This is a genomic window from Nonomuraea sp. NPDC049421 (assembly GCF_040677005.1).
Taxonomy (GTDB): Bacteria; Actinomycetota; Actinomycetes; order Streptosporangiales; family Streptosporangiaceae; genus Nonomuraea; species Nonomuraea salmonea.
In genome coordinates, this window is the sequence record NZ_JBFAQA010000016.1 from 1 (window position 1) to 115343 (window position 115343).

Consider the following 115343-nt stretch of genomic DNA (forward strand, 5'->3'; position numbering starts at 1 on the left):
GAGCCGTTGCGGAAGTCCCAGGCGGCGATCACACTTCGGGTGTAGTAGCCGCGCGCCATGATCAGGGATGGACGGGAGCCGTCCAGGTACGCCGTCCCGGCCAGGAAGCGGTCCACGCGGTTGCCGTAGTTGTCGCCCCAGGAGGAGACGGTGCCGCGCGGCGGGTCGTAGTTCACCGTGGACATCGCGGCGCCGGTCTGGCCGTTGAACATCGTCAGGTATTCGGGGCCGGACAACACATAGCCGCTGGAGTTGCGGTAGTCGGCGTTCGCGTTGCCGATCACCGCGCCGCGGCCGTCCCTGGTGCCGTCGGCGGTCTTCATGGCGACCTCGGCCCGGCCGTCGCCGTCGTAGTCGTAGACCTGGAACTGGGTGTAGTGCGCGCCGGCGCGGATGTTGCGGCCCAGGTCGATGCGCCACAGGCGGGTGCCGTCGAGACGGTACGCGTCCACGTAGACGTTGCCGGTGTAGCCGGACTGGGAGTTGTCCTTGGCGTTGGACGGGTCCCACTTGAGGACGATCTCGTACCGGCCGTCGCCGTCGAGGTCGCCCACCGAGGCGTCGTTCGCGCTGTAGGAGTAGGAGACGCCGTCGGGGGTGGTGCCGCCGGACGGTGGCTGGATGGGCACGTCCAGGTAGGAGCCGCCGGTGAAGCGGAGCGAGGCGGGGGAGGCGGCCTGCTCGCTGCCGCCCACGACGGCCCGCACGGTGTACGAGGCGTCGGCGGCGGCGCCGTTGTCGAGGAAGTCGGTGCCGCCGCTCAGCCCGGAGGCGATCCGGGTGGAGCCGCGGTAGAGGTTGAACGTGACGCCGTCGGGGTCGGTGCCGAGCAGTCGCCAGGAGACGAGGTTGCCCGACCCGGAGCGTACGCTGATCAGCCCCCGGTCCAGGTCCTCCATCTGCTTGGCGGGAGCGGCGTGGGCGGGGGCGGCGACGGCGGTGGAGGTCAGGGCGAGGACAGCGGCCGCGGCGGCCAGGCTCAAGCGCATGCTGGGATCCTTTGCAGCTCGGGGTAAGCGCTTTCCCAATGGGCGAGAAGAAACTTTCATGCGGCGGTACGGCGGCGTGGTAGCGCTAACACACTGGCGCCGACGATCTCAGGGGTTCGCTGACCTGCGGAGACGTTCACAGCTGCTCCTCTTCTGTCAGGGTGACGGGCGGGGCGGAGCCCGCGCGTATTAAAGCCATCAGCCGTCCCCGTCTCAACCCCTGTCCGCAAGTTCGCGACTGCCCCGTCCCCAGCGATCCTTCCCGTCTCAACTTCCGGTCGGCAGCTCCCAGCGGACCTCCCCGTCCTGCCATTGCGACGTCGCGCGCAGGCCGGCCGCGGCGGCGACCGCCTGGGAGGCCGCGTGCTCCGGGTGGATGTGCGCGATCACCGTGTCCACCTCGTCCGCGAGCCGCTCGACCAGCGCCACCGCGGCCTCCCTGGCCAGGCCGCGGCCCTGCCACGCGGTGTCGACCACCCAGGCGACCTCCGCCGTACGCCCCTCGACGGTCGCCTGCACGTACCCGACCAGGCAGTCCTCGGCGCGCAGCCGGAGCACCCAGTTGCGCCACCCGGGCGGTCCTGCGGCCAGCCGCTCGTAGCGGGCGCGCAGCTCCACGGCGCTGAGCGGGGCCCCGCCGGTGAACGCGTGCAGGGCCGGGTCGGCGAGCACCCCGGCCATCTCGGAGGCGTGCTCGGGCCGCAGGGGTACGAGTGTGAGCCGGGAGGTCTCGATGGCGTCCATCCCGTCACCTTAGGGGTGGGATGTGTCCGGGTCGGCAGGTGTTGACCGCCCCGGGGTGACAGCGCAGAGGTCTTGGCCGGTGGCGGGCGGCGGCGGATGGTGGAGTGACGTCGGCCATGGGGAGGTTCCAGTGGAACCACGGCAGCTTCCTGTCCCCGGTGAACGCACCTCGGAGACGCTCAGCCGGTTCAGGGACGAGAGCGGCCCCGTCGTCCGCATCGAGCTGCCGGGCGCGGTCGAGGCACGTACCTCAGCGAGTTCATCGAGCGCAGGCGCGGCTACGGCGACGACTTGATGACGGGGCTGATCCGCGTCCAGGAAGTGGAGGGCGGCCGCCTCTCTCACGAGGAGATGGTGGCCTCGCCGCCGGGCTGGCGGAGCGGTGAAACGCCTGTGGAGCTGGTGTAAGACCTCAACGAGAGTTCTTTTCTCGGGCGGGCGACCGGCGGTGAAGCAGGAAGCCTCACGGGCGACCGTGGGATTCCCCCTCATTCACGAGGGGGAAGATGTCAAGGGAGCAGCTGGTCGAGGAGGCGCTGCGCTGCCGCAACTCCGTGCTCTCCGTGATGTTCCGTTATCCGCGCGAGGACGTGCGGGTGGCCGGGACGGCGATCAGGGCCGGCGAGCCCATCGCGGTCGCGCTCTCGGCCGCCGGCGCGGACCCGGCCAGGTACGGCGGCGACGCGGCCGCCTTCGACGCCTCCAGGGAGCCCGACGCGCACCTGGGCGCCCGCCCGCCTGACCGGCTCAGCCCCCGAGCAGCTCGTCGAAGGCGTGGATGATGCCGAGCGTGTCGAGGACCGACTCGGTGGCGCTGTTCGCGTCGGCCGGGCGGAGGCAGAACAGCGGGCTGGACAGCACGGTGTCGAGCAGGCGCGGCACGCCCAGGACGTCGAGCAGCGTGGCCGGGGTCTGCATGGGCGCGGGCGCCGGGTCGCCCGCGCACACCGGCTTGGTGACGAGCGCTTCGAGGTAGCGGGTGACGGTCTCCGGGGTCTGCGCCTCCTGGGCGCTCGGGGTCCTGGTGGTGCGGGCGCAGGCGATGGCCCGGTCGACGAGGGCTTCGAGCATGGTCTCGACGGGCGACTCGGGCGAGGCGGCAGCGGCGGGGCTCGTCCCCGGTGCGGGGGTGGCGCTGGGCGAGGGGAAGGGCCACGGCAGCGGCGGCAGGTTGGGGATGGGCGGCAGGGTCGGGCCCGCGGCGGACAGCGGCGTGCCCTCGGCGGCGGCCTCGCCGGCGGCCTCGGCCGCGTTCCCCGGCGCGAAGAAGCCCTGCAGCGAGCTGCCGGCGACGATCGACTCCATGAGCGCGCGGATGTCGTCGGCGGTCACCGTCCCTGTGAAGGGCGGTGGCGGCTGCACATTGATCTTGATGCCGTCGACGTCGCTGCATCCCGTGCGGGTGACGGCCGGTTCGTCCTCCGCGTGTGCGGTCGCGGCGGGCGCGAGCAGGGCGGCGGACGTGGCGGTCAGTACGGCGATGGCCTGCCTGTACATGTTGCTCCCCATGAGTGATGATCGACTTACTGTTGCGATCATTACCCTTAGTGGTGGTTCGATTACTCCATAGTTGGATCTAGCCCTCTTTACCGGTGATGGGGGACTCGACCGCGGCCGATATATTGAAGCGCTGTTACATCTGTGAGAGGAGCCCCCTTGCGTCCCGCGATCGAACCGTACGAGCACGGCCTGCTCGACACCGGCGACGGCAACCTCGTCTACTGGGAGACCTGCGGCAACCCGGACGGCAAGCCCGTGCTGGTCGTGCACGGCGGGCCCGGGTCGGGCTGCTCGACCGGCTCACGGAGCAGGTTCGACCCAGAGGTGTTCCGTACGGTGCTGTTCGACCAGCGCAACTGCGGCCGCAGCCGCCCGCACGCCGCCGAGCACGACACCGACCTGACCGCCAACACCACCCACAACCTCATCGCCGACATGGAGCGGCTGCGCGAGCACCTCGGCATCGACAAGTGGCTGCTGTACGGCGGCTCGTGGGGCTCGACGCTGATCCTGGCCTACGCCGAGACGTACCCGGAGCGGGTCTCGGAGATCATCATCACCGGCGTCACCATGACCCGCCGCTCCGAGATCGACTGGCTCTACCGGGGCGTCGGCCGCTTCTTCCCCGAGCAGTGGGAGCGGTTCAGGCAGGGCGTGCCGCCGGAGGACCGCGACGGCGACCTCGTGGCGGCGTACGCGCGGCTGCTGTCAGGACCCGACCCCGAGGTCAGGGAGCGGGCCGCCATCGACTGGGTCACCTGGGAGGACGCGGTGATCTCGATGGAGACCAACGGCAAGCCCGGCGCCTACAGCGACCGCCCGCCCGCCGACGTGCTGGCCCTGACCAGGATCTGCTCCCACTACTTCGCCCACGCCGCCTGGCTGGAGGAGGGCGTGCTGCTGCGGAACGCGCACCGGCTGGCCGGCATCCCCGGCGCGCTGATCCACGGCCGCCTCGACCTGAGCAGCCCGCTCAACACGGCCTGGGAGCTGACCCAGGTCTGGCCGGACGCCGAGCTGACCGTCATCGACGACTCCGGCCACACCGGCAGCGGAACGTTCAGGAAGGCCGTGGACGCCGCCATCGAGCGCTTCACGCCCCGCTGACCGGACGCGCCTGGACGGGCTCCGCCCGGTGGTACGGGCGGGCGGCGGCGGCGACCGCCAGGGCCAGCGTCACCAGGGCCGCGCTCACCCACAGCGGCGAGCGGAACCCGAGCCCTGCTCCGATCGCCAGGCCGCCCAGCCAGGGGCCGAGCACCGCGCCCACGTTGAGCGCCGCCGTGGCGAAGCCGCCGGACAGCGTGGGTGCGGTGGCGGCGGCGTACAGGACCTGGGAGATGAGCGTGGAGCCGACCGCGAACGACAGCGTCCCCTGGACCAGGACGAGCACCACCGCCGCCACCGGCACCCCCGCCACCAGCCCGAAGAGCGCCCAGCCCGCAGCCAGCGCCACCCCGCCGGCGACCAGCAGGACCTTTGGCCGGGTGTCGGCGAGCCGGCCGCTGATCGTCACCCCGGCGAACGAGCCCAGCCCGAACAGCGCGAGCAGGCCCGGCAGCCAGACCTGGGCGATGCCGGTGACGCCGGTGAGGAGCGGCGCGAGGTAGGTGAACGTGCTGAAGGTGGCTCCGTTCACCAGCGCGCCGAGCAGCAGGAGGACGAGGAGCCTGGGGTGACGCAGGGCCCTGGCCTCGCCGCGTACGGTGCCGCCGGGAGCGCCGCCCGGCACCGACCGCAGCACCGCGACGATCGCCGGCACCAGCGCCAGGGCCACCGCCCAGAACGCCGAGCGCCAGCCCCACAGCTCGCCGAGCAGCGCGCCGCCCGGCACGCCCGCCACGCACGCGATCGTGACGCCGCTGAGCAGGATCGACGTGGCCCTGCCCTTGGCGTGGGGCGGGGCCAGCGCGATCGCCGTGGCCAGGGCCACCGCCAGGAACCCGGCGTTGGCCAGCGCCGCCACGACGCGCGTGGCGAGCAGCACCGCGTAGTCGGCGGTGACCGCGCCGACCACGTGGGCGATCAGGAACGCGACCAGGAAGGACAGCAGCGCCGACCGCCTGGACCAGCGCAGGCTCAGCACCGCCATGAGCGGCGCGCCCACCACCATCCCGGCGGCGAAGGCCGAGGTGAGCAGCCCGGCGGCGGGAATGGACACGCCCAGCTCACGGGCGATCCCGGGCACCAGCCCGGCCAGCATGAACTCGGACGTCCCTTGGGCGAAGACCGCCAGCCCGAGCAGATAGACCACGAAAGGCATGAGAAACTCCACGACCCGGACATGGGCCGGCACAGGTGAGCACGTGGGAAACGTCCCACGCGGCTGAAGGAACTGGGGGACCTGTGTCGTCGGTGGTCCGGATGGCGGGCGCGATCAGCCGAGATCAGGCGGAGCAGGACGGGCGCGAGATCAGCGGCCCAGCGTCAGGAGAAGCCGGGGGATCGGGCCATGCCGCAGCCGCCCCTTCACAGGGAGGGGCGGTGCGGGTCAGCCACCGGACGACCGGTGGCTAGCGTCTTGATGCCTCGGGGCCGGTCATGCGCGGCACCGTAGCAACGCCGCGCCCCGATCGTCCACTCGATAAGCGGCCAGGAAGTCGAGCACCATCGGGCTCGCGATGTGCCGGAACTCCTCGAAGTAGGCGTGCCTGGCGCCCTCGACGAGCTGGAGCGAGGCGCCGGGGACGCGCTCGGCCAGCAGGGGCGCGTTGGCGGCCGGGTTGAAGACGTCGTCGGTGCCGTGGACGACGAGGGTGGGCGCGGTGATGCGGGGCAGCGCGTCCCAGGCGTCGTGGCCGGCGCTGGCGGCCAGGTGGCGGCGGCGGGCGTGGGCGGGCATGCCGGGGTCGCCGGTCGTGAAGTAGGGGCCAGGGTGCCCGGCCAGCCAGGCGGGCGTGTACATGAGCTCCAGCAGGGCCCGCTCGGCGGCGGCGCGGTCGGGCTGGGCGAGCGACCTGCGGACGTCGTTGCTCCGCTCGACGCCGTGGGCGCCGCCGGGTGAGCTGCAGCCGAGCACGAGCGCCCCGACCCTGCCGGGGTGGTCGGCGGCCAGCCACTGGGCGACCCGCCCGCCCATCGAGGTGCCGTACACGTGCGCCCGCGGCACCCCGGCGTCGTCGAGCACGGCCAGCACATCGCCGGCGAACCCGCGCGTCGTGTACGGCTCGTCCGGCTTGTCGCTGCCGCCCGTGCCCCGCCAGTCGAGGGTGATCGTCCGATAGGCGGCGAAGTCATCCCGTACGGAGTCCCACCAGCGGTGGTCGTTGGCCTGCCCCTGCAACAGCACGAGCGGCTCCCCATCGCCGCGGACCTGGTAGGACAGCTTCACCCCGTCGGGCGTCGTCGCGTATGGCACGCCTCCGATACTGCCGCAAGAAAAGTCGCGGAGAAAATTCGCGGCATGATGTCCGGTACGCGGCCACGGCTCCGACGTCTCTGCTGAAGGCACCAGAGAGAGGGCGAAACCGATGAAGTTCATGATCCTTTCGTACGCGTCCCAGCGGAACTACGACGAGATGGCCGGCAAGGACACCGGCGGCATCGCCTGGAAGCCCGATGACGTGGCCGCCATGCACGCGTTCATGTCGGAGGTCAACAAGGAGCTGGAGGACTCGGGCGAGCTGGTCGAGACGCGCGGCCTCGCGGCCCCGGTGCACACCCGCAGGGTCGGCCTGCGAGGCGGCGCCCCGTTCGTCACCGACGGCCCCTACGCGGAGACGCAGGAGGTGCTGGCCGGCTACTGGGTGGTGGAGTGCGCGAGCTACGACAGGGCGACCGAGATCGCGCTGCGGCTGGGCCAGTGCCCGTCGCCTGACAGGGCCGACGCGTTCGCCGACATCAGGCCGATCGTCGAGTCGGTCGAGGACCTGGCGTTCTGAACGGCGGGGCGGTGCCCGAGCACCTGCTGCGCGAGCTGGCGCCGCAGGTGCTCGGCGCGCTCGTGCGCCGCTACGGCCATTTCGCGACCGCCGAGGACGCCGTGCAGGAGGCGCTGCTCACGGCGGCCACGCAGTGGCCGGAGCAGGGCGTGCCGGACGACCCGCGTGCCTGGCTGATCACGGTGGCCGCGCGCCGCCTGACCGACCTGCTGCGCGCCGAGCAGGCGCGCCGCCGCCGCGAGGACGTGGTCGCCGCCCGCGCGCTGCCGGACGAGTGGCTCTCACCCGCCGCCGACCGGCAGGAGGCGGCCGGCGACGACACGCTGATCCTGCTGTTCCTGTGCTGCCATCCGGCGCTGACGCCGCCCGCGCAGGTCGCGCTCACACTGCGGGCGGTGGGCGGTCTGGGCACGGCGGAGATCGCCCGGGCGTTCCTGGTGTCGGAGTCCACGATGACCCGCCGCATCACCCGGGCCAAGCAGCGCGTCAAGGACAGCGGGCAGCCGTTCCGGCTGCCGGGCAAGGCCGGGCGCGAGGACCGGCTGGCCGCGGTGCTGCACGTGCTCTACCTGATCTTCAACGAGGGGTACGCCAGCACGTCGGGCCCCGACCTGCACCGCGCCGAGCTGGCGGACGAGGCCATCAGGCTGGCCCGTGTCGTGCACCGGCTGCTGCCGGACGATCCGGAAGCGGCCGGGCTGCTGGCGCTCATGCTGCTCACCGACGCGCGGCGCCCGGCGCGTACGGGGCCGGACGGCGAGCTGGTCCCCATGGCCGAGCAGGACCGGTCGAAGTGGCACGCCGCCTCCATCGCCGAGGGAACCGAACTGGTGACGAAGGCCCTGCCCCTGGCGCCGCCCGGGCCGTACTGCCTCCAGGCCGCCATCGCCGCGCTGCACGACGAGGCGCGCACGCCGGAGGAGACCGACTGGCCGCAGATCACCGCCCTGTACGAGCTGCTGATGCGCATCTCCGACAACCCGGTCGTCGCGCTCAATCACGCCGTCGCCGCCGCCATGGCCCGCGGCCCGAGCGTCGGTCTTGAGCTGCTCGACCGGCTCGGGGACGACGCGCGGGTGGCCGGTGACCACCGGCTGTTCGCGGTGCGGGCGCACCTGCTGGAGATGTCGGGCGACCTCGCGGGGGCGCGGGAGGCGTACGAGGAGGCGGCCTCGCGGGCGATGAGCCTGCCCCAGCAGCGTTACCTGCGCGGCAGGGCATCGAGGATCGACCGGCGCGGCCGGGAATGATGCGGCCCCAGGTGTGGTTACATACATCGTGGCCGGTGTGCCCAGTGTCCCCGGGCCTCACCTATTGCCTTCGCGGACTACCGTTCGGCTGGAGCCGCGTTGTGCCTTTCGCCGAGAGGCGACACGCACACCGGTACGCACACGTCGGGCGCCCGCCCTCTTCGGAGGACGGGCGCTCACGTGTGTTCAGGGGCACTGCCCGTAGCAGGGATCGGTGACGCCGCCAGGGCAGGCCAGCGCCGCGGTGTCGATCCCGGTCAGCCGGGCGCCCGCCTGGTAGGCGCTGTCGAGGAACTCCAGCACTGCTCCCACGGGGTCCTCCATGACCCGCACGTCGTCGTAGCGCAGGACGGCCAGGTGGCTGCCGCGCGCCGGGATCCACTCGGCCTGCGCGGGCCGCAGCGGTTCGCGGGCCAGCCCCTCGGGCTCGGGCGCGGTGTAGGAGTAGAACGCCGGCCAGGGGCGCTCCTTGTCGCCGAACCAGAACCCCGAGCTGATCACCTCCCAGCTGTACGCCTCCCGCGTGACCGGGTCGGTGTCCGGCGAGACCTTGGCGACCCGCCCGGTGAACCTGGTCACCGCGATGTCGAAGGTGTGCCAGAAGTGATGGACGGGGCTGGTCTTGCCGGCGTAGTCGGCGGCGTACCGGTCGAGCAGCTGCACGACCTGCGAGAGGATCCGCCAGTAGCGGTTGATGAGCACCGGGTCGTAGCGGGCGTGCAGGGTGTCCTCGGCGAACGGCGTGTCGTCGCCGAGGTCGAACGGCACCGCCCAGATCTCCGGCCGGATCCCCAGCCCGGCCAGCGTGTCGAAGAGCCGGTCGTAGAAGGAGGCGACGCTCCTGCCGATCAGGCTGAACTCGGCGCTGCGGCCGTCGAACACGTCGATGACCAGGCGGTGGCGTACGAGGTCGAAGTCGACGCAGAACAGCGGCTGCTCGCCGAGCCCGCCCATGGGGCGGGTGGTGAGCCCGCGCCCGGTCGGGTGGAACGGCACCTGCCACCAGTGGTTGCGCCGGTTGCTCGACGCCAGCCTGATCTTCCCCACGATCTGTGCGAACCTGTGGAAGGTCTCCTTTGCCTCGGTCCATTCCGCCAGCGGCATGGCCGGGAACAGCTCCATGACGGTCCCCCTCCGACATAGGGCATTTCCCGACAATCGTAACTACTCGGAGTATTCGCCCAGATGCCAGGGGTCGTCACCCGGAGCTGACGTACTTCCTCGGCCGCAGCGCGTGGGCCCGCAGCGCCGCCAGCGCCGCGAGCTGGCCGGGGCGGTCCATCCGCACCGCCAGCTCGTCGCTGAACGCCAGCCCCAGCGCCGTGAGCTGGGCCACCAGGTCGGTCACCGGGCCCGTGACGTCCTCGACGCTCGTCGCCGGATGCCAGCCCTCGCCGCCCACCACCTCGGCCACCCGCTCGATGAGCTTGGCCGGCGACATCAGCGTGCCGTCGGCGAGCAGCATCAGCGCGGCCTCCCTGGCCGACACCTCGAACTCGTGCTCACCCCGCGCGAGCAGCAGCCGGGTGACCGCCGACCACATGGCCGACCTCGAATGCAGCAGCCGCAGCCCGTAGTCGGTGATCGACAGCTTGGCGCCGTCGCGGCGGATCGCGCCCAGCTCGCGCTCGGCCAGGTCGCGCAGCCGCAGCGCCTCGGGCGACGGCGCCAGCCGCAGCGGCAGCGTCTCGCCGGAGGCGGCGACCGACAGCAGCCGGTGCAGGGCGGGCAGCGGCTGCGGCGAGACCGGCGCGTGCAGCCGCACCTCGAACGGCTGCGCCAGCTCCCGCCGCGCCGGGCCGCGGCCCAGCACCCAGCGGTTGAGCCGCTCGCCGTGCACCCGGTTGAGCCAGCTGTCGCCGCCCAGGTCGGCGCGCGGCTCGGTGAGCCAGCGCCGGGTCAGCGCGGTGCGGTCGACGTCCTCGCCGGCCACGATGGCCAGCTCGAGGGCCGCCGAGCAGGCGATGTGCGCGCCCAGCTCCTCAGGCCCCATGATCATGCTCCACTGCAGCTCGGGAACGTCAGGCGGGAGCACGCCCGTGGCCTCGAGGGCCTGCTGGTAGGCGCTGGTGCCGGCGTCCTCGCCCTCGCGGGCGTAGGTGCGCAGGATCTGGACGGTGGTCGGTGACACGCACAGCTCGGCGTAACGGTCGAGGCCGCCGAGCCGGAGCAGCTGCCCCAGCGAACGTGCCAGCCGCTCGTGGTCGCCATCCTGCGGCCCGACCTTGAGCGGCAACGTGTACCAGAGGAACTCGCAGACGTCGAGCTGGGTCACCGTCTCCAGTGGCTCCCCACCCGTCAACCATTCGACGGCGGTCCTGGCCTCCTCGGCCAGATCCGGCTGAGATCGCTCCAACTCGGCGAGAAGGGCGGTGACATCCGGTGCACTCATGCCTCGAAGTTTGCCGTATCGACCCCGGGCCTGACGATGACCGAAACCGGTGCGTATTGGGTCTTGCACAGCGACTACCTAAGAAATCCCTATCGAGCCGACTGTAACGTGATCATATCCACCGTTTCTCGAAGAGCATGCGGGCCTTCCACTCCGTGTACGAGAGCAACTCTCCGGTCAGTACGGGATGCAGCCACCAGAAGTTGATCAGCGCGAGCAACGCGAACGCGCCGACCACGGCGGCCCCGACGGTACGCCGCAACGGCATGGCGCCGGAGGCCGTCGGCGTGGCGGGCCCGATGAGCAGCCCCGCGCACAACGTGATGGCCAGCACCATGAACGGCACCATCGGCATGGCGTAGAACAGGAACATCGTCCGGTTGTCGGCGATGGCGAAGTAGAACCACGGCAGCCAGCCCATGGCGTAGCTGAGCAGCACCGCCCCCGCCCGCCAGTCGCGCGAGGAGACGTACCACGCGATGAGGGCCACCAGCGCGGCCAGCGCCCCGAACCAGATCACCGGCGTGCCGACGCCGAGCACCGCCTCGGAGCAGTCGGTGGCGCCGCAGCCGCCCTTCTTGCCCTCGTAGTAGAAGGCGACCGGGCGCAGCAGCAGCGGCCACGACCACGGCTCCGACATGTAGTTGTGCGCGGTCTCCAGGCCGCTGTGGAAGGTGAAGACCTGCCACTGGTAGTGGATCCACGAACGCATGGAGTCGACCAGGAAGAACAGCGGGTTGCCCGACGAGGTGGCCTGGTCCCAGTTGCGGCCGTAGCCGGTGGCGGTGGCGAACCAGCCGATCCAGGTCGCCATGTACGCCACGAACGGCACCACGCCGAAGGCCAGCGTCGCCTGCGGCAGGTCCTTGTTGACCGCCCCGACGTACGGCCGGCGCAGCCCCAGCGCGCGGCGGGCCCCGGCGTCCCACAGCAGCGACATGGCCGCGAACGCCACCAGGAACGCCAGCCCCGACCACTTGACCGACATCGCGAAGGCCAGGCACACCCCGGCCGCGATCCGCCACCACCTGATGCCGAGCGACGGGCCGTACACGGAGACGGGCGAGTGCTCGTACCAGGTGACCAGCCGTTCGCGCGCCTGGTCACGGTCGGCCACCAGGCAGGCGAAAGCCGCGAGCACCCAGAACATCAGGAAGATGTCGAGCAGCGCGGTGCGCGAGAGCACGAAGTGCAGGCCGTCGAGCGCCAGCAGCAGGCCGGCGAAGCAGCCGAGCAGCGTGGAGCGGGTCATCCTGCGGGCGACCCTGGCGAGGATCAGGATGGACAGCGTGCCGATGAGGGCGGCGGCGAAGCGCCAGCCGAACGGGTTGAGCCCGAAGATCCACTCGCCGGCGCCGATCATCCACTTGCCGAGCGGCGGGTGCACGACGTAGGAGGCGCATTTGTCGATCTCCTGGCCGCACGCCTGCCAGATGTCGGTGCCGCCGGACATGATCGTCTTGTCGGCGTCCTTGATCGTGACGTGTTCGACGCCGTGGGTGATGAGCGAGAAGGCGTCCTTCATGTAGTACGTCTCGTCGAACACCACGGCCTTGGGCTCGCCGAGCTGCAGGAAGCGCAGGATCCCGCCGAACAGGGTGATCAGCAGCGGCCCGATCCATCCCCAGAGCACGCTGCCCCGCATGGGAGGCACGACACGATCGCGTACGGACCGAGCCTCGGAAGGGCCTTCGTCCTTCGGCTGCTCGTAGGCCTGGTACGGAGAATCGGTCACCGCCATTCGGACATCGTACGGGCCCCAGAGCGGTGGTTACCCAAGAAACACGGTCTAATTGGGATGCCCTGCCACAATGGTCAGGTGACAGGGAACGGCAGGTTGGTGCTGGCAGGAGCCCCCATAGGCCAGGTGGGTGACGTCTCCCCACGGCTGCGCGACGCGCTGGCGGGCGCCGACGTGGTCGCGGCCGAGGACACCAGGCGGCTGCGCAGGCTCGCGGCCGACCTCGGCGTCGAGCTGACCGGCCGGGTGGTGTCCTACTACGACCAGAACGAGGCGGGCCGCGCGCAGGAGCTGCTGGAGACGCTCAAGCAGGGCCGCACGGTCGTGGTGATCACCGATGCCGGCATGCCGGGCGTGTCCGACCCCGGCTACCGCCTCACCAGCCTCGCGGTCGAGGCCGGCGTGCCGGTCACGGCCCTGCCCGGGCCGAGCGCCGTCACCACCGCGCTCGCGATCTCCGGCCTGGCCAGCGACCGGTTCTGCTTCGAGGGCTTCCCGCCGCGCAAGCCGGGCGACCGGGCCCGCCGGCTCAAGGCGCTCGCCACCGAGGAGCGCACGATGGTCTTCTTCGAGGCGCCGCACCGGCTGGCGAACAGCCTCGCGGCGATGGCCGAGGCGTTCGGGCCCGACCGCCGGGCCGCGGTGTGCCGCGAGCTGACCAAGACGTACGAGGAGGTCCGCAGGGGCGGGCTCGGCGAGCTGGCCGCCTGGGCGGAGGGCGGCGTCAAGGGTGAGATCACCGTCGTCGTCGCGGGTCACGCGCCTGGCGACGTCGAGCTCGACCCCGAGGCGCTGGTCGCGGAGGTCGAGCGGCGGGTCGCCGACGGGGAGCGGCGCAACGCCGCGGTCGCCGATGTGGCCAAGGAGGCGGGCATGCCCAAGCGGGAGCTCTACGACCTCGTGCACAGGAAGACCCCCACCCCGTAAGGTGCGCAGGGTGCGTAATTGGGGGTTATCACCGGGCCGGCTGGTGCCGCCGTTCCAGGGTGGCGCGCTCGCCGGCTGGCTGGGGCCGCTCGTGGTGGCCGTCTTCGGCGGCCTGCTCCGCTTCATCGACCTCGGCAGGCCCAAGGCCGTCGTCTTCGACGAGACCTATTACGTCAAGGACGCCTACTCGCTGCTGGCCGAGGGCGTCGAGCGCACCATGCTCGGCGACGCCAAGAACCCCATCGCCGACCGGCGGCTGCTGGCCGGCAACCTCGACATCTTCAAGCAGTGCCCGCAGCCCGACGACTGCGCCTCCTTCGTGGCGCACCCGCCGCTCGGCAAGTGGATGATCGCGGCCGGCGAGTGGATGTTCGGCATGAACCCCTTCGGCTGGCGCTTCGCGGCGGCGGTGGCCGGCACGCTGACCATCCTCATCCTCGCCAGGGTGGCGCGCAGGATGACCCGCTCGACGCTGCTCGGCTGCCTGGCCGGGCTGCTGCTGGCGCTCGACGGCCTGCACCTCGTGCTCTCGCGCACGGCGATCCTGGACATCTTCCTCGCGTTCTGGGTGATGGCCGGGTTCGCCTGCCTGGTGGCCGACCGCGACGACATGCGGGCCCGGCTGGCCGACCGATATGACGCCGCGCTGCTTCGCGGGCCCCGGCTCGGGCTGCGGCCCTGGCGGCTCGCGGGCGGCGTGTGCCTGGGCGCCGCCTGCGCGGTCAAGTGGTCGGGGGTCTTCTTCCTGCTGGCCTTCGCGCTGCTGTCGCTCATGTGGGACGCCGGGGCCAGGCGGGCTCTGGGGGCGCGCGAGGCGTACAGGGGGACGCTGGCGTACGACGGGCCGGGCGCGGCCGGGGCCTTCGCCCTCGTGCCGGCCCTGACGTATGTGGCCTCGTGGAGCGGCTGGTTCGCCACCTCGCGCGGCTGGGGGCGCAACTGGGACCAGGCGACGTCCTCGGGCAACCCGCTGTTCTTCGTCTTCGACTCCGTCCGCTCCTGGCTCGACTACCACGTGCAGGTCCTCGGCTTCCACAGCGGCCTGGAGACGCCGCATCCGTACATGTCGGAGCCCTGGTCGTGGCCGCTGCTGCTGCGCCCCGTCGCCTTCTTCTACGAGGGCGAGAAGTCCGGTTGCGGCGCCGCCGACTGCGCCCAGGCCGTGATCGGCGTCGGCACCCCCGCCCTCTGGTACGGCTCCGCCGTCGCCCTCGTCGGCCTCGTCGCGTGGTACGCCGCCACCCGCGACTGGCGGGCGGGCGCCGTGCTGCTCACCTACGCCGCCGGCTGGCTGCCGTGGTTCTACTACGCCGTCGCCGACAACCGCACGATGTACCTGTTCTACATGGCGCCCGTGCTGCCCTTCATGGTGCTGGCCGTCGTGCTGGTGGCCGGGCTCGTCATCGGCAGGCGCGACGCGCCGCCCGCCCGCAGGGCCGTCGGCGCCGCCGTCGTCGGCGCGTTCGCGCTCATCGTGCTCGTCAACTTCTGGTGGCTGCAGCCCGTGCTGAGCGCCGAGACCATCAGCTACGCGCAGTATTGGGCGCGGATGCTGCTCTCCTCTTGGGTGAGTACTTCGACCAGTTCGCCCACGTGACGCCGCGGCGCAGCGTGATCGCCGCCGCGATGCAGGCCAGCGGGACGGCCGGCAGGACGTAGCGGTAGTCGAACTCGGCCGTCGCCGCGGGCGCGAGCAGCAGGCCCACCGCGCCCAGCCAGGGCAGCACCACGGGGCCGCCGAACTTCCGCCAGCGCACGACCACGCCGTACAGGCCGATCAGCAGGATGCCGCCGAGCATGATGCCGCGCAGGTAGAACACCTTCTGGTAGCCGCTCATGATGTCGGCCCACGGGTGCACGACGCGCGTCTCGGGCGGGCCCTGCTCGTAGGCGAACGCGTCGGTGTCGGTGCGGCCGCCCGCGTAGGAGGACCACTTCGGCAGCCGCTTGGGCTGCCCGTTGCCGTCGATCTCGACGTACGGCTTGAACTGGTACATGTTGTACGTCGACTCGTCGGGGAAGCGCGGCCTCGCCCAGTGGAACGAGCGGAAGAAGTCACGCGCGACCACCTTCAGATAGTCGCCGGGCTGCGACAGGATCGCCCGCGTGGCGAACGCGCTGGCCGCGTCGTTGGTGATCTCGCTCCACTTCTTGTTGGCGCCCCACCGGTGCAGCACCTCGCCGGTGCCGGTGCCGTCGCCGTTGCCCTGACCCCACAGGTACCACTGTGCGTAGTCCTTGCGCTGATTGACCGGGTCGTTGATGCACAGCAGCAGAAGCTGGACCTCTTTGTACTTGTCGATGTCCATCTTGTTGCAGTCGGCGAAGATGGCCGTGCGCATGTAGAGGATCAGGCCGTCGCTGTTGGTCATGGCGAATTTGCCGTACGCGGTGGCGAACCACGCCATGTACGCCATCACCGGCACCGCGCACGCCGTCACCACCGCCACGATCGGCCGCCAGCCCGTGCGCTTGACGATGAGGTAGAGCACCACGAGCGCCAGGATCGGCAGCCCGATCGAGCGCGTCAGCCAGGTCAGCGCCAGCAGGAAGCCGACGACCGCGCCCGCCTTCCACGACAGGCGCCGCTTCCACAGCACCAGCGTGATCACGCCGACCACCAGCAGCGTGAACTGCGTGTCGGACATCACGAGCTGCTCGAGCTGGATCTGGTAGGCGTCGAACAGCACCGGCGCGGCGGCCAGCGTGGCGCCCCACTTCGGCAGCCTGAACTTGATCCGCAGCAGCGCGTAGATCAGGCAGGCCGTGGCCAGGCCCATGAGGTGCTGGGTGAACACCACCAGCGAGAAGCTGTGGAACGGCTGCAGCAGCATCAGCCAGAAGCTGTAGCCGTCCGGCCTGATCGGGTGCGGCCGCGGGTGCAGCGCCACCGAGACGTACTCGTAGGAGTCGTTGAACCACATGGCAGGCCCGTAGCCGAGCATGGTGATCAGCCGCAGCACGGCACCGACGCCGAAGGCCGCGGCGAACACCCGATGCCTGCGCACCATGGACAGCAGACGTGCTGCCCGACCTGCGGCGGAGTGGTCCACAGGGGTAATCTCCGCGACGCTCACCATGTTGTAAAGAATGCCAGTCGTTTCCGGGTCCGTGCCCGACCACCGTCACGTTCAGGGCATCATGGTTCACTGGAAGAGCCTTAACTGAAGGGTAGACACGTGGAACTGACGGTGGTCATGCCCTGCCTCAACGAGGCGGAGACCGTGGAAGTCTGTGTGCGCAAGGCCCTGGCGTGCATGGAGGAGCACGGCATCGAGGGCGAGGTCCTGATCGCCGACAACGGCAGCACGGACGGCTCGCAGCAGCTCGCCCGCGACGCCGGTGCCCGCGTGGTCCATGTCGATGAGAAGGGCTACGGAAACGCCCTCATGGGCGGCATCCGGGCGGCTCGCGGCAAATACGTCATCATGGGCGATGCCGACGATTCCTACGATTTCACCGCGCTGCTGCCGTTCGTCGAGCAGCTGCGCGACGGCGCCGACCTGGTGATGGGCAACCGTTTCAAGGGCGGCATCGCGCCCGGCGCCATGCCGCCGCTGCACCGCTATCTCGGCAACCCGGTGCTGTCGTTCGTCGGGCGGCTGTTCTTCCCCTCGGCGATCGGCGACTTCCACTGCGGGCTGCGCGGCTTCCGCCGCGACTCCATCCTGCGGCTGCAGCTGCAGACCGGGGGCATGGAGTTCGCCTCCGAGATGGTGGTCCGCTCGACGCTGTCGGGTCTCGACGTACGCGAGGTGCCGACCACGCTCTCGCCCGACGGCCGCTCCAGGCCGCCGCACCTGCGCTCCTGGCGCGACGGCTGGCGCCACCTGCGCTTCCTGCTGCTCTACAGCCCCAAGTGGCTGTTCTTCTACCCCGGCGTGCTCATGATGGTGATCGGCCTGGTGGCCGGCACCGCGCTGACGTTCGGCCCGGTCGAGATCGGCGAGCTGGCCTTCGACGTCGACACCCTGGTCGGCTCGTCCGCCCTGGTGGTGATCGGGTTCCAGGCGGCGCTGTTCGCCGTCTTCACCAAGGTCTACGCGGCCGAGGAGGGCTTCCTGCCCGAGTCGCCGCGCATCAGGCGGCTGATCGACATGGTGAGCCTGGAGAAGGGTCTCATCGCGGGCGGCCTGCTCGCGCTGGCCGGCATCGTCGGCCTGGTCATGTCGCTGGTCCACTGGCAGGTGCGCAGCTTCGGCGAGCTGGACCCGCGCGAGTCGCTGCGCCTCGTCGTGCCGTCGGCCACCGCGCTCGTCATGAGCTTCCAGACCATCTTCGCGGCGCTGTTCATCAGCATCCTGGGCATCCGCCGCACCCGCGAGACCTCCGTCGACAACGCCGCCGCCGCGGCCGAGGAGGCCGCCGCCAACCTCTCGCTCGAAGAGACCACCAAGCACTAGACCCGCCCGCGCACACCGGCGGGGCCGCCCAGGCTCCGCCGGCCCGCGCGTGCCCCTTTCGCGAGGGGGAGTCGCGGAACAAACGATCGCCAACGACCCCGTAGGCTTGGAACCATGTCCCAGCACATCTTGACCGCCGTTGCGTGGCCCTATGCCAACGGCCCCCGTCACATCGGGCACGTGTCCGGATTCGGCGTGCCGTCCGACGTCTTCAGCCGCTACCAGCGGATGGCGGGCAACAAGGTGCTGATGGTGTCAGGCACCGACGAGCACGGCACGCCCATCCAGGTGCAGGCCGACAAGGAGGGCGTGACGGCCAAAGACCTGGCCGACCGCTACAACCGCGTCATCGCCGAAGACCTGACCGGGCTCGGGCTGTCCTACGACCTGTTCACCAGGACGACGACGAAGAACCACTACGCCGTGACGCAGGAGATCTTCAAGGGCCTCCACGCCAACGGCTACATCTTCCCGAAGACCACGATGGGCGCGATCTCGCCGTCCACCGGCCGCACCCTGCCCGACCGCTACATCGAGGGCACCTGCCCCATCTGCGGCTACGACGGCGCGCGCGGCGACCAGTGCGACAACTGCGGCAACCAGCTCGACCCGATCCAGCTGATCAACCCCAAGAGCCGCATCAACGGCGAGACGCCGACGTTCGTCGAGACCGAGCACTTCATGCTCGACCTGCCCGCCTTCGCCGAGGTGCTGGGCTCCTACCTGCAGTCCAAGCAGGGCGAGTGGCGGCCCAACGTGCTGAAGTTCGCCCTCAACCTGCTCGGCGACCTGCAGCCGCGGGCCATCAGCCGCGACCTCGACTGGGGCGTGCCGATCCCGCTCGACGGCTGGCGCGACCAGCCCAACAAGCGCCTCTACGTGTGGTTCGACGCGGTCATCGGTTACCTGTCCGCCTCCATCGAGTGGGCCAGGCGCTCGGGCGACCCCGACGCCTGGCGCCAGTGGTGGCAGAACCCCGACGCCCGCGGCTACTACTTCATGGGCAAGGACAACATCGTCTTCCACGCCGAGATCTGGCCGGCCATGCTGTTCGGCTACAGCGGCATCGGCGCCCGTGACGGCTCGCCGGGCTCGCTCGGCGCGCTCAACGTGCCGTCCGAGGTGGTCTCCAGCGAGTTCCTCACCATGGAGGGCCGCAAGTTCTCCTCCTCGCGGCAGGTCGTCATCTACGTCCGCGACTTCCTCGCCCGCTACGACGCCGACGCGCTGCGCTACTACATCGCCGTGGCCGGCCCGGAGAACCAGGACACCGACTTCACCTGGCAGGAGTTCGTCAACCGCAACAACGGCGAGCTGGTCGCCGCGTGGGGCAACCTGGTCAACCGGTCGATCTCCATGGCGGCGAAGAACTACGGGGCCGTGCCAGAGGCGGGCCACCTGACCGACGCCGACCGGGCGCTGCTGGAGCGCTCGCGCAACGCGTTCGGTCCCGTGGGGGCCGAGCTCGGCCGCTCCCGCTTCAAGAACGCCATCACCGAGGCGTTCGACGTCGTCCGCGAGGCCAACAAATACCTGGCCGAGCAGGAGCCGTGGAAGCTCAAGGACGACCCCGAGCGGCAGAAGTCGATCCTGCACGTCGCCCTCCAGGTGGTCGACGACGCCAAGACCATGCTGACGCCGTTCCTGCCCAGCTCCTCCAACAAGGTCCACGCGATGCTGGGCGGCGAGGGCGTGTGGTCCGGCATGCCGGAGATCCGCGAGGTCGACGAGGACGGCGGCACGCCCTACCCCGTCATCACCGGCGAATACGACGGCGCAGCCCGCTGGGAGCACCGGCCGATCAAGCCGGGCACCCCGCTCGCGCCGCCGTCGCCGCTGTTCAAGAAGCTCGACCCGAAGGTCGTCGACGAGGAGCTGGCCAGGCTGGCCGATTGAGAGGCGCCGCGCGGCGGGAGCTACCGTAGATCCCGTGAGCAAGCTTCCCGCCGCGCCTGAGCCGCTTTCCTCGCCCGTCTTCGACAGCCACTGCCACCTCGACATCATGGTGGGCAACCGGCAGGCGTCATCGGGCGACCCGGTGGCGCAGGCCGCGCAGGCGTCCGAGGCCAGCGTGCGCAGCATCCTCGCCGACGCCCGCGCGGTCGGGGTGACGCGGCTCGTCACAATCGGCTACGACCTCGCCTCCTCGCGCTGGAACGCCGACGCGGCGGCCGGGCACGACGACGTCCACGCCGGGGTGGCCATCCACCCCAACGAGGCCCACGCGGCCACCCCTGAGGTGCTCGCCGAGATCGAGGCGCTGGCCGGGCGGCCCGAGGTGCGGGCCGTCGGCGAGACCGGCCTCGACTACTACCGCGACTGGGCGAGCAAGGACGACCAGCACGCCAGCTTCCGCGCGCACATCGAGATCGCCAAACGGACGGGCAAGGCGCTGGTCATCCACGACCGCGAGGCGCACGACGACGTGCTGAAGGTGCTGGCCGCCGAGGGGGCGCCGGACGTCGTGGTGTTCCACAGCTTCTCCGGCGACGCCGAGATGGCCAAAAAGTGCGCCGAGGCTGGATATTTCATGTCTTTTTCCGGGCCGGTGACGTACAAGAACGCCTCCTACCTGCGCGAGGCCGCCGCGGTCGCGCCCGCCGAGCTGATGCTGGTCGAGACCGACGCCCCCTACCTGCCGCCGGTGCCGCACCGCGGCAAGCCCAACGCGCCCTACCTCATCCCGCTCACCCTGCGCTGCCTCGCCGAGGTCAAGAACATCCATCCTGACCGGTTGTGCGAGGCGATCAGCGGCAACGGAGTCACGGTCTTCGGCGAATGGTGACCATCTTTCGGTGAAGCTTTCCTGGCGCCCGCGCCGCCCCCGCTAGCGTTCGGGCCGTTTCCGGTTACTCGGAGGTGGCCCCGTTGCGAGGAAAGAGGCGTGCGCCCCGTCCGCCGCTCCCGTGGCGTTCCCCGTGGACGCCCGTCGTCTGCGCGGCAGGCGCGGTGGCCGTCGGCGCGCTCGTCACCGTGTCGCTGCTCGTCAAAGAGGTGACGGTGATCGTGGACGGCGAGCGCAGGCCCGTCCACGCCATGGCGGTCACCGTCGGCGAGGTGCTCGACGACACCGGCGTGTCGCTGGGCTTCGGCGACCTCGTACGCCCCGCCGCGCACAAAGAGGTCACCGACGGCGCCACCATCGAGGTACGCCGCGCGCGTCCCATCACGCTGACCCTCGACGGCCACACCAGCAGGCACCTCGTCACCGCCACCAACGTCGGCGACGCCCTCGCCGAGCTCGACCTCACCCCCGCCGCCGGGCGGCTGTCCGCGCCGCCCGGGTACGAGGTGCCGCTCGAAGGCATGTCCCTGACCTTCTACACGCGGCGCAAGGTGCACGTGATGACCGGCAACACCCGGCGCACCTCCCGCACCACCGCGAGGACCGTGCGCGGGGTGCTGCGCCGGCAGGGCATCCCGGTGCGGCGCGGCTACCTGGTCGATCCGCCGCTCGACAGCTTCCCCAAGGACGGGACGGTCATCACGGTCACCCCGCCGCGTACCGTGCCGATTCCGCGCGACGTGGCCCGGCTCGACTGGAAGGCGCTGGCGCACTGCGAGGCGCACGGGGATCCGCTGGCGTACAACGCGGACGGGCCCTACTACGGGATGTACCAGTTCAGCCTGCCGGTGTGGGAGTCGGTGGGCGGGATGGGGCTGCCGTCCGAGTGGCCGGAGGAGGAGCAGACGTACCGGGCCCAGGTGCTCTACCAGCAGGTGGGCGGGCGGTGGCAGGGACAGTGGCCGGCCTGCGGCGACCGCCTCTTCCCCACCACCTGACCACCACCTGACCACCGCCTGCTCCCCGTCTGACCCCTGCCTGATCCCCGCCGCCGGCCGACCGGCGGCGGCCTCTGAGAAGGCGCTTCAGCCGGCGAGGGAGACGCCGAAGTCGGCGCCCTTCGCGGGCTGGAGCGGCTGGAAGGTCTCGGCGTTCCTGCCCGCCACCGCGACCCGGCCGTACGGCGGCGCGTCCGGCTGCCCCACGTACAGCCTGTTGCCGCTGAACGCCACCGCCCAGCCGAACAGCCCGTCCGCGTCCGCCAGCCGCCGGTCCTCCTCCGCGTCCTTCCAGGAGACCACCCGCACGCCGCCCCCGTAGGGAGCGCCGATCGCCAGCCGGCCGTCCGCCGAGGCCGCCATCGAGAACCCGAACGCCTCCTTGCCCCCTTGCTCCACCCGCCGCACGGGCTTCCTGTCGGGGCCGAGCAGGTCGACGTAGCCGGGGCCCGGGGAGCTGATCGCGTACCCGGAGCCCTCGGAGTAGGCGACGGCGTAGCCGTACCGGTCGCCCGAGGCGCCGGTCGGGGAGTCGATCTTGACCGTGGTGAGCTTCGAGGCCAGCACGTCGTCGATGAACACCACCGACCCCGAGTCGATCTTCCCGTCCTCGACCTGGCGGCCCAGGCCGTCGTCGTTCTCGTACGGGACGCCGACGACCAGCGCGTTCTCCGGGCCGAACGCCAGCGACCAGCCGAACTGGTCGCCGACCTCGCTGTTGCCCCGCACGTCCACGCTCTCCTGGCTGATGCGGCGCAGCTCGCCCGCACCCTTGCGCACGTAGACGGCGCCGGTGTCGGGCAGGTCCCCTTCGTCCTCGTACGGCGCCCCGATCGCCACCAGGTCACCCCGGGCCGCCACCGACCAGCCGAAGTGCCCGAACCGCTGCGGTCGCGTCGCGGTCAGGCGGAGCGGGGGAGCGGCCTGGCCGCCGTAGATCACGTACGCGGCGCCGGCGTCCTCGACGCCGTCCACGTCCGCGTACGGGGCCCCGACCACCAGGTCGGCACAGGCGTCGCCGTTGACCTGCGCCAGGCGTACGGACCAGCCGAACCCGTCGCCCTCGGCCGGACCCGGCACCGCGACCGGCACGACCTTGCCCGCCGACAGGACGTGCACGGCCCCCTTCTGCTCGTCCCCGAACGGGTCACCGACGGCGACGTCGTCCACCCCGTCGCCGTCGAAGTCCGCCGCGCCCGCGCACGCGGCCGTGCCGGCCACGGCCGGAACTCCCGTCATCGCCGCCAGCAGCCCGATGAGCAGCACCAACGCTCTGATCATCCCAGCGCCACCTCGATCTGCTGCCCGTTCTCGAGCATGGTCGCCGTCATCGTCACCGGCTTGCGGTAGGCCGCCATGTCGAACACGAACGCGCTGTCCAGCCGCCCGCCCGGCAGGATGGCCGGGGGCAGCGTGAGCGCGGCCGCGTCGTGCTCGGCGCCCCGGTCGTCCACCATCGTCACCACGGGCTGGACCAGCTCGCGCCGCTCGCCGCCCGGGTTGATCATCGTCCAGCGGACCACACAGAGCTGTCCGTTGGTGGCAGACATGTCCTGGTACGTCGTCAGCCCGCACTCCGGCGCCACCGCCACGATCGCCACCGGGTCGTCGAAGTTCGGACCGAGCGCGAACCTGCGGCCCACGTCGTTGGGCTTCGCGCTGCCGGCGACCTGGGAAGGGGCGGCCTGGTTCGCGGTGATGGGTGTGTTGCGCCCGGACGTCACGATCAGCACGGCCACCGTCACCACGATCGCCGCCACGGCCGCCACGGCGGCGATGAGCCACCGCGTGCCCGGCGCGCGGGTCCCGTTGAGCGTGTCAGGCTCGTCAACGGGCGTGCCCAGCGGAGCCCGCGTCCCGGGCTGGGTCTCCGTCCCTAATTCCTGCCTCGCCGGGAGCTCTGCGACTCCATCTCCTAGGGACTCGGACGCATCGGACTGGACGGCGCCGCCGCCGAACGCAGCCGGGTGGCCGTCTCCTTGCGCGGGCCCGGTGCCCGGCTGGGAGGGCGCGCCGTCCTCACGTACCGGTGAGTCGTCCTTGCGCGGTCGCCTGCCGAACGCGAAGAGCCCCAGCGCCCGGCCGGCACCCGCAGGGGGCTCGGTCTGGCCGGGCACCTTCCAGCGGGCCAGCTCCTCCTTGGCCGCCTCTTCCTCCCGGCGCGCCCGCTCTTCGATGGACGCCTGGTCTTGTCCTGGCACGTTCGGCGAGGGACCTGCCGCACCGGCGGCGAAGGCCGCAGGCGGAACCCCCAGCTGCCTGCCACCCCCCGAGCCGGCACCCGGCCCGGTAACGGCCCCCGAGCCGGCACCCGGTCCGGTCGCGGCCTCCGAGCCGCTGCCCGGGCCGGTAGCGGCCCCCGAGCCGGCGCTCGGTCCGGTTGCGGGGGCCGAGGCGCTGCCCGGTCCCGTAGCGGCCTCTGGGGCGATGGCCCCACCCTTCACCCCGGTCGCGTCGCTCGGGGGTGGGGTGGTGAAGGTGGCGGTGATGTCGGGTTCGTTGACGACGTTCTGCGGGGGCTTCCATTCGCCGAGCATCTCGGTGGCCACCAGCGTCGGCGGGTCGGCGACCGGAGCAGCAGTCGCGGGGGCGGGGGCGGTGCCGCCCACCAGCGCGATCAGCAGGTCCTGGGCGCTGGGCCGGAGGGCGGCGTCCATGGAGGTGGCCCGGCGTACCAGCTCGTTGAGCGGCGCGGGCAGTGCCCCCAGGTCGGGCGGGTTGTTGAGCACGCGGGTGGCGAGCGTGATGGGGTCGCCGCGCCCGAACGGATGCCGCCCGTTTCCGGCATAAGCCACAAGACAGCCCCACGCGAAGATGTCGGCCGCCGGACTGACGGCCTCCCCGCGTACCTGCTCGGGCGCCCACCACCCCGGACTGCCCAGCAGCTCGCCGGACATCGTGAACCCCGTCTCACGATCGAGCGCCCGCGCGATCCCGAAGTCGATCACGCGCGGCCCGGAGATGGACAGGATCACGTTCGCCGGCTTGAGGTCCCTGTGCACGAGCCCGGCGACGTGGATCGCCGCCAGCGCCGCCGCCACCCCCAGCGCCACGCCGTGCAGCGGCCCGGGATCGAGCGCCCCGTAGTTCGTAATCTGCGCGGACAGGGGAGTGCCCGCGATGTACTCGGTGACCATGTACGGCCGCCCGTCGCCGGTGTTGCCGTTGTCCAGCACCTGGGCCGTACAGAACGACGCCACCCGCCGGGCGTTCTCGACCTCGGCGTGGAAGCGCGCCGCGAATCCCTCCTGGTTGGCGAACTCCGCCTTCACCACCTTGAGCGCGACGAAACGCCCCGTCGGCGCGCGGGCGAGGAACACGGTCCCCATGCCGCCCTCGCCGAGTCGGCCCAGCAACCGGTACGGCCCGATCTCCCGCAAGTCGGTCGGCCGGAGCGGCGCCGCGCCCGTTGGCTCCATGAGGGACGTTCCTTCCTGTTCCACGCCATCCTCTCCTTTGATCTCCCCGTACGCCATCACACGTTCTTCGATGCGGGAGACTGGTTGGATGATGAGGCTGTTGGGCCCTGCAGAAATACGTATTTTGGCGGACAAGCTAGATCTTCGTCCGACAAAAAAGCTCGGGCAGAACTTCGTGATCGACGCCGGAACGGTCCGGCGCATCGTCCGCGTCGCCGATCTCTCCCCTGACGACGTGGTCATAGAGGTCGGGCCCGGCCTCGGCTCGCTCACCCTCGCGCTGCTGCCGTCGGCCGCTCACGTGGTCGCCGTCGAGATCGACCCGGTGCTCGCCGGCCAGCTCCCGCTCACGGTCGCCGACCGCGCCCCCGCCGGCGACCTGACGGTGGTCAACGCCGACGCGATGAAGGTCACACCCGACGACCTGGCCGGCCACCAGCCCACGGCGCTCGTGGCGAACCTGCCGTACAACGTGGCCGTCCCCGTGGTGCTGCACCTGCTGGAGGTGCTGCCGTCCCTGCGCAAGGGGCTGGTCATGGTCCAGTCGGAGGTGGCCGACCGCCTCGCGGCCGGCCCCGGCTCCAAGGTGTACGGCGTGCCGTCGGTCAAGGCCGCCTGGTACGCCGACGTCCGCAGGGCCGGGCCGGTCGGCCGCACCGTCTTCTGGCCCGTCCCCAACGTCGACTCAGGGCTGGTGTCCCTGGTCCGCCGCGACCCGCCGCCCACCACGGCCACCCGCGAAGAGGTCTTCGAGGTCGTGGACGCCGCCTTCGCCCAGCGCCGCAAGACCCTCCGCGCCGCCCTGGCGACCTGGGCCGGCAGCCCGGCCGACGCCGAACGCACCCTCCGCGCCGCCGGCGTGGACCCCTCAGCCCGCGGCGAGCAGCTGGACGTCCACGCCTTCGCGCGCATAGCCGAACACCGCCCTTAACCCCGCTCGACGACCTCGGGCCCCGTCAGCGGCTCCACGCCCGCCGCGACGGCGCCGCCCGAGAGGTCCATGCCCGCCGCGACGGCGCCGCCCGAGAGGTCCGCGCCGGTCGCGACGTTGCCGCCCGACAGGACCGCGACGACCGGTCCGGGCGGCAGGTGCGGCTGATGGGCGAGGTAGCCGGCCGTGGCGACCGCGCCGCTGGGCTCGGCGCGTTCCCCCAGCTCCCGATGGAGCAGGCGGGCGGCGGCGTCGATGGCGTCCTCGGTCACGGTCACCATGTCGTCCACGTACCGGTGGATGTGCTCCCAGGCCAGCGCCCCCAGCACGGGAGCGCGCAGCCCGTCGGCCCGCGTGCGGTAGGTCAGCTCCACCGGCCACGCCGTCCGCGTACCCGACCGGAAGCTGGCCGCCCCGTCGGCGGCCAGCTCGGGCTCGACGCCGATCACCCGGATCGCCGGGCCGGCGGCCTTGACCGCCACCGCGATCCCGGCGAGCAGCCCGCCGTTGCAGACGGGCACCAGGACGGACCCCGCGTCCGGCAGGTCGGGGACGATCTCGGCCCCCGCGCTGCCGTGCCCGGCGATGACGTCGAACCCGTCGGAGCCGATCACCGTCGCGCCGAACCGATCGGCCAGCGCCAGGCAGGCCTCCCCCCGCAGGGCGGGCGGCACGATCACCACCTCGGCGCCGAGCCGGCGCGCCGCGCTCACCTTCAGCTCGGGAGCGGTGTCCGGCAGCACGACGGTCGCCCGCAGCCCCTGCTCGGCCGCCGCGTACGCGATGGCCTGGGCGTGGTTGCCCGACGACTGCGCGATCACGTGCCGTACGCCCCGCCGGGCCAGCAGGACGACGGCGTTGACCGCGCCGCGCACCTTGAACGAGCGGGTCGGCTGCCGGTTCTCCGGCTTGACCCAGAGCCGCTCGCTGGGCAGCCGCAGCAGGGGCGTGCGCCGCACGTACGGCGCGATGCGGGCCGCCGCCGCCCGGACGTCGGCGGCGGTGACCAGCGTCGTGCGCAGCACGTCTTCCACGCTCACGCGCTCAGCACCCTCTCCTGGATGGCGTCCAGGTCGGCCGCGGCCTCGGACGGCGGCGCGGCGTCGGGGACGACGTCCTCCAGGTGGTGCAGCGGCCGGTAGCGCAGCCCGAGCAGGCCCCACGCCACCAGGAACACGCCGCTGGCCAGCAGCACCGCTCCCGCGCCTCCGCCGGGCCCGTCGGTGAACCGCCCGGCCCACTCCGCGAGCGGGTCGGCGGCGAGGAAGCCGATCGGCTGCATGGCCGTGGCGATCATGATGTTCACCGCGAGCACCCGTCCCTGCAGCTCGGGGCCCACCTTGACCTGGATGATCGACAGCCAGTGCGCGTTGCCGATGCTCATGCACGCCAGCCGGATGAACAGCCCGGCCGCGACCAGCCACACGACCGGCCACACGCCCATGAGCACGACGCCGATCCCCGACCCGGCGACGAAGCCGATCATGCCGGTGGCCCGCCGCCTGGTGCCGCCCCACACCAGCACCACGCCGGTGCCCAGGGCCGCGCCGACACCGCCGACGGCGGTCACCACGCCCAGGTCGGCGGAGTCGCCGATGGACAGCACGACCGGGGTGACGAGCACCCACATGAGGGCGGTGCAGAAGTTCACCACCGCGAAGTAGAGCGCCATCACCAGCAGGGGTCGCCGCCTGCGCAGGAACCGCCAGCCGCCGGTGAGGGCCGCCGTGAACGTCTCCTCGCGCCGGTGGAACAGCCGGTCGGGGAAGCGCACCAGCAGCAGCGTCACCACGCCGACCACGAACGTGGCGACGTCCACGGCCACCACGGCCGACAGCCCGAACAGGCCGATCAGTGCGCCGCCCGCGAGCGGCGCGACCACGTTGCCGATGCCGAAGCCCACGTTCGCCAGCGCGTTGGCCTGCGGCAGGTACGGCTTGGGCACCAGCTGCGCCACCGCCGCCAGCCACGCGGGCTGCTGGAACGCCGTCACGACCGACGTCACGCCCACGATGGCGCAGACGTTCCAGAACTGCAGCTCGCCGGTCATCAGCAGCAGCACCAGCGCCACCATGGCGAGCCCGGACAGCGCGTCGCAGGCCAGCATGATCTTACGGCGGTCGACCCGGTCGGCCAGCGCGCCGCCCAGCGGGGTGAGCAGCACGGCCGGGATCTGCGCCAGCATCGTGACCAGCGCCAGGTCCAGGATCTCGCCGCTGAGCTGGTAGGCCCACACGCCGAGCGCGAACGAGCTGAGCGCCGTGCCGAGACCCGAGACGATCTGCCCGGCCGCGACCGTGTAGAAGGGCCACAGCCTGGTGCGTTCCGGCGGGCGTACCGGATCGGGCAGTGCGCCCGCCGACCAGCGCGTCAGGCGCTCCAGCACCAGGGCGGCCAGCGGCTCGGCCTGGTGGCGCAGGAAGTAGTGGCCGGCCCTGGGGAGCACGGCCCGCTCCACCCGGGGTGAGAAGGCGGCCCACTCGGCGTAGCGCTCCTCGTGCAGCTCGGTGGCGCGGTCGCGCTCACCGACCAGGCTGAGTATCGGGGCGCGCAGCGGCGCACCCTCACCGGCCAGCTCCCGGGTGAACCACTCCTGCGCCTGGTCGGCGTCGTGTCGCATCGCGCGTACGGCGGTGCGCTTGGCGTCCTCGTCCATGTCGTCGAGCAGCCCGCCAGAGGCGCGCAGCGCGTCGCGGAACATCCGGTCCGACACGAAGCGGTCGCCGCCGAACAGCCGCTTGATCGCCCCGGGCAGCCGTGCGGCGGGGAAGCTCGCGGCGGCGATGACGCCCAGCACGGGCACGCCGTCCGCCTCCAGCCGGCGCGCGAGCGCGACGGCGGCCGCCGAGCCGACGCAGTGGCCGTAGATCGCGACCGGCCCCGACGCGCTCGCCGCCACCTCGGCGGCCAGGACGTCCACCAGCTCCTCCAGCGGCAGCGGCGGCTCGTTGGGGCGGGCGGGGTCGTGGCCGGGCAGCTCGGCGGAGAGCACCTCGACCCGGTCGCCCAGCGCCTTGGCCAGCGGCTGGTAGACCACCGCGGAACCACCGCCGTACGGCACGCACACCAGCGTGAACTCGCTGGTCCGCCCGCCGCCCAGGCGATGCAGCAGCCCGCCCCGCTCCTCGGCGCCGTCCTCACGGCCGAGGAACGCGGCCAGATCGGTCACCGTGGGCCGGGTGAACAGGTCGATCACCCGCAGCCCGCGGCCGATCTGGGTGACCGCGCGGACCGCGGCGAACGAGTCGCCGCCGAGGGCGAAGAAGTCGTCGCCCGCCCCCACGCGCTCCACGTCGAGCACCTGGGCGAAGACCCCGGCGACCAGCTCCTCGTTCGGCGTGGACGGCGGCGCGTACGCGGCCTGCTCGGCCACCGGCTCGGGCAGCGCGGCCCTGTCGATCTTCCCGTTCGGGTTGAGCGGCAGCCGGTCGAGCGCCACGACGTGCGCCGGCACCATGTAGTCGGGCAGCCGTTCGCGCAGCGCCGAGCGTACGGCCGCGGCCTCCACGGTAGCGGGCGTCACCCACGCGGCGAGCTGCCTGGCCTTGCCCTCGCCGACGGGCAGCACCACGGCCTCGGCGACCTGGGGCAGCGCCCGCAGCGCGGTGGTGACCTCGCCCAGCTCCACGCGGTAGCCGCGGACCTTGACCTGGTCGTCCACCCGGCCGCGGAACTCGATCTGCCCGTCGGAGGTGACGCGCAGCAGGTCGCCGCTGCGGTAGCAGCGTCCGTCCCCGGTCAGCGGGTCGGGGACGAACCGTTGCGCGGTCAGCTCGGGCCGGCCGATGTAGCCGCGGGTGACGCCGGGGCCGCCGACCACCAGCTCACCGGGCACGCCGGGCGGCACGGGGCGCAGCGCCGCGTCCACCAGGTGGCCGTACACGCCGGGCAGCGGACGGCCCAGCGGCACGATGCCGGTCCGCCGGTCGGCCGGGATCTCCTCGGTGTCGCACACCAGGCAGATCATCGTGGACTCGGTGTGACCGTAGTGGCTCTGGAGCCGCAGCCCTGGCCGGGCCGCCCTGGCGCGCTCCACCAGGTCCCACGGGCACGCCTCGCCCGCCAGGATCAGCAGCTCGCGCGGCAGCACGGCGGCCAGGTCGCCGCCCGAGGCGAGCAGCTCCAGGTGGCTCGGCACGCACTTGACGACGTCCACCCGGTGCTCGGCCAGGTAGCCGGCGAACGCGGCCGGGTCCATCGCGGTCTCGCGCGGCACCAGGTGCACCGTCCCGCCCGTGGTCAGCGCGCCGAACACGCAGGTCAGGCCGAAGTCGGCGGCGGGCGTCGAGACCACCGCGAACGACCCGCCCGGCACGCCGATGCGCGGCAGCATGCCGCCCAGGTAGTTGAGCACGCCGCCGTGCTCGGCGGCCACCGCCTTGGGCGTGCCCGTCGACCCCGACGTGAAGATCACGTGGTGCAGGTGCTCGGGCCGTACGTCCACCTCGGGGCGGGTGTCGGGCAGGGACGGCGGCCGGTCGAGCGCCAGCACCCGCCTGCCGTCCCCGATCAGCGGCGCGAACTCGCTCACCGTCACCACGGCCCGCACCCCGGCGGCCTCCAGCATCGCGGCGATCCGCGCCGCCGGGTACGCCGGGTCCATCGGCAGGTAGCCGCCGCCCGACTTCTGGATGCCGAACAACGCGCACGCCAGGTCGGCCCCCGGCTCCAGCAGCACGCCGACCGGCTCGTCCGCGCGTACCCCGGCGTCCAGGAGCCAGTGCGCGATCCGGTTCGCGGCCGACTCCAGCTCCCCGTACGTCAGGGCGCGGTCGCCGCCCACCACCGCGGGGGCGCCGGGGGTCTCGTCCACCCAGCGCTCGATCAGGTGGTGCACCGCCCCGGCGGGCGGCTCGGGCGGCGGCCCGCCGTCCACGACGGGCCCGGTCACCGGCTCCAGCGGCACCGCGCCCACCGGCGCGTCCAGGTCGGCGAGCAGCCCGTCGAGCAGGGAGACGTACCAGCGGGTCAGCTTGTCCGCCGTACCAGGCTCGAACAGGTCCGTCCGGTACGCGAGCCCGCCCCGCAGCGGCGCGCCAGGACCCTCGTCCACGACGTGCCAGCTCAGGTCGAACTTGGTGGTCAGCTCCGGAAGCTGGATCTCGGACGACTCCAGGCCGGGCAGCTCGGGCCGGGCCACGCCGGAGATGTAGTTGAGCATCACCTGGAACAGCGGCGTGGCCGCCAGGTTACGCTCCGGCTGCAGCCGGTCCACCACCCGGTCGAACGGCGTGCCCGCGTGTGCGAGCGCGCCCAGCGCGGACTCCCGTGCGCGGGCCAGCAGGTCGCGGCCTGTCGGGTCGCCGCCCACGTCGGTCCGTACGACGACGGTGTTGAGGAAGCAGCCCACCACGCCTTCGGTGTCCGGATGGTCGCGGCCGGAGACCGGCACGCCGACCGCGATGTCCGCGCTCGCCGACAGCCTCGCCAGCAGCGCCTGCAGCCCGGCCAGCAGCACGATGAACGGCGTGGACCGGTAGGCGGTGGCCACCGCCCTGACCCGCTCGCTCAGCGCGGCCGGCAGCTCCAGGTCCAGCGCGGCACCGCCGGGGTCGGGGACGGCGGGGCGCGGGTGGTCGGTGGGCAGGTCGAGCACCGGCGGCAGGCCGTCCAGGTGCCCGGCCCACCAGTCCAGGTCTGCCGGGTCGGGGACCGGCGACACCTCGGCGTACTGCGCGGGCGGCGGGTCCAGCGGGGGGCGCAGGCCGAGGCGGGCGGCGTACAGGCCGGACAGCTCGTCGAGCAGCAGCCCGCGCGTCCACGCGTCGGTGGCGATGTGGTGGAAGGTGAGCGACAGCACATGCTCGCCGTCATCTCCCGCATCGGCTCCGGTCCCGGCGTCCACCTCCAGGAGCACCGCGCGCATCGGTGGCTCGCGGTCCAGCGCGAACGGGGTCGCGAGGTGCGTGGCCAGCACGTCCTCGACCTCCGGCCGGGCCACGCGGGCGGTGGACACGGGCACCTCGCCGGCGTCACCTACCACCATCACGGGCTCATCCCCGGAGGCGTCCACCACGCTGCGCAGCACCTGGTGCCGCTCGGCGAGGTCGCGTACCGCGCCCAGCAGCGCCTCCGCCCGCAGCGTGCCGCGCAGCCGCAGCGCCACCGGGACGTTGTACGCGCTGCTGTCCGGTTCGAGCTGCGCCAGGAACCACAGCCTGGCCTGCACCCCGGACAGCGGCACCGGCCCATTCATCGGCCCGTCCACCGGCGCCCGCCGCACCCGCCCGGCGCCGGCCGGGCGGGGCAGCGCGGCGGCCAGGTCGGCCAGCACCGGGTGCTCGAACAGCAGCCGCACCGGCACCGCCGCGCCCAGCCGCTCCCGCAGCCGCCCGGCCACCCGGGTCGCCGCGAACGAGTGCCCGCCGAGCGCGAAGAAGTCGTCGTCCGCCCACACCTCGGCGAGCCCGAGCACGTCGGTCCAGACCTCGCCCACCAGGCGTTCGGCGGGCGTGCCCAGCGGCACCCGCACCGCGGGCCCCGCCTCGGGCTCGCGCAGCGCGGCCCGGTCCACCTTGCCGTTCGGGGTGAGCGGCAGGGACTCCAGCACGCCGATCGCGGCCGGCACCATGTAGTCGGGCAGCCGCTCGCGCAGCGCCGCCCGCACCTCGGCCACGTTCACCGTCGCCGGCGTCACCCAGGCGGCCAGCCGGCGCTCCAGGCCGACGCCGACCGGCTGCACGTACGCCTCGGCGACCTGCGGCAGGGCACGCAGCGCGGCGGCGACCTCGCCCAGCTCGACGCGGAAGCCGCGGACCTTCACCTGGTCGTCGATCCGGCCGAGGAACTCGACCAGCCCGTCACCCGTCACCCTGACGCGGTCGCCGGTGCGGTACCAGCCATCGGTGAAGCGCTCCGCGGTGAGGTCGGGGCGGCCCAGGTAGCCGCGCGCCACGCTGGGCCCGCCGATCCACAGCTCGCCCGGCACGCCGGCCGGCAGCGCCCGCCCCGACGGGTCGGCGACCCGGCACACGACGTCGGGCAACGGCCGGCCCAGCGGCGCCCGCCCGGGGGTGCTCTCGCTCGCGTCGCAGGCCAGCACCGACACCGTGGTCTCGGTGGGGCCGTAGTGGATCTGCACCTCCAGGCCGGGCCGCGCCTCGCGGACCCGCGCCACCAGGTCCGCCGGCACCGCCTCACCGGCCAGGATCAGCAGCTTCCGCGGCAGCGCGGCGGTGCCGAGGAGTTCGAGCTGGCTGGGCACCATCTTGATCGCGTCCACCGGGTGCGCCGCCAGGCGGGCGGCGAACGCGCCCGGATCGGTGGCCGTCTCGTGGTCGATCAGGTGGAGGGTGGCGCCCGTGGTCAGCGCGCACCACACGTTCGTCATGCCGAGGTCGGCGGCGGCGGTGGACACCAGCGCGAACGAGGTCAGCCCCTCGGGGAGCGCCTCGGCCACCGCGCCGAGGTAGTGCGTGATGTGCCGGTGCTCGACCGCGACCCCCTTCGGCCGCCCGGTCGAGCCCGAGGTGTAGATCACGTACGCCAGGTGCTCAGGCCGTACGGCCACGTCGGGACGTTCGCAGGACGCGCCCGCCGCGGCGGCGAGCTCGGCGCCCGTGAGCACGATCCGCGCCCCGGCGTCGGCCACCACCGCCTCGTTGCGCCGCTCCGGATAGACCGGGTCGAGCGGCAGGTAGGCGGCGCCCGCCTTGAGCACGCCGAGCATGGCGACCACCAGCTCGGGCCGCCGCTCCAGCAGCACTCCGACCGGCTCGTCCGGGCGCACCCCGCGCGCCAGCAGCCAATGGGCCACCTGGTTGGCGCGGCGGTCCAGCTCCGCGTAGCTGAGCGAGCCGACCGCGCTGAGCGAGCCGACCGCGACCGCGTCGGGCCGGGCGTCGGCCACCCGCTCGACCAGCGCGTGCAGCGGCACGTCCACGGGCAGGTCCGTGGCGGGGCCGCGCAGGTCGTCGCCGGCCGGCAGCCGCACCGGCGCGCCGGGGTCGGTGAGCAGGCCGTCGAGCAACTCCAGGTACCAGGCGACGAGGCGCCGCACGGTCGCCTCGTCGAACAGGTCGGTCCGGTACCGTAACTCGCCCGAGAAGCCGGTGCCGTCGTCGCCGAGCTCCAGGTTGAGGTCGAACTTGGCGGTCGGCGCGGCCGTCGTCCCTGCCTCGACCTCCAGCCCGGGCAGCGACACCGGCGCGCCGGTCTCATAGACGTTCAGCATCACCTGGAACAGCGGCGTGACCGCCAGGTTCCGGTCCGGCTGCAGCCGCTCCACGACCCGCTCGAACGGGGTGCCGGCGTGCGCGTACGCGTCCAGCGCCGCCGTACGCGCGCGTGCCAGCAGCTCGGCGCCGGTCGGATCGCCCGAGGTGTCGCCGCGCACCACCAGCGTGTTGACGAAGCAGCCGACGACCCGCTCGGCGTCGGGGTGGTGACGTCCCGCGTGCGGCACGCCCACGGCGATGTCGTCCACCCCGGACAGGCGGCTCAGCAACGCCTGCAGACCGGCCAGGAACACCATGAAAGGCGACGTCCCCGCCACCGCGCGCACCTTCGCCGCCAGCGGCTCAGGCACCTCGACCGGCACCGCCGCGCCCTCCCACCCGGGGACGGGCGGGCGCGGGCGGGCGAGCGGCAGGTCGAGCACCGGCGGCAGGCCCGCCAGGTGCCCGGCCCACCAGTCGAGGTCGGTGTCGGGCCGGTCGGCCTCCCACGCGGCCACGTCCGCGTACTGCAGGGCGGGGGGAGCGGGAGGCGGCTCCAGACCTAGGCGGGCGGCGTACAGGCGGGCGAGGTCGTCCAGCAGCACGCGCTCCGACCAGGCGTCGGTGGCGATGTGGTGCAGGGTGAGCGCCAGCACGCACTCGTCGTCGGCGGCCCGGAACACCGTGGCGCGCAGGGGCGGCTCGGCGTCCAGCCGGAAGGGCCGCCAGGCGTGCTCATCGAGCTCGCGCTCCAGGTCGGCCGGGTCCACGACGGGCACGTGCACGTCGCCGACGGGGCGTACCAGGCCGTCCTCGATCACGCCGCGCAGGATCCAGTGCCGCTCGGCCAGGTCCGCCACCGCGCCGGTGAGGGCGTCGACGTCCACCGGGCCGCGCAGCCGCAGCGTCAGCGGCACGTTGTACGCCGGCGTGTCCGGCTCCAGCTGGGCCAGGAACCACAGCCGCTCCTGCGCGGGCGACAGCGGCATGTCGGTGGCCGACGTCGCCGGGATGCCGGGGGCCTTCTCCGCCTGCTTCAGCGCGGCCGCGAGCCTGGACCGGACCAGGCCGGCGATCCGGTCCTCACGTACCTCGGTCATCCCTCGTTCCCCTCCATCAGCTCGGCGGCCAGCAGCTCCTCAAGCGCGGCGGCGAAGTCGGCGAGCACCGGGCGGTCGAACAACAACCGCACCGGCACAGCGACCTGCAACATCTCGCGCAGGCGCGCGGCCACCCTGGTCGCGGCGAACGAGGCGCCGCCGAGGGCGAAGAAGTCGTCGCCGGCCCAGACCTCGGGCCGTTCGAGCACCTCGGCCCAGACGGCGGCCACCAGCAGCTCGGCGTCGGTGGCCGGCGCGACCCGCGCCGGGCCGGGGCCGGTGTCAGGCTCGGGCAGCGCGGCGCGGTCCACCTTGCCGCTGGACAGCGTGGGCAGGGCCGGCAGCGCGACCCAGCGGCGCGGCACCATGTGACCGGGCAGCTTGGAACGGGCGTGCCGCTCGATCGCGGCGAGGTCCGCCGTCTCCGGCGTGACGTAGCCGACCAGGTGGGCGTGCGCCTCCGTGCCCGTCTCCGTGCCCGTCTCCGTGCCCGCCACGGTCACCGCGGCCTCGGTGACCTCGCGCAGCACGGCCTCGATCTCGCCCAGCTCGATCCGGTAGCCGCGGACCTTCACCTGGTGGTCGCGGCGGCCGTGGAACTCCAGCGTCCCGTCCTGCCGCCAGCGCGCCAGGTCGCCCGTACGGTAGCAGCGGCCGCCCGGCGTGAACGGGTCCGCCACGAAGGTGGCCTCGGTCAGGTCCGGTCGGCCCCGATAGCCGCGCGCCACGCCCGCCCCGCCCAGCAGCAGCTCGCCGACCGCGCCCGGCGGCACCAGCCGCAGGTGCGCGTCCACCACGTACGCCCGCTCGCCCGGCATCGGCGAGCCGATCGGCACCCGGTCGCCCTCGTGCGGGCGCACCCGGTGCAGCGTCGAGGTGACGGTGGTCTCGGTGGGGCCGTACGCGTTCCACAGCTCGCCGACGCGCAGCAGGATCTGCTCGGCCAGCGCCGGGTCCAGCGCCTCACCGCCGGCGACGGCGCGCAGCCCGGGGCCGCCCGTCCAGCCGGCCGCCAGCAGCATCCGGTACGACGTCGGCACCAGGTCGACCACCGTGGCCCCGCTGGTGGTGATCAGCTCCGCCAGCGCGTGCCCGTCCTCGGCCGTGGTCCTGTCCACCATCACGGACGTGCCGCCGGCGGTCAGGACGCTCCACAGCTCGGAGGCGAAGGCGTCGAAGCTCAGCGGGGAGACCGCGGGCTGCACGTCGGCCGGGCCGAGCCGGAGCGTTTGGATCATGCCGGCCACGAGTGCGGCCAGGCCGCCGTGCGTGACCTCGACGCCCTTGGGGGCGCCGGTGGAGCCGGAGGTGTAGGTGAGGTACGCCAGATCCTCGGCACGGACCTCCGGCAGCTCCGCGCGGGGACCCGCCGCAAGCCGATCCGCATCGAGCATCACCGGCGCTTCAGATGGCGCTTCAGATGGCGCTTCAGATGGCGCTTCGGACGGCGCTTCGGACGGCGCTTCCGAGGGCGTACCGCCGCGGGTGAGCACCACGCGGGCGCCCGCGTCCGCGGCCAGCAGGCGCAGGCGCTCGTCCGGGTGGTCCAGGTCAAGCGGCAGGTAGGCGGCCCCCGCCCGCCACACGCCGAGCAGCACGGCGGGCACCATCAGGTCACGCGGCACGCGGACGCCGACCACGTCCCCCCGCGACACCCCGTGCGCGAGCAGCCCGGCCGCGATCCGGTCGGCGCGGTCGTTCAGCTCGGCGTGGCTCAGGGCCGCGCCGTCAGGACCGACCACCGCCGTCCCCGTCGTGTGCGCGGCGAGCGCCGCCGGCACCGGCGGCACGTCGCCGGGCAGCCGCGGCCCGGCCGCGCGGGCCAGCAGTGCGGCGCGCTCGTCCGGGGTGACCCGTTCGAACGCGGCGACCCCCACGTCGGGCTCGGCCACGGCCCGCCGCAGCAGATACAGCAGCCGATCGAGGTACGCCTCGGCCGTCTCCCTGCAGAGCAGCGCGACCGCGTACTCCAGGTGCAGCTCGGAGCCCTCCACCGTACGGTTGACGAGGACGCTGAACTCGTGCACCGCCGCGCCCGAGCCCACCTCGGTCAGCAGGTCGAGACAGCCGGCCCGCACCGGCACCTCGGCGTGCTGCATGGCCAGGAGCACGGGGGAGCGGGGCAGCTCGGCGGGCGGGATCTCCTGGTGCACCAGCGCCCGCGTCGCGGCCTCCCCGGCCTGCCTGACCAGGTCGCGGAAGGTCGGCGCGGCGTCCGGCCGCAGCCGTACAGGAACGGTGTCGATGAGCGGCCCGACGATCCTGGCCAGCTCCGGCTCGGCGCGTCGCGCCGCGACCATGCCGACCAGCGTGTCGGGCTCTCCGGCGGCCAGGGCGAGCGCGGCGAGGTACACGGCGTACGGGGTCGTGCCGCACGCCCGCGCCAGCGCCGCCACGCCGTCCGTGAACTCCTCGGGCAGCGCCCTGATCACCCGGCCCGTCGTCAGGTCGGCGGGCGGCGGCCCCGCCACCGGCGCGCCCGCCATTTCGTCCCGCCAGAACTCCCGCAGCCGCTCAAGGTCAGGCCGGTCCTCCTGCTCGCGTACCGCCACGTCGCCGAGCTGCACCACGGGCTCGGGAACGTGCTCGCCCGCCAGCTCGGCGGCCAGCTCCTCCATCAGCACGCCCACCGAACCGCCGTCGAAGGCAAGGTGGTCCGTCACGAGCACCAGCTCGGCCACGTCGTCCCCCGCGGGGCAGAGGCTCGCACGCAGCAGCGGCACCTCGCTCGTCACGTCGAACACGTGCTCGGCCGCCGTCCGCGCCACCTTCACCGGGTCAGCGCCCGCCGGGTGCTCGACCAGGGGGACGGGGACGGGCGGGTGCACGACCGCGTACGGGACGCCGTCCTCGCCGACGGCGACCGTGCTGCGCAGGGCCTCGTGCCGGCACAGCACCGCGTCGAGCGCCGAGCGCAGCGGCGCGCTCCCGCCGAGACCGCGCACGCGCAGCCGTACCGACACGGTGGTCACGGGGCTGTGCGGGTGGAGCTGGCGCAGCGTCCAGAACTCGCGCTGCGCGGCGGTGAGCGGGTGCCGAGTCGCGCCGGTCCGCCGCAGCGGCGCCGATCCCGGCTCGCGCAGGCGCGCCGCCAGCCCCGCCGCGGTCGGCTCGATCAGGAACGAGGCCAGCGGCACGGTGTGCCCGAGCCGCCGCGACAGCTCGATCACCACCCGGGCGGCGGCCAGCGAATGCCCGCCCAGGTCGGCGAACCGGTCGTGCACGCCCACCTCGGGCAGGCCCAGCACGTCCGCGATCACCTCGGCCACCAGGCGCTCATCGTCCGTGCGCGGCGCGACAGGCGCCTCGCTCCCCGTACGTGCGGGGCGCAGCTTGGGCAGGGCCGCCCGGTCCACCTTGCCCATGGGGGCGATCGGGAGTTCCTCGGCCACGCCGATCCTGGCCGGTACCAGGTGGTCGGGCAGACGGTCACGCAGCCAGTCGCGCAGCTCGGGCTCGGTGGTGCCGGGGGCCTCCACGTGCCCGACGAGGTAGGCGATGCCGTCGTCGTCCGTGTGCGCGAGCACGACCGCGCGGCGCACGGCGGGGTGACGTTCCAGCGCCGACTCGACCTCGCCCAGCTCCACCCGGTAGCCGCGGATCTTGACCTGGTCGTCGGCGCGGCCCACGTACCGCAGCTCGCCGTCCACCCACCTGACCAGGTCGCCGCTGCGGTAGACGCGGGAGCCGTCCGGCTCGGTACGGAACGCCTGCGACTCGTGGCCCAGGTAGCCGCGGGTGACGCCGGGGCCGCCGATCCACAACTCGCCCACTTCTCCGTCCGGGACCGGCCTGCCGTCGGCGTCCCGGATGCTGAGCAGCGCGTTCGCCATGGGGCCGCCCAGCGGCGGGTCGCCCTCGTGGCCGCGGCGCACGTCGTACATGGTGCTGCCGGTGGTGCACTCGGTGGGGCCGTACATGTTGAGCACGCGGCGCACACCCGGGTTCGCGAACGCGCGCTCGACCAGGGAGGCGGTCAGCCGCTCGCCGCCCGACAGCACCATGCGCACGCCCTCCGGCAGGGGCTCGCGAAGCAGCACCGACAGCGCGGACGGGACGCCGAAGACCGTGCGCACCTCGTCGCGGGCCGGCAGCGCCGGCAGCGCCAGGATGCTGTCCGCCATGATCACGGTGCCGCCCGCGGACAGCGGCGTGAAGATCTGCGTGATCGAGGCGTCGAAGCAGATGGAGGAGCCGGCCAGCATGCCGCTCAACTCCTCTGCCGTGTAGTTGGACGCCTCCCAGCGCATTAGGTTCAGGGTGTTGCGGTGCTCGACGACCACGCCCTTGGGCCGGCCGGTGGAGCCTGAGGTGTAGATGACGTACGCGGCGTCACTCGGCTCGCCCGGCACCTCGGGACCGTGCTCGGCGGGCGTCGTGGCGTCGACGAGCACGGTGGCGGCGCCGGTCAGGGAGGCGGTGTCGCGCTTGGCCGCCGAGGTGACCACCACCTGCGCGCCGGAGTCCTCGGCCATGAAACGTAACCGCTCCGCCGGGTAGGCCGGGTCGAGCGGCACGTACGCCGCCCCCGCCTTCAGCACCCCGATCAGTGCGGGCACCAGCCACTCGTCGCGGTCCAGGCAGATCCCCGCCAGGTCGCCGCGCCCGACGCCCTGCGCCTGCAGAGCGTCGGCGACCCCGTTGGCCATGCGGTCGACCTCGGCGTAGGTGAGCCGCTTCGTGCCCGCGACGACGGCGACGCGATCGGGCGTGCGCCGGCGCTGCGCTTCCAGGGCCTCGTGGAGCCGGCCGGGCAGGCCAGTGAGCGGGCGGTTCGCGCCCGTCGCATCCGTGTTCATGTGTCCTTCTTTCGAGCAAGGGTCGAACGTGCCCGGGTGGGCGGCTGGGGCCGCTCCTCAAGAGCGGCACGCGGGCCCGGGCGAGGTCGTCGCTGGGCGCGCGGGGTCGCGCGGGCGGTTCACCGTCGCGTGATAGGCGCGGTCGTTCGCCGCGCGAGGTCGTTCTCCTTCAGGTCATTTTGTCCGCAGAAGATCATTATGCTCCGCAAGCAGCATCGGTGATCTGCCTTGCCGTTCACTTGGAATTCGCCGATATGCCGCTTGCACGTCATATCACCCCAACCCCGCCAAACCGGTCCCAACTGGACGGTCTTCGAGCGCCAAGGAACCCCACCCCCCGATCTCCCCGCCCCGCCACCCTCACCGCCAGAAACCCACTCCGCAGTTCCCTCGGTAACAGGACCCCCCGCCCAACTGGACACCGACCACCCACCCACTGGACGCCGGCCTCTCGCCTCACTGGGCGCCGGCCTCCCGCCCCACTGGAGGCCGAAACCAACATCACCAGCGCCCGCGCCGGTGCAATGGCGGTCGAGTCGGTGTCGTTCGCCGCCGAGCCGATGGGTTCGCGGCCGTGCGGCTTCGCTGGTGACGAGGTCGGTGTTGCCAGTGGCGCGACAGCCACGACCGATCCCGCCCTCCGATCGTTGTGGTCCACGGTCGAATCCACAGGCCGGCCTTCCTCGCGCCCGCTGTCCCCAGAACCACGTTCGGGCCAATCTTGACCCCGATCAGCCCCGCATCCTGGCCTCCCACCCCCGTTCTCCCTGGGAGGCACCGATGACCAAGCACTCCGTGTTCCTCTGGCTCACCCTCCATCCCGCCCTGCTCATCTCCTTCGTCACAGCCCTCCTGACCACGGCCACCACCCCCGCCCAAGCGGCGGCCACGAAGAAGGCCCTGACAAGAGGACAAATCGCCGCCGCAGCGGCCCTGACCCAGCTGGGCGTCTCCTTCTCCTGGGGCGGAGGCTCCACCAAAGGCCCCACCTTGGGCATAGGCCGAGGCTCAAGAACCCGGGGCTTCGACTGCAGCGGCCTGACCCTCTACGCCTGGTCCAGGGCCGGCGTGCGCCTCAGCCACTACACAGGAGCCCAATACCGCCAAGGCCGCCGCATCCCGCTGGCCGCCCGCCGCACCGGCGACCTGCTCTTCTTCGGCGGCGGGACCGGCGCCCCCACCCACGTCGCCCTCTACCTCGGCCGCGACCTCATGATCCACGCCCCGAAAACCGGGGACGTGGTCAGAAGGACCCGCTTCCTCAACATCCCCTACTACCGCGCGACATTCAGAGGCGCCGTCCGCCCAGGCTGACCCACCGCCCGTAGCCCCACGCGCTCACGGCCTACCCCGACCCGACTCGCCCACCACGCGCTGCCATCCAGCTTCGGTTCGAGGAAGGCAGCCGGGTGCCGCCATCCGGCTTCGGTCTGGACGACGGAGTGCCGTCAGCCGGCTTCGAGGTCGGCGCGCCCGCCCAGGTGTCGGGGTATCTCCAAGACGGTCAGGTGCCTCCAAGACGGTCGCGTGCCTCCAAGACGGTCGCGTGACGGTCGCGTGTCTTTGAGACGGTCGGGTGCCCCCAAGGCGGTCGGGCGGCTCTAAGGACTCACGCGTGGCCGCAGGCCGCCACCAGGTCCGTCACCAGAGAGGACAGCAGCTCTTGATCCTCCTTGCGAGCGGGCTCGTACTCCATGAGCCCGAGCCCCATGACGTCGAACCGCTCGCCCACCGCACGCACCAGCGACAGGAGTTCCTCGGGCCGCCACCCACCGGGCGCCGGCGACCCCACACTCGTGAAGATCTCCGGATCCAGCACGTCGAAGTCGATGTGCACATACACAACGCTGCCGCCGCCCCCTGCCGTCAGCCTTCGCGATGCCGTGGTCCCGGTGCGTGTGTCGCGTGCCGTCGTGGCCTGACGCTGTGGCGTTGGCTGGTCGGCGTCGTGGGGTGGTGCCGTTTCAGAGGGAACCTCGTGGGGTGGTGCCGTTCCGGAGGGAACTTCATGGGGTGGTGCCGTTCCGGAGGGAATTTCGTGGGGGCGTTCAGTGCCGCAGAGCTCGATGGCCTCGATCAGGGCCGTTGCGTCCGGCCTGGGGGCGTGGCGGATCCCGGCGGTCTTGATGAACGACTCTTCTGCCGCGTCCAAGTCACGTACCCCTGCCAGGACGATCTGGCGTGGCGTCAATGGGTCGCCGGCCACCAGGCCCACGGGGCCGTCGCCGGTGAGGGCGCGCAGGACCATGCCGTGGTAGGCGCCGGAGGGCGAGGAGGCCGGGGTGTTCAGGTCGCCGTGGGCGTCGAACCAGACGACCACCAGCCGGTCCCCGTAGCGTCGGCGAGCCGCCGCCACCGGCTCCAGCTCGACCCCGCAGTCTCCGCCGGTGGTGACCACGAAATCCTCGGACGCCTCTTCAAGGGCCGTACGCACCCGGGCTGCCGTGGTGACGAGGTCGTCCTCCACCGCCACCCGTACCCGTTGCCCGGCTCCCACCATGTCGGCGAGCAGTCGTGCCCCTTTCTTCAGGCGTTCCGCCGTGGGTGCACCCGACCCCCGCCACTGCGGGACCTCCACCACCGTCACCACGTTCACCACTCCTCACCTGGGCAGTCATCACCCCGACGCACTCACCTTGGCAAGCGTGGAGACTCCTGTCCAACCTCCGCCTCGTGCCCCGGGCGTGCAGCTCGTCCGGCGCGACGGCCATGCGCGCGGGAGCAGGCTTCGACCCTTCCGGAGGGGCGGCGGAAAGGGGGCGCACCTCATCAAGCAGGGGGATCGGGGGAAATGGTGACCAACTTGACTCTCTGTGGTGAGGAGGCGGCAGAGGCCGGCGTCATATTTCGAGAACCGCATGTCAGGGCTCCGTGCCCCGATAACATCGAGTGTCCTTGACCCCGGCAAGTAATGAGAGTGGCAGAAGATCGATGAGTTCGGTGACCGTACGTGTGCCCGCGAAGGTCAACGTGCAGCTTTCTGTCGGCCCGCTCAGGGAAGATGGCTACCACGACTTGGTCAACGTCTTCCACGCCGTGTCGATCTTCGATGAGGTGGTGGCCAAGGAGTCGGAGGGGATCACCGTTCAGGTGAACGGCAAGTGGTCCGACCAGGTGCCGACCGACGACAGCAACCTCGCCATCCGAGCCGCTCGCGCCCTCGCCAAGCACGCCGGTCGCAGCTACGGCGCCGAACTCGTCATCCACAAGAGCATCCCGGTCGCGGGCGGCATGGCGGGCGGCAGCGCCGACGCGGCGGGCGCGCTGGTCGCCTGCAACGAGCTGTGGGGTCTGGGGCTGCCCATGGACGATCTCATGGAGATCGCCGGTGACCTCGGCAGCGACGTCCCGTTCTCGCTGATCGGCGGCACGGCGGTCGGCACCGGGCGCGGTGAGCAGCTGAGCGAGCTGCCCACCGGGGGCACGTTCCATTGGGTGTTCGCGCTGGCCAATGGGGGTCTGTCGACGGCCAGCGTGTACGCCGAGTGCGACCGGCTCCGGGCGGCCTCCGACGCCGAGGTGCCGTGGCCGACGCTCAACGACTCCCTCATGGAGGCGCTCGGCACCGGCGACGCGTACGCGCTCGGCACCCACCTGAGCAACGACCTTCAGCCCGCCGCGCTCAACCTCCGCCCCGAACTCGCCCCCACGCTCGAGTCCGGCCGCCAGCACGGCGCCCTGGGCGCGATCGTCTCCGGCTCGGGCCCGACGTGCGCGTTCCTCGCCATCGACGCCACCCACGCCCGCGACCTCGCCCACAGCCTGACTACGACGGGCGCCGCCCACACCGCCGTCGCCGCCCACGGCCCCGTTCACGGCGCGACCTTGATCTGACCCGCCCGACCCGGCCCCGCCCGACCCGGCCCCGCCCGACCCGGCCCGACCCGGCCCGACCCTGCGTGAGCCGGCCCTGCGTGAGCTGATCCGCGGGCGTGATCAGTGCTTGAGGACCTCTATCCAGTAGCGGCCGTCGGTGTCGCGATGGGCGCCGTGGATGTCGGTGGCCAGGTCGGGGAAGGTCCGGTCGAAGTCCTCCAGGACGCGCAGGTAGGTCAGCAGCGGCCCGTCGGCGGGACCGGCCGCCTCGCCGGGCATCAGCATGGGGATGCCCGGTGGGGTGACGACCACCGTGGCCGCGGCGACCCGGCCCGGCAGGCGGCTCAGCGGGACGCGTTCGGTGCGCGCCCGGATCATGGCCTGGTAGCAGTCGGCCGGCGTGGTCACGGGCTCGGGCAGGAAGGTGAAGACCTGGTCGAGGAGCTTGCCGACCTCGGAGTCGCGCAGCTTGTCGTGGACCAGGGTGCAGAGCTCGCGCAGTGAGATCGCGGGCGGGCCGAAGCCGGGCAGGACCTCCGACAGGGGGAGGCCGGCGTCGTAGGCGTGCTTGAAGTCGGTGAGGGCGTCGATGAGGGTGCCCCACTTGCCCTTGGTGATCCCCATCGAGAACAGCACCAGCAACGTGTGGTCGCCGGTCTTCTCCACCACGATGCCGCGCCGTTGCAGGTAGGCGGCCACGACGCGGGCCGGGATGCCCCAGTCGAGGGTGCCGGTGGCGGCATCGGCACCCGGACAGGTGATCGTCACCTTGACCGGGTCGAGCAGGCAGTAGCCCTCGGACATGCCGTCGAACCCGTGCCAGCCGGCGCCCGGCTCCAGCGTCCAGCATCGGGGCTCCGAGCACAGCAGGGCCGGGTCGGCGTCGGCGAACGGGACGGTGCCCCCGGTGCGCGGATCGGTGACGACGGGGGGCTGCCACACGCCGAAGAACCAGCAGGGCCGCGTGCCGTCGTCGCGGATGCGAGCGGCCAGGCGCGTCATCGCCTGCCGGAACCGGACGGCCTCGGTGATCGCTTCCCCGGTGAGGAACGCTCCCGACGGGCCGTCCATCATCGCCGCCGCGACGTCGAGCGAGGCGATCATCGGGTAGAGCGGCGACGTGGAGGCGTGCATGAGGTAGGTCTCGTTGAGCGCGTCGTAGTCGACCGGCGCGCGCTCCGAGGAGCGGACGTGCAGCATCGCGGCCTGCGACAGCGCCGCCAGCAGTTTGTGCGTCGACTGGGTGGCGAACACGGTGGGACGGCCGGGACCGGGCAGCGTGTGCTCGTCGACGGCCATGCCGTAGCGGCCGGCGTAGAGCGGGTTGAACCGGGCGTAGGCGAACCATGCCTCGTCGAAGTGCAGGCGAGGCACACTGGCGCCCAGCAGCTCGCCGGCCCGCACCGCGTCGTAGCACACACCGTCGTACGTCGAGTTGGTGATCACCGCGTAGGTCGGGTCGCCGGAGGCGAGGGGATGGGCGGCCACCTGGGCCCTGATCGCGGCCGCCGCCAGCGCGGCGGGCGGGATCGGACCGGCCAGCCCCAGCCCGTTGCGCTCGGGCACGAGGTAGACCGGGCGGGCGCCGCTGATGGCGAGCGCGTGCTGGACCGACTTGTGGCAGTTGCGGTCCACGAGGACGGTGTCGCCGCGGGCGACGGCGTGGTGCCCGACGATCCGGTTGGCCGTGGAGTTGCCGTTGACCACGAAGAACGTGCGGTCGGCGCTGAAGACGCGGGCGGCGTTGCGCTCGGCTTCGCCGATGGGGCCGGTGTGGTCGAGGGGCGAGCCCAGCTCGGTGACCGAGATGGACAGGTCGGTGCGCAGCAGCCGTTCGCCGTAGAAGTCGAAGAATGCCCGGCCCACCGGCGATTTGAGGAACGCCACGCCCCCGGCGTGCGCCGGGGTGTGCCAGGAGTAGTGATGATGGTCCTCCAGGCGGCGGAGCGCACCGAAGAAAGGCGGGAGGATCTTCTCGGCGTACTGGTCGGCGGCGTGGGCGATGCGCCCGGCGATGAACCCCGGGGTGTCCTCCAGCGGGTAGACGTAGCCGTGGATGACCTCGTAGACCCACAGCGGAAGCTCCTGCTCCTGCGCCATCAGGAAGACGGGCAACCCGCGGAACCGTTTGGCGACCGCGCCCAGCAGGTGTTCGGCGCCGGGCGCGTCCCACGAGGCCAGCACCGCCGTGAGCGACGCGTCCGATCCGATCACCGCCAGAGCGTCGTGGTCGCGGTGGGTCCAGCGTACGTGGAGTCCGAGCTCGTCCATCGCGGCGCCGACGCGGCGGAGCTGCTCGGCGAGCGCCGAGTCGGCGTCGGGACGTTCGGTGATGGCCACCAGAACCGTTCGCTCCATGCGGCACTCCGTGGATCGGGGGGAAGCCGGGGAAGGTCACACCGGTCACCCCATGATGGTAACGCCAGGAAGCCGAAAGGCAACGCTCTGTAATGACCAGGTTGGGGGCGGACGAGGAGGAAGCGAGGAGACCGGCGGGAAGCCGATACCCTGGGAAGGCCATGAATCTGGTCAATCTCGAGTCCGTCTCCCACGCCTACGGCCCCAAGCCGCTCCTCACCGACGTCTCGCTCGGTGTCGAGGCCGGCGATCGCATCGGTGTCGTCGGCCGCAACGGCGGCGGCAAGACGACGCTGCTGTCCGTGCTGGCGGGCACCGTACGCCCCGACAGCGGCCGCGTCACCCACAACCGCAGCCTTCGCGTGGGCTGGCTGTCGCAGCAGGACACCCTCGACCCGGCGAGCACCGTGCGCGAGACGGTCCTCGGCGGGCTGGCGGAGCACGAGTGGGCGGGCGACCAGCGCGTACGCGAGATCCTCACCAACCTGATCGGCGACCTCGACCTCGACTCCAGGACGGGCGACCTGTCGGGCGGCGAGCGCAGGCGTACGGCGCTGGCCAAGCTGCTCATCGACGACCACGACCTGATCATGCTCGACGAGCCCACCAACCACCTCGACATCGAGGCGATCGCGTGGCTGGCCGGGCACCTGGCCGACCGCAAGAGCGCGCTGGTGGTCGTGACGCACGACCGGTGGTTCCTCGACGCGGTCTCTACCCGTACGTGGGAGGTCGTGGACGGCCGGGTCGAGCGCTACGAGGGCGGATACGCGGCGTACGTCCTGGCGAAGGCCGAGCGGGCCCGCATCGCCCAGGCCGCCGAGGAGCGCCGCCAGAACCTCATGCGCAAGGAGATCGCCTGGCTGCGGCGCGGCCCGCCCGCCCGTACGTCCAAGCCGAAGTTCCGCATCGAGGCCGCCCAGGCGCTGATCGCGAACGAGCCGCCGCCGCGTGAGACCGTCGAGCTGATGCGCTTCGCGGCGGCCCGGCTCGGCAAGACCGTCTACGACCTCGAGGACGTCACCCTCCACGCCGGCGGTCCCGGCGCGGGCCCGCTCGTGCTCGACCACCTCACGTGGCAGTTCGGCCCGGGCGACCGGATCGGGCTGATCGGGGTCAACGGGTCCGGCAAGTCGTCGGTGCTGCGCCTGCTCGCCGACACGGTCAAGCCCGACTCGGGGCGGGTGGTCAGGGGCAAGACCGTCCGCCTCGCGCACCTGTCGCAGGAGCTGGCCGAGGTCGACCCGACGCGGCGCGTGCTGGAGTCGGTGGAGGAGATCCGCAAGTATCTCCAGGTCGGCAAGCGCGAGTGGACCGCGTCCCAGCTGCTCGAACGCCTCGGCTTCCGTGGCGAGGCGCAGTGGAAGGTGGTCGGCGACCTGTCCGGCGGCGAGCGGCGGCGGCTGCAGCTGCTGCGGCTGCTGATGGACGACCCCAACGTGCTGCTGCTCGACGAGCCCACCAACGACCTCGACATCGAGACCCTCAACGAGCTCGAAGACCTGCTGGACGCCTGGCCCGGCACGCTGATCCTGGTCAGCCACGACCGCTACTTCCTGGAGCGGGTCACCGACAAGTGCGTGGCGCTGCTGGGCGACGGCAAGCTGTCGCTGCTGCCGGGCGGGGTGGACGAATACCTCGAACGCCGCGCCGCCGGCACGGCCGTGACCGCCCGCCTCGGGCTGGGCGCCCCGACGGCGGCCCCCGAGCCGGCCGCCCCGGAGTCGAGCGTCCCGAGCGCGCCGAGCGGCCTGTCGGCCAAGGAGGAACGCGAACTCCGCAAGGAGCTCAACCGCCTCGAACGGCAGCTCGACAAGCTCGGCGACCAGGAGTCCCGGCTGCACGCCGCCATGGCGGAAGCGGCCAGCGACTACGCCAAGCTGGGCTCGCTCGACGCCGAACTCCGCGAGATCGCAGCCCAGAAGGAAGCGGTGGAGGCGGAGTGGCTCGACGTGGCCGACCGCCTGGGCGACTGAGACATCGTACGACCCCGCCTGCCGCTGACGCCGTCGGCGAAGTAGACCGAACGGAAACAGCCCTGTGATCACCTCTGTGATCACAGGGCCGATCAAGGGTTCAGGCGGCGTTCAAAGTGCTCGCCAGGCCTTGAATCGTCGAGAGAACGCCCGGCCCGGACTCGTCACTTCCTGGGAAAGATCTCGGTCTCGGGGCGCTGCATGTACTCCATCGCTGCGGTGAACTCCGGGTCTCCGACGCGCCGCTCCATCTCTTCAGGCGTCACGTCCTCGATGTGGGTCTGGATCCACCACACGTTGCCGAAGGGGTCGCGTACCCGCCCGACCAGGTCACCGAAGGCCAGGTGGGTGACCTCCGAGATGGAGACGCCACCCGCCTCAACCGCCTGGCGGTGCACTGCACGGGCGTCCTCGACGTACAGCCGGAGGAACGCGGGCGTCGCCGGCCAACTCGGGTCACCGTCGAACAGCATCACGATCGCATCGCCGATACGGACCTCCGCGTGCCCGATGACCCCGCGCGGGTCGATCACCCGGCCCAGTTCTTCGGCGCCGAACGCCTTGCGGATGTAGTCCATGACTCCGGCCGTGTCACGGGAGATGATCCACGGCGTGACGGTGGTGTAACCCTCGGGAATGGCCTTGACGGACATGTCGGATGCCTCCTTGCGTGCCGGACTGTGCCACCGACGCTAGGCCCCATTCAGGTCAACTTCTTTCCGCAATGACACGGAACGTTCTGGCAGCCCCTGAGCGATCGGTCAGCCCCACGGCGACGGCAAGCACCCCCACCCTCTCCGCCTCGTGCCGCGCCCGATGATCGCGGGGGTGGCAGGCGAGCAGCCGCCGGTAGTGGGCTTCCAGCGGGCTCATGCCGTCCCTCCTGCGAGGGGTTCGGTGCGTGAAGGGTCAGAGGGGGGAGTCGAAGGGGGTGAGGAGGGTGCGGAGGAGGGCGGCGAGGGTGCGCTGGTCGGCGGGGCCGAGGCCCGAGAGGAGTTCCCGTTCACGCCGCAACAGGTCGGAGAACGCGGCGTCCACCCGCGCCAGCCCCGTCTCCGTCAGCGAGACGAGCACGCCGCGCCGGTCCTCGGGGTCGGGGCGGCGGCGTACGAGACCGGCCTGCGCGAGGCGGTCGATGCGGTTGGTCATGGTGCCCGACGTCACCAACGTGGCTCGCAGCAGGGCGCCGGGGCTCAGCTCGTACGGCTTGCCGGCCCGCCGTAGCGCGGTCAGCACGTCGAACTCCCACGGCTCCAGATCGTGCTCGGCGAACGCGGCCCGCCTGGCACGGTCGAGATGCTTGGCCAGCCGTGACACCCTTGAGAGCACCTGGAGCGGCTCGACGTCGAGGTCGGGCCGCTCCGTCCGCCACGCCGCGACGAGACGATCGACCTCGTCTCTAGCATCCTCCGTCATGACACACAAGTGTACTGTCTTGACATCGAGATATCTCTCTCGATATCAATTATCTTCATGTCAAGAGATATCTGGGACCCGGTGACCTACGCGGTCTACGCGGACGAGCGGTCGCGGCCGTTCATCGAGCTGATCTCCAGAGTGGGGGCGGTCGAGCCCGATTATGTCGTGGACGCGGGCTGCGGCAGCGGTGAACTCACCGTCGAGCTGGCCAGTCGCTGGCCCAATGCGACGATCGAGGGCTTCGACTCCTCACCTGCGATGATCGGCAAGTCCAGGAAGCTGGGGTCGGGCGTCAGGTTCCAGGTCGCCGACGCCTCCACCTGGCGCCCCGACCGGCCCGTGGACGTGATCGTCTCCAACGCGCTGCTGCAGTGGGTGCCCGACCACCACGCGGTGCTGGAGCACTGGATGGAGGGGCTGGCCTCGGGCGGCTGGCTGGCCTTCCAGGTGCCGGGCAACTTCGACGCGCCCAGCCACGTCGCCATCCGCGAGCTGTGCGACTCGCGCGCCTGGTCCGACCGGCTCGGCGGCTTCACGCGGGGCACGCCCGTGAGCGAGCCGCTGGAGTACGTGGACCTGCTCAACCAGGGCGGCTCGATGGTGGACGCCTGGGAGACGACGTACGTGCACGTGCTGCAGGGCGAGAACCCGGTGCTCGACTGGGTCTCCGGCACCGCCCTGCGCCCGATCCTGGACCGGCTCGACCAGGACGAGCAGCGGCGGTTCAAGCACGACCTGGGCAAACTGCTCGCCGAGGCGTACCCGGCGCGGAGCTACGGGACGCCGTTCCCGTTCCGGCGGATCTTCGTCGTGGTGCAGAAGTGACGTAGCAGCCGCACAGCCCGTGAAGTGGCATGATGGTGCTGGACCGGACTTTTGCGAGGTGCGGTGGGCATCGAGATCGAGGACAAGTTCGACGTCTCTCCGGACTACGAGCTCCCTGACCTCAGCGCTCTGGCCGAGGTCACGGGCCCGGAGAGCCGGCACCTCATTGCCCTTTACCACGACACTCCGGATCTGCGGCTGGCCGCCCGCGGCGTGACGCTCAGGCGGCGGCGCGGCGGTGCCGACGCGGGCTGGCATCTGAAGCTGCCCCAGGCCAAGGGCGTCCGCCAGGAGATCACCCGTCCGCTGACGCGCAAGACGGTCCCGGCCGAGCTGGCCGAGCTGGTCCGCGCCTACACCCGCGGCGCCGAGCTGGTGCCGGTGGCCGAGCTCGACACCCGCAGGAACGTCACTGTGCTGCGCAAGGACGGCACCGCGCTCGTGGAGATCGCCGACGACCGCGTCAAGGGCACGGTGCTCGGGGAAGAACCCAAGGTCGTGCGCTGGCGCGAGGTCGAGGCCGAGCTGCTCGAAGGCGGCACGAAGAAGCTGCTGGCCAAGGTCGGCAAGCGGCTGCGCAAGTCCGGCGCGACCCCGTCGCAGGCAGGCAGCAAGCTGGCGAAACTGCTCGAACCCGCGCCCATCCCCACGGCCGCCACGAAGCCGGGCAGCGCCGGCGAGGTCGTGCTCGCGTACCTGCGCGATCAGGTCCAGGCCCTGCTGGCGCAGGACCCGCGGGTGCGCCGCGCCGAGGAGGACGCCGTGCACCAGATGCGGGTGGCCGCCCGGCGGCTGCGCAGCGCGCTCAAGGCGTTCAAGACCGTGGTGACCGGCACCCGCGCGATCCAGGACGAGCTGCGCCGCCTCGGCGACGTCCTCGGCGAGGCCCGCGACCTGGAGGTGATCAGGGCCAGGTTCACGAAGGAGCTGGACGGTCTCGCGCCCGAGCTGGTCGTCGGCCCCGTCCGCACCCGGCTGGGCGACGGCCTGCGAGAACGCGAGCGGCAGGCGTACGGGCGGATCAGGGAGGTGCTCAGCGACGAGCGCTACTACCGGCTCCTCGACGACCTGGACACCCTGGTCGCCGCCCCGCAGTGGGGTAAGGCGGCGGACGAGCCCGCCCAGGAGGAACTGCTCAAAAGCGCCAGAGCCGCCTGGGAGCGGGTGACCCGCGCGTACGACCGCGCCCAGGCCATCGATGACCCGGCCCGCCGCGAGGCCGCCATGCACGACGTACGCAAGGCGGCCAAACGCGCCCGCTACACCGCGGAGGCCGTGGGCCTCGGAAAGCCGGCCGGGCTGGCGGAGGGCGTCCAGGAGGCGCTGGGGGCGTACCAGGACGGCGTGGTCGCCCAGGGGCTGCTGGCCGAGGAGGCCGCGCGCGCCCGGGAGGCGGGCGCGGACACCTTCACCTACGGCCTGCTCATCGGCATCGAACGCGGGGCGGCCGAGCGCGCGCACGCCGGCTTCCCCAAGGTGTGGAAGAAGACCTGCAAGGCGCTCGCGAAGGTGCTGTGACCGTCACGTCGCGTGCTGCTCGACGGCGACGACCCGCTCGCCCGCCCGGTGCAGCACCGCGAGGCCGCCCTTGGGCAGCCGTACGTCCTGCCCGGCCAGCGCCTCGACGAGGCCGGGCAGCACCTTCCCGTGACTGCACACGACGGCGTGCGGGGGCAGCGCGGCCACCAGCTCAGGGGTCCTGCGCGGATCCTGGTCCTCCTCGCTGAGCAGCGGATCGACCTCGATCGCGGTCCCGCAGACCCGCGCGTACGGCTCCAGCGTCTGCACGCAGCGCGCACTGGGCGAGCTGACGAGACGACCGGGCCGGTAGGCGGGCAGCACGGTGGCGAGGACCGCCGCCTGGGCGGCGCCGCGCCCGTCGAGCGGGCGGGCCTCGTCGTCACCGTCCCATTCGTCGCGCGAGCCCGCCGAGCCGTGCCGGACGAGCACGAGCGGCACGGTGTCGAGCGGCGCGTCACCGAGGGAGCGCAGCAGCGCGACGTCCCAGGTGTACGACAGCAGCCCCGCCGCCTCCTCCACCGGCACCCAGCGCAGCTCGTCGACCTCGTCATCAGGGATCGACCCGGCGTCGTCGGCCACCCGCCCCACCCAGTAGTCGACCCGCTTGAGCCGCCCGGAGCTGCGGTAGTGGACGGGCGGCAGCGGCCGGCCGAGCACGACGGTCAGCCCGGTCTCCTCGCGCACCTCGCGCAGGGCGGCGGCGACGACGTGCTCGCCAGGGTGGAGCTTGCCCTTGGGGAACGTCCAGTCCGCGTAGCGCGGCCGGTGTACGACGGCCACCTCGGACGAGCCGCGCAGGATCACCGCGCCCGCCGCCCTGATGAGGTCGTCAGTCGTCAACGGTCCTCCAGCGGCGCGTGCCGATGAGGTGGCTCTGCAGGTCCGCGCCGGGGTGGTGGGTCCAGGTGCCGTCGGAGTTGAGCCACCAGGCGCTGGTCTCCTCGTCCATGGCGCGGTCCATGAGTTCCATCAGGTACGCCTTGTGCTGCTGGGAGGTCACCTTGACCAGGGCCTCGACGCGGCGGTCGAGGTTGCGGCGCATGATGTCGGCGCTGCCGATCCACACCTCGGGGCGGCGGCCGAGCCCGAACTCGTAGACGCGGGAGTGCTCAAGGAAGCGCCCCAGGACCGAGCGGACCCTGATGTTCTCCGACAGGTCGGGGATGCCGGGCCGCAGGATGCAGATGCCGCGTACCCAGATGTCCACCTGCACGCCGGCCCTGGACGCCCGGTAGAGCGCGTCGATGATCGGCTCGTCCACCATCGAGTTCGTCTTGATGCGGATCCGCGCTGGCCGTCCGGCCCGCTGGTGGGCGATCTCCCGCTCGATCCTGGCCATCAGGCCGCTGCGCATGGAGTGGGGCGCGACCAGCAGCCGCCGGTAGGCGGAGTGGTGGGAGTAGCCGGTCAGGTGGATGAACAGGTCGGTGACGTCCTCGCCGACCAGCGGGTCCGCGGTCAGCAGGCCGAAGTCCTCGTACTGGCGGGCGGTCTTGGGGTTGTAGTTGCCGGTGCCGATGTGGCAGTAGCGGCGCAGCTCGCCCGATGCCTCCTGGCGGACGACGAGGGCCAGCTTGCAGTGGGTCTTCAGGCCGACCACGCCGTAGACGACGTGGCAGCCGGCGCGTTCGAGCTTGCGCGCCCAGGAGATGTTGGCGTGCTCGTCGAAGCGGGCCTTGATCTCGACGACCACCACGACCTGCTTGCCGGCCTCGGCGGCGTCGATGAGGGCGTTGACGATGGGGGAGTCGCCGCTGGTGCGGTAGAGGGTCTGCTTGATCGCCAGCACCCTCGGGTCCTCGGCGGCGACCTCGATGAAGCGCTGCACGCTGGTGGCGAAGGAGTCGTACGGGTGGTGCAGCAGCACGTCGCGCTCGCGCAGGATCGCGAAGACGTCGTCCTCGGCGTTGATCACCTCGGCCGGCACGAACGGCCGGTAGCACAGCTCGCCCCGGTCGAGGTCGGCGATGGCGTGCAGGCCCGACAGGTCGAGCGGTCCCGGCAGCCGGTAGACCTCGTGCGGTGCCAGCTCCAGCTCCTCGATGAGCGGCGCCAGCACCTCGGGCGTGATGCTCTCCTCGACCTCCAGCCGCACGGGCGGCCCGAAGCGCCGCTTGAGCAGCTCCTTCTCCAGGGCCTGCATGAGGTTCTCGGTGACGTCCTCGTCCACGTCGAGGTCCTCGTTCCTGGTGACGCGGAAGACGTGGTGCTGGAGGATCTCCATGCCCTTGAAGAGCTGCCCGAGGTGCGCGGCGATGACATCCTCAAGAGGGACGAAACGGTCTTTGGACGCCTGGACGAACCTGGGCAGCTGCGACGGCACCTTGACCCGGGCGAACACCGTGTGGTTCGTCGCCGGATTGCGCACCAGGACGGCGAGGTTCAGGCTGAGCCCGGAGATGTAGGGGAACGGGTGCGCGGGGTCCACGGCCAGCGGCGTCAGCACCGGCCTGATGCGCTCCCTGAACAGCTTGCGCAGCTCCGTACGCTCCTCGCGCCCGAGATCCGCCCAGCGCACGATCTCGATGCCCTCGGCGGCGAGTTGCGGGCGGATCTGCCGGTGGTAGACCTCCGCGTGCCGCCTGGCCAGCCCGTCGGCCACCGCGGCGATCTTGATCAGCTCTTCCTGCGGCTTGAGCCCGCTCTTGGTCCGCAGCAGCAGGCCGGTCGCCATCCGCCGCTTCATCCCGGCCACCCGGACGCGGAAGAACTCGTCGAGGTTGCTCGCGAAGATGGCGAGGAAGCGGACGCGTTCGAGCAGCGGCAGCGAGGGGTCCTCGGCGAGTGCGAGCACCCGCTCGTTGAACTGGAGCCAGCTCTCCTCGCGATTGAGGAACCGCTCCTGCGGGAGGGGCAGGTCATGGACAGACGGGAACGGTTCCGCGGACATATGGCGTATGTTGCCCCGTTCGGTTGAACAGCACGTTAACGTCGCCGCAACGGCTCACCCCAAAGGGTCAGCCCAGCTCAACACCATCGTCACCCCGGATGCCCGCGCCGTTCAAGGCTCACTCCGGATGATCTACCTGCTCCAGCCGCGCCGCGCGCTCGGCCAGCCGCGCCTCCCGCTGGCGGATCTTCTCCTCCCGCTCGCGGGCCTTCTCCGCCTCCTTCAACAGCCGCTCGCGCTCCTTCAGCTCGCGTACGCGAGCCTTCTCGGCCTCCTTGAGCTCCCGCTGGCGGATCTTCTCCGCCTCCTTGAGCTCCTTCTCGCGGGCCTTCTCCAACTCGCGCAGCTCCTTCTCGCTGGCCGCGCGCGGCTTGGCCGTCAGGGCGCGCTCGCGCCCCGAGACGGTGAGCGACGGATTGGGGTCGAGCGCGGTCAGGCCGTTCCAGGCCAGGTTGACCAGGTGGGCCGCGACCTCCTCGCGGCCCGGCTTGCGCACGTCGAGCCACCACTGCCCGGTCAGTGCCACCATGCCGACCAGCATCTGCGCGTACATGGGGGCCAGCTTGGGGTCGTAGCCCCTGGCCGCGAACTCGTCGGCCAGCACGTCCTCGACCTGACTCGCGATCTCGCTGATCAGGCTGGCGAACGTGCCGGTGCCCGACGCGGCGTGGGAGTCGCGGACCAGGATGCGGAAACCCTCGCTGCTCTCCTCGATGTAGTGGAGCAGGGCCAGTGCGGCCCGCTCCAGCTTCACCAGGGAGTGCGCGGCCGACAGCGCCTCGGTGATCATGCCGAGGAGCTTCTGCATCTCGCGGTCCACGACGACCGCGTAGACGCCTTCCTTGCCGCCGAAATGCTCGTACACCACGGGCTTCGACACCTGTGCGGTAGCTGCGATCTCTTCGATAGAGGTCCCGTCGAACCCCTTCTCCGCGAAGAGGGTGCGGCTGATGCTGATCAGCTGCTCTCTTCGCTCGCTACCGGACATGCGCCTGCGAGATCGGGGTTCGGTCACGGTTTCCATAATGACGGCCACGGCTGTGCCGCCGCTCATCGGCTGATCGTCAGGCAATGCGCTTCGCCGCCAGACGCTCAGGCGTCGGCCAGCGGACGTCGTACACCCAGCCCAGCTTCTCGAAGATGCGGATGAGGCCGGCGCTCAGGTCGATCTGGCCCTTGAGCGCGCCGTGGCGGGCGCAGGTCGGGTCGCTGTGGTGCAGGTTGTGCCAGGACTCGCCGAAGGAGGGGATGGCCAGCCACCACACGTTGCGCGACTTGTCGCGCACCTGGAAGTCCTCCTCGCCGAAGACGTGGCAGATCGAGTTGATCGACCAGGTGACGTGGTGCAGCAGCCCGATGCGGACGAGCGAGCCCCAGAACAGCGCGGTCAGCCCGCCCTGCCAGGACCAGGTGAACAGCATGCCCAGCACGCCGGGCAGCAGGATCGAGGTGAGCGCGAGGGCGCCGAACCACTTGTGCAGTTTGCGGACGTCGTCGTCCTTGCACAGGTCGGGGGCGTACTTCTCCCTGTTGGTCCGCTCGCTCTCGAACAGCCAGCCCATGTGGGCGTAGAGCAGGCCCTTGGCCATGTTCTTGAAGCCCGGGCCGAAGCGCCACGGGGAGTGCGGGTCGCCCTCCTTGTCAGAGAACTTGTGGTGCTTGCGGTGGGTGGCCACCCAGTCGAGCACCGACATCTCCAGCGACAGGCTGCCCGCGATGCCCATCGCGATTTTCAGCGGCCGCTTGGCCTTGAAGGAGCCGTGCGTGAAGTAGCGGTGCAGGCCGACGGTGACGCCGAGGCCGGAGACCACGTAGAAGACGAAGGCGATGGCGATGTCCGTCCAGCCGAGTCCCCATCCCCATGCGAACGGCACGGCCGCGGCGATCGCGACGAGAGGCAGGCCGACCACCAGGCCGAAGGTGACGAGTTCCGACTTTGACTTGGGTTCTGGTTCGAACTCCGGCTTGGGGGCAGGGGTGGAGCGCTCGGCGACAACGGTCATTGGCTACCTCCAACGGCATGTATGAGAGTGAATGTCCGGGCTACGCAACCGTAACCTACGCCAGCGTAGGTTCGGAAGAGCTAAGCCCGTAATGTCGAGAACGTGTAGCGGAGCCGGACGAGTCGCGGAGGATTCGTGTCTTGCGCCCCTCCCGTGGCTCTGTTATGGGGCGGGCGAGAGGGGAATACGGGCGCGGGGCGGCGCGCGGGGTCGGTATCGTAGGGGAGTGCCGGACATCACGTGTCCGATCTGTCCCGGATCGTCTAATCGGCAGGACAAGTGGTTTTGGTCCACTTTGTAGGGGTTCGAGTCCTCTTCCGGGAGCCTTGAGGTGCTCCCCCCGGAGAGAAGTTCGGGGGGAGGCCAGGTATCCTCACGGTGTCGGGGGGGTAGCTGCACAATGTGCAGCGGTGCGGTTGACGTACCGAACGCCCTGATCCGTCCAGTCACAGGGAGCCTCAGTCCGTGAGTGTGCCGCGCCCGGCAGCCGTCATCGTCCTCGCCGCCGGCGAGGGCACCCGGATGAAGAGCCAGACCCCGAAAGTCCTGCACGAGCTGTGCGGCCGCGCGCTGGTCGACCACATGCTCGGCGCCGCCCGCGACCTCGACCCTGAGCGGCTCATCGTGGTCATCGGCCACGCGCTCGAACGGGTCGGCGGCCATCTGTCCGCCACCAGCCCCGACGCGCGCGCCGTCGTCCAGCGTGAGCAGCGCGGCACCGGCCACGCCGTACGCACGGTGCTCGAAGAGGTCGGCACGATCTCCGGCACCGTCCTCGTCACCTACGGCGACGTGCCCCTGCTGCGCACCGAGACCCTGGCGGGGCTGCTCGACCGGCACGCCGCCGAGGGCAACGCGGTCACCGTGCTGACCGCCGAGGTGCCCGACCCGACCGGCTACGGCCGGATCATCCGCGACGACGGCGGCGCCGTGCTGGAGATCGTCGAGGAGAAGGACGCCTCGCCGGAGCAGCGCGCGATCAAGGAGATGAACTCCGGCATCTACGCCTTCGACGGCCTGCTGCTGGCCGACGCCGTCAAGCGCGTCTCCACCGACAACGCCCAGGGCGAGGAATACCTCACCGACGTCCTGTCCATCCTGCGCCGCGACGGCCACCGCGTGGGCGCGTGCGTCGCCGCCGACCACGTCGAGGTCGAGGGCGTCAACGACCGGGTGCAGCTCGCCGCCGCCCGCAAGATCCTCAACCGGCGCCTGCTCGACGCGCACATGCGCGCCGGCGTCACGATCATCGATCCCGACAGCACCTGGGTCGACGTCGGCGTCCGCATCGAGGCCGACGCCGTCGTCCACCCCGGCACCCAGCTCCACGGCGAGACCGTCATCGGCGCCGGCGCCGAGGTCGGGCCCGCCACCACGCTCACCTCCACCGTCGTCGGCGCGGGCGCGGTGGTGCGCAACGCCGTCTGCGACCACGCCGAGATCGGCCCGGAGGCCAACGTCGGCCCCTACGCCTACCTGCGCCCCGGCACCGTGCTCGGGCACAAGTCCAAGGCGGGCACCTTCGTGGAGATGAAGAACACCAAGGTCGGCGAACGCTCCAAGGTCCCGCACCTGTCCTACGCGGGCGACGCCACCATCGGCGACGACGTCAACATCGGCGCCTCCACCGTCTTCGTCAACTACGACGGAGTGGAGAAGAACCACACCACAGTGGGCGACGGCGCATTCGTCGGCTGTGACACCATGCTCGTCGCTCCGGTGACGGTCCACGACGGCGCCTACACCGCCGCCGGCTCGACCATCGTCGACGACGTACCCCCCGGCGCCATCGGCGTTGCACGAGCGCGGCAGCGCAACATCGAGAAATGGGTCTTGCGCAGGCGCGCGGGCACGAAGTCGGCCGCGGCCGCCCAACGGGCGCTGGCCGAGCGAGAGCAGGAGAACAGCGAGTGACCAGCATCAAGCAGCCCGGGGAGAAGAACCTCATGCTCTTCTCCGGGCGGGCACACCCGGAGCTGGCCGAGGAGGTCGCCGAGCATGTCGGCGTCTCCCTCACCCCCACCAAACTCATCGACTTCGCCAACGGCGAGATCTACGCCCGCTATCTGGAGTCCGTACGCGGATGTGACGCCTTCGTCATCCAGAGCCACACCGGGCCCATCAACAAGTGGATCATGGAACAGCTCATCATGGTCGACGCGCTCAAGCGGGCGTCCGCCAAGCGCATCACCGTGGTCATGCCGTTCTTCGGCTACTCCAGGCAGGACAAGAAGGGCCGCGGCCGCGAGCCGATCACGGCCAGGCTGATGGCCGACCTGTTCAAGACCGCGGGCGCCGACCGGCTCATGTCGATCGACCTGCACACCTCGCAGATCCAGGGCTTCTTCGACGGCCCCGTCGACCACCTGTTCGCCATGCCGGTGCTGGAGAGCTATCTCAAGAACAAGCTCGACCTCGCCAACACCACCGTCGTCTCGCCCGACACCGGCCGCGTACGCCTGTCGGAGCGCTGGGCCGACACCCTCGGCACGCCGCTGGCCTTCATCCACAAGCGGCGCGACCTCGACGTCGCCAACTCGGTCAAGGTCAACGAGGTCGTCGGCAAGGTACGCGGGCGCACCTGCGTGCTCATCGACGACATGATCGACACCGCCGGCACCATCTGCAAGGCCGCCGACGCCCTCTACGAGCAGGGCGCCACCAACGTCATCGTGGCGGCCACCCACGCGGTCTTCTCCGACCCGGCCGTCGACCGGCTGAAGAACTCCCGCATCTCCGAGGTCATCGTCACCAACACGCTGCCCCTGTCGCAGGAGAGCCGCTTCGACAAGCTCACCGTGCTGTCCATCGCGCCGCTGATCGCGCGCGCCATCACCGAGATCTTCCAGGACGGCTCGGTCACGAGTCTGTTCGAGGGAGACAGCTGAGCCCCTTAGACTGAACAGGTTGCGCTCGTAACGCCTTCCGCTAGGGCGGGTGAGGGAGAGCGCGCGACCAGCCGTCCACACTCACATCCCTAGGAGATGTCGTGTCTGAAGTACGTATCGCCGCCGAGGAGCGCACCACCTTCGGCAAGGGCGCCGCTCGCAAGATCCGCCGCGCCGACAAGGTGCCCGCCGTTCTCTACGGGCACGGCATCGACCCCAAGCACCTCACCCTGCCCGGCCACGAGGTGCTGCTCGCGCTGCGCACGCCCAACGTGCTGATCCGCCTCCAGGGTGAGGGCGTCGACGAGCTGGCGCTGCCCAAGGGCGTCCAGCGCGACCCGATCAAGGGCTTCGTCGAGCACGTCGACCTGCTCCTGGTCCGCCGCGGCGAGAAGGTCACGGTCGAGATCCCGGTCACCACGGTCGGCGACGTGCACTCCGACGGCCTGCTCGACCAGCAGCTCGTCTCCATCGCCGTGGAGGCCGAGGCCACCCACATCCCCACCGGCGTCGAGGTCGACGTCGAGGGCCTGGAGATCGGCACCGTCGTCACCGCCGCGCAGCTGCAGCTCCCGCAGGGCAGCACGCTCGCCGCCGACCCCGAGGCCGTCGTGCTGCAGGTCATCAACAAGCCGGTCGAGGCCGCCGCCGAGGGCGAGGGCGAGGGCGAGGCCGCCGAGGGCGAGGCCGCGGAGGCTCCCGCCGCCGAGTAGCGACGGGTTCATTCGTGAACGGGGCGGCCGGACTCGAGCCGTCCCGTTCCGCTGTGAGGGGACTCTCATGGATCGCTGGCTGATTGCCGGACTGGGCAATCCGGGGCCCGAATACGCGGGCAACCGGCACAACGCGGGCTTCATGGTGCTCGACGAGCTGGCCGCCAGGGCGGGCGGGCGGTTCAAGGCGCACAAGAGCAGGGCCGAGGTGTGCGAGACGCGCGCCGCGGTGCTGGCCAAGCCCCTGACGTACATGAATCTGTCCGGCGGGCCCGTCAAGGCGCTCTGCGACTTCTACAAGATCGGCCCTGAGCGGCTGATCGTCGTGCACGACGAGCTCGACGTGCCCTACGGCGCGCTGCGCGCCAAGCTGGGCGGCGGCGACAACGGCCACAACGGGCTCAAGTCCATCACCAAGGTCCTCGGCACCCGCGACTACCTGCGGGTGCGCTTCGGCATCGGGCGCCCGCCCGGCCGCATGGACCCGGCCTCCTTCGTGCTCAGAGACTTCGCCACCATGGAGCGCAAGGACCTGCCGTTCCTGGTCGACCGGGCCGCCGACGTGGTCGAGTCGCTGATGACCCGCGGCCTCGAGGCCACCCAGAACGACTTCCACCGGGCTGATCTCCACATTTCCGGCCCTCCTCGCTGATCGTCTCATTGCTTCGTTCGCCGGTTCCGGGGACGTAGCGCGGCTACGATCGGTCACTGTCCGTTCAGGAGTGGTCACCTGGAGGCACGAGTGCGCGGTGAGGGGCATGGCTGTGAGGACCGGCCATGGGGGCTGCTGGGGGAAGGCAGCACCGCGCACGCGCTCCTGGGTGCGTACATATCGGTTGTGGGCGGTGCTGGGCGATTTGTGCGGCGCCGGCCTCGGAGCCGGGGTCGCGTTCGCCGTCAGGTTCGGCGGGCCCACCCCCTACGTCCTTCCCTATCTCCTCGTCTCGCTCGTGCTGCCGGTCGTGTGGTGCGGGGCCGTGGCGCTCAACCGGGCGTACGAGCCGCGCATGCTCGGCGACGGCCCCGAGGAGTTCCGCCGGGTCGTCCAGGCCGGCGTGGCACTGACCGCCGCCACCGCCATCGGCTCCTACGTCACCAAGACCGACGTCGCCCGCGGCTACGTCGTGCTGGCGCTGCCCCTGGTCACCCTGCTCACCCTCGCCGCACGCTACGCGCTGCGCCGCAACCTGCACCGGCGCAGGGCGGCCGGCGCGTGCATGCGCCGCGTGGTCGCCGTCGGCCACGCCGCCTCCGTCGCCGAGCTGGTCCGCCTCTTCCGCAGGGAGCGCCACCACGGCATGCAGGTCGTCGCCGCCTGCCTGCCCGGCGGGCACCACGGGCAGCGCGTCGCCGACGTGACCGTGGCCGGCGACCTCAGCGACGTGCCGCTCGCGGTCGAGCAGCACGACGCCGACACCGTGGCCGTGCTGGCCTGCCCCGAGATGGACGGGCAGGCGCTGCGCCGGCTGGCCTGGCGGCTGGAGCGCACGCTCACCGAGCTGGTGGTGGCCCCGGCGCTGATGGACGTCGCGGGCCCGCGTACCATGATCAGGCCGGTCGCCGGGATGCCGTTGCTGCACGTCGAGCACCCCGAGCTGGCCGGTGCGCGGCAGCTGGTCAAGAACGTCTTCGACCGCCTGGTGGCGCTCGCGCTGCTGGTGCTGCTCGCGCCGCTGCTGGCCGGGCTGGCGGTGGCCGTACGCGTGACGAGCCCGGGCCCGGCGCTGTTCCGGCAGACCCGGGTGGGCAGGGACGGGAGGCTGTTCACGATCGTGAAGTTCCGTACGATGCGGCGCGGTTCCGAGCAGCAGAAGGTCACGCTCGTCAGCGACCGCGACGGCGTGCTGTTCAAGCTCAGGAACGACCCGCGGGTCACGCCGCTGGGCGCGTTCATGCGCCGCCACTCACTCGACGAGCTGCCTCAGCTCATCAACGTCGTGTTCGGACACATGTCGCTCGTCGGCCCACGGCCACCGCTGCCTGAAGAGGTGGCGCGCTACGGTGACGACGTGCGCAGACGACTCCTCGTACGCCCTGGGCTGACCGGGCTGTGGCAGGTCAGTGGCAGATCTGACCTATCGTGGGAGGAATCTGTCCGTCTCGACCTGCGCTATGTGGAGAACTGGTCCCTCATGTTGGACCTCCAGATCCTGTGGAAGACTTGGTCGGCCGTCGCCCGCGGGCAAGGAGCATATTGATGACGATTCGCGACGACCACGCCCTCGCCGCAGACCTGGCGACCGAGGCAGGAGAGCGGCTGCTGCGGGTGCGCGAGCGGGTGGGCTACTCCGACCCCGCCGCGCTGCGCGCCGAGGGCGACAGGTCCTCCCACCTCCATCTCATGGAGTGCCTGGCCCGGCTGCGGCCGTCCGACAGCGTGCTGTCGGAGGAGGCCACCCGCGAGGAGCGGCTCGACCCGCGCAGGCTGAGCGCCGACCGGGTGTGGATCGTCGATCCGCTCGACGGCACCCGTGAGTTCTCCGAGCAGACCCCCGAAGGCGAGGGGCGCGCCGACTGGGCGGTGCACGTGGCGCTGTGGGAGCGCGGGCGGCTCACCGCCGGCGCCGTGGCGCTGCCGTCCCAGGGCCGCACGCTGACGACCGCCGACCCGCCGAAGCTCCCCACCTACGACAAGGGCCGCTTCCGCATCGCGGTGAGCCGCAGCAGGCCGCCCGAGTTCGTCCAGAAGCTCGCCTACCTCGTCGGCGCCGATCTGGTGCCGATCGGCTCGGCCGGGGCCAAGATCTCCGCGGTGCTGACCGGCGAGGTCGAGGCGTACGTCCACGCCGGCGGCCAATACGAGTGGGACTCCGCCGCGCCGGTCGCCGTCGCGCTGGCCGCGGGGGCCCACGCCAGCCGCATCGACGGCTCCGAGCTGACCTACAACCAAGCCGACCCGTCCCTACCGGATATCCTGGTTTCCCTACCAGAGCTGGCGGCATCCCTGCTCGCCGGCATCCGCGACCTGCACCGCTGACCCGCCGGAGGAAGCTTCCATGCTGCAGCGCGACTACACGACGTCGCAGCTCGACGTGCTCGAGGCCGAGGCCATCCACATCATGCGCGAGGTGGCCGCCGAGTTCGAGCGTCCCTGTCTGCTCTTCTCCGGGGGTAAAGACTCGATCGTCATGCTCCGCATCGCGGAGAAGGCGTTCTGGCCCGCGCCGATCCCGTTCCCGCTCATGCACGTCGACACGGGGCACAACTTCGACGAGGTCATCGAGTTCCGCGACCGGCGCTCGGCCGAGCTGGGCGCCCGGCTGATCGTCGCCAGCGTCCAGGACTCCATCGACCAGGGCCGCGTCGTCGAGGACACCGGCCGGCGCGCCTCGCGCAACCGGCTGCAGACCACGACGCTGCTCGACGCGATCGAGGAGCACGAGTTCGACGCGGTCTTCGGCGGCGCCAGGCGCGACGAGGAGAAGGCGCGGGCCAAGGAGCGGGTGTTCTCCTTCCGCGACGACTTCGGCCAGTGGGACCCGAAGAACCAGCGGCCCGAGCTGTGGAACCTCTACAACTCCCGCATCCGCAAGGGCGAGCACATCCGGGTCTTCCCGCTGTCCAACTGGACCGAGCTCGACATCTGGGACTACATCAGGCGCGAGGGCATCGAGATCCCGTCCATCTACTTCGCCCACACCCGCAAGGTGTTCGAGCGCGACGGCATGCTGCTGCCCGACTCCGAGGTGGTGCAGCGGGGCGAGGACGAGCCGCTGTTCGAGACGGTGGTGCGCTACCGCACCGTGGGTGACATGACCTGCACGGGCGCCGTGCAGTCCAAGGCCACGACGGTCGAGGCGATCATCGAGGAGATCGCGGCCACCAGGATCACCGAGCGGGGGGCCACCAGGGCCGACGACCGCTCGTCCGAGGCCGCCATGGAGGACCGCAAGCGAGAGGGCTACTTCTGATGGACATTCTGCGCTTTGCCACCGCGGGAAGCGTCGATGACGGCAAGTCCACCCTCATCGGGCGCCTGCTGTACGACTCCAAGGCGATCTTCGAGGACCAGCTCGAGGCGGTCGAGCGGACCTCGCGCGACCGGGGCACCGAGTACACCGATCTGTCGCTGCTGACCGACGGCCTGCGGGCCGAGCGGGAACAGGGCATCACGATCGACGTGGCGTACCGGTATTTCGCGACCCCGCGCAGGAAGTTCATCATCGCCGACACGCCGGGGCACATCCAATACACCCGCAACATGGTGACCGGCGCCTCCACCGCCGACCTCGCCATCATCCTCATCGACGCGCGCAAGGGCGTGCTGGAGCAGTCGCGGCGGCACGCGTTCCTGACCTCGCTGCTGCGGGTGCCGCACCTCGTGCTCGCGGTCAACAAGATGGACCTCGTCGACTACTCCCAGGAGCGCTTCGAGGAGATCCGCGAGGAGTTCACCGCGTTCGCCTCCAAGCTCAACGTCACCGACCTGACGTTCATCCCGATCTCGGCGCTCAACGGCGACAACGTCGTGTCGCGGTCGGAGAACATGCCCTGGTACCTCGGCACGTCGCTGCTGCACCACCTGGAGAACGTGCACATCGCGTCCGACCGCAACCTGACCGACGTGCGCTTCCCCGTGCAATACGTCATCAGGCCGCAGCGGGCCACCGACCCGGCCTTCCACGACTACCGCGGCTACGCGGGCCAGGTGGCGGGCGGCGTCCTCAAGCCGGGCGACGAGGTCGTGCACCTGCCGTCGGGCCTGACCACCCGCATCGCCTCGATCGACACCTTCGACGGGCCGGTCGAGGAGGCGTTCCCGCCCATGTCGGTGACGCTGCGCTTCGAGGACGACCTCGACATCTCGCGCGGCGACATGATCGCCAGGCCCAACAACCAGCCGCAGTCGGCGCAGGAGCTGGAGGCGATGGTCTGCTGGATGGCCGACGGGGTGAAGCTGACGCCGCGCTCCAAGCTGACCATCAAGCACACCACCAGGACCGCGAGGGCACTGGTGCGCGACCTGCACTACCGGCTCGACGTCAACACGCTGCACCGCGACGAGGAGGCGACCGCGCTCGCGCTCAACGAGATCGGCCGCGTCTCGCTGCGGGTCACCCAGCCGCTGTTCGTCGACGACTACGCGCGCAACCGGCTGACCGGCGGGTTCATCCTGGTCGACGAGGCCACCAACAGCACCGTCGGCGCCGGCATGATCATCGACTCGGCCAGGTAGATCTTTTTCGGTTCCTTGACCTGACGATTACCGTCGGTTGTAGGGTCGTCGCGTTCGGTGTCCATCGATGCGAAAGCCCTGCCTTCCGTGACAGATCGCGCTACTCCCAGGGTCGTCTACCTGGGCGGCCTCGGCCGCAGCGGCACCACCCTGCTGGAGCGGCTCCTCGGTGAGCTGCCCGGGGTGGTGGCGCTCGGCGAAGTGGTGCATCTGTGGGAGCGCGGGGTGCTCGCCGGTGAGCCGTGCGGGTGCGGCACCGCCTTCCCCGCCTGCCCCTTCTGGCGGCGGGTGGGGGAGCGGGCCTTCGGCGGGTGGACCCGTCCGCTCGCCGAGCGCGTGCTGGCCCTGCGCGGGCGCATCGACCGCACCCGCAGGATCCCCCGCATCGGCCATCCCGACCTGGCCGAGTACACCCGGGCCTACCTGCGGCTCTACTCCGCCGCCGGCGCTCCCGTCGTCATCGACTCCAGCAAGCACGCCTCACTGGCCTGCTGCCTCGTCGCCGGCGGGGCCGACGTCCACGTCGTGCACGTCGTACGCGACCCGCGGGCCGTCGCCCACTCCTGGAGCAGGACCGTGCAGCGGCCCGAGGACGGGCGGCCGATGACCCGGTGGAGCCCCGCCCGCACGGCCGTGCACTGGTCGGCACAGAACGCCGCGCTCGAGCTGCTCGCCCGGCGCGGGGCACGCGTCACCAGGATCCGGTACGAAGACCTGCTCGCCGACCCCGGCCCCGCCCTGACGTCGCTGGCCGGGCGGCTCGGCCTGCCCGAGCCCGGCTTCCTCGACGGCCGCACCGCCTGGCTCACCGCCTCCCACACGGCCTCGGGCAACCCCATGCGGTTCCGGGTCGGGCAGGTCGAGCTGCGCCGCGACGACTCCTGGCGCTCGGCCCTGCCCGGCCACGACCGCCGCCTGGTCGACGCGCTCACCTGGCCCCTCCGCACCCGCTACGGCTACGGCGGCGTGGCCGCATGACCTGCCTCCCCTCGGTCGGCGTCATCGTCCCCACCCGCGGCGACCGCCCCACCGAGCTGCGCGAGGCCGTCGAGGCGGTGCTGGCCCAGCAGTACACCGGCCCCCTCGACGTCGTGGTGGTCACCGACGGCGACGCAACGCTCCCGCCGCAGGCGGGGCGGTCGTTGCGAGGGCTGCCGTTACGGGTGCTGGGGAACCGGCGGACGCCGGGGCTGCCCGGGGCGCGGAACACCGGGATCGATGCCTGTGAGACCGAGCTGGTCGCGTTCTGCGACGACGATGACGTGTGGCGGCCGGGCAAGCTCGCGGCGCAGGTGGAGGCGCTGACGCGGGCCGGGGGCGAGTTCGCGAGCTGCGGGATCGAGGTGGAGCACGGGCGGCGGCGGGTCGCCCGGCTGGCCGGCACCGACACGGTGAGCGCGGCCGACCTGACCCGGTCGCGCATGATGATGGTGCATTCATCGACGTTCCTCTTCCGGCGCGGCGCGCTGCGTCCCGACGAGAGCGCGCCCTCAGGACAGAACGAGGACTGGGACCTGGCCCTGCGCGCCGCCAAGCGGCGGCCGCTCGTCCACGTCGACCGGCCGCTTGTGCTGGTGCGCTGGGCGAGGTCCCACTACGCGGCCCGCTGGGCCGACCGGATTGCCGGGCTGGAGTGGATGCTCGCCCGGCATCCCGAACTGGCCGTGGACCCGTGCGGCGCGGCACGGGTCTACGGCCAGCTGGCCTTCAGCCACGCGGCGCTGGGGCAGCGGCGGGCGGCCCTGCGGTGGGCCGCCCGCACCGTCACCACCCGTCCGCTGGAGCCGCGCGGCGCGATCGCCGCCGCGGTGGCGGCCGGGCTCGTCCCCGCCTCCGCCGTGCTGGCGGCGCTGCACCGGCGAGGGCACGGCATTTGACCGCGCCGACCACGGCCGCACCACCCGCTCCGGCGATGCCGGGGCGGGTGCGGGTCGGCGGCGTCGAGGTGGACGCCGTACGTGAGGAGGAGGTCCTCCAGCGGGTGGGGACGGCGCTGGAGGCAGGCCGGGGCGGGCGCATCGTCACCCCGAACGTGGACATCTGCCGCGCCGCCGCCGCCGACCCCGCACTGCGAGCCCTCATCGGGTCGGCCGATCTGGTCGTCGCCGACGGCATGCCGCTGGTGTGGGCGGCCAGGCTGCTCGGCACGCCGCTGCCCCAGCGCGTCACCGGGGCCGACCTCATCTGGTCGCTCAGCGGGCTGGCCGCCGAGCGGGGCTGGCCGGTGTACCTGCTGGGCGGCGGCTCGCCCGGGGTGGTGCACCGGGCGGCGGACCGGCTCGCCGACGCCTGCCCCGGCCTGCGGGTGAGCGGGGCGCACGCGCCGCCGTACGGGTTCGACGGCACGCCCGGCGGGGTGGCGAGGGTCATGGGGAAGGTGGTGGCGGCGGCGCCGCGGCTGGTGTTCGTCGGGCTCGGGTTCCCCCGCCAGGACCTCCTCATCACCGAGTTACGGCGGGAACTGCCCGAAGCCTGGTACGTCGGCTGCGGCGCGGCCATCGCGTTCGCCGCCGGCACCGTGGCCAGGGCGCCGGGCTGGCTGCGGCAGGCGGGGCTGGAGTGGGCGTACCGGCTGGTCAGCGAGCCGGGACGGCTGGCGCGCCGCTACCTCGTGGACGACCTGCCGTTCGCGGCCCGCCTGCTCGGCGACTGCCTGGCGAAGAGGGTGACCCACCGCCTCACCGGGTGAGGGCGCGGACGCGCTCGACGTCTTCGGAGGAGAGGCCGCGGGCCGGGTTCGCCAGGGCGAGGCGGGGGTCCATGCGGCGGTAGGCCGTGCGCGACAGGCCTGTCCAGGCGAACGCCGCCGCCCGCCCGTCGCCGGTGCAGGCCCGCGTGATGCGGCGCTCGGCGGCGGGGGACCAGCGCAACCCCGCGTACGCGTACAGCTCGCGGAAACCGGGCACCGGGTCGGCGGCGAGCGACTCGTACGAGACGAGCAGGATGCCCGGAGTGCGGCGCAGGATGCCCGTCGTGACCCGCCACAGCGCCGCCGCCGTGGCCACCCGGTCCGGCGAGCCGGCGAGCGCCCGCAGCTCCAGCACCTCGGGATGGTCGCGGACGAGCAGCGGCTGGGTGAGCAGCTCGTCCAGGGAGACGGACCAGCCGAGCCGCTGCCAGCTCGCCACGAACGACACCGGATCACGTACGAGAGCGATCACCCGGCACCCCAGCCGCCGCGCGAACCACCCCGCGCTCAGCACCGCGAACGGGTCGTCCAGCAGCGCCCGCCGCCCGGTGAGCCGCCCGAACGCGAACGCGGTGCCGTAGCGCACGAGGCGGGCCAGGTCATAGGGGGAGTGGTTGGCGCGCAGCTCGTGCAGCCACCGGTAGCGCAGCGCCGCCGTGTCGCGGAAGGCGGGCAGCCAGGAGGCGGAGTTGGAGTCGCAGATGTACTGGAACCGGTGCGTCACCTGAGCGGCGAGCACCCCGGGGCAGCGGCCGGGCGGGTGCTGGGGGTTGAGCGGCTCGTTGACGTAGATCAGCTCGCCGCCGGCGGCCAGCATCCGGCCGGTCCAGCTCGTGCCGCTGCGCGGCAGCCCGGTCACCAGCACGGTCATGCGGCCCGCCGCGGCAGCGAGCCGCGCAGCGCGGGCAGGGTGTGCCGGCCGAACGGGTGCAGCCCGTAGCGGCGGTGCAGCTGCCACAACGGCAGCAGGTTCTTCACCAGCATGCCGCCCGACCAGCCGGCGACCGCGCCGAGCGCCCCGTACGCTGGGATGAGCGCCAGGTCGAGCAGCACCGTGCAGGCGATGGCGGCCAGCAGGTTGAGCAGGCTGATGCCGGTGTGGCCTGCGGCGGTCAGCACGACGTCCACCATGCCGCAGGCGGTCGCGACCATCATCGTGGCGGCCAGGACGAGCGCGATGGGGGCGGCGGCGCCGTACGTGGGGCCGAACACGCGCAGCAGCCACGGCGCGAGCCCCGCGTACGCGAGCCAGAGCGGCCAGGTGAGCACCACGAGCCACGCGGTGGCGGCCTGGTACAGCTCGCGCGCCCGCTCCCGCTCACCGTCCGCCAGCGCCCTGACCAGCCCCGCCTGTACGGCCTGCGCGAGCCCCTGGTTGGCGAGCTGCCCGACGACCTTGACCCGGGTGGCCGCGGTGTAGACGGCGGCAGGGGCGGGCCCGGCGAGCAGCGCCACGATCACGATGTCCACCCGCTGGAAGACCGCCTGGATGGCGCCCGCGAGCGAGCGCGGCGCGGTGTGCCGCCACAGGTCGCGCGCGGTCCCCGGCAGGTAAGGCGTCCACTCCACCCGCCTGCGCAGCCAGAGGGCCGCGGCGACCAGCACCGGCACGTACGGCGCCGCCCACGCCGGCAGCAGCCACCAGCCGCCGGCCCCGGCGAGTGCGGCGGCGGACACCAGCACGAGCTGCCCCCCGGGCACGAGCAGCCCGTCGAGCAGCACGGTGGGCCGTACGGACCCGAACCCGCGCCCGGCGGCGAGCAGCACGTCGGCGGCCACGATCACGGGCAGCAGCCCGGCGGCGGGCCCCAGCCGGGGGAACAGCACGATCCCGGCCGCCACCGCGACGACCAGGCAGGGCAGCACGGCGGCCCTGATGTAGCCGGAGATGCCGCGGTAGTCGTAGGACCTGGCGCGGGCGATGAAGTAGATGAGCCCGTTGCCGGCGTCGAGTTTGGCGATGCCGGCGGCCATCAGCGCCAGCGCCGTCGCGGTGAAGAACGCGCCGGCCTCGGCCGCCGGGTAGGTCCTGGTCACCACCACCACGAGCACGACCTGCGCCACCGCGCCGAAGGCCGCGCCGGACAGCCCCGCGAGGCCCCTGCGGACGATCACCGCCGCCACGAGGGCTCACCGTCCAGCCAGCGGACGAGCCGCGCGTCGTAGGGCTCGAAGTGGCCGCGCAGCCTCGCCGCCAGCGCGCGGGACACCGGGCGCGGCAGCGAGCGCCGGTTGTACCGCTCGAAGACGGGATAGCCGAGGTGCGGCAGGCCGAGGAACTCCAGCACCCGGTCGTAGGCGGTCTCCGGCTCGGCGAAGAAGCGGTGGCTGTCGAGCACGAGCATGCGGTCGCGGCCGAACAGTGGCTCAAGGCGGTCGAGCTGGTCGGCGTAGCGGCCCCTGGCCAGGTAGGCGTGGTGGCGGTGGGAGTGGTGCAGCGCGTGCGGCGAGGCGCGCAGCCGCTCCTCGGCGCCGGCCAGCCGGCCCTCCTCCAGCTCAAGCGCGTGCTCGAAGTGGGACTCCGTCTCGAAGCCCCTGGCCAGCTCGTGGGCGTGGGCGGAGCAGGCGCGTTCGACCGGGTCGCGGACGAGCACGATCAGCTTGACGCCGGGCAGGTCGGCGGCGATGCGCTGGCCCGCCAGGGGGTGGAACAGGTAGTAGGGGGAGGATTCGTACGCCTGGGGGCGGTGGCCGTACCGGTGGGTGAGCAGCGCGGCGCCCACCCGCAGCGGGAAGTGGCCCTGGTACCAGGGCATGCCGCGCCAGTAGGCCACGTCGAAGTAGTGGACGCCCTTGTGCAGCACGGGTTTGAGCAGCAGCGGATGCTGGGCCAGGGCCCGGTAGAGCGAGGTCGTGCCGCACCGCTGCGCACCCGCGATCAGGAACGACGGCAGCACGCGGGCGCCCGAGGTGAACCGTCCGGTGACCCGCGACAGCGACAGGACCGAGCGCTTCATCGTCCTCATGTCAGCAGCTCCTCGTGATCGACGGCCGGGTTGAGCCACGACTGCGGCGGGCCGAGCGGCGTGTGGCCGTCGGCGGCGTGCCGGTCGGCCAGCGTGATGAGGTAACGCAGCGCCGTTCGCCTGGCCGTGGCCGCTGACAGGCCCAGGGGGGCGAGCAGGCGTACGGACTGGGCGACGCAGGCTCTGGCCGCGACCGGCGGGCGCATCCCGCGCAGGGCCCGGTGGAAGAAGTGGTGCAGCAGGTCGAAGCCGAGCGGGACGCCGGTCTCGTAGCGCTCCCAGTCCCAGACCAGCAGCCGCCCGCCGGGGCCGCGGCACAGGTTCCAGGGGGCGAGGTCGCCGTGCCAGGCCGGGCGGTTCCCGCCGGTGGCGGCGATCTCCTTGACCGCATCGAGCAGCAGCGGCGCGGGCACCCGGCCGCGGCGCACCGGTAGCGGCGACAGGGCGAGCACGGACAGCCCGCGCCAGTCGCCGTGGTGCAGCACCTCGGGCACGGTGACAGTGCGCAGGGGGAGCCCGGCCAGCCTGCGCAGGGCCGCGGCCTCGGCGGCGACGAGCCGGCGGGCGCGGTCGGTGTCGCCGATCTTGACGAACGCCAGCCGCCTCCCGTCCGCGCGGGCCTCCAGGATGGGCTTGCGGTTGGCCCGGCGCGCGGGACGTACGTGGAGCACGGTCTCGACCGGGCGCCCGAACACCTCGCTCAGGTGGACCGCGATCGATCCCTCGACCGGCACCTCCACCCGCGACCCGAGGTGCCACCAGCGGCGCGGCGCCAGCCTGCGCGGCACGGCGGGATGCGGCAGCACCGTGTACGCCCGGGGCGATCCCGGCCCCGGATACAGCAGGCGTACGGTCTCGGCGAGATACCCGAGCCGCACCGCGGCGTCGCTCATGACGTTCCCCCGGCCGGTTGCGCGTTCCGCCACAGAAGGGCGAAGGAGATGAGATAGAGGCTGAGCGGCGTGACGAGCCCGTCGTAGACGAACATGTAGAGCAGCACGAACCCCATCACGAGCACCCCGCCGAGCCCGATCGGGCTGCGGTCGCGCCAGTGGCGGCGGATCGCGCCGAGGAAGAACGCCACGTACAGCGCGGCCCCCGTGAACCCCTGCGTGATGACGAGCAGCCAGAGCTGGCCGTCGCCGCCGAGCGGCGGGTGCCCGCAGGTGCGGCACCAGCCGGTCTTGCCGGTGGTGATCGAGCGGTGGTTGCCCGTGGCGTTGCGGGTGTTGCCGTAGCCGATCACGGGGGAGTGGGTGGCGGCGGCGAGGGTGGCGCTCACCGTGAAGGCCCTGATGTCGTTGGAGTGGGGCCGGTCGAGTCGCTGGGCGAACAGCGGCGCGAGCGGGCTGAGCAGGAACGCCAGCGACCCGGCCGCGACCGCCGCGCACAGCGCCGCCCTGGTGCGCCCGCCCACTCGTACGATCAGGTAGAGCACGGCCAGCCCGAGTCCGATCCACAGTCCCCGGTTGAGCGAGTAGACGATCGGCACGGCCGCCAGCGCCACCACGACGGCCACGAAGACCTTGTGCCGCGCCCGGCCGTACACCCACCACCCGACCACGAACCACACCAGCAGCACCGACGCGTTGCTGCCCCAGGCGTTGGCCCACTCGTACGGCGCCTCCGGCCTGGGCAGCGAGAACCCGAGCACCTTCTGGGTCTGCGCGGCCGTCGGGTGGATGAGATTGCGCACGAAGGGGTTCTCGCCGATCCACTCGGGCAGCAGCAGCTCGACCGGCGAGGTGAACTCGAATCCGGGGTGGAGCAGGCCGAGCAGCCCGCCCGCGACGGTGGTGACGAACAGCACCCCCAGCATCCGGACCAGCCGGAGCTGCGGCAGCTCGCGTTCGGTGAGGTTGCCGAGGTAGAGCACCATGATGAGGACCGCGCAGTAGAGCGCGAGCCGCATGCCGTAGCCGAGCAGCCGGCCCGCCCCGAACTCGCCGTACGTGCCGGGTGGCGACTCCCCGAGCATCAGGCCGCTGATCAGGTAACCGGCCAGGAGCAGCAGCCACAGCCCGAACCCGCGCGGCACCTTGACCGGCCGCCGCCGCCACAGCAGCACCGCCATGGGCACGGCCAGCACCACGACCGACAGCCCGCCGAACCCGAGCGCCCACCAGAGCGGGTAGCCGACCAGCAGCGCCGCGATGGGCCACGCGGGTCCGATCACGTCGGCCGGCCCGGCCGCCGCTGGTGCAGCGCGTGCAGGGGGCTCGTCTCGTCCTGCGGGCTCTGGGCGAGCCGCAGCTCGCCGGTCGCGACGAGCTTGCCGAGCGAGGCGGGCGGATGCGGCTCCAGCAGCGGCACGAACGAGGGGACGGCGTCGGTGGCGGTCACGACGCCGATGACCGGCACCTCGTGGCGGGCCAGCCGGCGCGTGGCCGCCGCCACGTCGTCCGAGGTGACCTGGCCGAGCCCCACGAGCAGCACGGCGGCGTCGGCCCTGGACAGGTCGCGGACGTCGGAGCCGTCGAGCACGACCAGCGGCGCGTTCACGGCCAGCGGCTCGGCCGGCGAGGAGGCGTAGAGGTCGGCGGGCAGCGACCTGACCAGCAGCCGCTTGCCGGGGCAGGCGGCGACGAGCGCGCTCGCCAGGTCGTGCAGCACGCCGTGCTCGCGCGGGCCTGACAGGTCGCCGAGCACGGGCAGGCCGGTGAGCCTTTCGACGTCGGCGGGCGTGCGCAGGCGGGTGTCCAGGCGGTCGCGGGCGTAGGCGGCGGCAGAGCCGGCCAGCAGGCCGAGCATGAGGCCGGTGCCGAGGAAGAGGGGCAGGCTGGGGGAGCTGGGCGCGGCGGGCGGCACGGGCTGGCTGATGATCGAGCCGGGGCTGACGGCGACCGTGCGCAGGGCGTCGTACCTGACGGCCAGGCCGGCCGCCTGCCGGTTGAGCACGCCCTGACGCTGGACGGCGATCGCGTGCTCGGGGCTGCCCTTGGGCAGCGCGGCGACCTGCTTGATCATCCGGTCGATGCCGGCGTTGACCTGCTTGAGCTTGCTCAGCACCGCCTCCTGCTGCTTGGCCATGGCGGTCAGCGCGCTCTCGCGGCGGTTGGCGAGGTACGCCTCGGCGTACGCGGCCGAGCGCGCCGCCGCGCCGTCGGGGTCGGCGGCGGTCACCGACAGCAGCAGTACCGAGGAGTTGGGCGGCACGGCCACCTCGACCGGCTCGACGGCGTCGACGCCGAGCGTGCGGGCGGCCCGCGCGGCGACCACCGCCGACTGGGCGACCTGGGCCTCGGTGTCGAGGTTGAGCGCCTCGCGCTGGCGGCCGGTCACCTGGTTGGCCGGCTCGCCGATGCCGAGCGGCTGGACGAGCACGTGCGTGGTGGCGGTGTAGGCGGCGGGGACGAGCCGCAGCAGCGCCAGCGCGGCCGTGCCGCCGACGACGACGCAGCCCACGAGGGTCAGCCACCGCCTGCGCAGCAGCGAGAGGTGGGCGTCCAGGTCGGTGCCGGAGCTCATGGGGGATGGTCTCCTGAGTGTGTACGTTGCGTGGCCGCCTGGCGCCATCGCGTCACCGCCGAAGTGGTGCGCCCACTATAGGGCGGAGGGTGATCACCCCGGTTCAATACTTCAAGATTTTTCCTGGATAACCCGCCGAAGAAATGCCGTGAAAAGGCGATATTTCGGTATTTAAGGAGTGGGCCTTTACCCGCCACGAGCTGGGCAGACTCTCACACTGGCTGAAGTTCCAGGAATGACATGGCAAGGTTCAGGTGTGAGAGCCGGGAGTCGTTCGACGAAGGGGTTGGAAGACTTTGCAGCTACGGGGAATTTCACGACAAGCAACGTCCGGCGGCACTCTGGTGGCTTTGGCGGCGGCGCTGGCCGCCTGCTCCACCGCCGCGGGCTCGCCCGTCCCGGCGCCGGTTCAAGCCCCCGCGGCCAAGCAGGCGGCGGGCTCGCCCGCCTGCACGGCCACCTCCAAGCTGATCCCGTCCTGCGGCGCCTGGTGGGGCGTGGCGCCCGAGGTGTTCACCGGGGTGCCGATCGAGCAGGCGCTGCACGGCGCCGAGCTGCGCATGGGCGCGGCGGCCGACGTGCTGCACGTCTACCACCGCGAGCGCGAGCTGTTCCCCACGCCCGCTGAGGTCAGGCTGGCGCGCGACCCCGCGAGGCCGCGGCTGCTCATGGTCAACTGGAAGCCGTCGTTCGACCACACCTGGGCGCAGATCGCCGCGGGCCGGCTCGACCGCAGGATCGACCGGCTGGCCGCCCACATCAGGCGCACGTTCCCCGAGCGGTTCTTCCTCACCCTGCACCACGAGCCGGAGAACGACGTCGACGCCCGATCGGGCTCCGGCATGCAGGCCACCGACTACGCCGCCATGTTCCGCCACGTCGTGCTGCGGCTGCGGCAGCAGGGCGTGCGCAACGCGGTGGTGGTCATGACGTACATGGGGGCGCCCAACTGGGCGGCCAAGCCGTGGTTCGAGGACCTCTACCCGGGTGACGACGTGGTCGACTGGGTGGCGATGGACCCGTACGCCGACGACCGGGTGCAGGACTTCGACGGCCTCGTCAACAAGACCCGCAAGGAATATCCGGAATGGCCGGGCTTCTACCGGTGGATGCAGGCCCGCTTCCCCGGCAAGCCGGTCATGGTGGCGGAGTGGGGCGTGTTCGAGCGCTCGTACGACCGCTCGTTCAAGCGCACGTTCTACGAGACCGTGCTGCGCCAGATCAAGCGCTACCCGCAGATCAAGGCGCTGCTCTACTTCGACTCGCCGCAGGCGCCGCGCGGCGACACCAGCTTCGACTCCGATGGCAGTGCCGACAAGGCGTTCACCCGCCTTGCGCGCGACCCCTACTTCCGCTCGACGCCCGTGCCCCGGCCTTAACGGACCCAGCCGCCGCCCTTGACCGTGTCGAGCACGCGGGAGACGGCCGCGTCGATCGACAGGTGGGTGGTGTCGATCACCAGGTCGGCGTCGTCGGGCTCCTCGTAGGGGTCGGAGACGCCGGTGAACTCGGGGATCAGACCGGCGCGGGCCTTGGCGTAGAGGCCCTTGCGGTCGCGCCGCTCACACTCCTCCAGCGGCGTGGCGACGTGGACGAGCAGGAAGTCGGCGCCCACCGACTCGACCATCTCCCGCACCTCATCGCGGGTCGCCGCATAGGGGGCGATCGGCGCGCAGATGGCCAGGCCGCCGTGCCGGGCCGCCTCGGCGGCGACGAAGCCGATGCGGCGGATGTTGAGGTCGCGGTCGGCCTTGGAGAACGTCAGGCCCTTCGACAGCAGCTGCCGCACGACGTCGCCGTCGAGGTAGGTGACCGTGCGGCTGCCCAGCTCCAGCAGCGCGTCGCGCAGGCCGCGGGCGATCGTGGACTTGCCCGAACCCGACAGGCCGGTGAAGAAGACGACCAGGCCGCGGCGGTGGGGCGGGCCTGGGATGCGTACGGGCTCGGGGCCCGCGAGGTGTTCGGCGGCGCCGTAGGAGGTGGCGACGTGTTCGCGCAGCTCCAGGTCGATCTCCGGCTCGTCGCGCGGCGCCAGCGGCACCGGGACGACGAGCGTGCCCGCGGGCAGCTGCTCCTTGGCGCGCAGCGCGGCGCGCACGACGGCGGGGCCGGCCTCGCCGTACGCGAGCGGCAGCAGCAGGATCACCGCGTCGAGCTCCTTGGCGGTGGCCGTCACCTCCGACAGGTCGTCGAGCGGCCCCCGCATCGTGACGGCCAGTGCGGGCCGCCCGCCGAGCTCGTCCTTGACCTGGGCGGGCGTGCGCCGTAGCCGGGAGAACGGGCCGTGCTCGGGCGTGCCGAGCGCCTTGACCTGGCCCGAGGTCAGCCCGTCGGGCTCGTGGCCGGTCACGCTGAGCGCCGCCAGCGGCAGCCCCTCGGGATCGAGGAGGGTGACCTCGTCGCCGGGGGACAGGTCGGCGTGGACGTGGAGGGTCACGGGCGCGGGCCACGGGGTGCCGTCGGCCAGCGTGCCGCGCTCGTGCACGGTGTGCAGGTCGTCGTGGCCCAGGAACCCCGTCAGAGGCTCGTACGCGCCCGCCAACAGGAGCTCAAGGTCGGCCAGCTCGCGCGGGTCGGGGGTCCACTCCACGATCTGCATCCCAACTGTTCGAGTGTGCACGGTCGCTACCAGTGTGCCGTTCCCCGGCACCTGTCACGACCGTCAGATGAGGCGGGCGAAGTGGTGCTGGGGCTTCCTGATCACCATGGTGATCTCGTCGTGGGAGGCGGGGAAGCGGCCGCTGGTCAGCTTGGACACCAGCGCCACCGCGGCGGCGCCGGGCCGGCGGGCGCGCGCGGGCCCGCTGGTCGTGCGCTCGTCGTCGGTGATCATCAGGCCCCTGCTCAGGCAGAACGCGTGCAGTCCGTCGCTGGAGGCGAGCGGCTCGTACACGGCGGGCAGCGGCCCAGGCGTGCCGGGACGGACGACGGCCCGCCACAGCACCCGGCGCAGCCAGCCCGGCGTGATGCGGTCGAGCAGCCCGTACGCCGAGCGGCGGTCGCGGACCCGCAGCAGCACCAGCCCCCCGGGCCGCAGCGACTGCAGCAGCCGGTCGAAGACCAACTCCGCGTGGCGGACGCGCTCCAGCAGGAACGACAGCTGGATCACGTCGAAGCCGCGCGGCGGCAGCGGCACCGAGCGCAGGTCGCCGAGCGAGTAGGAGACCAGGTCGGCCCGTTCCTCTACCACCCGCCTGACCGCGGGCAGGTCCTCGTCGGCTCCCATGGCCCTGGTCTCGATGTGGTCGAGCACCAGCGGCTCGTCGTGGGCGCACCCGGCGACCAGGACGTCGAGCCGCCGGATCGGCTGCCCGGCGCAGTGCTCGCGGAGCCGCTGACCGAAGAGGTCGCCTCTCTGGGCGACCGATCGCACCTCAGACATGTCACCTACAGTAATCAACCGAGTGGAATCAGTTAGGCATTTCCCTGCTAGCGTCCTGGCCCGTGAGCGATCAGGTGTACGTGGGGAACGCGGGTGTGGACGCGGCCCTCGACCGGGGATGGCTGCTCGGTCACTTCAAACCCCCCGGCGATCCAAGACACAGCGAGGACGTCGAGATCAAGTGGGGTGTCCACGAGGCCGGCGAGGAGCGGGCCGTCTGGGTCGAGGGCGAGGTGCGCACCGCGCTGCTGGTGCTCGTCAGCGGCCGGTTCCGGGTCGAGCTGCCCGGCCGCAGCGTGCTGCTGGCCGAGCCGGGCGACTATGTGGTGTGGGGCAAGGGCGTCGGCCACTCGTGGCGGGCCGAGGCGCCGTCCACGGTCCTCACCGTACGCTGGCCCTCCGTGCCTGGTTACCGCGTCGGCTGAGCTTTCACGGCGAGTAGGCTTGTTACGAACCCCCGCGACCTGACCCGGCCGGGGGTAGTCGTGTTGCCGTCGTGGGGCTGTGGGCGTATCTGATGAGTCTTTCCGGGCTACTTGACCTTGTTCGCGCCGACCCGAAGCTGACCGCCGCTCTCGAAGAGGGCGGCGATGTGGCGCTGATCGCGCCGTCCGCGCTGCGGCCCTTCGGGGTGGCCGCGCTGGCCGGGCACGACCAGCGCACCGTGCTCGCGGTGACCGCCACGGGGCGCGAGGCGGAAGATCTGGCGGCCGCGCTCACCAGCCTGGTCGAGCCCGCGTCGGTGGCGGTGTTCCCGGCGTGGGAGACCCTTCCGCACGAGCGGCTCTCGCCGCGCAGCGACACCGTGGGCCAGCGGCTCGCGGTGCTGCGCAGGCTGGCGCACCCGGTCAAGGGCGACGCCGCCGCGGGGCCGCTCAGCGTGGTCGTCGCGCCGGTGCGCGCGTTGCTGCAGCCCATCGTGAAGGGGCTCGGCGACCTGGAGCCCATCAGGTTGCGGGCCGGCGACGAGGCCGACCTCGACGAGGTGGTGCGCAACCTGGTCGACAACGGCTACCACCGGGTCGACATGGTGGAGCGGCGCGGCGAGGTGGCCGTGCGCGGCGGGCTGCTCGACGTGTTCCCGCCCACCGAGGAGCATCCGCTGCGGCTGGAGTTCTGGGGCGACACGGTCGAGGAGATCCGCTGGTTCAAGGTGGCCGACCAGCGCTCGCTGGAGGCGGCCGAGGAGGGGCTGTTCGCGCCGCCGTGCCGTGAGCTGCTGCTCACCGGCCAGGTGCGGGCCAGGGCGCGGGAGCTGGCCGAGGAATACCCGGCGCTGGCCGAGGTGCTCGACCAGCTCGCCGACGGCACCCCCGTCGAGGGCATGGAGGCGTTCGCGCCCGTGCTGGCCGGGGAGATGGACCTGCTGCTCGATCACCTGCCCGTCAGGTCCGCGGTGTTCGTGTGCGATCCCGAGCGGATCAGGGGACGGGCGGAGGAGCTCGTACGCACCTCGCAGGAGTTCCTCGAAGCCTCCTGGATCAACGCGGCGGCCGGCGGCGAGGCCCCGATCGACCTCGGCGCGGCCGCGTTCCGCTCGCTGGAGGAGATCCGCGAGCACGCCGACGCGCTCGGTCAGCCGTGGTGGACGATGGCGCCGTTCGGCTCGGGCGTCGAGCTCGACGCCCACGACTCCGAGGCCTACCGCGGCGACACCGCCAAGGCGCTGGCCGACATCAAGAGCTGGCTGGCCGACGACAAGGCCGTGGTGCTGCTCAGCGAGGGCCACGGCCCGGCCGAGCGCATGGTCGAGCTGCTCAAGGGCGTCGACGTCCCGGCCAGGCTGCGGCGCTACCTCGACAAGGCGCCGGAGCCGAAGGTCGTCCACGTCTCGACCGGCCTCATCGAGCACGGCTTCATCACTCCGGGGCTCGCCGTCCTCACCCACCTCGACCTGGTCGGCCAGAAGGCGTCCACCAAGGACATGCGGCGCCTGCCCTCCCGCCGTCGCAACATGGTCGACCCGCTCCAGCTCAAGGTCGGCGACCACGTCGTGCACGAGCAGCACGGCGTCGGCCGCTACGTCGAGATGGTGCAGCGCACGGTGCAGGGCGCGACCCGCGAATACCTGGTCATCGAATACGCCAAGGGCGACCGCCTCTACGTCCCCACCGACCAGCTCGACGAGGTCACCCGCTACGTCGGCGGCGAGGCGCCCACGCTCAACCGCATGGGCGGCGCCGACTGGGCCAAGGCCAAGTCGCGGGCGAAGAAGGCGGTCAAGGAGATCGCCGGCGAGCTGATCAGGCTCTACTCCGCCCGCATGGCCTCGCCGGGCCACGCGTTCGGCGCCGACACGCCGTGGCAGCGCGAGATGGAGGACGCCTTCCCGTACGCCGAGACGGGCGACCAGCTCGAGGCCATCGACGAGGTCAAGCGCGACATGGAGCGCGGCGTCCCGATGGACCGGCTGATCTGCGGCGACGTCGGCTACGGCAAGACCGAGATCGCGGTGCGCGCGGCGTTCAAGGCCGTCCAGGACGGCAAGCAGGTCGCGGTGCTGGTGCCCACGACGCTGCTGGTGCAGCAGCACATGTCCACCTTCGCCGAGCGCTTCTCCAGCTTCCCCGTCACGATCAAGCCGATCTCCCGCTTCCAGACCGACGGCGAGGTCAAGGGCACCCTCGACGGGCTCAGGACCGGCGCCGTCGACGTGGTCATCGGCACCCACCGGCTGCTCAGCCCCGAGGTCAGGTTCAAGGACCTCGGGCTCATCATCATCGACGAGGAGCAGCGCTTCGGCGTCGAGCACAAAGAGGCGATGAAGCACCTGCGCACCCAGGTCGACGTGCTGGCGATGTCCGCCACGCCGATCCCGCGCACGCTGGAGATGGGGCTGACCGGCATCCGCGAGATGTCCACGATCCTCACCCCGCCGGAGGAGCGGCACCCGATCCTCACGTTCGTGGGGCCGTACGAGGAGAAGCAGATCGCCGCGGCGATCCGGCGCGAGCTGATGCGCGACGGCCAGATCTTCTTCGTTCACAACCGGGTGGCCTCGATCAACCGGGTCGCCGCGCGGCTGCGCGAGCTGGTGCCCGAGGCGCGCATCGCGGTGGCGCACGGGCAGATGAACGAGCACCAGCTCGAGAAGATCATGGTCGGGTTCTGGGAGCGCGAGTACGACCTGCTCGTCTCCACGACGATCGTCGAGTCGGGTCTCGACGTGCCCAACGCCAACACGCTCATCGTGGACAGGGCCGACAACTACGGCCTGTCGCAGCTCCACCAGCTGCGCGGGCGCGTCGGGCGGGGCAGGGAGCGCGGCTACGCCTACTTCCTCTACCCGCCGGAGAAGCCGCTGACCGAGACCGCCCACGAGCGGCTGGCCACGATCTCGCAGCACACCGAGATGGGCGCCGGCATGTACGTCGCCATGAAGGACCTGGAGATCCGCGGCGCCGGCAACGTGCTGGGCGCCGAGCAGTCGGGCTTCATCGCGGGCGTCGGCTTCGACCTGTACGTCCGCCTCATGGCCGAGGCCGTGCAGGAGCAGAAGGCCAAGCTGTCGGGCGCCGAGGTGCAGGAGGAGCAGCAGGACGTCAAGGTCGAGCTGCCGATCAACGCCCACATCCCGCATGACTACGTCACCTCGGAGCGGCTGCGGCTGGAGGCGTACAAGCGCATCGCGGCCATCGCCGCCCCGATCGACATCGACGAGGTGCGCGCCGAGCTGACCGACCGCTACGGCAAGCCGCCCGCGGAGGTCGAGAACCTGCTGGAGGTGGCGCGGTTCCGCATCAGGGCGCGCGCGGCCGGGCTTACCGACGTCACGCTGCAGGGCCAGAACATCAAGTTCGGCCCCGCGAGGCTCAAGGAGTCGCAGCAGGTGCGGCTCGACCGGCTCTACAAGAAGGCGATATACAAGCAGGCCGCGGAGACGCTGCTGGTGCCGGTGCCCAAGACCAAGCCGCTGGGCGGGCAGCCGTTGCGCGATCTCGACCTGCTCAAATGGTGTGGTGACCTGGTCGAGGCCATGTTCCTCGAACCCGCCCGGGTAAGCTAGCGGCGGTTTTCTGGTCGGAAGGGACGTACGTGAAGTCGATACGAGTGGCTGTGGCCGCCGCGGCGGCCGCCGTGGCACTGTCCGCCTGCTCCTCGCCCATGCAGGCCGGGGCCGCGGCCGTGGTGGGCAACGAGCGCATCTCCATGAACAAGCTCAGCGATGACACCCAGGCCTACGTGGCCGCGCTCAAGCGCGCCCAGCTGGACGAGTCCGCGCTCGGCGTGCCGGCGACGCAGGCCGTGCTGCAGCGGCTGGTCAACGTGGCCGTCTCCAAGCAGCTCATGGCCCGCCACAACGTGCAGGTCAGCGAGAGCGAGGTGGACGCCGTGCTCAAGGAGCCCGGCCAGTACCAGTCCGCCGAGATCAACCTGCTGGCCAACGCCGTCGCGCCGACCGACGCCCGCGACTACGGCCGGGCCATGGTGGGCCTGTCGAAGCTGCAGCAGCAGTTCGGCCAGACCGGGCAGGAGAAGCTGCTGCAGGAGTTCAACTCCATCAAGCCGGTCTTCAACCCGCGCTACGGCCAGCTCAACCAGCAGCGCTCCCAGGAGAACCCGGCGCTGTTCGTCGACACCGGCAGATTCGGCAAGGCCACCCAGCAGGCGCCCCAGGCGCAGGGCTGACCGTGCCGCTGATCGTCCTCACCACCTCGCCCAGGGTCGCGCCGGGCCTGCTGAGCCATCAGGCGTGGCAGGCGCTGCGCTCCGGCCCGGTGCTGACCGGCGCGGCCGACCACCCGCACCTGCCCTACCTCGCCGACGCCGGCATCGAGGCCGAGGTGGTCGAGCCCGACCCGGCGGCGCTCGCGCGGCGGGCCGCCGGCGAGACCGTGGTGTGGCTGGCCGAGCATGACGGCGAGGACTTCATGCGGGCCGTCGGCCACGCCGCGCTCTCGCTCGACGAGCCGCCGGTCATCGAGGTGGTGCCCGGCTCCTACGACCTGCCGGGCGCGCGGGTGCTCGACCTGGTGGCGGTGATGGACCGGCTGCGCACCGAGTGTCCGTGGGATCGCAGGCAGACGCACGAGTCGCTGGTGCCGTACCTGCTCGAAGAGGCGTACGAGGTGCTCGAGACGATCGAGCAGGGCGACTATGCGGCGCTGCGCGAGGAGCTGGGCGACCTGCTGCTGCAGGTGGTCTTCCACGCGCGGGTGGCGGGCGGCTTCGACATCGACGACGTGGCGGCCGGCATCGTGGAGAAGCTGGTCAGGCGGCATCCCCACGTGTTCGGGTCCGTACGCGCCGAGAGCGCCGACGAGGTCAACGCCAACTGGGAGGCGATCAAGGCGGCCGAGCGGGCGGCCAAGGGCACCGAGTCGGTGCTCGACGGGGTGCCGATGGGGCAGCCCGCCCTGTCGCTCGCGGCCCAGCTCGTGCGCAGGGCCGAGCGGGCGGGCGCGCCCGAGTCGCTGTCGGCGGCCGTCGGCCAGGGGGTGGCCAGGGAGCTGTTCGACCTCGTCAGGCGGGCGGCGGAGGCGGGGCTCGACGCCGAGGCGGAGCTGCGCGGCGCGGCGCGGGCGTACCGCGACCGGGTGCGGGCCTGGGAGTCGTCGGGCTGAGCCGGACGGCCGTGACCTGGAAGCCTGCGCGGGGCAGCCGTACCGATAGGCTCTGATGGCATATCACCTTTCGATTTAGGAGCGCATCCCGTGGCTACCATCGAGGTCGTATACGCTCGCGAGATCCTCGACTCCCGGGGCAACCCGACGGTCGAGGTCGAGGTCGTTCTCGACGACGGCAGCACCGGCCGGGCGGCCGTGCCGAGCGGGGCGTCCACCGGCCAGTTCGAGGCGGTCGAGCTGCGCGACGGCGGCAAGCGTTACGGCGGCAAGGGCGTGGAGAAGGCCGTCCTGGCGGTGACCGATGAGATCCAGGAGGAGATCAGCGGGATCGAGGCCGAGGACCAGCGGATCATCGACCAGATCATGATCGACCTGGACCGTACGCCCAACAAGGCGAAGCTCGGCGCCAACGCCATCCTGGGCGTGTCGCTGGCCGTGGCCAAGGCCGCCGCCGACAGCGCCGACCTGCCGCTCTTCCGCTACCTCGGCGGCCCCAACGCTCACGTGCTGCCCGTGCCGATGATGAACATCCTCAACGGCGGCGCCCACGCCGACACCAACGTGGACATCCAGGAGTTCATGATCGCGCCGGTCGGGGCCGAGTCGTTCCGCGAGGCGGTGCGCATGGGCACCGAGGTCTACCACGCGCTCAAGAGCGTGCTGAAGGAGAAGGGCTACGCCACGGGCCTGGGCGACGAGGGCGGCTTCGCCCCCAGCCTGCCCTCCAACCGCGACGCGCTCGACCTCATCCTGGTCGCCATCGAGCGGGCCGGCTACGTGCCGGGCGAGGACATCGCGCTGGCGCTCGACGTGGCCGCCACCGAGTTCCACAAGGACGGCGTCTACACGATCGACGGCAAGGGCCTGTCGGCGCAGGAGCTCATCGCCTTCTACGAGGACCTGGTCGACAACTACCCGCTCGTCTCCATCGAGGACCCGCTCGACGAGGAGGACTGGGAGGGCTGGAAGGCCATCACCGCCTCGCTCGGCGGCAAGGTCCAGCTCGTCGGCGACGACCTGTTCGTCACCAACCCCGAGCGGCTCGAGCGCGGCATCACCGAGGGCGCGGCCAACGCCCTGCTGGTCAAGGTCAACCAGATCGGCACGCTGTCGGAGACGCTCGACGCGGTCGACCTGGCCCACCGCAGCGGCTACCGCTGCATGATGAGCCACCGCTCCGGCGAGACCGAGGACACGACGATCGCCGACCTCGCGGTCGCGGTCAACTGCGGCCAGATCAAGACCGGCGCCCCCGCCCGCTCCGACCGGGTGGCCAAGTACAACCAGCTGCTGCGCATCGAGGAGCTGCTCGACGACGCCGCCCGCTACGCGGGTCGCGCGGCGTTCCCGCGTTTCCGGCGCTAGTTTCGAGTACGGCTCGCGGCACCCCGATTTCTCCGGCCGCGAGCCGCACTTGAGGGGGTGTGCAGCAAGTGGCGAAGAGACCGCAGCTCACCGGGCGGGCGGCCATCCTGGCCGTCGTGGTGTGCGCGATCGCGATGAGCCTGGCCTACCCTGTCCGCGAGTACATCAGCCTGCGCCGCAGCATCTCGGAGCTGCGCGCGGAGAAGGCCAGGGTCGAGGCCGAGAAGCAGGCGTTGCTGGCCCGTGACAGGCAGAGCGACGACCCCAACTGGATCAAGAAGACGGCCAAGGAGCGGCTGCACTACTGCGGGCCGGGCGAGAAGTGCTACGTGGTGATGGAGCCCGAGCAGGGCAGGGCGCAGGCGGCGGTCAAGCAGCCCGCGCAGGTGCCGCCGTGGTACGAGACGCTGTGGGAGTCGGTGCAGGCCGCCGACAAGGGCACGGGCCGCAGGGCCGTCACGGGGCAGCAGGACGTCCCCGACGAGCAGCCCGCGAAAAAGCCCACTGAACAGCCCACGAAGCAGCCCACGAAGCAGCCGACCGGGCAGCCGGTCAAGCAGCCCACGAAGCAGCCGACGAAAGAGCCGACAAAGCAGCCGACGAAGCAGCCGACCGGGCAGCCGAGCGGCGGGTCGGTGACAGGAAGGGAACGTGTTGGACAGTAAGGACGTCGAGGTCGTCGAGCAGCAGCTCGGACGGCCGCCCAGAGGGCTGCGCGCGGTCGCGCACCGCTGCCCGTGCGGCAACCCCGACGTGGTGGAGACCGCTCCGCGGCTGCCCGACGGCTCGCCCTTCCCGACCCTTTACTACCTGACCTGTCCCAAGGCGGCCTCGGCCATCGGCACGCTCGAAGGGTCCGGCCTGATGCGGGAGATGCAGGCCAGGCTGGCGACCGAGCCGGAGCTGGCGGCGGTCTACCAGGCGGCTCACGAGGACTACGTGGCCAGGCGCGACAAGGCGGCCCGCGAGGAGGGCCTGACGCCGCTGCCGCGCGACATGCAGAGCACGGGCGGGATGCCGGAGCGGGTCAAGTGCCTGCACGCGCTCGTGGCCCACGAGCTGGCGGCGCCCGGGAGCAACCCGTTCGGCAGGGAGGCGCTGGACGCACTCCCCGACTGGTGGAGTGACGGACCATGCGTGTAGCCGCCATCGACTGTGGCACCAACTCCGTACGCCTGCTCATCGCCGACCTCGGCGACGACACGCTGACCGACGTCGAGCGGCGGATGGAGATCGTCCGGCTGGGCCAGGGCGTCGACCGCACCGGCAGGCTGGCGCCCGAGGCGCTGGAGCGCACGTTCGCGCGGATGAGCGAATACCAGGAGCTCATCGAGCGCCACGGAGCCGTCGCGACGCGCGTGGTGGCGACGAGCGCGACCCGCGACGCGGCCAACCGGCAGGAGTTCGTGACCGGCGTGCGGAAGATCTTCGGGGTGGAACCGGAGGTGGTGACGGGCGCCGAGGAGGCCGAGCTGTCGTTCACCGGTGCCACCAGGGGCCTTACCCGGCTGTCGCCCGAGACCGAGGTGGCGCGCGGCCCGCTCGCGCCCTACCTGGTGGTGGACATCGGCGGCGGCTCGACGGAGTTCGTGGTCGGCTCCGTGCACGCGGAGGGCTCGCTGTCGGTCGACATCGGCTGCGTACGGCTGACCGAGCGGCACCTGCGTGACGCCGGCGACCCGCCGTCGGCGCCCGCGCTGGAGGCGGTGGTGGCCGACATCGAGGCCGCGCTCGACCGGGTCGAGGCCGAGGTGCCGGTGCACCGGGCGAAGACGCTGGTCGGCCTCGCCGGCTCGGTGACGACGGTGTCGGGCATCGCGCAGGAGCTGCCTTACTACGATCCGGCGCGCATCCACCATTCGGTCATTTCGGCCGAGCAGGTGCACGAGGTGACGCGGCGGCTGCTCGCGATGACCCATGGTGAACGCGCGCAGGTGCCGGTGATGCATCCGGGCCGGGTGGACGTGATCGGGGCCGGCGCCCTCATTCTGGACCGTATCGTCCGTCGTTTCGCGTTTTCGCAGGTCGTCGTGAGTGAGCACGACATCCTTGACGGAATGGCATGGTCTCTAGCGCGATAGCTGAAGAAATCCGGACATTTCATAATTCACGATCGTGTTGAGCGTGCGATCAGTATTGTGCTTAGGTAAAGGGGCATTACGGGGGCTTTGCCATATCGCCGTGCGCGAAAGGCGCAGGCTTGGCGACCGTTCCCGAGCGCGTCTCTTCCCTCACGGAATGGAGCACTCTCACATGATGTCTGTTGGGTTAGCCCGTAAGGCCGCTGCGTTCGGCGCCTCGACCGCGGCACTGGCGGCGCTGGCCGCGGGCCTGGTCGCCGGGCCCGCCCAGGCGGCCACGGCCGCCAAGCCCGCGTCCAAGGCAAAGGTCTCGGCCACCACGCCGAAGGCCGCGCCCGGCGCCTACGAGGGGTCCTGCCCGGTCAAGGTCAACTTCTCGGCCAAGATCAAGGTCCCGGTCAAGGGCTCCACCAAGGTGGCCTACCGCTGGCTGCACGGCGACGGCTCCAAGAGCAAGGTCAAGACCGTCACGGTCAAGGGCAAGGGCACCAGGACCGTCACGGTCAAGCAGTCCATCACCTTCACCGAGGACGTCAAGAAGGGCTGGGAGGCCGTCCAGGTCCTCGGCCCGAAGAAGGTCACGTCCAAGAAGGGCTACTTCTCGGTCAACTGCCAGTCGCTGAAGGAGGTCGAGCGCACCCACCTCGATCCCACCATCAGCGCCCGCGCGTGGGCCAGCCCGAGCTCCTACGCCGGCCGCTGCGCCCCTGGCGCCAGGATCGGCTTCACCGGCGTGATCAGCTCTTCGCGCCCGGCCTGGGTGCGTTACCGCTGGGTGGTCAACGGTGACGCCGTCGACTACGGCAAGATCAAGGTCCGCGACTCGCGGAAGGTCGGCTTCAGCATCTCCCCGCGTCACAGCCAGCGCGGCTGGGCGCAGCTGCAGGTCCTGAGCCCCGACAGCGCGTCGTCCAACCGGGCGTACTACAAGGTCTGGTGCAAGGACTACGAGGCTCCGAAGCCGCACACCAAGGTCTCCGCCTCCGCCCACGCCACGACCGGCACCGACTGCTCGGTCAGGGCCAGCGGCTCCGTCACCTCCACCGGTGCGGGCCGGGTCACCTACCGCTGGTCGCTCAACGGCCGTACCGTCAGTGACGGCTCGACCTACTTCGGCCGTGACGGTGGCACCATCGTCGTTCCCGGGTTCTCCACCGCTCTGAGTGGCCACGCCACCAAGGGCGGCGTGGTGACGCTGTCGATCACCGGCCCGGACAACAGCGACTCCTCCAGCGACCGCTACGCGCCCTGCAAGCCGGAGCCCAAGCCGACGACGACCCCGTCGCCGAAGAACGCCGAGCCCGAGCCCGGCCCCACCTTCGGGGACGCGCTCTGACGAGCACGGCACGGACGCTTCTGGTCTGACCACGGCGCTCCACTGATCGGCTGAACCGGGCGGCACCTTCGGGAGCCGCCCGGTTTTTCCGTTTGCTACTACTGTGCATTGCACACTACTGTGTGACGCGTGGACAGCAGCCAGCTTCTCAAGGGCGTGCTCGACCTGGCCGTCCTGGCCGTGCTCGACGAGCGTGACGGCTACGGCTACGACGTCGTACGCAGGCTCAGGGAGGCCGGGCTCGACGAGGTCGGCGACGCCTCCGTCTACGGCACCCTGCGCCGCCTGTTCAAAGCGGGCGCGCTGACCTCGTACGTGGTGGCCTCCGACGAGGGGCCGCACCGCAAGTACTACGGGCTCAACGACACCGGCCGGCGCCTGTACGCCGACTCCGCCAAGACCTGGGCCTCCTTCTCGGCCACCATGGCAGCCCTGCTCAAGGAGGAACGAGCTTGACATCCTCCCCCTCGTCAGCGAGGGGGATTCCCACGGTTGCCCGTGAGGGTTCCTGTTTCACAGCCGGTCGCCCCGTCCGAGAGGACTCTCGTTGAGGTCTTACACCCGCTCCACAGGCGTTTCAGCTCTCCGCCAGCCCGGCGGCGAGCACGTTCCTGGCCGCGTTCACATCCCGGTCATGGACCGCACCGCAAGCACACATCCATTCCCGGACGTTCAGCGGCATCTTCTCCCGCAGGGCCCCGCACGCCGAGCACAGCTTCGACGACGGGAACCAGCGGTCAATCGCCACCACAGTCCGCCCGTACCATCGTGCCTTGTACTCCAGCATGGAGCGCAGTTCCCGCCAGCTCGCATCCGAGATGGCGCGGGCCAGGCTGTGGTTGCGGACCATGGTGCGGACGGTCAGGTCTTCCACGGCGATCGTTTGGTTTTCGCGAACAAGCCGTGTGGTGACCTTGTGCAGGTGATCTCTTCTGCGGTCGGCGATCCGGGCGTACACCCCGGCGACCTTCAGTCTGGCCTTGGCCCGGTTGTTCGACCCCTTCTCCTTACGAGCGAGTGCCCGCTGAGCCTTGGCCAGCTTGCGCCGATCGGCGCGCTCATGCTTGGGGTTGACGATCTTCTCGCCGGTCGAGAGTGTCGCCAGCGCGGTGATGCCGGCGTCCACACCGACGCTCCGCCGGGCGGGCGGGAGCGGGATGATCTTCTCCTCGACCAGGAGGGACACGAACCAGCGTCCCGCGCTGTCGCGGGAGACGGTGACCGTGGACGGCTGCGCACCCTCCGGCAGCGGACGCGACCACACGATGGCCGGCGGCGTGTCCATCTTCGCCAGCGTCAAGGTGCCCTCACGCCAGCGGAACGCCGAGCGGGTGTACTCCGCCGACGCCCGGGACTTCTTCTTGCTCTTGAACGTGGGGTACCTGGCGCGCTTGGCGAAGAAGTTCGCGAACGCCGCCTGCAAGTGGCGCAGCGCCTGCTGCAGAGGGACCGACGACACCTCGAACAGGAAGTCGAACTCGCCGCTGCGGTTCCATTCCGTCAGGCGCGCGGAGGACTCCACGTAGGAGACGCGGCGGCCTTCCAGCCGGTAGGCGCGGGTGCGCTCCTCCAGTGCCTTGTTGTAGACGAGGCGGACGCAGCCGAACGTCCGGGCAAGCTCGCGGGCCTGCTCGGGGGTCGGGTAGAAGCGGTACTTGTAGGCCCGCTTCACGATCTGCGCCACGCCCCACATGCTCCCACGATCGGCCAAAGATCGCGCGTGTGTTCGATACGCCGGTTCGCCTGACGGCGAACCGGCTGCCCCTGTCCTGCTCCGCAGGGGTCCGATTCCTTCCCCGCCTGAAGGCGGGGGTTTCCACGGAGGTATCTGATGACCCCCGACCAGTACGCACAGGCCGTACGCGACGCCCTGGCCGGCCATCCCGACAGGGAGGAGCTGCTGGAGGACCTCGACGACCACCTGGCGGAGATCGCCGCCGAGTCGGACCTGCCGCTCGACACCAGGCTCGGCCCGCCGGAGGCGTACGCGGCCGAGCTGTCGGCCGCCTACGGGACGAGCGGCGCCAGGCGCGGCCCCACGCTCCTGAGCCGGGCCCGCGCCGCCCTGCTGCGCACCGGTTCGAGCGGCGGTCTCGCGGGCTTCCTGCGCGAGCTGAGGCCCGGCTGGTGGGTGCTGCGCGGCTACGCCCTGGGCATGCTCACCACCCTCATGCTTTCGGGCGAGGCCAGGCTCGTCCCCGCGACCCCGCCCGACTGGGCGCTCGTGGTGCTCGCGATCGTCGCCTCGGTCTGGCTCGGCCGGCGGACACGGGGGCGCTCGGTCGTGCTGGCCGCGGTGACCGCGAACGCGCTGGCCGCCATCGCGCTGCTCGCGGGCTTCGCGGGGGCGGGCGCCGACCCGTCGCCGCAGGTCCAGACGGCCGCGAACGTGTTGCTGGTGGGCGGCGGCACCGCGGAGGGGGTGGCCAACCTGCGGCCGTACGCCAAGGACGGCACCCCGCTGACCGACGTCTACCTCTACGACCAGGACGGCAAGCCGTTCACCACCCGCCCGGAGTCCTTCGGCTTCGAGATCGACAGATCGTGCGGCGAGCCGGTGCGCAACCGCTACCCGCTGCCGCTGATCGACCGGCGGGAGAGCGCCGGGGCGGCCACGGCGACGCCGTCCGCCTGCCCCACCAAGGGCCCCAGCGAGGGCCCCAGCGAGGGCCCCAGCGAGGGCGCAGCAAACCCGAGCGCCACGCCGGAGCCCAAGCGCTCCGAGTGATCGGGCACCATCGGTGTCATGAGCTTCGTACCTCCTGGCACCGGCTGGCCCGACGACCCGGCGACCGCTGACACGCCCGTCGCCCTCGACCCCGCCGACGTGAAACGCATCGCCGCCGCCGGCGGCACGCTCGAGGAGCTCACGGCCGCGCAGTCCGTCTGCCGCGCCTGCCCCCGCCTGGTGGAGTGGCGCGAGGAGGTCGCGCGGACGAAGCGGCGGGCGTTCGCGGACGAGACGTACTGGGGCCGTCCCGTCCCCGGGTGGGGCGAAGAGCGGCCGCGGATCCTGCTGGTCGGGCTGGCCCCGGCGGCCCATGGGGGCAACAGGACGGGCCGCATCTTCACCGGCGACCGCAGCGGCGACTGGCTGTTCGCCTCGCTCCACCGGTGCGGCCTCGCCGCACAGGAGACCAGCACGTACGCCGGCGACGGCCAGCGGCTGATCGGCACCCGCGTGCTGGCGTCGGTGCGCTGCGCGCCGCCGGCGAACAAGCCGACCCCGCAGGAGAAGGCCACCTGCTTCCCATGGATGTCCAGGGAGATCGCGCTGGTGGCCGGGACCGTACGGGTGGTCGTGGCGCTCGGCGGCTACGCCTGGCAGGCCATGTGGCCGGCGCTCAAGGAGGCGGGCTACGAGCTGCCGCGCAGCCGCCCGCCGTTCGGTCACGGGGTGGAGGTGGAGGTCGGGCACGGCGGCTCGCCCGTCACGCTCATGGGCTGCTACCACCCCAGCCAGCAGAACACCTTCACCGGCCGCGTCACCGCCCAGATGCTGGACGACGTCTTCTCCAGGGCCAGGTCGCTGGCGGTGTGACGCGTCCCACCACCCCTCGGCTGGCTTCTTCGAGAGCCCTTGACGTAGGCTTGTGAATGCTTTCACAAGCACTTTCCACGAGGGATGGGGCCTCAGGATGAACAAGCACATTGTGATCGTCGGCGGCGGCTACGTCGGCCTCTACACAGCGCTCAGGCTGCAGCGCAAGCTCCGGAGCGAGCTGCGCGGCGGCGAAGCCCGCATCACGATCATCGACCCCCAGTCCTACATGACCTACCAGCCGTTCCTCCCGGAGGCGGCGGCGGGCAACCTCTCGCCGCGCCACATGGTGGCCCCGCTGCGGCGGGTCCTGCCCAAGGCGCACATCCTGAACGGCACCGTGACCAAGGTCGACCACGCCGGGCGCGTGGTCACCTTCCAGCCGGCCGAGGGCGAGCCGCGCGAGATCGCGTACGACGTGATCGTGATGGCCGCCGGGTCGATCTCCCGCACGCTGCCCATCCCCGGGCTCACCGACATCGGCATCGGCTTCAAGACGGTCGGCGAGGCGATCGCGCTGCGCAACCGGGTGCTCCACCTGCTCGACGTGGCCGAGTCGACCGAGGACCCCGAGGTGCGGCGCAGGGCGCTGACGTTCGTGGTGGTCGGGGCCGGCTTCGCGGGCGTCGAGGCGCTGGCCGAGCTGGAGGACATGGCCAAGCACTCGACCCGCTACTACCGCAACATCAAGCCGTCCGACATCCGCTGGGTGCTCGTCGAGGCGACGAACCGGGTGCTGCCCGAGGTCGGGCCCGAGATGGGCAGGTGGACGCTGGAGCAGCTGCGCGAGCGCGGCATCGAGGTCAAGCTCGACACCCGGCTCGAGTCCTGCGTGGGCGGCCACGTGGTGCTCTCGGACGGCACCGAGTTCGACGCCGAGACGCTCGTCTGGACGGCAGGCGTCAAGCCCAGCCCGGTGGTCGGCGACAGCGATCTGCCGCTCGACGAGCGCGGCCGGATCAAGACCACGGCGATGCTCACCGTGGCGGGCTCGCCCGGCGCGTTCGCGGCGGGCGACGCCGCGGGGGTGCCCGACGTGACCAACCCCGGCCAATACTGCGCGCCCAACGCCCAGCACGCCGTCCGCCAGGCGAAGGTGCTGGCCGACAACATCGTCCGCCACCTCCGCGGCGAGGAACTGGTCGATTACCGCCACAAGTACGTCGGATCGGTCGCCGGACTCGGCCTGCATCAGGGCGTGGCCAATGTCTATGGCGTCAAGCTTCGCGGATTCCCTGCGTGGTTCATGCACCGCACCTACCATCTGTCGCGGGTGCCGACGCTGAACCGCAAGGTCCGTGTGGTCGTCGACTGGACTCTGGCTCTGTTCTTCAAGCGAGAGACGATCTCTCTGGGAGAGATGGAGCACCCCCGCGACGGCTTCAGGGCGGCGGTGGCGACGACTCGCCGCTAGCTCGGGTACGGCAGCGCTCCGGCGATCCATGCGCCGGAGCGTTCTCGGCGCCCATGGAGCAAGCGGAAGGGGTGCCACGGGTGGGTCTGTCAGCGGTGACCGTGCTGGGCGTCGACCGGCCAGGCGTGATCGCCGCGGTAACCGGGTCGCTCGCCGACTGCGGGGTGAACATCCAGGACTCGACCATGACGTTGCTGGGCGGGCACGTCGCGATGATGCTTCTGGTCTCGGGCGACCTCGATCCCGCCGAGCTGACCAAACGGGTGGGTGCTCCCGATCTCGTGGTCACCGCCTCGGCGATCGCCGCCCGCCGTCACTTCTGCGGCGGCTTCGGCGGCGGGCTGGGCTACGTGCTGACCGTGCACGGCCCCGACCGTCCCGGCATCGTCTCCGCCGTCAGCGCCGTGCTGGCCGAGGACGGCGGCAACATCACCGGCATGAGCACGCGGCTCACCGGCCGCCTGTACGTGCTCATCGCGGACGTCGAGCTGCCGAAGGACGTCGACGTCGCCGCGCTCATGCGCAGGCTGGCGGCCGTCGGCGCGAGCCTCGACTCCGACATCACCTTCCGTCCCGTCGAACCGGACCTGTTGTGAACCGGCGGGGCCCGAGACCGGCCGGCACCGTGCGGGACGTGCTCGGCGCCCCGCATCCCGTCCTGTCCGCCGTGGCGGAGCCCGTGGACCCGGGCGACCCCGAGGTGGTGGCCGCCGCGGCCGATCTGCTGGCGACCCTGCGCCGCACGCCCGCCACGACCGGGCTGGCGGCCCCTCAGATCGGCCTCAGCTGGCGGCTGATCGCCTTTGACGCCGGTCGCCACCCCAGGAGTCGTTCCTGGGCCGGAGAGACCGTCCTCGTCAATCCCAGGCTCGCGGGGGCGGCCGATTGGGACGAGGGGCGTGAGGGGTGCGCGTCGATCCCCGGGCTGACCGCCGACGTACGGCGAGCGACGCGTATCACCGTACATGGGCATTTGCCAGGATCCGGGGAGACCGTCACCATCGAAGCGGATGCCGTGGAAGCTCGCTGCATTCAGCACCAACTGGACCATCTAGACGGTCTACTCTTCTTGGACAGAGTCCCTGGAGCGCTATCACTTCACCGCAAGCTTCACACTTGTGACGCTTGATGCGAAGTTGTGCTCCTCGGAAGCATGGTCTGTTTCGTATGATTGCGGCGCCCCCGTAGCCCAATGGCAGAGGCAAACCCCTTAAAAGGGTTGACGTGCGGGTTCGAATCCCGCCGGGGGCACTTGCCATCTCCATTGACTCCAGGTCTCTGACCTGGAGGTTTACCGCCATCGCGGGACAGACCATCACTGCGGTGTTACCGGCCGATATCGAGTTGTTATCGAGTTTGTCCTGTCACCGGGTGATCACTGCTGGTGGATACCCGGCCACACGGCCGCCGAGCGGCCCCGCCGCCGGCCCTGACCTCCGGTGCGTACGGACCGCCCGACGGCCGCTGTTTGCCCGGCCGAAAAGTTTTCGCCGGCTCCCCGACATTGACAGACCCCGGGTTTTCTGCTTTCTCCGCGCATTGCGGAGATTCCTTTCTGTGAATGCCTGACTACACCTGACAACCGCCCTTTCCCGTGGCTGAAAGGGGCCATACTCTTCCCCTGGGCGCATCGGCGCACGTCGATGCCCTGCCGGAGGCAGCACGCGGGCAATTCACGACCGCGGGAACTCCGGGGCGGGCCGGATCGTTGTGAACGCAGCCGACATCCCGTATGAACATCCATATGAGCGTCAGTTGACCAAGGTGGCGGCGCGCACCGTAGGCTCGTCGTCACAGGAGGCAGCGATGGAGAGCAAGAACCCCGTATTCAGCAGGTCGCGGCAGCAGGCCGCGACGGGCTGGGCCGGTCCCACCCCGTCACCCGACCAGCTGCAGAACATGTACGACGCGCCGTCGTACGCACCACCGTCCCGGCCGGCGTACCGGACCATGACGCTCGACGACGTCGTGGTCCGAGGGTTCCTGACCCTCGGCGCGCTGGTCGTCGCCGCCGCCGCGGCCTGGATCCTCGACGTCCCCCCGATGGTCGCCATCGGCGCGGCGATCGTGGCGCTGGTCCTCGGCCTGATCGCCTCGTTCACCCAGAGCACCAACCCGGCGCTCATCCTGGCGTACGCGGTGTTCGAGGGCGTCTTCCTCGGCAAGATCAGCTCTGTCTTCGAAGGCATGATCAGCGGCATCGTGCTGCAGGCGGTGCTCGGAACGGCGTTCGCGTTCGGCGCGGTGCTGACCGTCTACGCGCTGCGCATCGTCCGCGTGACACCCAAGCTGGTGAAGTTCGTCGTCGCGGCCGGTATCGCCGCGCTCGGCCTGGTCCTGGTCAACCTCGTCATGGGCATCTGGGTCGACGGCGGCCTGGGCCTGCGCACCGACAGCCCGCTCGGCTGGATCTTCAGCGTCGCCATGATCCTGCTCGGCTGCTTCTTCCTGCTGCTCGACTTCGACTCGATCGAGCAGGGCGTCAAGCAGGGCGCGCCGGAGAAGTTCGCCTGGCAGTGCGCCTTCGGCCTCACGCTGAGCCTGGTGTGGATCTACCTGGAGGTGCTGCGGTTCGTCAGCTACTTCACCAGTAGCGACTGACCTGCTCGCAACCGTCTCGTGAAGGGCTCCGCCGCACCGGCGGGGCCCTTTCGCTCTGCGACGGAAAATCTACCTGCCGTCACAAAATGATGCCGGACTGAGGGCTTGCCATCCGCACGTCCGTGTTGCAGTGTCAAGCAAAGGACCTTAATCCGCGGAGGTGCCCATGTCCTTGAACCACTCACCGGAGACGCAGACAAAGCTCATCGCCAGGGTCCCGACCATCACGGGACGCGAACTCCCAGAGTGGTTCCAAGCCATCGACAACGGCCCGAGCTTCCTGAGGTGCGACGAACGGGCCAACTGGCTCGCCGACGAGCACGGGCTGACCCACGGCTACGCCGCCGCGATCGTACACGAGCACGAGCGGCACCGCCGTAACCGCATGGGCTTCATCTAAGCCCAACCGTCCCGCGCCCGTGCCGCAAGCGCGGGCGCGTCATCATGGGGGCATGGATCTCAACAAGGCCCTCGGTTTCCTCCGCGATCACCACCACGCCGTCCTGCTGACCCGGCACCGCGATGGGCGCCCGCAGATGTCGCCGGTCACGGCAGGCGTGCAGGGTGACCACGTCGTGATCAGCACCCGCGAGACCGCGGCCAAGGTGCGCAACGCGCTGCACGACCCCCACGTGTCGCTGTGCGTCTTCACCGACCGCTTCTTCGGTGAGTGGATCCAGGTCGACGGCACCGCCGAGATCGTCCACCTGCCCGAGGCGATGGAGCCGCTGATCACCTACTACCGCGACATCTCGGGCGAGCACCCCGACTGGGACGACTACCGCGCCGCCATGGAACGCGAGCGCCGGGTCCTCATGCGCATCACGCCGGTCCACGCCGGCCCCGACCACCACGGCTGAGGCCGCGCGCCGGGGAGGCGTCCCCGGTCGCGCGGCCCGCCCTGGGCTCGCACGCCGTCGTGGCGCGCGGCCCGCACGCTCAGCTCAGGCGCTCGATGACCATGGCCATGCCCTGGCCGCCGCCCACGCACATCGTCTCCAGGCCGATGCTCTTGTCGTGGTGCTGGAGGCCGTTGATCAGCGTCGAGGTGATGCGCGCGCCGGTCATGCCGAACGGGTGGCCCACCGCGATGGCGCCGCCGTTGACGTTGAGCCGGTCGGTGTCGATGCCGAGCTCCCGGTACGACGGGATGACCTGCGCGGCGAACGCCTCGTTGATCTCCACCAGGTCGATGTCGTCGATCGACATGCCGGCCCTGGCCAGCGCCTGCTTCGACGCCTCCACGGGGCCGAGCCCCATGATCTCGGGCGACAGGCCGGTCACGCCGGTCGAGACGATCCTGGCCAGCGGCGTGATGCCCAGCTCGGCGGCCTTGACGTCGCTCATGATGACGACCGCCGCCGCGCCGTCGTTGAGCGGACAGCAGTTGCCGGCCGTGACCGTGCCGTCGGGGCGGAAGACGGGCGCGAGCGTGGAGACCTTCTCGTACGTGGTGCCGGCCCTCGGCCCGTCGTCCTTGGCCACCACGGTGCCGTCGGGCAGCGTCACCGGCGTGATGTCCTTCTGCCAGAACCCGTCGGCCAGCGCCTTCTCGGCGAGGTTCTGCGAGCGCACGCCGAACTCGTCCTGCTCCTGGCGGGTGACGCCCTTGAGCTGGGCGAGGTTCTCGGCCGTCTGGCCCATGGCGATGTAGACGTCGGGCACCTCGCCGTCCTCGCGCGGGTCGTGCCACTCCTTGCCGCCCTCGGCGTACTCCTTGCTGCGCTCGCGGGCGCCCAGGAAGGCCGGGTTGTGCGTGTCGGGCAGCGAGTCGGAGTTGCCCTTGGTGAAGCGGGAGACGGTCTCGACGCCCGCCGAGACGAACACGTCGCCCTCGCCCGCCTTGATGGCGTGGAAGGCCATCCGGGTGGTCTGCAGCGACGAGGAGCAGTAGCGGGTCACGGTGGTGCCGGGCACGTCGTCGAGGCCCAGCATCACCGCCACGACCCTGGCCATGTTGAAGCCCTGCTCGCCGCCGGGCAGGCCGCAGCCGAGCATGATGTCCTCGATCGAGGCGGGGTCGAGCTGGGGCACCTTGGCCAGCGCCGCCTTGATCATCTGCACGGTCAGATCATCGGGCCTGATGTCCTTGAGCGACCCCTTGAAGGCTCGTCCGATCGGGGAACGCGCGGTTGCGACGATGACTGCCTCGGGCATGGCCCCTCCTTTGTCGGCGCTAATAGTAGAACTATATTCCAGTTCTCTGCGCAGGGGCCGACGGGGCCGTTCTTATCCGTACATTCCGGGCGAGTTCGCCGTCTGGTCGTTCACCGCATGCAGGCCGCCCCGCTCGTCCCGCCACAGCCGCCAGCCCTCCTGGCTGCCGGTGAACCAGGGCGGCGGCGTCGAAGGGGGAGTGATGCGCTTGCCGGTGCCGAGGTCGTACTCGCAGAGCGCGGCCGTGGAGTAGAAGCCGGGCGGCTGGCCGCGCAGCGGCAGCGGCTTGGGGTCGGTGACGCAGAACGACCAGCCGCGCTGGCCCTCCGCCGGCACCGGACGGCCCGCCGCCAGGTCGAAGGCCGTGCCCTTGGCGCGGTGCTGCAGGAAGCCCAGCTTGTCCATGCGGTCGGGGAAGGCCAGCCACCAGCCGGAGCCGGGCACCTCGGAGGCGGTGATCTGACCCACCACCCGCCCGCTGGCCGGGTCGAGCCGGGCGAAGCCGCCGTAGGCGCCGTTGGGGTCGACGGGGCGGACGACCGGCGCGAGCCCCGGGCTGCCGCTCGGATAGACGCGTACGACCGAGGGCCGCATCCAGTTGATGGTCCCGTCCGCGATCTTGACGCTGAACAGCCCGAACGTCGAGACCTTCTTCGTCTTCGGGTTCGTGTACGGGGCGACGTAGCCCACCAGGTCGTCGCCCGCCGCCCCGAACGCCCAGCCGCCCGACAGGTCGATGCCGGGGCCGAGTGCCTGCTCGATCGGCTGCTGCCACTGCAGCTTGCCGGTCTTCAGCTCGTACGACTCCACCATGGGGTTGGCGGCCAGCCTGAGCAGCAGCACCCGGCTCTTGTCCGCCCACTCGACCTCGGAGATGCCGGGCAGCTTCCACAGTTGCTTGCCGGTCTCCGGATCGAGCACCACCATGCGGGCCTTGGCCAGTGCGGTGTGCTCGGACAGGCACACGTAGGGGCCGCAGCGCTGCGGGCCGAACGTCGAGTGCACGGGCCTGGTCCACTTCTTCGCCCCCGTACGCGCGTCGCGGGCGATGAGCGTGGCGTTCCAGCGGCCCTGCTTGGCGGGGTCGAGCGCCACCACCACGCTGTGACCGTCGGCCTGCCGCACGAGCGCGGGGGCCGAGACGCCCATGCCGGGCAGGCGGCCAGCCATGGTGGCCGGATGGGCCCACAGCTGCCGGCCGTCGCGCAGGCTCATGGCGACGGTCTCCAGCGCGCCCTCCGGCCTCATCGAGGTGACGGCGACCACGTCGGCGCCCACCGCCATCCTGCTGACGACGTTGATCCTGGTGTTGTGCCAGGAGGGGTAGGCGGAGGTGGCGGCGTCGCTGCCGGAGCAGCCGGCGACGGCGAGGCCGGTGGTGAGGGTGCCAGCGAGGGCGAGGGACGGTTTCCACGAGGGCCGGCGCACGGGCAATCCACTCCAATGAGGACGGGGAGTGGCGACTCGGGCGCGGAGGGTGACCGGCCGAGGGTGCGCAGGTGTCAGGTGTCGTTGACCGCCTCGCCGAGCCGCCGGCGGAACAACGTCGCCCACTTGCCGTGCAGGCCCGTCGCCCGCCCGTCGACCCGGGTCGCGGAGACCTCGGTGCCGGGCTCCTCCGCGGCCGTAGCCGCCGCGAGGTAGATCGGTTGCAGTGCTTCGCCGCGCGCGGGCCGCGGCTCAGGCCACAGCCCCAACGCAGCGCACACCGACGGTAGCACCGCGTAAGCGGCCTGCGCGTAACCTCGGTCAGATGGATGGAAACGATCCGGTCCGAACATTTCTGTCGGATTTGTAGCGAACTCCGGGCCCAGGACGTCGGCGAACGCCACCGTACGGCCGCCCGCGTCCACCACCGCCACCGTCTGCGCCGCGGCGAGCTGCCGGCTCCAGCGCCGCGTCACCCAGCGCAGCGGCTGCGCGATGGGCCGCACGGTGCCGAGGTCGGGACACGTGCCCACGACCACCTCCGCCCCCGCGTCACGCAGCCGCCGCACGGCCTTGACCAGGTGACGTACGGCGGTCGCGGGCGGCGTCTGCGTGATGATGTCGTTGGCCCCCACGAAGATCACCGCCAGGTCGGGGCTCATGGGCAGCGCGGCGTCCACCTGCTCGGCCAGCTCCGCCGACGGCGCGCCCGACTTGCCCACCACCTTCAGCTCGACCGGCCGGTCGGCCACCGCGGCCAGGCCGCCGGCCAGCAGCACCGCGGGCGTGCGCGCCGGGTCGGTCATGCCCAGGCCGACGGACGTGGAGTCGCCCAGCATGGCCATCCTGATCGGCTCACCGGGGAAATCGGCGCCGTAGACGCCGTCGGACGGCGGGCCGTCCAGGCCGTGCGGACGGCCGATGGCCTTGCGTGCCAGCAGCCCTTCGGCGATCAGCAGGCCGTACGCCGTGGCTCCGAGAGCCGTCAGCCCGCCACCTCCGAACGCCGCAGCGGTAGCGATCTTCCTTGCCGCGCGTGCCATGCCAGCCGGCCACACCACGTACGTGCCCTCCCCAGTCGAACTCGGCGGTAGCGTTTGCATGAAACTAACCGAGGGCCGGCCACCCCCACTGGACCTCGGCCATCGGCAAGCTGACCAAGCTTCGGCAAAGAAGGTGAACACCTCGGTGCGCGTTTACGATTCCCTGGTCGACCTGATGGGCAACACGCCGCTCGTCAGGCTGCACAAAGTCACCGCGGGCGTCCCCGCGCAGGTGCTCGCCAAGGTCGAGTACTTCAACCCCGGGGGCTCGGTCAAGGACCGCATCGCGGTGCGCATGATCGAGGCCGCCGAGAAGTCGGGCGCGCTGCGTCCCGGCGGCGTGATCGTCGAGCCGACCTCGGGCAACACCGGCGTCGGCCTGGCCATCGTGGCCCAGCAGAAGGGCTACAGGTGCCTGTTCGTGGTGCCCGACAAGGTGGCCCAGGACAAGATCTCGGTGCTGCGGGCGTACGGCGCCGAGGTGGTGGTCTGCCCGACCGCCGTCTCGCCCGACCACCCCGAGTCCTACTACTCGGTCTCCGACCGGCTGGCCCGCGAGATCCCCAACGCCTGGAAGCCCGACCAATACTCCAACCCCAACAACCCCGACTCCCACTACCACTCGACGGGGCCCGAGATCTGGGAGCAGACCGAGGGCCGGGTCACGCACTTCGTGGCGGGCATCGGCACCGGCGGCACGATCTCCGGCACCGGCCGCTACCTCAAGGAGGTCTCCGGCGGCCGAGTGAAGATCATCGGGGCCGACCCCGAGGGCTCGGTCTACTCCGGCGGATCCGGGCGGCCCTACCTCGTGGAGGGCGTGGGCGAGGACATCTGGCCGGCCACGTACGACACGGAGATCTGCGACGAGATCATCGCCGTGTCCGACAAGGACTCCTTCAACATGACCCGCAGGCTCGCCCGCGAAGAGGGGCTGCTGGTCGGCGGGTCGTGCGGCATGGCCGTGGTGGCGGCGCTGCGGGTGGCGGCCACGGCGGCGCCCGGCGACGTGGTGGTGGTGCTGCTGCCCGACGGCGGCCGCGGCTACCTGTCGAAGATCTTCAACGACGACTGGATGGCCGACTACGGCTTCCTCATCACGTCCTCCGACGAGGGCACGGTCGGCGACGTGCTGGCCCGCAAGGGCGCGGGGCTGCCGGAGTTCGTGCACGTGCACCCGCACGAGACGGTCGGCACGGCCATCTCGATCATGCGCGAATACTCGGTGTCGCAGCTGCCGGTCATGAAGGAGGAGCCGCCGGTCATGGCGGCCGAGGTGGTCGGATCCATCGTCGAGCGCGATCTCCTCGAAGCCCTCTACCACGGCAGGCTCTCCTCCGACGATCCGATCTCCGATCACATGTCCGCGCCGCTACCCACGATCGGCTCTGGTGAACCTGTGGCCATTGCGGTGGAAGCGCTGGAGAAGGCCGATGCGGCCGTTGTGCTGGAGGACGGCAAGCCGGCCGGGCTGATCACCCGCCAGGACCTGCTCGCCTTCCTGGCCAACCACTGACGGGTTCCCGCTCCCCGTCAGGAGAGCGGGAACTCGGCCACCACTTCCCATGCGCCCTCGGGGGAGGGGCCCGCGTAGAGCCGTCCCCCCAGCGCCTCCACCCGCTCGGCCATGCCCACCAGCCCGAACCCGCCGCCGAGCCGGGACACGCGCGAATCCGAGCCCGAGCCGAAGTTCCGCACCCGCAGCGTCACCAGCTGCTCAAGGCGGCGCAGCTCCGCCTCCACCCAGGCGGTGCGCGCCGCGTGCTTGCGCACGTTCGTCAGCGCCTCCAGGAGCACGCGGTGCAGGGTGGTCATGACCTCGGGCGGCAGCGTACGGTCGTCGATGCCCTGCCCGATCTCGAAGGCCACCTTCGGCCCCTCGGCCGAGAACCGCTCGGTCATCATGCGCAGGTCGGCCAGCGTGACGCCGGGCGTCCTGCCTGCCTCGTCCTCCGCGCGCAGCACGGTGACCATGCGGCGCATCGACGTCAGCGCGTCCGAGCCGGCCGAGGCGATCGCGTCCAGCGCGGGCAGCACGGCCTGCGGGCTGCTCTCGGCGACCGTACGCGCGGCCTGGGCCTGCACCACGATGCCGGTGATGTGGTGGGCGACCAGGTCGTGCAGCTCCCTGGCCAGCTCCAGGCGCTCCGCCCTGCGTACCGAGTGGACCGCCTCGGTCCGCCGCTCCTGCTGGAAGCGCAGGTAGCCGCCGACGCCCGCGGTCATCGACCAGCTCGCGAACAGCAGGAACGAGAACATCAGCCCCGCGTTGTGGTACTCGCGGCCGCCGGCCTCGGCCATCAGGACGGCGAGGCCGAGGCAGGACAGCAGGGCGGCGTTGCGTACCGGCTCGACGTGCCGCAGCACGCCGAGGGTCAGGATGAGCAGCGAGCCGGTCTCCGCCATGCCGGGCAGGCCGCCGTTGCCGATGGCGGCCAGCGCCATCGACGTCACGAACGACAGGCCGAGCAGGGCGAGATAGCCCTGCGTACGGAACCTGCGCCGCAGCACCAGCGCCGTGATGCCGGCCGCTCCGCAGATCAGGACGAGCCACTGCTGAGGCCCCAGGCCCGCGGCGAACACGAGATCGATCAGCAGGAGGAGGCCGAGCCAGCCGTACATGGCCAGCTCGCTGAGCCGGCGGATCCAGTACACGACGCGTTTCGAGTCCCCCACGGCGTCGAGCCTAAGCCTGAAGTCGGACAAGCCGTATCGACCGTTCGGCCGACCGGGCGTTCCGTAGACCAGCCCTTCAGGGGAGGTGGCGGACGGGGGCCCTCGCCGATGCTGGAGAGGTCGGAAAGGGGACAGACATGGTTGCCATCGGGTTCGCCCTCCTCGGGGTCGGGCTGGTCGTCGCGGTGATGCTCGCGCTGGCCGACCCGGTACTGCTCTCGCGCATCAACGGGGAGCACGCGGAGGGCGGCAGTGGCCGATTCATCGACGCGGACGTCGTTCGGTTGCCCGCGCGGTCCGGCGGGGACAGGCACGAGACCAGGGCGGCTTGAGCGCGGCGCGCGTCCACTAACGTGGCTGGTATGAGCAACGGTTTTGAGACCCTGGCCATTCACGCAGGTCAGGAGCCCGACCCGCTGACCGGCGCGGTCGTGCCGCCGATCTACGCCACGTCCACCTACAAGCAGGACGGCGTGGGCGGCCTGCGGTCCGGATATGAGTACAGCCGCTCGGCCAACCCGACCAGGACCGCGCTCGAAGCCGCGCTGGCCGCCGTGGAGGGCGGCGCGCGCGGGCTCGCGTTCGCGTCGGGTCTCGCCGCCGAGGACACCCTCCTGCGTACGGTCTGCAAGCCGCAGGACCACGTCATCATCCCCGGCGACGCCTACGGCGGCACCTACCGCCTCTTCTCCAAGGTCCACGAGCGCTGGGGCCTGCACTACGACCCCGTGCCGCTCCACGACCTCGACGCCGTGGCCACCGCCATGACGCAGAAGACCAGGGTCGTCTGGGTCGAGACGCCCACCAACCCGCTGCTCGGCATCGCCGACATCGCCGCTCTGGCGCAGCTCGCCCACGACAACGGCGCGCTGCTGGTCGTCGACAACACCTTCGCCTCGCCCTACCTGCAGCAGCCGCTCGCGCTCGGCGCCGACGTGGTCGTGCACTCGACCACCAAATACGTCGGCGGGCACTCCGACGTGGTGGGCGGCGCGCTGGTGGCCGCCGACGCGGGGCTCGGCGAGGAGCTGGCCTTCCATCAGAACTCGATCGGCGGGGTGGCCGGGCCGTTCGACGCCTGGCTGACGCTGCGCGGGCTCAAGACGCTCGGCGTGCGCATGGACCGCCACTGCGCCAACGCCGAGCGCGTCGTCGACCTGCTGCTGTCGCACCCGAAGGTGACCGAGGTGCTCTATCCGGGGCTGCCCGACCACCCCGGCCACGTGGTGGCGTCGAAGCAGATGCGCAGGTTCGGCGGCATGGTGTCGTTCCGCGTCGCAGGGGGCGAGGCGGAGGCCGTGGCGGTGTGCGACCGCGCCAAGCTCTTCACGCTGGGGGAGTCGCTCGGGGGAGTGGAGTCGCTCATCGAGCACCCCGGCCGCATGACGCACGCCTCGGCCGCCGGGTCGCCGCTCGAGGTGCCCGCCGACCTGGTGCGCCTGTCGGTCGGCATCGAGACCGCCGACGACCTGCTCGCCGACCTCACCCAGGCGCTGGGCTGAGCCGTTCCTGACGGTGGCTCCCTACTCGGGCACCACCATCAGGAAGAGGATCACCAGCCAGATCACCGACAGCAGGCTGCTGATCGCGGCGATCCGTCCGTTCTCGACCTTCGCGTCGTCCTCGGCGCTCTCGTTGGAGAGCGCCTGTACGGCGGCGCGCAGGTCACGGTCGATGAGGACGAGCAGCACGATGCCCACGATGAACAATGTCATCGACGCCGTCATATACCAGCGGCCGAGCAGCCCGCCGCCCATGACGATGCCGAGGATCAGGCCGAACACGAACACGCCGATGCTGCCGATGGCGTAGATCCTGGTCGTGCGCTGGATGAAGCGCAGCGCGGGCACGTTCTTGGTGCGGATGACCCGGGGCGCCGACATCGTCGCCGCGGTGATCGGACCGAGCGTGAAGATCGCGAATCCGATGTGCAGCCAGAGAAGCAGGTCCATGCGGGAGAGACTAGTCCCCGGTGATCTCGCCGGGGGATTCGACACTCTCTTTGCTCTTGGCAGAGCAATGCATGCACAGCTCCATGGCCGTCACCGTGACGACCATGAGCACGACGAGGAGCACCGCGGTAATCATGGGTCCTCCTCCTTCCCCGTCGGGGACGTAAATATCGTCCGTAATGACTAGACGGCTGTGCAACGGAATAAGTTCGGCGCGGGTATGGTTGGGCAACGCCGCTTTTTCCTTACCGTTTGGGCACAAGGAGGTGCCGTCCGTGGCCATCAAGCACGTCGAGCCGTACTCCGACGAGTGGCTGCAGCAGCCGATCAGCTACGTGCAGCGCGTTGTCGAACTGCTCGGGTCAGAGGTCTCGGACTGGTGGGAGGGCCCCTGCGATCCGCGTGACGCCACGGTCAAGCTCACCGACGGCACCGCGCTCGTGTGGGACGAAGAGAGCGGGTGGCGGCTCGGCCGGTTCGTCGCCGGCGGGCGCGGGCAGCACACCGAGCTTTCGGGCGTCCGTTATCTCGGTCACGGGCTGCTGCCGCGGCCCGAGCGGGTCCGCGAGGCGTTGCGCGACGCGCGCGCCGGGGTGGGCGCCAGCTCGGCCTGGCGCCCCTGCTACCGCTCCCACCGCAACTGCCGCGACGGCTTCGACGTCGCCCTCGACTTCTACTCGCGCCTCGTGGACGCCTGACCCTCTCGCCCCGCGCCCCTGACCCCTCGCCTGCCGTGCAGGGTTCAGTCCAGGCAGAACTCGTTGCCTTCCGGGTCGAGCATCACGATGTGGCCGCCGCTCATCGGCGGCTGCGGCTCGTACCTCTGGACCCGGGTGGCGCCCAGCTTGAGCAGCCGCTCGCACTCCGCCTCCAGCGCCGCCATGCGCTCGTCGCCCGTCAGGCCGGGAGCGGCACGCACGTCGAGGTGCACGCGGTTCTTCGCGACCTTGTCCTCGGGCACCTGCTGGAAGAACACCCGGGGCCCGGCGCCGTCGGGGTCCTCGATGGCCGAGCTGCTGTTGCGCCGCTCCTCCGGCACGCCCATGCGCTCCAGGAAGTCGTCCCACGCGGCCAGCGGGTCGGCGCCCGCGGGCAGCTCGACCCCGGGAGGCGCGGGGTGGACGTACCCGAGCACGTCGCGCCAGAAGACGGACAGCGCGCGCGGGTCGTGAGCGTCGAAGGTGATCTGAACGTGCCGGCTCATTGCTGGGCGCCTTCCGTGGTTCGTGCGTCGTTCGCCAGGTGGGTGTGCTGGTAGAGGTCGCGCAGCAGGCAGACCTCGGACAGATGGTGGATCAGCTCGCGGTGGATGTGCAGCACCAGATCCGCCATGGGGGATTCAGGGTACGGCTCCTTGTCCCCGACCGGGACGCGCAGCTCGTCCTCGCCCAGCCCCTGAACGCCGGCCAGCCACGCCTCGACCTCCCTGTCCAGCTGGTCGAGCGCCTGCGCCGCGGTGCCGGCGTACTCCCAGGTCTCGTACGACGCCGGCGGTCCCCCGAAGTGGGACGCGGTGCGAGCGGCGAGCACGCCGACGATGACGTGCCCGAGCCGCCAGGCGATGGTGGTGAACGGCGCCGGGACCGGTGTCGGATAGGCGAAGTCGATGGTGAAGTCTCCCGCCCCGCCCTGGATGGGTGCCGTCGACCGGCCGCGCGGCCACACGCTCCAGGGGTCGGGCACGGGAGACCAGAAGTACTCGTCGTCGGTGAGCCCCTCCAAGCGGGGCCGCAGCTGGTTATGCCAGTGCCAGGTGAACTGCTCGCGCAGCGTCCCGTTCCAGTCGAACGCGGTTGTGCTCATGGCTCCACGATGACACCCCTAGCGGACAGGATCGGTCCGCAATCTCTGGCAGGCTGAAAAAATGACCCTGGCAAGCGAGGACGAACGCGGAACGACGGAGCGGGTGCTCACCCTGCTCGGGCTGCTCCAGCAGCGCCAGATCTGGACCGGGCCCGAGCTGGCCGCCCGGCTCGGGGTGACCTCACGTACCGTGCGGCGCGACGTCGAACGCCTGCGCACGCTCGGCTACCCGGTGCACGCCAGCCAGGGGGTCGGCGGCGGCTACCAGCTCGGCCCGGGGCAGGACCTGCCGCCGCTGCTCCTCGACGACGAGGAGGCGATCGCCACCGCCGTCTCCCTACTGGTCGGGGCCGGTGGGGCGGTGGCCAGCGCGGGTGACGCCGCGCTGCGGGCGCTCACCAAGCTCGACCGGGTGCTGCCCACGCGGCTGCGGCACGAGGTGCGGGCGCTGGCCGGCTCGGTGGAGTCCTTCGCCGGTGGCGGCCGGGATCCGATCGACCCGAAGGTGCTGATGACGCTGGCCAGGGCGTGCCGGGACGAGGTGGAGGTCGCCTTCGCCTACCCGTCGCGGGAGGGGCAGCGGACGCGGACGGTGGAGCCGTACCGGCTGGTCGCCTCCTCCCGGCGCTGGTATCTGCTCGCCTTCGACCTCGGCCGCGACGACTGGCGTAGCTTCCGGGTCGATCGGATGAGCGAGGTGGCCGCGCGGACCCGGCGGTTCCGGCCACGGGAGGCGCCGGACGCGGCGGCGTACGTGCAGGAGAGCGTCACCACGCGCGTCTACCGGCACCAGGCGCGCTTCCTCGTGCACGCGCCGTTCGAGGTGGTGCGGGCGCAGGTGCCGGCGGCGGCGGGCGTCGTGCACGACCGGGGGAGCGACGGCTGCGAGGTGGTCGCCGGCGCCGACGACCTCGACTTCGTGCTCATGCACGTGGTGCTGCTCGGACACGACTTCGACGTCCTCGACCCGCCCGAGCTGGCCGCCCGCTGCCAAGCCCTGTCCGCCCGCCTCCTCGCAGCCGCCCGGGAGGCCGGTCCGTAGCGGTTTTTGTCGCTTATGGTGTGTTTCGTGAGTGCCAGTCAGCGTCGCCGTGAGCAGCTCAAGGAGTTCCTGCGTGCCAGGCGCGAAGCGCTCGCGCTGCCGTTCGTCCTGGCGATCGAGGTGTCCGGTCACGTCAGGGCGCTGGGCCCCGGTGTCGAAGGGCTGCGGGTGGGGCAGCCTCCGCCTTCGCCGCCACCTTCCCGGAAACCGCAGGCCAGGCCCTCCGCCGAGCCGTGAACGCCGCCGCGAGCGGCGACCTGCGCGTGCAGATCGACCGGCTCCCCCTGACCCAGGCCGCAGAAGCCCACCGCCGCATCGAATCAGCGGCCACCACCGGCAAACTGGTCCTGGAAGTCCGGCGCTGAGCAACACCCGACGAAGACCAGCCCGGGCACGCCTTCGTGCGTGCCCTGCCTGTGGTGGTGGCTAGGGCTTGGGGGTGTGGAGGGCCAGCATGATGTGGTGGTCGTCGCCGTGGTGGACGATGCCCTCGCGTTGGAAGCCGTGTTTCTCCAGCAGGCGGACGGAGGCGGTGTTGCCCTCGTGGGGGTCGGCGTACAGCGGGCGGTTGGGCTCCTCGGCGAGGAAGAGCGCCATCGCGCGGCTGCCGATGCCGCGCCCCCAGAAGGCGCGCCCGAACCAGTAGCCGATGAAGCGCCGCTCCTCCTCCCACCACGCCACCAGGTTGCCCGCCAGTTCCCTGTCGGCCAGCACGGCCCGCACGTAGACGGTCGGGTCGCCGAGGATGTTGGCCTTCCAGTGGCGCAGGAACGCCTCACGCTCGCGTGGCGCGAACCTCGACCGCCGCGCCGCCTCGGGATCGTGCTCCTGCGCCAGGAACACCTCCAGATCGGCCTCCGTCACGTCTCTCAGCCGTACGTCCATGCCGGGCAGTCTCGCAGGCGGCACCGACAACCTCGCGGCCGTCAGCGCGTACGGCGCAACCGCAGGAAGTCGCTCACCACGTATTCGCCCAGCCGGTCGGCACTCGGCGAGAAGACCCGCCCGCCGTTGCGCCGCGCCACCTCGTCCACGAACTCCTTCAGCCGGTCGTCGGCCGCCAGCATGAAGACGTTGAGCGTGGCCCGCCGCCGGGTCATCTTGTCCACCTCGGACAGCGTGAGCTCCAGCGTCTCGTGCGACGGCGGCCACTCGAACGCCGAGCGCCCGTTGCGCATGAGGTGGGCGGTCGGCTCGCCGTCGGTGACGACCAGCACCACCGGCTCGAAGTCGGGGTGGCGGTCGAGGTGGCGTCCGGCGATGAGCAGCGCGTGGTGCAGGTTGGTGCCCTGGACCATGTCCCAGTCGAGCCCGGCCAGCTCGTCGGGCTGCAGCACCCTGGCGTAGTTGGAGAAGCCGATGATCTGCACGGCGTCCTGCGGGAACTTCGAGGCCACCAGCGCCTGCAGGGCCAGCGCCGTCTGCTTGGCGGCGGCCCACGTGCCGCGCAGCGCCATGGAGTAGGACAGGTCGACCAGCAGGCAGACGGCCGCCGCGCTGCGCCGCTCGGTCTCGGCCACCTCGAAGTCGTCGACCGACAGCCGCACCCCGACCCGGTCGCCGAGGGTGACGCCGCCGCTGCGCACGCCGTTGACCAGCGTGCGTACGACGTCGATGGGCTGCTCGTCGCCGAACCGCCACGGCCGCGACGACCCGGTCAGCTCTCCGGCCGAGCCGGCGTCGCGCTGGTCGTGGTCACCTCGGCGCCCTGCGTCGAGCGAGGAGAAGACCCGGCGCAGCGCGGTCTCGCCGAGCCGGCGCACGGCCTTGGGGGTCAGCTCCAGCTTGCCGCGCCGGCGCAGGAGGTAGCCCTGCTCCTCAAGCTCGCGTTCGATGCGCTTGAGCGCTTCGAGGTCGTCGACCGCTGAGCGGCCGAGCGCGCGGCGTACGGCGGCCTCGTCGATGTCGTCGAGCCGCGCGCCCGGGTAGTCCTGGCGCAGGGCGGTCTCGAGCTGGGTGAGGTCGGCCAGCTCCTCAAGCGCGGTGACGGCGTCGCCCATGGCCAGCGGCTCTTCGCCGGTGAGGCGCTCGGGGGCGTTCCAGGCGAGGTCGGGGCGGCGGGAGTAGAGGGCCTCGCCGAGCCGGCGCATCTCGTCGGCCAAACCCGCCTGCTCAAGGGTCTGGTTCATCAGATTGCCCAGCTCTTCGCGCTGGCGCGGCGTCATCGAGGCCAGCATGCGCTGGGTGGCGGCGGCGCGGCGGGCGAGGATGTCGACCAGCTCGTCGAGGTTGCGGGGCTTCTCGGGGAACAGGTCGCCATAAGACGACATGAATTGCTCGAAATCGGCTTGGGTGTGCTCGCCGCGGGCGTCCTTGTCGAGCATCGCGTTGAGGTCCGCCATCATCTCGCGGACGCGCTGCATCGCCTCGGGATCGGGGTTGGCCAGCGCGTCGCGCAGCCCTCTGAACTGGCTGTCGAGCACCTCCCGGCGCAGCAGGTCGCGCAGCTCCTCGAAGGTCTGCCTGGCCGCCTGGGAACGCCAGTCGTAAGAGCTCAGCTCCTGGATCGCGCTCGCGGTGTCCTCGGGCAGCGCGTCGAGGCCCGCCTCCCGCAGCCGCGCGTCGTCGGACGGGTCGGGGAACAGCTCGGCCCGCTCCTGCCCGATCGCCTTGTCCAGCAGCGCCCTCGCCCGCTCCAGCGTGCCGTCGAGCCGCCCGCGCTCGCGCAGGTCACGGCGGCGCTTGCGGACCTCCCTGAGCATGTCGTCGAGCCCGCGCCGCTCCTGGGTGCCCGGCAGGCCGCGCTTGAGCAGGTCGCGCAGGGCATGGACCGGGGTCGAGCCCGACAGGATGGCGTCGCCCATCTCGTCGAGCGCGGCGCGTACGTCATAGGGAGGCGCCAGGGGATCGGGGCCGTCGTGGTACTCGCCATAGCGGAAGGCCATCACGAAACCACGCTAACCCCGAAACAAGCCCCGTGGTGTTACGCCGAGAGCTCAGGCGTCGCCGAAGACCTCCCACACCTGGTTGAGCGCGCCGGAGCCGGGCGTGTAGTCGATCTTCGCCAGGACGGGGTACTTGACGGTCTTGAGGGCCTTCGTCAGGTCCGTCCACCTGCACGCTTTCTTCCCCAGGCCGTTCTTGTCCGCGTTGACCGGGCGGCCGGTGAGCCAGCCGTCGCCGCAGCGGGCCGTGGTGCGGGAGAACGTGGTCGCGTACGTGTAGCCCAGCTTGACCGTCTTTCCGCCGCTCGCGAACAACACGGTCGTGTCGTTCACCCGCTTGATCGTCCCCGTGGCCGTCCGCGGCTCGGGCCACTCGTTGAGCAGGATCTCGTTGACCCGGACAGCCGCGCCGCTGCGGTACTCGACCCGCACCGGCACGGGCCCGCGGGCCAGCGAGGCGGTCAGGTCGGCGGGCGCGCAGCGCGTACGGCCCAGCCCGTTGCCGTCGAGCGCGACCCTGCCCTCGGTCTCCTTCAGGTCGCAGGCCGTCGTGACCCGCCCGTACGCGGCCTTGGCGTAGCCGAGCCGCAGCTCCTTGGCCCCGGCGACGCTCGCCAGCCGGTGGAACCTGGTGCCCTTGACCCGGGCCGCCTTCTGGGGCACGAGCCGCAGGCGGCCCTGGCCGTCGGCCCACGCGTACCCGTACGCGGACGTGGCGGCCTCGGCGGGTGCCGCGAACCCGCCCAGGACGAGAGCGGCGGCGGTGGCGCAGGCAAGCAGGCGCATGACGGTCTCCCCCGGCTAAGTGATGAACTCACCCCCTTTGACGCGGGAGACCGCCGACATGTTCACGTGCGGTAAACGGTCACGCCGTCAAGATCTTCCTTGGACAGCCGCCGCATCAGGTAAAGACCCTCAAGGGCGAACTCCAGCGCCGCCGCCGCGTGCCCGGGCGACTCCTCGCCCGCGCCCATGCCGAGCCGCGACATGACCTTGGCGAGACCGGCGACCGGCCCGATGCGGGTGAGCAGGTCACCGGCGGAGACCAGCTCGCCCGACTCCACCTGGTTGCCCTCGGCGAACTTGTCGGTCACCGGCGACAGGTCCATGCCGCCCAGCCGGCTCCTGAACGTCTCGGCCGTCGCCCGGCGCAGCAGGTGGGCCAGGATCTCGGTCTCCCTGCCCTCCTCGCTGACCTCGAACTCCACCTTGCCGCGCAGGCTGTGGACCACGCAGCCGAGGTCGACCACGCGGGTGACCGGCTGGTCCTCGCCCGTGAGGGCGGCACGGCGCACCGCCGAGGCGGCCGCGGTCTCGGCCGCGGCGATCGAGAACCTGGCCGACACGCCGGAACGGGCGTCGACCGCGGTCGACTCGCGGACGAGCCGGGTGAAGCGGGCGATCACCTCGACCAGGTGCTCGGGGACGTCGGCCCCGATGTCCGGCATGGACTCCTGGCGGATGAGCGTCAGCTCGTCCTCGACGGTCAGCGGGTAGTGGGTGCGGATCTCGGCGCCGAACCGGTCTTTCAGCGGCGTGATGATCCGGCCCCTGTTGGTGTAGTCCTCGGGGTTGGCGCTGGCGATGAGCAGCAGGTCGAGCGGCAGGCGCAGGTTGTAACCGCGCACCTGGACGTCGCGCTCCTCCAGCACGTTGAGCAGCGACACCTGGATGCGCTCTGCCAGGTCGGGCAGCTCGTTGACGGAGAAGACGCCGCGGTTGGTGCGCGGCACCAGGCCGTAGTGGACCGTCTCGGGGTCGCCGAGCCGGCGCCCTTCGGCGATCTTGATCGGGTCGACGTCGCCGATCAGGTCGCCCACGGAGGTGTCGGGAGTGGCGAGCTTCTCGCCGTAGCGCTCGTCGCGGTGCTTCCACGCCACCGGCAGCTCGTCGCCCAGCTCCCGCGCCAGAGCCTGGCAGCGGGTGCAGGCCGGCGCGTACGGGTGGTCGTTGATCTCGCAGCCCTCGATCACCGGCGTCCACTCGTCGAGCAGGCCCGTGACCGTGCGGATGAGCCGGGTCTTGCCCTGACCGCGCTCGCCCAGCAGAACCAGGTCGTGCCCGGCGAGCAGCGCCCGCTCCAGGTGGGGCAGGACGGTGTCGTCGAAGCCCACGATGCCGGGGAAGCGGGGCTCACCCGCCCGCAGCTTGGCCAGCAGGTTTTCCCGGACCTCGGCTTTGACGCTGCGATGAACGTGGCCGCTCTCTCGCAACTCGCGGAGAATACGTGGCTGATGCACGGGAACGAGACTACGTCCCCTGCGAGGAATGTGGCAGAGACTTTCGCACCTGGCGGAGATTTCGGATCTTGACTATTAGGTGACGGTTCGTGCGCGTGCTTGTCCCTTTAGTGGGGAGAATCGGGCCTAGGGAACTTGGACATGTCGAGGGAGGCGAGATCCGTGGCCTTGATGACAAGCCGCTTCGCCGACGGCCTCGCCGTGGGTTCCGACCTGGTGGAGGCCGCGGAGAACGCCGTCGGCCAGGCACTGTCGAGGCTCAGCGGCCAAGCAGATCTGGTCTGCTTCTTCATTTGCGGCGACGACCCCGACGACGTCGCCAGGGCCGGCGAGGCCGCGATGAAACTCGCGCCCGAAGCGCACGTGATCGGATGCAGCGCCACCGGAGTGATCGGTGACGGTCAGGGGGTGGAGCTGACTCCCGCCGTGAGCGCGTGGGCGGCGACCCTGGAGGGCGCTCGGCTCACCACGTTCGCGCTGGAGACGCTGGCGGCCGAGGACCGGTTCGTGGTCGTGGGGCTGCCGGAGCGCAACGGGGACGACCACGTGGCGATCCTGCTGGCCGACCCGTACACCTTTCCGACCGACGCGTTCGTGGAACGCTCGGTCGACGTGCTCGGGGAGCTGCCGCTCATCGGCGGGCTGGCCAACGGGCTGCAGGGACGCGGGTCCGTACGCCTCTTCGCCGACGGCGAGATCTACACAGAGGGCGCCATCGGCGTGCTGCTCAGCGGGCCGATCAAGGTCAGCACGGTGGTGAGCCAGGGCTGCCGGCCGATCGGCCCCAGCATGGTCGTCACCGCCTCCGAGGACAACCTGCTGCTGGAACTGGCCGGGCAGCCCGCGCTCGCCCGCCTCGAGGACATCGTCAGCGACCTCGACGAGGACGACCGCGAGCTCGTCGCCTCCGGGCTGCAGATCGGCCTGGCCATGGACGAGTACGCCGAACGCCACGAACGCGGCGACTTCCTCATCCGGGGCGTCATCGGCATCGACCCCGACAGGGAGGCCGTCGCCATCGGGGACGTCGTCGAGGTCGGCAGGACCGTACGCTTCCAGGTCCGCGACGCCGCCACCGCCGACGAGGATCTCTACGACCTGCTCGACGCCCACCGCGAGGAGATCGGCAAGGTGGACGGGGCGCTGCTGTTCTCCTGCAACGGGCGCGGCTCCGCCATGTTCGGCACCGCCGACCACGACCCGGTCGCGCTGCGCGACACGCTGGGCCCGATCGGCGTGGCGGGCTTCTTCGCGGCCGGCGAGGTCGGGCCGGTCGCCGGCCACAACCACGTCCACGGCTTCACCGCCTCCGTCCTGGTCTTCTCCAGCCCTACGAGCACCCCGTGACGCTGCCCGCGAAATGGGGCTCACGGGGCTCACGGGGCTCACGGGGTACAGGGCCGGTCGTGACGAGGCCCGTCCTGCGCGGCGTACGGGCCGGGACTTCGTGATCCTCGCCATTGACGTCGGCGGCACCAAACTGGCCGCCGGCCTGGTCTCCCGCGACGGGACGGTGACCGGACGGCGGCGGGTCGCGACGCCGCAGGGCGCGGACGCCGAGACCCTCTGGCGTACGCTCATCGCCCTGGTCGAGCCCCTCGCGGGTCACGCGGACGCGGTGGGGGTGGGCTGCGGCGGCCCGATGAGCTGGCCGGACGGCGAGGTCTCGCCGCTCAACATCCCCGGCTGGCGGCGCTTCCCGCTGCGCGCCCGCCTCGCGGAGCGGTTCCCCTCCTTACTGGTACGCCTGCACAACGACGCCGTCTGCCTGGCCGTCGCCGAGCACTGGCTGGGCGCCGGGCGCGGCAGCACGGACATGCTCGGCATGGTCGTCTCCACCGGCGTGGGCGGTGGCCTGATCCTGGGCGGCCGCCTGGCCCACGGCCGCACCGGCAACGCCGGGCACATCGGCCACGTCGTGGTCGAGCCCCACGACGGCCCCCGCTGCACGTGCGGCGGCCACGGCTGCCTCGAGGCAGTGGCCCGCGGCCCCGCCCTGACCGCCTGGGCCCTGGCGAACGGCTGGCGCCCGAACCCCCGCAAATCCCCGGCTCCCGTCCCCGCACCGGTCACCGCCCGCCGGGTCCTCGACGTGTCCCCAGACACC

General features: G+C 71.6%; 95 protein-coding genes, 2 tRNA genes and 3 pseudogenes (1 of these 100 running past the window's edge). 57 read left to right on the forward strand and 43 right to left on the reverse strand.

Going from position 1 to position 115343, the window contains the following annotated elements; all coding sequences use genetic code 11:
* Window positions 1-989, reverse strand: a pseudogene (locus AB0K18_RS26045) (rhamnogalacturonan lyase); the annotation flags it as partial.
* A 267-nt stretch (window positions 990-1256) separates the two neighbouring features.
* Complete coding sequence (locus AB0K18_RS26050) at window positions 1257-1733, reverse strand: GNAT family N-acetyltransferase (RefSeq protein ID WP_364918831.1); 477 nt, start codon at window positions 1731-1733, stop codon at window positions 1257-1259.
* Between the two features lie 506 nt (window positions 1734-2239).
* Here AB0K18_RS26050 and AB0K18_RS26055 point away from each other — a divergent pair.
* Window positions 2240-2515, forward strand: a complete 276-nt coding sequence (locus tag AB0K18_RS26055; RefSeq protein ID WP_364918834.1) for a hypothetical protein — start codon at window positions 2240-2242, stop codon at window positions 2513-2515.
* Here AB0K18_RS26055 and AB0K18_RS26060 read toward each other — a convergent pair.
* Window positions 2481-3230: a hypothetical protein gene (locus tag AB0K18_RS26060; protein ID WP_364918837.1), complete on the reverse strand. Its 750-nt coding sequence runs from the start codon at window positions 3228-3230 to the stop codon at window positions 2481-2483. The two genes, AB0K18_RS26055 and AB0K18_RS26060, sit on opposite strands and share 35 nt — an antisense overlap.
* Window positions 3231-3389: 159 nt before the next feature.
* Here AB0K18_RS26060 and pip point away from each other — a divergent pair, with 159 nt between their 5' ends.
* Window positions 3390-4340, forward strand: a complete 951-nt coding sequence (gene pip, locus AB0K18_RS26065) for a prolyl aminopeptidase (protein WP_364918840.1) — start codon at window positions 3390-3392, stop codon at window positions 4338-4340.
* Here pip and AB0K18_RS26070 read toward each other — a convergent pair.
* Both AB0K18_RS26070 and AB0K18_RS26075 read right to left on the reverse strand, forming a co-directional pair.
* Window positions 4327-5496 (reverse strand): Cmx/CmrA family chloramphenicol efflux MFS transporter, encoded by a 1170-nt coding sequence (locus tag AB0K18_RS26070; RefSeq protein WP_364918843.1) that lies wholly within the window; start codon window positions 5494-5496, stop codon window positions 4327-4329. The genes pip and AB0K18_RS26070 overlap by 14 nt on opposite strands.
* A 276-nt stretch (window positions 5497-5772) precedes the next feature.
* Window positions 5773-6591, reverse strand: coding sequence for an alpha/beta fold hydrolase (locus AB0K18_RS26075; RefSeq protein WP_364918846.1), 819 nt, complete (start codon window positions 6589-6591; stop codon window positions 5773-5775).
* A gap of 112 nt (window positions 6592-6703) precedes the next feature.
* On the opposite strand from AB0K18_RS26075, the gene AB0K18_RS26080 reads away from it, so the two are divergent.
* Together AB0K18_RS26080 and AB0K18_RS26085 are read left to right on the forward strand one after the other, a co-directional pair.
* On the forward strand, window positions 6704-7114 hold the full coding sequence (locus AB0K18_RS26080) for a YciI family protein (protein WP_364918849.1): 411 nt from the start codon (window positions 6704-6706) through the stop codon (window positions 7112-7114).
* A gap of 11 nt (window positions 7115-7125) precedes the next feature.
* The gene (locus tag AB0K18_RS26085) at window positions 7126-8364 is read left to right on the forward strand and encodes a sigma-70 family RNA polymerase sigma factor (protein ID WP_364918852.1); all 1239 of its coding nucleotides are present in this window, start codon (window positions 7126-7128) and stop codon (window positions 8362-8364) included.
* A gap of 186 nt (window positions 8365-8550) precedes the next feature.
* Here the strand turns inward: AB0K18_RS26085 and AB0K18_RS26090 are convergent, their stop codons facing one another.
* From AB0K18_RS26090 to AB0K18_RS26100, 3 genes are all read right to left on the reverse strand, one after another.
* A complete protein-coding gene (locus AB0K18_RS26090) occupies window positions 8551-9486 on the reverse strand; it encodes a DUF5996 family protein (protein WP_364918855.1) in 936 nt (311 codons plus the stop codon).
* Window positions 9487-9562: 76 nt separating this feature from the next.
* A complete protein-coding gene (locus AB0K18_RS26095) occupies window positions 9563-10756 on the reverse strand; it encodes a hypothetical protein (RefSeq protein ID WP_364918858.1) in 1194 nt (397 codons plus the stop codon).
* 112 nt (window positions 10757-10868) lie between these two features.
* Entirely contained in the window at window positions 10869-12497 is a 1629-nt protein-coding gene (locus AB0K18_RS26100; protein WP_364918860.1) for a phospholipid carrier-dependent glycosyltransferase, read from the reverse strand.
* Window positions 12498-12575: 78 nt separating this feature from the next.
* On the opposite strand from AB0K18_RS26100, the gene rsmI reads away from it, so the two are divergent.
* Together rsmI and AB0K18_RS26110 are read left to right on the forward strand one after the other, a co-directional pair.
* A complete protein-coding gene (gene rsmI, locus AB0K18_RS26105) occupies window positions 12576-13424 on the forward strand; it encodes a 16S rRNA (cytidine(1402)-2'-O)-methyltransferase (RefSeq protein WP_364918863.1) in 849 nt (282 codons plus the stop codon).
* A gap of 10 nt (window positions 13425-13434) precedes the next feature.
* Window positions 13435-15021, forward strand: a complete 1587-nt coding sequence (locus tag AB0K18_RS26110; protein WP_364918866.1) for a phospholipid carrier-dependent glycosyltransferase — start codon at window positions 13435-13437, stop codon at window positions 15019-15021.
* On the opposite strand, the gene AB0K18_RS26115 is transcribed toward AB0K18_RS26110, so the two are convergent.
* Entirely contained in the window at window positions 14948-16504 is a 1557-nt protein-coding gene (locus AB0K18_RS26115) for a hypothetical protein (protein WP_364918869.1), read from the reverse strand. The genes AB0K18_RS26110 and AB0K18_RS26115 overlap by 74 nt on opposite strands.
* A gap of 99 nt (window positions 16505-16603) precedes the next feature.
* Between AB0K18_RS26115 and AB0K18_RS26120 the strand changes: the two genes are divergently transcribed.
* The 4 genes from AB0K18_RS26120 (at window position 16604) to AB0K18_RS26135 (ending at window position 21610) form a co-directional block, all read left to right on the forward strand.
* On the forward strand, window positions 16604-17827 hold the full coding sequence (locus tag AB0K18_RS26120; RefSeq protein WP_364918872.1) for a glycosyltransferase family 2 protein: 1224 nt from the start codon (window positions 16604-16606) through the stop codon (window positions 17825-17827).
* 114 nt (window positions 17828-17941) lie between these two features.
* A complete protein-coding gene (gene metG, locus AB0K18_RS26125) occupies window positions 17942-19723 on the forward strand; it encodes a methionine--tRNA ligase (protein ID WP_364918874.1) in 1782 nt (593 codons plus the stop codon).
* Between the two features lie 34 nt (window positions 19724-19757).
* On the forward strand, window positions 19758-20612 hold the full coding sequence (locus AB0K18_RS26130; RefSeq protein ID WP_364918877.1) for a TatD family hydrolase: 855 nt from the start codon (window positions 19758-19760) through the stop codon (window positions 20610-20612).
* Window positions 20613-20695: 83 nt separating this feature from the next.
* Window positions 20696-21610 (forward strand): ubiquitin-like domain-containing protein, encoded by a 915-nt coding sequence (locus tag AB0K18_RS26135; protein WP_364918880.1) that lies wholly within the window; start codon window positions 20696-20698, stop codon window positions 21608-21610.
* An 87-nt stretch (window positions 21611-21697) separates the two neighbouring features.
* Here the strand turns inward: AB0K18_RS26135 and AB0K18_RS26140 are convergent, their stop codons facing one another.
* Window positions 21698-22891 (reverse strand): hypothetical protein, encoded by a 1194-nt coding sequence (locus AB0K18_RS26140; protein ID WP_364918882.1) that lies wholly within the window; start codon window positions 22889-22891, stop codon window positions 21698-21700.
* On the reverse strand, window positions 22888-25029 hold the full coding sequence (locus AB0K18_RS26145; protein ID WP_364919261.1) for a protein kinase: 2142 nt from the start codon (window positions 25027-25029) through the stop codon (window positions 22888-22890). Before AB0K18_RS26145 ends, AB0K18_RS26140 begins: the two co-directional genes overlap by 4 nt.
* A 70-nt stretch (window positions 25030-25099) precedes the next feature.
* Here AB0K18_RS26145 and rsmA point away from each other — a divergent pair, with 70 nt between their 5' ends.
* Window positions 25100-25960, forward strand: a complete 861-nt coding sequence (gene rsmA, locus AB0K18_RS26150) for a 16S rRNA (adenine(1518)-N(6)/adenine(1519)-N(6))-dimethyltransferase RsmA (protein ID WP_364918884.1) — start codon at window positions 25100-25102, stop codon at window positions 25958-25960.
* Here rsmA and AB0K18_RS26155 read toward each other — a convergent pair.
* The 3 genes from AB0K18_RS26155 to AB0K18_RS26165 are packed head-to-tail and all read right to left on the reverse strand — an operon-like array spanning window position 25957 to window position 40015.
* Window positions 25957-27000, reverse strand: a complete 1044-nt coding sequence (locus AB0K18_RS26155; protein ID WP_364918887.1) for a pyridoxal-phosphate dependent enzyme — start codon at window positions 26998-27000, stop codon at window positions 25957-25959. The two genes, rsmA and AB0K18_RS26155, sit on opposite strands and share 4 nt — an antisense overlap.
* Entirely contained in the window at window positions 26997-35216 is an 8220-nt protein-coding gene (locus tag AB0K18_RS26160; protein WP_364918890.1) for an amino acid adenylation domain-containing protein, read from the reverse strand. The genes AB0K18_RS26155 and AB0K18_RS26160 overlap by 4 nt, the downstream gene beginning before the upstream one ends.
* Entirely contained in the window at window positions 35213-40015 is a 4803-nt protein-coding gene (locus AB0K18_RS26165) for an amino acid adenylation domain-containing protein (protein ID WP_364918893.1), read from the reverse strand. The genes AB0K18_RS26160 and AB0K18_RS26165 overlap by 4 nt, the downstream gene beginning before the upstream one ends.
* A 780-nt stretch (window positions 40016-40795) precedes the next feature.
* On the opposite strand from AB0K18_RS26165, the gene AB0K18_RS26170 reads away from it, so the two are divergent.
* Window positions 40796-41329 carry an NlpC/P60 family protein gene (locus tag AB0K18_RS26170; protein ID WP_364918895.1) on the forward strand — a complete coding sequence of 178 codons (534 nt, stop codon included), beginning with the start codon at window positions 40796-40798 and terminating at the stop codon, window positions 41327-41329.
* A gap of 295 nt (window positions 41330-41624) precedes the next feature.
* Here AB0K18_RS26170 and AB0K18_RS26175 read toward each other — a convergent pair whose 3' ends face one another.
* Window positions 41625-42611, reverse strand: a complete 987-nt coding sequence (locus AB0K18_RS26175; protein WP_364918898.1) for an arginase family protein — start codon at window positions 42609-42611, stop codon at window positions 41625-41627.
* 335 nt (window positions 42612-42946) lie between these two features.
* Between AB0K18_RS26175 and AB0K18_RS26180 the strand changes: the two genes are divergently transcribed.
* Window positions 42947-43849 (forward strand): 4-(cytidine 5'-diphospho)-2-C-methyl-D-erythritol kinase, encoded by a 903-nt coding sequence (locus AB0K18_RS26180; RefSeq protein WP_364918901.1) that lies wholly within the window; start codon window positions 42947-42949, stop codon window positions 43847-43849.
* 102 nt (window positions 43850-43951) lie between these two features.
* On the opposite strand, the gene AB0K18_RS26185 is transcribed toward AB0K18_RS26180, so the two are convergent.
* Entirely contained in the window at window positions 43952-46189 is a 2238-nt protein-coding gene (locus AB0K18_RS26185) for an Orn/Lys/Arg decarboxylase N-terminal domain-containing protein (protein ID WP_364918904.1), read from the reverse strand.
* A gap of 161 nt (window positions 46190-46350) precedes the next feature.
* On the opposite strand from AB0K18_RS26185, the gene AB0K18_RS26190 reads away from it, so the two are divergent.
* A complete protein-coding gene (locus AB0K18_RS26190) occupies window positions 46351-48165 on the forward strand; it encodes an ABC-F family ATP-binding cassette domain-containing protein (RefSeq protein WP_364918907.1) in 1815 nt (604 codons plus the stop codon).
* Between the two features lie 164 nt (window positions 48166-48329).
* On the opposite strand, the gene AB0K18_RS26195 is transcribed toward AB0K18_RS26190, so the two are convergent.
* On the reverse strand, window positions 48330-48818 hold the full coding sequence (locus AB0K18_RS26195; RefSeq protein ID WP_364918910.1) for a VOC family protein: 489 nt from the start codon (window positions 48816-48818) through the stop codon (window positions 48330-48332).
* Window positions 48819-49074: 256 nt separating this feature from the next.
* Complete coding sequence (locus AB0K18_RS26200) at window positions 49075-49581, reverse strand: MarR family transcriptional regulator (protein ID WP_364371741.1); 507 nt, start codon at window positions 49579-49581, stop codon at window positions 49075-49077.
* A gap of 57 nt (window positions 49582-49638) precedes the next feature.
* Here AB0K18_RS26200 and AB0K18_RS26205 point away from each other — a divergent pair, with 57 nt between their 5' ends.
* Entirely contained in the window at window positions 49639-50409 is a 771-nt protein-coding gene (locus AB0K18_RS26205) for a trans-aconitate 2-methyltransferase (protein ID WP_364918912.1), read from the forward strand.
* A 63-nt stretch (window positions 50410-50472) separates the two neighbouring features.
* Window positions 50473-51927, forward strand: coding sequence for a CYTH and CHAD domain-containing protein (locus AB0K18_RS26210; RefSeq protein WP_364918915.1), 1455 nt, complete (start codon window positions 50473-50475; stop codon window positions 51925-51927).
* A gap of 3 nt (window positions 51928-51930) precedes the next feature.
* On the opposite strand, the gene AB0K18_RS26215 is transcribed toward AB0K18_RS26210, so the two are convergent.
* From AB0K18_RS26215 to AB0K18_RS26230, 4 genes are all read right to left on the reverse strand, one after another.
* Window positions 51931-52770: an NUDIX hydrolase gene (locus AB0K18_RS26215; protein WP_364918918.1), complete on the reverse strand. Its 840-nt coding sequence runs from the start codon at window positions 52768-52770 to the stop codon at window positions 51931-51933.
* Window positions 52760-54820 carry an RNA degradosome polyphosphate kinase gene (locus AB0K18_RS26220; RefSeq protein ID WP_364918920.1) on the reverse strand — a complete coding sequence of 687 codons (2061 nt, stop codon included), beginning with the start codon at window positions 54818-54820 and terminating at the stop codon, window positions 52760-52762. The genes AB0K18_RS26215 and AB0K18_RS26220 overlap by 11 nt, the downstream gene beginning before the upstream one ends.
* Before the next feature lie 118 nt (window positions 54821-54938).
* Entirely contained in the window at window positions 54939-55808 is an 870-nt protein-coding gene (locus AB0K18_RS26225) for a TetR/AcrR family transcriptional regulator (RefSeq protein WP_364919263.1), read from the reverse strand.
* 76 nt (window positions 55809-55884) lie between these two features.
* Window positions 55885-56823 (reverse strand): acyl-CoA desaturase, encoded by a 939-nt coding sequence (locus tag AB0K18_RS26230; RefSeq protein WP_364918923.1) that lies wholly within the window; start codon window positions 56821-56823, stop codon window positions 55885-55887.
* 252 nt (window positions 56824-57075) lie between these two features.
* Here AB0K18_RS26230 and AB0K18_RS26235 point away from each other — a divergent pair.
* The 12 genes from AB0K18_RS26235 (at window position 57076) to AB0K18_RS26290 (ending at window position 68289) form a co-directional block, all read left to right on the forward strand.
* Window positions 57076-57147: transfer RNA gene (locus tag AB0K18_RS26235), tRNA-Gln, on the forward strand.
* Window positions 57148-57288: 141 nt separating this feature from the next.
* Window positions 57289-58737, forward strand: coding sequence for a bifunctional UDP-N-acetylglucosamine diphosphorylase/glucosamine-1-phosphate N-acetyltransferase GlmU (gene glmU, locus AB0K18_RS26240; protein WP_364918926.1), 1449 nt, complete (start codon window positions 57289-57291; stop codon window positions 58735-58737).
* A complete protein-coding gene (locus AB0K18_RS26245) occupies window positions 58734-59711 on the forward strand; it encodes a ribose-phosphate diphosphokinase (RefSeq protein ID WP_364918929.1) in 978 nt (325 codons plus the stop codon). Before glmU ends, AB0K18_RS26245 begins: the two co-directional genes overlap by 4 nt.
* Window positions 59712-59812: 101 nt before the next feature.
* The gene (locus tag AB0K18_RS26250; protein ID WP_364918931.1) at window positions 59813-60424 is read left to right on the forward strand and encodes a 50S ribosomal protein L25/general stress protein Ctc; all 612 of its coding nucleotides are present in this window, start codon (window positions 59813-59815) and stop codon (window positions 60422-60424) included.
* 67 nt (window positions 60425-60491) lie between these two features.
* On the forward strand, window positions 60492-61076 hold the full coding sequence (gene pth, locus AB0K18_RS26255; protein WP_345390295.1) for an aminoacyl-tRNA hydrolase: 585 nt from the start codon (window positions 60492-60494) through the stop codon (window positions 61074-61076).
* A gap of 106 nt (window positions 61077-61182) precedes the next feature.
* Complete coding sequence (locus AB0K18_RS26260; protein ID WP_364918934.1) at window positions 61183-62622, forward strand: sugar transferase; 1440 nt, start codon at window positions 61183-61185, stop codon at window positions 62620-62622.
* Complete coding sequence (locus AB0K18_RS26265; protein WP_345390289.1) at window positions 62622-63401, forward strand: 3'(2'),5'-bisphosphate nucleotidase CysQ; 780 nt, start codon at window positions 62622-62624, stop codon at window positions 63399-63401. Before AB0K18_RS26260 ends, AB0K18_RS26265 begins: the two co-directional genes overlap by 1 nt.
* A gap of 19 nt (window positions 63402-63420) precedes the next feature.
* Window positions 63421-64335, forward strand: a complete 915-nt coding sequence (gene cysD, locus AB0K18_RS26270; RefSeq protein WP_364918937.1) for a sulfate adenylyltransferase subunit CysD — start codon at window positions 63421-63423, stop codon at window positions 64333-64335.
* Window positions 64335-65600, forward strand: coding sequence for a sulfate adenylyltransferase subunit CysN (cysN, locus tag AB0K18_RS26275; RefSeq protein ID WP_364371712.1), 1266 nt, complete (start codon window positions 64335-64337; stop codon window positions 65598-65600). The genes cysD and cysN overlap by 1 nt, the downstream gene beginning before the upstream one ends.
* A gap of 87 nt (window positions 65601-65687) precedes the next feature.
* Window positions 65688-66578 (forward strand): sulfotransferase, encoded by an 891-nt coding sequence (locus tag AB0K18_RS26280; protein ID WP_364918940.1) that lies wholly within the window; start codon window positions 65688-65690, stop codon window positions 66576-66578.
* Window positions 66575-67477, forward strand: a complete 903-nt coding sequence (locus tag AB0K18_RS26285; RefSeq protein WP_364918943.1) for a glycosyltransferase family A protein — start codon at window positions 66575-66577, stop codon at window positions 67475-67477. Before AB0K18_RS26280 ends, AB0K18_RS26285 begins: the two co-directional genes overlap by 4 nt.
* Window positions 67474-68289, forward strand: coding sequence for a WecB/TagA/CpsF family glycosyltransferase (locus AB0K18_RS26290; protein WP_364918944.1), 816 nt, complete (start codon window positions 67474-67476; stop codon window positions 68287-68289). The genes AB0K18_RS26285 and AB0K18_RS26290 overlap by 4 nt, the downstream gene beginning before the upstream one ends.
* Here AB0K18_RS26290 and AB0K18_RS26295 read toward each other — a convergent pair.
* Genes AB0K18_RS26295 through AB0K18_RS26320 form a run of 6 tightly spaced genes read right to left on the reverse strand, consistent with a single transcriptional unit; the run spans window position 68279 to window position 74723 of the window.
* Window positions 68279-69160 (reverse strand): sulfotransferase, encoded by an 882-nt coding sequence (locus AB0K18_RS26295; protein ID WP_364918946.1) that lies wholly within the window; start codon window positions 69158-69160, stop codon window positions 68279-68281. The genes AB0K18_RS26290 and AB0K18_RS26295 overlap by 11 nt on opposite strands.
* A complete protein-coding gene (locus AB0K18_RS26300; protein ID WP_364918949.1) occupies window positions 69157-70413 on the reverse strand; it encodes a polysaccharide biosynthesis C-terminal domain-containing protein in 1257 nt (418 codons plus the stop codon). Before AB0K18_RS26300 ends, AB0K18_RS26295 begins: the two co-directional genes overlap by 4 nt.
* The gene (locus AB0K18_RS26305; protein ID WP_364918952.1) at window positions 70401-71255 is read right to left on the reverse strand and encodes a sulfotransferase domain-containing protein; all 855 of its coding nucleotides are present in this window, start codon (window positions 71253-71255) and stop codon (window positions 70401-70403) included. The genes AB0K18_RS26300 and AB0K18_RS26305 overlap by 13 nt, the downstream gene beginning before the upstream one ends.
* Window positions 71252-72148, reverse strand: a complete 897-nt coding sequence (locus AB0K18_RS26310) for a hypothetical protein (RefSeq protein ID WP_364918954.1) — start codon at window positions 72146-72148, stop codon at window positions 71252-71254. The genes AB0K18_RS26305 and AB0K18_RS26310 overlap by 4 nt, the downstream gene beginning before the upstream one ends.
* The gene (locus AB0K18_RS26315) at window positions 72145-73431 is read right to left on the reverse strand and encodes a hypothetical protein (RefSeq protein ID WP_364918956.1); all 1287 of its coding nucleotides are present in this window, start codon (window positions 73429-73431) and stop codon (window positions 72145-72147) included. The genes AB0K18_RS26310 and AB0K18_RS26315 overlap by 4 nt, the downstream gene beginning before the upstream one ends.
* A complete protein-coding gene (locus AB0K18_RS26320; RefSeq protein WP_364918959.1) occupies window positions 73428-74723 on the reverse strand; it encodes a Wzz/FepE/Etk N-terminal domain-containing protein in 1296 nt (431 codons plus the stop codon). The genes AB0K18_RS26315 and AB0K18_RS26320 overlap by 4 nt, the downstream gene beginning before the upstream one ends.
* Window positions 74724-75067: 344 nt before the next feature.
* On the opposite strand from AB0K18_RS26320, the gene AB0K18_RS26325 reads away from it, so the two are divergent.
* Entirely contained in the window at window positions 75068-76102 is a 1035-nt protein-coding gene (locus AB0K18_RS26325) for a hypothetical protein (protein ID WP_364918962.1), read from the forward strand.
* On the opposite strand, the gene cysC is transcribed toward AB0K18_RS26325, so the two are convergent.
* Window positions 76099-77322, reverse strand: a complete 1224-nt coding sequence (gene cysC, locus AB0K18_RS26330; protein ID WP_364918964.1) for an adenylyl-sulfate kinase — start codon at window positions 77320-77322, stop codon at window positions 76099-76101. The genes AB0K18_RS26325 and cysC overlap by 4 nt on opposite strands.
* A 63-nt stretch (window positions 77323-77385) precedes the next feature.
* Window positions 77386-78105: a methyltransferase domain-containing protein gene (locus AB0K18_RS26335; RefSeq protein ID WP_364918966.1), complete on the reverse strand. Its 720-nt coding sequence runs from the start codon at window positions 78103-78105 to the stop codon at window positions 77386-77388.
* A 62-nt stretch (window positions 78106-78167) separates the two neighbouring features.
* Between AB0K18_RS26335 and AB0K18_RS26340 the strand changes: the two genes are divergently transcribed.
* The 10 genes from AB0K18_RS26340 to AB0K18_RS26385 all read left to right on the forward strand — a co-directional run bounded on the left by AB0K18_RS26340 (window position 78168) and on the right by AB0K18_RS26385 (window position 88910).
* On the forward strand, window positions 78168-78530 hold the full coding sequence (locus tag AB0K18_RS26340) for a signal peptidase I (RefSeq protein ID WP_364918968.1): 363 nt from the start codon (window positions 78168-78170) through the stop codon (window positions 78528-78530).
* A gap of 92 nt (window positions 78531-78622) precedes the next feature.
* Entirely contained in the window at window positions 78623-82111 is a 3489-nt protein-coding gene (gene mfd, locus AB0K18_RS26345; RefSeq protein WP_364918970.1) for a transcription-repair coupling factor, read from the forward strand.
* Between the two features lie 29 nt (window positions 82112-82140).
* Window positions 82141-82734 carry a SurA N-terminal domain-containing protein gene (locus AB0K18_RS26350; protein WP_364918972.1) on the forward strand — a complete coding sequence of 198 codons (594 nt, stop codon included), beginning with the start codon at window positions 82141-82143 and terminating at the stop codon, window positions 82732-82734.
* 2 nt (window positions 82735-82736) lie between these two features.
* Window positions 82737-83669 (forward strand): MazG family protein, encoded by a 933-nt coding sequence (locus AB0K18_RS26355; RefSeq protein WP_364918975.1) that lies wholly within the window; start codon window positions 82737-82739, stop codon window positions 83667-83669.
* Window positions 83670-83759: 90 nt separating this feature from the next.
* On the forward strand, window positions 83760-85037 hold the full coding sequence (eno, locus tag AB0K18_RS26360; protein ID WP_364918978.1) for a phosphopyruvate hydratase: 1278 nt from the start codon (window positions 83760-83762) through the stop codon (window positions 85035-85037).
* 68 nt (window positions 85038-85105) lie between these two features.
* Entirely contained in the window at window positions 85106-85702 is a 597-nt protein-coding gene (locus tag AB0K18_RS26365; RefSeq protein ID WP_364918980.1) for a PT domain-containing protein, read from the forward strand.
* Window positions 85692-86180: a DUF501 domain-containing protein gene (locus AB0K18_RS26370; protein ID WP_364919266.1), complete on the forward strand. Its 489-nt coding sequence runs from the start codon at window positions 85692-85694 to the stop codon at window positions 86178-86180. Before AB0K18_RS26365 ends, AB0K18_RS26370 begins: the two co-directional genes overlap by 11 nt.
* Window positions 86171-87118, forward strand: a complete 948-nt coding sequence (locus AB0K18_RS26375; protein ID WP_364918982.1) for a Ppx/GppA phosphatase family protein — start codon at window positions 86171-86173, stop codon at window positions 87116-87118. The genes AB0K18_RS26370 and AB0K18_RS26375 overlap by 10 nt, the downstream gene beginning before the upstream one ends.
* Before the next feature lie 172 nt (window positions 87119-87290).
* The gene (locus tag AB0K18_RS26380) at window positions 87291-88454 is read left to right on the forward strand and encodes a hypothetical protein (RefSeq protein ID WP_364918984.1); all 1164 of its coding nucleotides are present in this window, start codon (window positions 87291-87293) and stop codon (window positions 88452-88454) included.
* A 129-nt stretch (window positions 88455-88583) separates the two neighbouring features.
* Entirely contained in the window at window positions 88584-88910 is a 327-nt protein-coding gene (locus AB0K18_RS26385; protein ID WP_355416582.1) for a PadR family transcriptional regulator, read from the forward strand.
* On the opposite strand, the pseudogene AB0K18_RS26390 reads toward AB0K18_RS26385, so the two are convergent.
* Window positions 88891-90138 (reverse strand): annotated as a pseudogene (locus AB0K18_RS26390) (RNA-guided endonuclease TnpB family protein). The gene AB0K18_RS26385 and the pseudogene AB0K18_RS26390 overlap by 20 nt on opposite strands.
* Before the next feature lie 147 nt (window positions 90139-90285).
* Between AB0K18_RS26390 and AB0K18_RS26395 the strand changes: the two are divergent.
* From AB0K18_RS26395 to AB0K18_RS26435, 9 genes are all read left to right on the forward strand, one after another.
* Window positions 90286-91182 (forward strand): hypothetical protein, encoded by an 897-nt coding sequence (locus AB0K18_RS26395; protein ID WP_364918987.1) that lies wholly within the window; start codon window positions 90286-90288, stop codon window positions 91180-91182.
* 18 nt (window positions 91183-91200) lie between these two features.
* Window positions 91201-91995: a uracil-DNA glycosylase gene (locus AB0K18_RS26400; protein WP_364918989.1), complete on the forward strand. Its 795-nt coding sequence runs from the start codon at window positions 91201-91203 to the stop codon at window positions 91993-91995.
* Window positions 91996-92092: 97 nt separating this feature from the next.
* Window positions 92093-93409: an NAD(P)/FAD-dependent oxidoreductase gene (locus AB0K18_RS26405; RefSeq protein ID WP_364918992.1), complete on the forward strand. Its 1317-nt coding sequence runs from the start codon at window positions 92093-92095 to the stop codon at window positions 93407-93409.
* Window positions 93410-93489: 80 nt separating this feature from the next.
* On the forward strand, window positions 93490-94005 hold the full coding sequence (locus AB0K18_RS26410; RefSeq protein ID WP_364918995.1) for an ACT domain-containing protein: 516 nt from the start codon (window positions 93490-93492) through the stop codon (window positions 94003-94005).
* A gap of 38 nt (window positions 94006-94043) precedes the next feature.
* Window positions 94044-94538: a peptide deformylase gene (locus AB0K18_RS26415; protein ID WP_364918998.1), complete on the forward strand. Its 495-nt coding sequence runs from the start codon at window positions 94044-94046 to the stop codon at window positions 94536-94538.
* A 49-nt stretch (window positions 94539-94587) separates the two neighbouring features.
* A tRNA-Leu gene (locus AB0K18_RS26420) sits at window positions 94588-94660 on the forward strand.
* Between the two features lie 555 nt (window positions 94661-95215).
* The gene (locus AB0K18_RS26425) at window positions 95216-96010 is read left to right on the forward strand and encodes a Bax inhibitor-1/YccA family protein (RefSeq protein ID WP_364919000.1); all 795 of its coding nucleotides are present in this window, start codon (window positions 95216-95218) and stop codon (window positions 96008-96010) included.
* A gap of 166 nt (window positions 96011-96176) precedes the next feature.
* Entirely contained in the window at window positions 96177-96410 is a 234-nt protein-coding gene (locus AB0K18_RS26430) for a DUF4287 domain-containing protein (RefSeq protein WP_080045101.1), read from the forward strand.
* A 52-nt stretch (window positions 96411-96462) separates the two neighbouring features.
* Window positions 96463-96870: a PPOX class F420-dependent oxidoreductase gene (locus tag AB0K18_RS26435; RefSeq protein ID WP_364919003.1), complete on the forward strand. Its 408-nt coding sequence runs from the start codon at window positions 96463-96465 to the stop codon at window positions 96868-96870.
* A 79-nt stretch (window positions 96871-96949) separates the two neighbouring features.
* On the opposite strand, the gene AB0K18_RS26440 is transcribed toward AB0K18_RS26435, so the two are convergent.
* From AB0K18_RS26440 to AB0K18_RS26450, 3 genes are all read right to left on the reverse strand, one after another.
* Complete coding sequence (locus tag AB0K18_RS26440) at window positions 96950-98167, reverse strand: acetyl-CoA C-acetyltransferase (RefSeq protein ID WP_364919006.1); 1218 nt, start codon at window positions 98165-98167, stop codon at window positions 96950-96952.
* Window positions 98168-98239: 72 nt separating this feature from the next.
* Complete coding sequence (locus AB0K18_RS26445) at window positions 98240-99595, reverse strand: PQQ-binding-like beta-propeller repeat protein (RefSeq protein ID WP_364919009.1); 1356 nt, start codon at window positions 99593-99595, stop codon at window positions 98240-98242.
* Window positions 99596-99669: 74 nt separating this feature from the next.
* Window positions 99670-100638, reverse strand: a complete 969-nt coding sequence (locus tag AB0K18_RS26450) for an SGNH/GDSL hydrolase family protein (RefSeq protein WP_364919011.1) — start codon at window positions 100636-100638, stop codon at window positions 99670-99672.
* A gap of 145 nt (window positions 100639-100783) precedes the next feature.
* On the opposite strand from AB0K18_RS26450, the gene AB0K18_RS26455 reads away from it, so the two are divergent.
* Window positions 100784-102154, forward strand: a complete 1371-nt coding sequence (locus AB0K18_RS26455) for a cystathionine beta-synthase (protein WP_364919014.1) — start codon at window positions 100784-100786, stop codon at window positions 102152-102154.
* Window positions 102155-102171: 17 nt separating this feature from the next.
* On the opposite strand, the gene AB0K18_RS26460 is transcribed toward AB0K18_RS26455, so the two are convergent.
* The gene (locus AB0K18_RS26460; protein WP_364919017.1) at window positions 102172-103314 is read right to left on the reverse strand and encodes a histidine kinase; all 1143 of its coding nucleotides are present in this window, start codon (window positions 103312-103314) and stop codon (window positions 102172-102174) included.
* A 137-nt stretch (window positions 103315-103451) separates the two neighbouring features.
* On the opposite strand from AB0K18_RS26460, the gene AB0K18_RS26465 reads away from it, so the two are divergent.
* Both AB0K18_RS26465 and AB0K18_RS26470 read left to right on the forward strand, forming a co-directional pair.
* Window positions 103452-103646 (forward strand): hypothetical protein, encoded by a 195-nt coding sequence (locus AB0K18_RS26465; protein ID WP_364919019.1) that lies wholly within the window; start codon window positions 103452-103454, stop codon window positions 103644-103646.
* 30 nt (window positions 103647-103676) lie between these two features.
* Complete coding sequence (locus AB0K18_RS26470; protein ID WP_345390193.1) at window positions 103677-104816, forward strand: cystathionine gamma-synthase; 1140 nt, start codon at window positions 103677-103679, stop codon at window positions 104814-104816.
* Between the two features lie 21 nt (window positions 104817-104837).
* Here AB0K18_RS26470 and AB0K18_RS26475 read toward each other — a convergent pair whose 3' ends face one another.
* Both AB0K18_RS26475 and AB0K18_RS26480 read right to left on the reverse strand, forming a co-directional pair.
* Window positions 104838-105266 (reverse strand): hypothetical protein, encoded by a 429-nt coding sequence (locus tag AB0K18_RS26475; protein WP_364919022.1) that lies wholly within the window; start codon window positions 105264-105266, stop codon window positions 104838-104840.
* A 10-nt stretch (window positions 105267-105276) separates the two neighbouring features.
* Window positions 105277-105402, reverse strand: coding sequence for a hypothetical protein (locus tag AB0K18_RS26480; protein WP_364919024.1), 126 nt, complete (start codon window positions 105400-105402; stop codon window positions 105277-105279).
* Between the two features lie 139 nt (window positions 105403-105541).
* Between AB0K18_RS26480 and AB0K18_RS26485 the strand changes: the two genes are divergently transcribed.
* The gene (locus AB0K18_RS26485) at window positions 105542-105964 is read left to right on the forward strand and encodes a DUF6292 family protein (RefSeq protein WP_345390187.1); all 423 of its coding nucleotides are present in this window, start codon (window positions 105542-105544) and stop codon (window positions 105962-105964) included.
* A 44-nt stretch (window positions 105965-106008) separates the two neighbouring features.
* Here AB0K18_RS26485 and AB0K18_RS26490 read toward each other — a convergent pair whose 3' ends face one another.
* Both AB0K18_RS26490 and AB0K18_RS26495 read right to left on the reverse strand, forming a co-directional pair.
* On the reverse strand, window positions 106009-106470 hold the full coding sequence (locus AB0K18_RS26490) for a VOC family protein (RefSeq protein ID WP_364919028.1): 462 nt from the start codon (window positions 106468-106470) through the stop codon (window positions 106009-106011).
* On the reverse strand, window positions 106467-107069 hold the full coding sequence (locus tag AB0K18_RS26495) for a DinB family protein (RefSeq protein ID WP_364919030.1): 603 nt from the start codon (window positions 107067-107069) through the stop codon (window positions 106467-106469). The genes AB0K18_RS26490 and AB0K18_RS26495 overlap by 4 nt, the downstream gene beginning before the upstream one ends.
* Before the next feature lie 61 nt (window positions 107070-107130).
* Here AB0K18_RS26495 and AB0K18_RS26500 point away from each other — a divergent pair, with 61 nt between their 5' ends.
* The 3 genes and pseudogenes from AB0K18_RS26500 to AB0K18_RS26510 all read left to right on the forward strand — a co-directional run.
* The gene (locus tag AB0K18_RS26500; RefSeq protein ID WP_364919033.1) at window positions 107131-108111 is read left to right on the forward strand and encodes a YafY family protein; all 981 of its coding nucleotides are present in this window, start codon (window positions 107131-107133) and stop codon (window positions 108109-108111) included.
* Between the two features lie 27 nt (window positions 108112-108138).
* Window positions 108139-108348: a hypothetical protein gene (locus tag AB0K18_RS26505; protein ID WP_364919035.1), complete on the forward strand. Its 210-nt coding sequence runs from the start codon at window positions 108139-108141 to the stop codon at window positions 108346-108348.
* Window positions 108312-108476, forward strand: a pseudogene (locus tag AB0K18_RS26510) (zinc-binding dehydrogenase); the annotation flags it as partial. The gene AB0K18_RS26505 and the pseudogene AB0K18_RS26510, both read left to right, overlap by 37 nt.
* Window positions 108477-108537: 61 nt before the next feature.
* Here AB0K18_RS26510 and AB0K18_RS26515 read toward each other — a convergent pair.
* The 4 genes from AB0K18_RS26515 to AB0K18_RS26530 all read right to left on the reverse strand — a co-directional run bounded on the left by AB0K18_RS26515 (window position 108538) and on the right by AB0K18_RS26530 (window position 113236).
* Window positions 108538-108996 (reverse strand): GNAT family N-acetyltransferase, encoded by a 459-nt coding sequence (locus tag AB0K18_RS26515; RefSeq protein WP_364919038.1) that lies wholly within the window; start codon window positions 108994-108996, stop codon window positions 108538-108540.
* Between the two features lie 41 nt (window positions 108997-109037).
* The gene (locus tag AB0K18_RS26520) at window positions 109038-110996 is read right to left on the reverse strand and encodes a hypothetical protein (protein WP_364919041.1); all 1959 of its coding nucleotides are present in this window, start codon (window positions 110994-110996) and stop codon (window positions 109038-109040) included.
* A 51-nt stretch (window positions 110997-111047) separates the two neighbouring features.
* Window positions 111048-111782: a hypothetical protein gene (locus AB0K18_RS26525; RefSeq protein ID WP_364919043.1), complete on the reverse strand. Its 735-nt coding sequence runs from the start codon at window positions 111780-111782 to the stop codon at window positions 111048-111050.
* Window positions 111783-111844: 62 nt separating this feature from the next.
* Window positions 111845-113236, reverse strand: a complete 1392-nt coding sequence (locus tag AB0K18_RS26530) for a sigma 54-interacting transcriptional regulator (RefSeq protein ID WP_364919046.1) — start codon at window positions 113234-113236, stop codon at window positions 111845-111847.
* A gap of 171 nt (window positions 113237-113407) precedes the next feature.
* On the opposite strand from AB0K18_RS26530, the gene AB0K18_RS26535 reads away from it, so the two are divergent.
* Window positions 113408-114583 carry an FIST N-terminal domain-containing protein gene (locus tag AB0K18_RS26535; protein ID WP_364919269.1) on the forward strand — a complete coding sequence of 392 codons (1176 nt, stop codon included), beginning with the start codon at window positions 113408-113410 and terminating at the stop codon, window positions 114581-114583.
* 100 nt (window positions 114584-114683) lie between these two features.
* A protein-coding gene (locus AB0K18_RS26540; RefSeq protein WP_364919049.1) for an ROK family protein crosses the window boundary here: on the forward strand, window positions 114684-115343 show its 5' portion. It continues 621 nt past the right edge of the window; the window shows 660 of its 1281 coding nt (coding positions 1-660); its start codon is at window positions 114684-114686; its stop codon lies off the right edge, out of view.

Bases quoted from the DNA above. Each gene is read 5' to 3' on its own strand.
- AB0K18_RS26050 (WP_364918831.1), bottom strand. From the start codon at position 1,733: ATGGACGCCATCGAGACCTCCCGGCTCACACTCGTACCCCTGCGGCCC.
- AB0K18_RS26055 (WP_364918834.1), top strand. From the start codon at position 2,240: ATGTCAAGGGAGCAGCTGGTCGAGGAGGCGCTGCGCTGCCGCAACTCC.
- AB0K18_RS26060 (WP_364918837.1), bottom strand. From the start codon at position 3,230: ATGTACAGGCAGGCCATCGCCGTACTGACCGCCACGTCCGCCGCCCTG.
- AB0K18_RS26070 (WP_364918843.1), bottom strand. From the start codon at position 5,496: ATGCCTTTCGTGGTCTATCTGCTCGGGCTGGCGGTCTTCGCCCAAGGG.
- AB0K18_RS26080 (WP_364918849.1), top strand. From the start codon at position 6,704: ATGAAGTTCATGATCCTTTCGTACGCGTCCCAGCGGAACTACGACGAG.
- AB0K18_RS26090 (WP_364918855.1), bottom strand. From the start codon at position 9,486: ATGGAGCTGTTCCCGGCCATGCCGCTGGCGGAATGGACCGAGGCAAAG.
- AB0K18_RS26095 (WP_364918858.1), bottom strand. From the start codon at position 10,756: ATGAGTGCACCGGATGTCACCGCCCTTCTCGCCGAGTTGGAGCGATCT.
- AB0K18_RS26100 (WP_364918860.1), bottom strand. From the start codon at position 12,497: ATGGCGGTGACCGATTCTCCGTACCAGGCCTACGAGCAGCCGAAGGAC.
- AB0K18_RS26115 (WP_364918869.1), bottom strand. From the start codon at position 16,504: ATGGTGAGCGTCGCGGAGATTACCCCTGTGGACCACTCCGCCGCAGGT.
- metG (WP_364918874.1), top strand. From the start codon at position 17,942: ATGTCCCAGCACATCTTGACCGCCGTTGCGTGGCCCTATGCCAACGGC.
- AB0K18_RS26140 (WP_364918882.1), bottom strand. From the start codon at position 22,891: ATGATCAGAGCGTTGGTGCTGCTCATCGGGCTGCTGGCGGCGATGACG.
- AB0K18_RS26145 (WP_364919261.1), bottom strand. From the start codon at position 25,029: ATGGAGCCAACGGGCGCGGCGCCGCTCCGGCCGACCGACTTGCGGGAG.
- rsmA (WP_364918884.1), top strand. From the start codon at position 25,100: ATGCGGGAGACTGGTTGGATGATGAGGCTGTTGGGCCCTGCAGAAATA.
- AB0K18_RS26160 (WP_364918890.1), bottom strand. From the start codon at position 35,216: ATGACCGAGGTACGTGAGGACCGGATCGCCGGCCTGGTCCGGTCCAGG.
- AB0K18_RS26165 (WP_364918893.1), bottom strand. From the start codon at position 40,015: ATGAACACGGATGCGACGGGCGCGAACCGCCCGCTCACTGGCCTGCCC.
- AB0K18_RS26170 (WP_364918895.1), top strand. From the start codon at position 40,796: ATGACCAAGCACTCCGTGTTCCTCTGGCTCACCCTCCATCCCGCCCTG.
- AB0K18_RS26180 (WP_364918901.1), top strand. From the start codon at position 42,947: ATGAGTTCGGTGACCGTACGTGTGCCCGCGAAGGTCAACGTGCAGCTT.
- AB0K18_RS26185 (WP_364918904.1), bottom strand. From the start codon at position 46,189: ATGGAGCGAACGGTTCTGGTGGCCATCACCGAACGTCCCGACGCCGAC.
- AB0K18_RS26190 (WP_364918907.1), top strand. From the start codon at position 46,351: ATGAATCTGGTCAATCTCGAGTCCGTCTCCCACGCCTACGGCCCCAAG.
- AB0K18_RS26195 (WP_364918910.1), bottom strand. From the start codon at position 48,818: ATGTCCGTCAAGGCCATTCCCGAGGGTTACACCACCGTCACGCCGTGG.
- AB0K18_RS26200 (WP_364371741.1), bottom strand. From the start codon at position 49,581: ATGACGGAGGATGCTAGAGACGAGGTCGATCGTCTCGTCGCGGCGTGG.
- AB0K18_RS26205 (WP_364918912.1), top strand. From the start codon at position 49,639: ATGTCAAGAGATATCTGGGACCCGGTGACCTACGCGGTCTACGCGGAC.
- AB0K18_RS26220 (WP_364918920.1), bottom strand. From the start codon at position 54,820: ATGTCCGCGGAACCGTTCCCGTCTGTCCATGACCTGCCCCTCCCGCAG.
- AB0K18_RS26225 (WP_364919263.1), bottom strand. From the start codon at position 55,808: ATGTCCGGTAGCGAGCGAAGAGAGCAGCTGATCAGCATCAGCCGCACC.
- AB0K18_RS26230 (WP_364918923.1), bottom strand. From the start codon at position 56,823: ATGACCGTTGTCGCCGAGCGCTCCACCCCTGCCCCCAAGCCGGAGTTC.
- pth (WP_345390295.1), top strand. From the start codon at position 60,492: ATGGATCGCTGGCTGATTGCCGGACTGGGCAATCCGGGGCCCGAATAC.
- AB0K18_RS26260 (WP_364918934.1), top strand. From the start codon at position 61,183: ATGGCTGTGAGGACCGGCCATGGGGGCTGCTGGGGGAAGGCAGCACCG.
- AB0K18_RS26265 (WP_345390289.1), top strand. From the start codon at position 62,622: ATGACGATTCGCGACGACCACGCCCTCGCCGCAGACCTGGCGACCGAG.
- cysD (WP_364918937.1), top strand. From the start codon at position 63,421: ATGCTGCAGCGCGACTACACGACGTCGCAGCTCGACGTGCTCGAGGCC.
- cysN (WP_364371712.1), top strand. From the start codon at position 64,335: ATGGACATTCTGCGCTTTGCCACCGCGGGAAGCGTCGATGACGGCAAG.
- AB0K18_RS26285 (WP_364918943.1), top strand. From the start codon at position 66,575: ATGACCTGCCTCCCCTCGGTCGGCGTCATCGTCCCCACCCGCGGCGAC.
- AB0K18_RS26295 (WP_364918946.1), bottom strand. From the start codon at position 69,160: ATGACCGTGCTGGTGACCGGGCTGCCGCGCAGCGGCACGAGCTGGACC.
- AB0K18_RS26305 (WP_364918952.1), bottom strand. From the start codon at position 71,255: ATGAGGACGATGAAGCGCTCGGTCCTGTCGCTGTCGCGGGTCACCGGA.
- AB0K18_RS26310 (WP_364918954.1), bottom strand. From the start codon at position 72,148: ATGAGCGACGCCGCGGTGCGGCTCGGGTATCTCGCCGAGACCGTACGC.
- AB0K18_RS26320 (WP_364918959.1), bottom strand. From the start codon at position 74,723: ATGAGCTCCGGCACCGACCTGGACGCCCACCTCTCGCTGCTGCGCAGG.
- cysC (WP_364918964.1), bottom strand. From the start codon at position 77,322: ATGCAGATCGTGGAGTGGACCCCCGACCCGCGCGAGCTGGCCGACCTT.
- AB0K18_RS26335 (WP_364918966.1), bottom strand. From the start codon at position 78,105: ATGTCTGAGGTGCGATCGGTCGCCCAGAGAGGCGACCTCTTCGGTCAG.
- mfd (WP_364918970.1), top strand. From the start codon at position 78,623: ATGAGTCTTTCCGGGCTACTTGACCTTGTTCGCGCCGACCCGAAGCTG.
- AB0K18_RS26375 (WP_364918982.1), top strand. From the start codon at position 86,171: ATGCGTGTAGCCGCCATCGACTGTGGCACCAACTCCGTACGCCTGCTC.
- AB0K18_RS26380 (WP_364918984.1), top strand. From the start codon at position 87,291: ATGATGTCTGTTGGGTTAGCCCGTAAGGCCGCTGCGTTCGGCGCCTCG.
- AB0K18_RS26395 (WP_364918987.1), top strand. From the start codon at position 90,286: ATGACCCCCGACCAGTACGCACAGGCCGTACGCGACGCCCTGGCCGGC.
- AB0K18_RS26400 (WP_364918989.1), top strand. From the start codon at position 91,201: ATGAGCTTCGTACCTCCTGGCACCGGCTGGCCCGACGACCCGGCGACC.
- AB0K18_RS26405 (WP_364918992.1), top strand. From the start codon at position 92,093: ATGAACAAGCACATTGTGATCGTCGGCGGCGGCTACGTCGGCCTCTAC.
- AB0K18_RS26425 (WP_364919000.1), top strand. From the start codon at position 95,216: ATGGAGAGCAAGAACCCCGTATTCAGCAGGTCGCGGCAGCAGGCCGCG.
- AB0K18_RS26430 (WP_080045101.1), top strand. From the start codon at position 96,177: ATGTCCTTGAACCACTCACCGGAGACGCAGACAAAGCTCATCGCCAGG.
- AB0K18_RS26435 (WP_364919003.1), top strand. From the start codon at position 96,463: ATGGATCTCAACAAGGCCCTCGGTTTCCTCCGCGATCACCACCACGCC.
- AB0K18_RS26440 (WP_364919006.1), bottom strand. From the start codon at position 98,167: ATGCCCGAGGCAGTCATCGTCGCAACCGCGCGTTCCCCGATCGGACGA.
- AB0K18_RS26450 (WP_364919011.1), bottom strand. From the start codon at position 100,638: ATGGCACGCGCGGCAAGGAAGATCGCTACCGCTGCGGCGTTCGGAGGT.
- AB0K18_RS26465 (WP_364919019.1), top strand. From the start codon at position 103,452: ATGGTTGCCATCGGGTTCGCCCTCCTCGGGGTCGGGCTGGTCGTCGCG.
- AB0K18_RS26470 (WP_345390193.1), top strand. From the start codon at position 103,677: ATGAGCAACGGTTTTGAGACCCTGGCCATTCACGCAGGTCAGGAGCCC.
- AB0K18_RS26475 (WP_364919022.1), bottom strand. From the start codon at position 105,266: ATGGACCTGCTTCTCTGGCTGCACATCGGATTCGCGATCTTCACGCTC.
- AB0K18_RS26480 (WP_364919024.1), bottom strand. From the start codon at position 105,402: ATGATTACCGCGGTGCTCCTCGTCGTGCTCATGGTCGTCACGGTGACG.
- AB0K18_RS26490 (WP_364919028.1), bottom strand. From the start codon at position 106,470: ATGAGCCGGCACGTTCAGATCACCTTCGACGCTCACGACCCGCGCGCG.
- AB0K18_RS26495 (WP_364919030.1), bottom strand. From the start codon at position 107,069: ATGAGCACAACCGCGTTCGACTGGAACGGGACGCTGCGCGAGCAGTTC.
- AB0K18_RS26500 (WP_364919033.1), top strand. From the start codon at position 107,131: ATGACCCTGGCAAGCGAGGACGAACGCGGAACGACGGAGCGGGTGCTC.
- AB0K18_RS26515 (WP_364919038.1), bottom strand. From the start codon at position 108,996: ATGGACGTACGGCTGAGAGACGTGACGGAGGCCGATCTGGAGGTGTTC.
- AB0K18_RS26520 (WP_364919041.1), bottom strand. From the start codon at position 110,996: ATGGCCTTCCGCTATGGCGAGTACCACGACGGCCCCGATCCCCTGGCG.
- AB0K18_RS26525 (WP_364919043.1), bottom strand. From the start codon at position 111,782: ATGCGCCTGCTTGCCTGCGCCACCGCCGCCGCTCTCGTCCTGGGCGGG.
- AB0K18_RS26535 (WP_364919269.1), top strand. From the start codon at position 113,408: ATGACAAGCCGCTTCGCCGACGGCCTCGCCGTGGGTTCCGACCTGGTG.